Source organism: Winogradskyella psychrotolerans, from assembly GCF_018860545.1.
GTDB lineage: Bacteria > Bacteroidota > Bacteroidia > Flavobacteriales > Flavobacteriaceae > Winogradskyella > Winogradskyella psychrotolerans_A.
This window is the reverse complement of sequence record NZ_JAHKPN010000046.1, coordinates 1-111835: the sequence shown is the minus strand read 5'-3', so window position 1 is coordinate 111835 and position 111835 is coordinate 1. Positions and strand designations below refer to the sequence as shown.

Below are 111835 nucleotides of genomic sequence, written 5' to 3'. Positions count from 1 at the left end.
TGATAAAAACCTATGAAAATTAACATCAAAAACATAATGTTTTTTCTTAGTATTCTAACACTAATTGGATGCTCTAAAGAAGACAATGAGCCAAAAGAAGAAGTTGCAGGTACATTCGAATTTTTAGATACGGGCACTCATGAATTCTCAATCGATGCCACTGACATAGTCGCAACAATAACAATTATTGGAGCAGGTGGCGGAGGTGCTGGTGGTGTAGATTATAGCTCAGGGTCTTCTTCGACAGGAGGAGGTGGTGGTGGAGGTGCTGGAGAATTTAAGCTACTTACCAATGAAAATTTAGAAGGAAATGTCACTTATACAGTTATAGTAGGCAGTCCTGGTAATGGTGGTACTGTTAGTCAAAGTGGATCTAGCGGACAATCCTCTGAAATATCACTTGGAGGAACAAATCTATATATAGCAATTGCTGGTTCTGGTGGGTTAAGTAATAGTATAAACTCAGAAAATGGTGGTTCTGGAGGTTCTGGTTTCCCTGCAGGTAATAATGGAACGCGTGGTGAACAGCGAAGTATATTTTCTTTAGATGCATCCCCTGGTTTTGGCGGCTTAGGTGGAGATAATGGGAGCTTATTTGGTTTTGGTGGCAAAGGAGGTATTGGTGTAGAACTTGATTTTGCAACTCCAATTAGCGCCGAAAACGGCAGTATTGGAGGTAACGGATATGTAAAAATTGAATGGATAGGATTTAGATAATACTGAGGACTTCATTCTGTCGCAATTTATAGTTAATAGATTAGAAATTTCATTAACAATAAATACAAGATTACAATGATATCAATACCCATAAAATACGAGAAACAGATATTAATTAATATAAAAATCATGGAAGTAAACGAAAACAAATTACACGACTTATTAGGTAAAGTAGTCACCGAAATGGGAGCTGCAGCCAATGGACCATTAATTACAATTGGAGATAAACTTGGTTTGTTTACCACCTTAACAGATCATGGTCATTTAACATCGTATGAATTAGCCGAGAAAACAAATACGGCAGAACGCTACGTTAGAGAATGGTTGTCTGCACAAGCAGCTTCAGGTTATATAGAATATGACGCTGTAAGCAAAAAATTCTTTATGACACCAGAGCAATCTATGGTTTTTGGAAACAGAAAAAGCCCTGTGTTTATGACAGGTGCATTTTATGCTATTTCTTCAGTATATCACGATGAACCTAAAATAGAAAAAGCTTTTAAAACAGGTGAAGGTGTGTCTTGGGGAGATCATAATTCTTGTTTATTCTGCGGAACAGAGAAGTTCTTTAGTCCTTCTTACGAAGGCAACCTAATTTCTAATTGGATTCCGGCTTTGGATGGTGTGGTTCAAAAATTAGAAAAAGGAGCAAAAGTCGCAGATATAGGTTGTGGTCATGCAGCTTCTACAATTATAATGGCAAAAGCGTTTCCTAATTCAACATTTATAGGTTTCGATTTTCACGCAGCATCAGTAGAACAAGCTAAAGTTAGAGCAAAGGCTGCAGGTGTAGCTAATGTCTCTTTTGAAGTAGCATTGGCTAAAGATTTCCCTGGGAAAGATTACGATTTTATTACGTTTTTTGATTGCTTACATGATATGGGAGATCCTGTTGGTGCTTGTTCACACGCAAAAGCAGCTTTAAAACCAGACGGAACATGTATGATTGTAGAACCCTTTGCTAAAGACAGTTTAGAAGAAAATTTAACCCCAGTTGGTAGAGCTTTTTATGCTTTTTCAACCATGCTTTGCACACCATGTTCTCTAAACCAAGAAGTAGGTTTGGCTTTAGGCGCGCAAGCTGGAGAAGAAAAACTAAAAAATGTGATAACTAAAGGTGGTTTTTCAAAATTTAAACGCGCTTCAGAAACGCCTTTTAATTTAATATTAGAAGCAAGACCATAGTTTGCCTTATGTATTCAAAGTTTTCAGTCACTAAAAAACGTCTAAATCACTTCAATAAGGACTAACTAATATATAGCATGATGTTAACAACCAATTAAACAATTATTATGAAAAAAACACTTATTTTCCTCTACGGGATTGTCGCTTACATTATTTTTTTAGTCGCATTTCTTTATGCCATAGGATTTGTAGGAAACTTTTGGGTCCCAAAAGGGATTGATTCAGGCATCGAAACTTCTACTACAGAAGCATTACTTATAAATATTGCATTAATGAGCCTATTTGCCATTCAGCATAGTGTGATGGCACGGCCTGCTTTTAAAAAATGGTTCACTAAATTTTTAGATCCGGCTATTGAGCGAAGTACGTATGTATTGCTTTCTAGTCTAGCTCTTTTACTGATGTATTGGCAATGGCAACCAATGTCAAGCATTGTTTGGGAGTTTGAAAACACCACAGCTTTGGTATTGACAAGTGTTTTCTTTTTAGGTTGGATTATTGTATTTCTTTCCACTTTTATGATCAACCATTTTGAGCTTTTTGGTCTTTCTCAAATTTACCAAAGATTTAAAGATCAAAAGCTGACATATCCCAAATTTCAAGTAAATCTATTTTATAAAATAGTACGTCATCCCATCATGTTAGGCTTTATAATAGCGTTTTGGGCAACACCCTTAATGACCGTGGGACACTTATTATTTGCCGTCGTTACCACGATTTACATTTTAATTGCAGTTAAGTATTTAGAAGAAAAAGATCTAAAAAAGCATATAGGAAAAGAGTACGAAGACTACCAAAAAAGAGTGCCAATGATTGTTCCCTTTACCAAAATTATTAAAGAATAAAATTTTATACTAATATAGTTGAACTAAACATAATTAATCCACAGACAACAGAATAATTAGTAACTTAATCATTTAATTATGAAACCACTAAATAACATTTTTCTTCTTTTGTCTTTCTTACTAATTTTTAGTTGCAAAGACAAAGCTGCTAAATCAAATCTAGCTTTAGCTGCTATAGATTTAGAACGAGGTAAACTTTTGCTAGGTAGTACAGAACCTTTTGGAGACGTAAGTTTCGCTTTAGATTGGAAATATGAAGTGAGAGAAACATTCGATTTAGCAATTGCTCTACTGCATTCATTTGAGTATACCGAAGCAGAAAAAGCATTTGTAAAAGTACTAGATAACGACTCAGAATGTGCTTTGGCCTATTGGGGAGTTGCTATGAGTATTTACCATGCACTTTGGGCTCCACCAACGTCGGATGTGTTAATAAAAGGCTCTAAGCTTATTGAAATTGCGCAAAACTTACCTAAATCAAAATTTGTCCAATCATGACGAATAATATGGCTAAAATTCAAGATAAATTTTTAAAAGATGATGACATTATGCTTTTATCCCTTTCAGTCACACCAGAAATTGATAGTGTTTCAGTATTGCGAGCATACGCCAACACTAAAGGTGTTATAGATTATAAATGGAATATAACCACAGGAAACAAAAAACATATTTATGAGTTAGCACGCAAAAGCTATTTTGCAGTTGTAGAACAAGGTGATGGAAGGCTTACAAGACTTCATTCATACTCCTAACTTTATTCTTATTGATAAAAGAAGCAAATTCGTAGTATCTATGATGGTACTAACAATGAGAATATAAAACAATTACTGGCAGATATAAAAACTTTAAAATCTCGTCATTAAGTTTAAAAGAGTTTCCTTAACTATATTTATCTTTGATAAATTTCTCTTTTAAACATGAACGACACACTTATTCTACTCATAACAATTATTATTTCAGCAGGTATTGGTGCTTTTATAGGACTTAAATTTTCGCAATTAAAAAGTAAAAGTGACAAAAGTACTCTAGAAGAACGCAACGCTAATTTGCAACAACAGTTCAATGAATTTAAAACGTATTCAGAAACCGAAAACCAAAAACAGAACCAATATTTTAATCAACAATTAACGGATTTAAAAGACACCATTTCTAAGATTGAGACCGAACGTGAAGCGATTAGACGCGAAAAAGATTTTTTAAATACAGAATTATCTAGACGTAATTCGGAATACGAAAACCTTGAAAAAGCCAACTTAAAACGTGACGAAGAATTAGCATTGCAGCAAGAACAATTGCGTAAAGACTTTGAGTTAATGGCGTCTAAAATACTAGATGAAAAGTCTGAAAAATTCACACTTCAGAATAAAGAAAATATCAAAAACATCTTAAACCCTTTACAAGAAAAAATACAACTCTTTGAGAAAAAAGTTGATGATACCCAAAAGGAAAGTATTAGTATGCATTCGGCTTTGAAGGAGCAACTATTAGGTTTGAAAGATCTTAATCAAATTATGGCAAAAGAAGCCACTAATCTTACTAGAGCTTTAAAAGGTGATAGTAAAACTCAAGGTAACTGGGGTGAATTGGTCTTAGAGCGTGTCTTAGAAAAGTCTGGTTTAGAAAAAGACAGAGAGTATTTTGTACAACAAAATTTCCAAAGAGAAGATGGAACGCGGGTGTTACCAGATGTTGTGTTACATCTTCCAGATTCTAAAAAAATGATTATCGATTCTAAAGTATCATTAACGGCTTATGAGCAATTTGTAAATGCCGAAGATGAGCAGCGTCCTATATTTTTAAAAGCACATGTGAATTCGATTAAAAAACATGTGGATCAGTTATCCGCTAAGAATTATCAAGATTTATACGATATTGAATCACCCGATTTTGTTTTGATGTTTATTCCTATTGAACCCGCTTTTGCTGTGGCTATAAACGAAGACAATTCACTATATAATAAAGCTTTTGAACAGAATATTGTTATTGTAACGCCTTCTACCCTTTTAGCCACCTTGCGTACTATAGATTCCATGTGGAATAACGAAAAGCAACAACAAAATGCCTTAGAAATTGCTAAACAAGCTGGAGCACTTTACGATAAATTTGAAGGTTTAGTTACGGATTTAACTGGTGTTGGTAAAAAAATTGATGCGGCTAAAAGTGATTATTCTTCGGCGATGAATAAGTTAGTAGACGGTAAAGGTAATCTTATTTCGCGTGTGGAAAAGATTAAGAAAATGGGTGCAAAAGCCAAGAAATCCCTTCCTGAAAATATTGTTAAACGTGCTCATGAAGACGACTAGCACATTATTCCCAATATAAGGCATAAATTAAAATATTCCCTTTTTAAGGCATAAATTAGATTATTCCGTTTTAAAGGCATATATTTGTGATATAAAGGTAATTAGTAGTATGACCAGCGTTATCACAGGAGATATCATAAAATCTAGAAAAGCACACAGCGAAGATTTATGGCTTAATCCATTAAAATCTGCATTATCAAAAGTATCAGATAATGCTTCATTCTATGATATTTATAGAGGTGATAGCTTTCAATTAGAATCTCACATTATTGAAGACAGCTTTAGAACTGCAGTTTATATCAAAGCATTTTTAAAATCTGTAAAAGGTTTAGATGTACGTATGTCCATTGGTATCGGTACAAAAAATTATCAAGGTAATTCTGTTAGCGAATCCAACGGTGAGGCTTTTATTTTTTCGGGTGAAACTTTTGAAACGCTCAAAAAAGACAAACAAAACCTAAAATTAAAAACAAGCAATGCTACAATTAATAAGGAAATAAATCTTTATTTTAGACTAGCGCTAATAGCCATGGATAATTGGACGGTTAACTCTGCCGAAATTGTAAAACTAAGTTTAGAGCATCCTCATATGATTCAATCAGAATTAGCTAAAATCATTGGTATCAGTCAAGACGCCGTAAGCAAACGTCAAAAACGTGCCTATTTAGATGAAATTTTAGATTTAGATACTTTATACCGAGAAAAAATAGCAGGATTATGACTCTATTACTATTAAAACTTATTCTAGCTCACCTTATAGGCGATTTCTTTTTACAGCCACTAAAATGGGTTAAAGACAAAGAAAAAAAGAAACTAAAATCGGTTTGGCTCTATGTGCATATTGCTATTCATATCGCTTTAATGTTTTTGATAGTTTGGGATGTATCATATACTCCATTAATATTAGGAATTGGCTTGATTCACCTTATTATAGATGGTTTAAAATTAACTTTTCAACGTAAAAAAACAAAACGTCTTTTCTTTTTTATAGATCAACTTTTACATTTAATTTCTATTATAGGATTAACATCTATTCTATATAGTAATACTTATAATTTTAGCTTAGCGTTAGATGGCCGAATTCTATTATGGATTATTTCCGTAATATTTTTAACGACACCAACATCTATTATAATGAAAACCATTTTCTCTAAATGGAATATATCTAAGCTTACTAAAGGCAATGAATCTTTAAAAGATGCTGGTAAATATATTGGTGTTTTAGAGCGTCTTATGGTATTTATCTTTATTATTACACACCATTGGGAAGCTGTAGGGTTTTTAATAACTGCTAAATCTGTTTTTAGATTTGGTGATTTAACAGCTTCAAAAGAACGCAAACTAACCGAATACATTTTAATAGGTACACTAATTAGTTTTGGCATTGCTATAATTACTAGTCTCCTATACTTAAACCTTTTACATTATGTTTAAAACGACTGAAGACTCTAGAATTCAAATTTCCGAGTTAATGAAACCATCACACGCTAATTTTGGTGGAAAAATCCATGGAGGTTACATTTTAAGTTTAATGGATAATATCGCTTTTGCATGCGCTTCAAAACACTCTCGTAGTTATTGCGTCACAGCCTCTGTAAATAAGGTTAACTTCTTAAATCCAATAGAAGTAGGAGAATTAGTCACCATGAAAGCTTCCGTTAATTACGTCGGACGATCATCTATGGTTGTTGGCATAAGAGTAGAATCTGAAAACATTAGAACAGGAGAAACCAAACATTGTAATTCGTCTTATTTTATAATGGTCGCTATTGATGAAGACGGAAAAACCGTTCCTGTTCCTGGTTTAATTTTAACCAATAAACTCGCCGCAAAGCGGTTTCTAAAATCTATTATTAGACAAGAAAGTGATACGAAACGAAGTACCGATTTAGCGCATCTTTATAAAAACGTAGAACAACATTTAGACAAATTGAAAGACTACAAAGTCCAAATTGATTTTAAATAAAAAAAGCTAGTTCATTTCTGAACTAGCTCCTATTTGATTTTATAGTTATTTTACTGTTTAATAAAACGTTTAGTTTGTGTTTCCGTGTCATCAGAAATTCTCACTAAATACACTCCACTTTTCCAATTAGAAATATCTATTGATGATTCCAATTTCGTGATCACACCTTTAAAAATTCGTTTTCCTAGTACATCAAAGACTTCTAATTTTAAATCTTCGCTTGAATTCTGCAACTTAATATTCAATTTGTTTTTTGCAGGATTAGGTGCAATAGTGAATTCATTATTTTGAATTTCTATTGAATTTAAACTAGTTCTAGAGGTATCAATATCAGATACAGATACCTGAGCAAATGAAAATACTGAGACAAAAAACAGTAAAAAAAGTAATTTTAGTTTCATATAAGTAGGCATTAGTTAATGCTAAGTTAGTAATTATTAGTGAATAACACTTACACTTCATCGAAAACTATGCCATTATTTACTTAAATACATTTTTCTTCTTGCATATAAATCATAAAATTGATCGTCTCTTAAATTATCAATAAATAAGATACTTTCTCCTGTACTCTTCATTTCTGGACCTAACTGTTTATTAACATTAGGGAACTTATTAAATGAAAATACTGGCTGCTTTATTGCATAGCCATCTAATTGTGGATTGAAATTAAAATCGGTCACTTTTTTCTCACCTAACATCACTTTAGTCGCATAATTTACATACGGTTCTTTATATGCTTTTGCAATAAAAGGAACCGTACGTGATGCTCTTGGGTTGGCTTCAATGATATAAACGATATCATCTTGTATCGCAAATTGAATATTAATTAATCCTACCGTATGCAACGCTCGTGCAATTGTATGTGTGTGATCAATTATTTGCTGCATCACCAAATCACCTAAATTAAACGCTGGCAATAAAGCATTACTATCACCAGAGTGAATACCACATGGCTCTATATGTTCCATAATACCAATGATATGAACATTACCATCGGCATCACAAATAGCATCAGCTTCGGCTTCTATCGCTCCATCTAAATAATGATCTAGTAACAATTTATTTCCTGGAATCGATTTTAATAAATCAATAACATGTGATTCTAATTCTTGTTTATTAATCACAATTTTCATCCCTTGGCCACCTAATACATAAGAAGGTCTTACCAATATTGGGAAATCTAAAACATCTGCAATAGCTAAAGCTTCGTCAGCTGATTCAGCAACATCAAATTGTGGATAAGGAATATTATTTTCTTTTAAAATGTTTGAAAAACTTCCTCTATCTTCAGCCAAATCGAGTGATTTAAAGCTGGTTCCCATAATCTTAACTCCCCATTTCTCAAGTTTCTCAGCTAATTTTAAGGCGGTTTGACCTCCTAATTGAACGATGACACCTTCAGGTTTTTCATGTTGAATAATATCATAGATATGTTCCCAGAAAACCGGTTCAAAATATAATTTATCCGCTATATCAAAATCGGTAGAAACTGTTTCTGGATTACAGTTAATCATGATGGTTTCATAACCACATTCGGAAGCTGCCAAAACGCCATGCACACAACAGTAATCGAACTCGATTCCCTGACCAATTCTATTTGGACCAGAACCTAAAACGATAATTTTCTTTTTGTCTGAAACAACACTTTCATTATGCACAGAGACTTTTCCATCTGCGGATTCTACTTCACTTTCAAACGTAGAATAATAATAAGGTGTTTGTGCTTTAAATTCTGCCGCACACGTATCTACTAATTTAAATACACGGTTAATATTAAGGTCTTTTCGCTTTTTATGAACTTCACTTTCTAAACAATCAAGCATATGTGCTATTTGTCTGTCACCATAGCCTTTTTGCTTAGCTTCTAGCAATAATTCGCGTTCAATAGTATCAATGGTAAATGTTGAAATTTCTTTTTGAAGTTGGAATAACTCTTCATATTGCTTTAAAAACCACATATCGATTTTTGTGATTTCGTGAATACGACTCAACGGAATTCCGATAGCAATCGCATCATAAATCACAAATACACGATCCCAACTCGCATAAGTTAATTTCTCAATAATGGTATCGTAATCTTTATATCCCTTACCATCTGCACCTAAACCATTTCGCTTTATCTCTAAAGATTGTGTGGCTTTATGAAGAGCTTCTTGGAACGAACGACCAATAGCCATCACCTCACCAACAGATTTCATTTGTAATCCTAATGTACGATCTGAACCTTCGAATTTATCAAAATTCCAACGTGGAATCTTAACAACTACGTAATCTAAAGTCGGTTCAAATAACGCTGAAGTCGATTTTGTAATCTGATTATCTAATTCATCTAAATTATAACCAATAGCTAATTTTGAAGCAATTTTTGCAATAGGATAACCCGTTGCTTTACTCGCTAATGCAGATGAACGTGAAACTCTTGGGTTAATTTCAATCGCAATAATTTCCTCTTCATCATCCGGACTCACCGCAAACTGCACATTACATCCACCAGCAAAATCACCAATACTTCGCATCATATGAATGGCCATATCTCGCATTTTCTGAAATGTTTTATCAGATAATGTCATTGCTGGTGCTAAAGTGATCGAATCTCCCGTATGGATTCCCATCGGATCCATATTTTCAATCGTACAGATAATAACGACATTGTCATTTTTATCACGTAATAATTCTAACTCGTATTCTTTCCAACCGATTAAAGCTTTATCTATCATGACTTCGTGAATTGGAGAGACCTCCAAACCACGTGTCAACATTTCATCAAAATCTTCTTCCTTATATACAAAAGACGCTCCTTCACCTCCTAAAGTATAAGATGCTCTAATGACTAATGGAAACCCAAATTCTTGTGCAATTTCCTTTCCTTTAAGGTAAGAGGTTGCTGTTGCTTGAGGCGCCATACCAACACCAATTTTCAACATTAATTCTCTAAATTGCTCTCTATCTTCTGTGATATTAATGGCATCGATATCAACACCTATGATATCTACATTAAAATCTGTCCAAATACCTTTTTCATCAGCCTCAATACATAAATTCAAGGCCGTTTGTCCACCCATTGTTGGTAAAACGGCATCAATTTGTGGGTGTTCTTTTAAAATTTGAATTAAAGACTTAGTCGTCAATGGCAACAAATACACATGATCTGCCATTGTTGGATCAGTCATTATTGTTGCTGGATTAGAATTGATTAATATAGTTTCAATTCCATCTTCTCGTAAAGAGCGTAATGCTTGCGTCCCCGAATAATCAAATTCGCAGGCTTGCCCAATAACGATGGGACCTGAACCGATTAGTAAAACTGATTTTATGTTATTATTTTTAGGCATGAGATTAAGTGTTTGATGTTGTAATATATAAACGTTATTAATTTGGCAGTGCAAAAATAGTTAACAATAGGATATAAAAAAAGGCGTTACACCTAAGTAACGCCCTAATATATTAACAATTGTTAATCATTATTTTTTATGTCTAGTTTCTGTAGAAACAGATATTTTCTTTCTTCCTTTAGCTCTTCTACGTGCTAAAACTTTTCTTCCGTTAACAGAAGCCATTCTTTCTCTGAAACCGTGCTTGTTTCTTCTTTTTCTTTTTGACGGTTGAAACGTTCTTTTTGGCATGTCTTATATTTTTATAAACTAATAATCTTTTTTCTGAAAATTGAGAGCTCTCTCAAAACTGCGTGCAAATATACAACAAGTTTTTACTTTAGCAAGGAGCAAAAGAAAAATTTTGTTTAGAATTTTAACTCTTAGATTTTATTATCTTTGCGCACTGCAAAAATACACAGAAATATGTTTAATAAAAATATAAAATTAGTTATTGCCGCCCTAATTATAGGCTATGGTATTTATCAATTCACTGAAGGTTACATAGGTAATGGTATCATGTACCTTTTACTTTCTACAATATTCATTTTTCTTTACTTTAAAAATGAAATGATTTTACTCGCTTTTTTAAAATTAAGAAAACAAGATTTTCCTGGAGCTAAAAAATGGTTAGATAAAATTAAGAACCCAGAAGGTGCGCTAGTTAAAAAACAACAAGGGTATTTAAATTACCTTAATGGTATTATGGTTTCTCAAACCAATATGAATGAAGCTGAAGCGTATTTTAAGAAAGCGATTAGTTTAGGCTTATCCATGGACCATGACTTAGCTATGGCAAAATTGAATTTAGCAGGAATTGCTTTTTCGAAACGCAGAAAACCGGAAGCTCAAAAATTGTTAGCTGAAGCACAAAAACTAGATAAGAGAGACATGCTTGCTGAGCAAATTAAGATGATGAAAGACCAAATGAAGAAAGCTTCTATTCCGAAGCAACAATATGGTCAACCTACAAGTGCAAGACAAAACAGAAGAAGTAGACGATAATTTGAAACTCTAAATAACAGAAAAGGCTTAAACAAGTATAATGTTTAAGCCTTTTTATGTATTGACAACTTTTGCTTTAGAATTCCCTTCGTGTTTTAAATTCTACACTTAACATCTTTTACTGTTATCATCATACCTTATATTATACTCTACACTTAAAATTACAATAGTGGCGCCATTAAACGCGCAATAGCTTCTACTAGTTTAGTACGTTTTGAACGTTCTTGCCAAGATTTTAAATCTAACTTCTCGCAGTTTTTTAAGTCGTCGTTAAAAAACTCTGTTAATTGACTGCCAATCTTCTTATCATAGATTAACGCATTCACTTCAAAATTAATATTAAAACTTCTATAATCCATATTGGTGGTACCAACAGTACTAAACACACCATCTACAACCATGGTTTTTGCATGAATAAAGCCTTTAGTATATTGATACACCTCTACTCCTGCTTCTAAAAGCATTTGCAAATAGGAATTCGTCGCATATTCTGCAATCCAAGAATCTGATTTCTTAGGCACTATAATCTTAACTTCTTTATTACTTCTGGCTAAGACTTGAAGCGCAGTTACAATCTCACTATTCGGAATAAAATAGGGTGTGGTTATATACACATGGTCTTCTGCGTTGGTAATAGCTACAAAAATCGCCTCCATAATATTAGACCAATCCGTATCCGGACCACTTGCAGCAATTTGAAGTGGGACGTTTTCTTTACAATTATGTTCTGGGAAGTAAGTCTTAGAAATTTCCAATTTACCATCACTTACAAAATTCCATGTGGTAAAAAATAAAATTTGCAAGGATATAACGGCCTCACCCATAATACGTAAATGTGTATCTCTCCAATATCGATCATTAATTGCATTCACATAATTATCTGAAACATTGACACCACCAACATAGCCTATCTTACCATCAATAACAACAATTTTACGATGATCGCGATAATTCATCTTACCTGTTGAATTTGAAAATCGAACCGGCATAAAAGGATACATTTCAATTCCAAAATCCTTAAGTTTACGCTTCATTTTAGAGGATATAGAACTGCCAACATCATCAATAACTATTCTTATTTCTAGACCTTCTTTTGCTTTTTCACATAATAAGTCTAGAAGCTCTGTTCCTATTTTATTATCTTCTATTACAAAATATTCGAGATGAATATGATGCGATGCTTCTCTGATATCATTAAATAGCAATTTGAATTTTTCGTCTCCATTTTTAATAAGATTTACAGCATTATTAATAGTGAGTTTAGAGTTTTCATTATTATATAATAACGGAATCACTTTAGACTTTTGATCGAGTAAATCATCAACTTCATTAATTGCTTTAGAATCAAGCTCTAACTCCTCTTGAATTCTTTTAATTATGGACTGATTTAAAACATGCTTTCTAGAGAATATTTTATTTTTTCGGTATTCTTGTCCAAAAAGATAATAGACAATCAATCCTAAAAAAGGCAGTGCCAGTAGACCAATAATATAACTTAAGGCTTTTGTTGGATTTACCTTTTTAAGTAAAATAGTAACAACAGCCGATAAGGCAACCGTATAATTAAGAATAATTAAAATTTGCCAAATATGGTCTCTTACAAAATCCACAATTTATGGGTTGGTGTTATAATAGCCTTCCTTCGGAATTTCTATAGAATACTTTTTTCTAGAGCTATTATTTAAATGAGGTTCTCTTAACCAAGGGTTATGAAGTTTTAGAATTTTATAGTTAATTCCAAATTGTTTTGCAAATCCAGCAAAATCAGTGACCGCAGTATCTACGTCTACCTTATATGTTGGCACTTCTTTATATAAGTGAGATTTATTAAAGTTGAATCCATATTTATCCGGATTAGATAATATTTCCTTTAACGCTACAATTCTAAACACATAGCGTCCTGTTTCTTCGCCTAATAATAAATCGTAGTAACCACTAACATCTTGTTCCTTTAATCGTCTAGAAACTCCATAATTACCAGCATTATAAGCCGCTGCCGCTTTTGTCCAAGATCCTAAGCTTTCTTTTGCCTTCTTTAAGTAATCACAAGCCACTTCTGTAGCTTTTTCTAAATTATAACGTTCATCAACATTTTTATTCACCTCTAAACCATTCTCTCTAGCGGTTGCAGACATTATTTGCCAAATCCCACTTGCCCCTGCTGGTGATTTTGCTGTTTGAATTAATCCGCTTTCAATTACAGCTAGATATTTGAAATCGTCTGGCACACCATTTTTCTTCAAAATTGGTTCTATAATTGGAAAATATTTTTGAGCACGTTTAAACATCAATAATCCATTTGATTGCCAATAGGTATTTACGAGTAACTCTCTATCCATACGTTCATAGATATCCGGATCATTAACGGGTACAGCTTCACCTGCAAAGTTTAAGTTTTCTGGCATCTCTAAAGCATAAACATTATAGTTGTTTACAATAGGATCTTCTTTACCTAGTAAATGATCTGGTAGTGCCATTTCTTCAGGTGACTTTTGCATTGAGAAAATAAATAAGCCTGATATACAAATCACACCTATTAATGCTAAACTATTTTTTATAATTTTCATTTCTATAAATTTAAGGTTAATTGAATGTAATATGCACTTCATCCTCAATCACCATATTGACTGGCAACACTTTAACGCATGAACTTTTCAATATTTTTCTTTTTATAAATGTAATCAATCTAATAACACCATTCAAATTCAGGCTGTAATAAGTTTTGGTAAATTTTCGTTAAACCATTTGAACTTGGTAATAATCATAATGTGTGTTCCACCTTTAATAATATGGCAATTTCCACCACAAGAATGTGGAAAAATAACATCATTGTCGCCATGAATATAAATCGCATCTGGATGTGGTGCTTCTTGATCCCAACAAACCACCTGCTTAATGGCCCAATCTAAATAAGTTTTATCATTGACGGAAAGGTATTTTTTATATAAATCGACACGCTTTTTAATCGTCTCACCAAAAGCATATTTAGCTAACAAATCAATATTACCAAGTAAGGATGTTGGTAATATTTTGTATGCTTTAGTGATTTTAAGGAATTTTAAACGTTTCGGAAGCTCGTGATGCGACTTCACACTAGACACCACAATTAATTTTTTAAGGTTTAAAAAATTACTCATTTCCTGTACTAAAATACCACCAAAAGAAACCCCTAGTAATACGACATTATCGTGTTTAATAAACGTGCACATACGTTGTGCATATGCAGTTAAAGTCTCTTCATAATCAGGAATTTGCCATTCTAACCAATGAATTTCATACGTTTCTTTGGGCAGTTTAATATGCTCAAATATGGTTGGACTTGCAGCCATGCCAGGCATTAAATAAACATGTACTAATTGACTATTCATAGGTCTTGAAACTTTTATTTTGGGACGCCTTAATTAATTACAATGTAAGGTTTTAACATCGGAAACCTTAAAAATTCACTGATTTTTTGTACCTTTGCACAGCAAAACTATATAAAATATAGTATCTACACTGCCGACCGCTGAATTTAATAAAAAGAAATTATGACAGAAACTGCTCAATTAATTGACAACGACTTCCTACGTCAATTTGAATTAAATGTTGAAAACGAAATGGCAATTATTGAATATTCTTTACAAGAAAGGAAGATATTCTTAACAAAAATGGTTATTCCTGATACTATTAGAACTGACGAATTTGAATTAGAATTTATTGATCTTGTATTTAGTAATATTAAAGAACGTAACATTAGTGTGGTACCAACAAGTCCTGAAATTGCAAAGTTTGTAAGACGTAACAGAAAATATAAGCGCATGCTTCCTGTGGGTATCCGTATATAATTTTAGAAAATGAATTATTGAAAAACCCGAAACTTTTAAAAAAGTTTCGGGTTTTTTGATACTTAAAACTTAAGCTTATTTATTGTTTCGTATAAACCTGTGTTAAATCTCTAGTCTCTATGATGTCTGTAAAATCTTCGTTATAAATATCGATTGCATTTTTATACACCGTTGTTAACGTATCACTTTTTAAAACATATATTCTATTAGACACTTTTATGGTATTTTCTTCAATAATAGAGTATTCTGAAGCAAAACTTATAATACCTTCTTTGTTACAGTCTACATTTATACTATAAACATTAGTACTATCATCTTTAAAATAGCGCAATACGTTAGAAAACTCATTTCCAGAGGATACCGTCCCATTAGTTTCAAAGGTTAATGTTTCTCTTTCGTTACAGTCTATTTCGGCAATGAGATTCGTATTAAACACACCGTCTTTATTGACATCAAAAGGAATATCAACGGTTCGTGTTGCTAACAACCAGGTTCCAACAACCCCATGTTCATTCTTATCAGAACAAGATGTGGTTAAACCTAATAAACCAATAAGAAAACAAACTGAAACTATTTTATTCACACTAGACATTTTAATAAACTCAAATATAAAACGAAATAATGTCTTTATAGGAAAATACACATAAATAATAACGCAAATTTCAGCTATTTAAGTGCTAAATCTTCTTGAAACTCAAAACGAACCAAGCCATCTTCATCAATCTTAGTTAATCTCACTTTTTCAAGCGTGTTTACTAATTCCGGATTCCAAGGTGCTTTTACTTTGACATAGTTTTCTGTAAATCCATGGATGTATCCTTCCTTATTATCACTTTCAAACAACACCGTACGCGCTGTGTTTAATTGCTTTTCATAAAAAGCCCGACGCTTCTTAGCTGATAAACCTCTCAACATTTTACTGCGTTTAGCGCGTTTTGCTTTAGAGACTACGTTAGGCATTTCAGCCGCTTCGGTATTTGGGCGTTCTGAATATTGAAATACATGTAAATATGAAATATCTAATGCATTCAGAAAGTTATAGGTTTCAAGAAAAATATCATCAGTTTCTCCAGGAAAACCAACGATAACATCGACTCCAATACAAGCATGCGGCATCACCTCTTTTATTCTAGCAACTCTATCTACATACAATTCTTTCATGTAGCGACGCTTCATCTTTTTTAAAATGGCATTACTTCCACTTTGTAATGGTATATGGAAATGAGGCACAAAAGCTCTTGAGTTAGACACTAACTCAATCGTTTCATTTTTTAATAAATTCGGCTCAATTGATGAAATTCTTAAACGCTCAATACCTTCAACATTATCTAATTCTTTAACTAAATCTAAAAAGGTATGCTCATGTTTTTTATTACCGAATTCCCCTTTTCCGTAGTCACCAATATTAACTCCTGTTAATACGATTTCCTTAATCCCTTGTTCAGAAATTTCCTTAGCATTTTTCAACACATTAGTCATGGTATCGCTACGTGAAATCCCTCTAGCCAATGGAATTGTACAATAGGTACATTTATAATCACAACCATCTTGAACTTTTAGAAAAGCTCTCGTTCTATCACCAATAGAATAACTACCGACGTAGAAATCGGCTTCTTCTATTTCACAAGAATGCACTTCACCAAAATCATTTTTAGTGAGATCGTTTAAGTAATCGGTAATTTTGAATTTCTCCGTTGCACCCAATACTAAATCCACACCATTTACATCAGCTAACTCTTCTGGTTTTAGTTGCGCATAACATCCAATAGCAGCAACGAAAGCTTCAGGGTTGCTTTTTTGAGCTTGCTTAACAATCGTCTTAAAACGCTTATCTGCATTTTTAGTAACCGAGCAGGTATTTATCACATAAATATCAGCCGATTCTTTAAAATCTACACGATCAAATCCTTCATCTTTAAAACTTCTAGCAATTGTAGAGGTTTCTGAAAAATTAAGTTTACAACCTAGGGTATAAAATGCGACTTTTTTTGTTGGATTCATTCTTGTACTTTTACCAAGTTGGCAAATTTACAACATATAAGTTATATGCTAAAACTCACACCATTCTTATTCAATAGATTACTTTTTGGAGCCTTTGTAGTCATCATAGTTTCTTGTTCTTCAAATGAAAGCGAACCGTTAGACCATCTCGTTTTTAGATACAATGAACACAAAAGTATAGGCTCCTTAGATCCTGCTTTTTCAAAGGATTTAGCAGATATATGGGCAACACATCAGTTGTTTAATGGTTTAGTACAAATGGACGACCAACTTAATGTAAAGCCTTGTATTGCTAAGAATTGGACAATTACAGACAGTGCCAAAACCTATACGTTTACCCTTAGAGATGATGTGTTTTTTCATAAAAATGAATTATTTAATACTTCGAGCAACCAAGACTCTACACGACATGTTACCGCATCAGATTTTGAATATAGCTTCAATAGGCTGAAAGATAAAGCCATTGCTTCACCAGGAAGTTGGGTTTTAAATAAGGTCGAAAACTTTTCAGCTATAAATGATTCTACATTTCAAATTAAACTAAAACAAGCTTTCCCTGCCTATTTAGGGTTATTAACCATGAAATATTGTTCAGTGGTTCCGAAGGAAATTGTAGAACATTACGGAAATGATTTTAGATCACATCCTATTGGTACCGGTCCTTTTAAATTTAAACGTTGGGAAGAAAACTTGAAATTAGTCTTTAGGAGAAACAACCACTATTTTGAAACAGACTCCACAAACCAACAATTACCTTATCTTGAAGCGGTTGCCATTACTTTTTTACCAGATAAACAAAGTGAGTTTCTACAATTTGCACAAGGAAATATTGATTTTGTTTCTGGTTTAGACGGCTCCTACAAAGATGAAATTTTAACCACAGTTGGACAATTAAAACCGAATTATGCTGATGATGTTACAATGATTCGCGGTCCCTATCTCAACACAGAATATTTAGCGTTTTACATGGATACTAAAGTAAATACCATTCAATCCCTAAAATTGAGAAAAGCGATTAACGTTGGGTTTGACCGTAACAAAATGATGACGTATTTGAGAAATGGTATTGGGATTCCTGCCAATGGTGGTTTTATTCCTAAAGGTTTACCAGGTTATGATTCTAGCATAGGATTTGAATATAATCCGGAATTAGCAAAACAATTAGTTTCAGAATTTAAAACAGAAACCGGAATTAAAACTCCTGAAATCACACTTACAACCACTAGTAATTATTTAAGCTTTTGTGAATTCATTCAACGTGAGCTTCAAAAAACAGGTTTAGTGGTGAATGTTGATGTTATTCCACCTTCAAGTTTAAAAGATGCTAAAGCGAATGGGCAAGTCGATTTTTTTAGAGCCAGTTGGATAGCCGATTATCCGGATGCAGAAAACTATTTATCGTTATACTACAGTAAAAATTTTGCACCCAATGGTCCAAACTATACCCATTTTAAAAGTGCTGAATTTGACACCATGTATGAAGCTGCCTATTTAGAAACAGATTATGAAAAACGAATAGCACTCTATACTAAAATGGATTCTTTAGTTATGGCTTCTGCACCAGTAGTTCCGATGTTTTATGATGAAGTGGTTAGGTTTACTCGCAAAAATGTTTCAGGTTTAGGCATTAACGCAACAAATTTACTAGAATTGAAATCCGTTAAAAAGGCGGAACTTAAGAACTAAAAATATTAAACCCGTTCAAAACATAAGATACATTGACGAAATTAGGAATGTTATTTTTTTCTATACTGTTGGGTTTCTTCAAAAACATGGGTTAAAATTGCTTTGTCTAGCTCTGTAAATTCTTCTTTACGTCGTCCCATTACAACCTCTGCCACTTCAAATGCCTTATCGGTTTTATAGGTTACAAAACCTTTGCTTCCACCCCAAGAAAAACTTGGCACAAAGTTTCTAGGAAAACCACTTCCAAAGATATTAGCGCTCACTCCAACAACAGTTCCTGTGTTAAACATGGTATTGATACCGCACTTACTATGATCTCCCATCATTAATCCGCAAAACTGCAAGCCAATTCTCGCAAAACCTTCAGTTTGATAATCCCAAAGTCTAACTTCGGCATAATTATTTTTTAAATTACTCGTATTGGTATCTGCGCCTAAATTACACCATTCACCCAAAACAGAATTTCCTAAAAAGCCGTCGTGCCCTTTATTAGAAAAACCAAAAATCACAGAATTACTGACTTCACCACCTACTTTACTATGTGGTCCAACGGTTGTTGGTCCATAAATTTTACTCGCCATTTTCAAAGTTGCATTATTACATAACGCAAAAGGGCCTCTTACAATAGAACCCTCCATCACTTCTGCATCTCTTCCAATATAAATTGGTCCAGTACTCGCATTAAGTGTTGCAAAATTTAAGGTGGCACCTTGTTCTATAAAAATGTTTTCAGGATTAATAGTATTTACACTCGCAGGTATGGGTTGTGACTGTCTATCTTTTGTAATAAGATTAAAATCTTCAATAATGGCATCTCCATTTAATGCAAAAATATCCCAAGTATGTTCAATTTTTAAAAGATCACCTTCAAATTCAATTGCTTCAAAAGTTGAAAAATCACTCACCTCCTCACCTTCTTTAACGAAAAAAGCAATAACATCTTCCCCTTTAAATAACGCTTGATTGTGTTTTAAATTTTTCACCACCGCTACCACTTCCATATTAGGCAAAAAAGAAGCATTAATCATAATATTATGTTCCATTTCAACCATTGGAAACTTATCGGCTAAGTAATCTTCGGTCACCGTTGTTGTGGTATATTCAATATATGATTCCCATTTCTGACGTATGGTTAAAATCCCTACACGTAGGTCTGCTACTGGCCTTGTAAAAGTAAATGGTAACAGGTTATTGCGATAAGGACCGTCAAATAATATATAATTCATGGCGCGTTTTTATGGTTGGGAGTTGAATTAAGAAACGTAACGTTCATCATTTCAACTTTAATATAGCATCAAAAATAATGTAATTGCCCAAATAAAAAAAGCCTTTCTGAAAACAGAAAGGCTTTTAATTATATCAATTGAGCGAAGCTTATTTTTTAAACTTAGCGTATTTGTTTTTGAACTTATCAATACGACCAGCTGTATCTACTAATTTAGATTTACCTGTATAGAATGGGTGAGATGTTCTAGAAATCTCCAATTTCACTAATGGATATTCAGTACCATCAACATCGATAGTTTCATTTGTATCTGCTGTAGATTTTGTTAAATATACCTCTTCGTTAGACATATCTTTAAACGCTACTACTCTATAATTTTCTGGATGTATTCCTGCTTTCATCACTAAATGCTTTAAATGTATTCGATTTTTCGAGGTGCAAATTTAACCATTTTTTACAAATCTACAATCTTTTTGACAAATTTTATTTCGTAAAAGTATGTAACATTTATGTAACTTTGGATACTAACTAGATAATTAACCAAAAACTTATAATTATTATGGATAAATCCTTGAAATCTTCGGCCGTTAATTATGGCCTTTATTTAGCGCTAATCCTATCATCTTTTACTATAATTGGCTACGCTGTTTATCTCGACTTATATATACAATGGTGGTTTGGCATAGGTCAAATGTTACTCGTTATAATTTTTGGAATTATATCTGCCATGAGTGCAAAAAAACTTTTAGGTGGTTTTATTAGTTTTAAAGATGCATTTACTGCGTTTTTCATTACAATTGCTGTAGGTGTATCAATACCTGCGGCTATAGGATTCTTTATTTTTAATATTGTAGATACTGATGCTGCTGCGATTTTACAACAGAAAATAATAGACAATCAGTTAGCAATGATGGAAAAATTTGGAGCACCACAAGCATCTATTGATGAAGCTATGGAACAAATTCAAAAAGAAGAGAATTTCTTCTCTATAGGAAACACTATTAAATCAATTGCCTATCAGCTTGTCGGCTTTAGTGTTATTGGACTTATTGTTGCTGCTGTTACAAAACAAAAAGATCCGCACGAAGCTTAAATAATTTCTTTATTTTTGAAATGTAGAAATTAGACTTTAACCTTATGGATATATCAGTAGTAATTCCACTACTTAACGAAGAAGAATCTTTAAAAGAATTACACGATTGGATAGTATCAGTGATGCTATCCAATCAATTTTCTTATGAAATTCTTTTTATAGATGATGGTAGCACTGATAAATCGTGGCAAATTATTTCTGAACTTGCCGACTTCAATCCAAAAGCAAAAGGCATTAAATTCCTTAAAAATTTCGGTAAATCTCAAGCCTTGCATGCTGGTTTTGCCAAAGCTGAAGGTGATGTTGTGATTACTATGGATGCGGACTTACAAGATAATCCGGAAGAAATCCCACAACTTTTTAAAATGATTAAAACGGATGGTTTTGATCTTGTTTCTGGCTGGAAAAAGAAACGCTACGATTCCTATTTCTCTAAAAATTTACCTTCAAAATTATTTAACTGGGCAGCGCGACGAACATCTGGTGTCGTATTAAATGATTTTAATTGTGGCTTAAAAGCCTACAGTAATACCGTTGTTAAACATATTGATGTGTATGGAGAAATGCATCGCTACATTCCTGTACTAGCTAAAAACGCAGGTTTCACTAATATTGGTGAAAAAGTAGTACAACATCAAGCTCGTAAATATGGCCATACTAAATTTGGAATGAATCGTTTTGTAAATGGTTTTTTAGACCTAATCACTATTTGGTTTATATCACACTTTGGTAAAAGACCAATGCATTTATTTGGGGCACTTGGTGTTATTATGTTTTTTATTGGTTTTGCATTCGCCTCATATTTAGGCATTGATAAATTATTTTTAAATCCAACAGGACGTCTAATTACAGACCGACCACAATTCTATATTGCTCTTTCTACTATGATTATTGGTTCACAATTGTTTATTGCAGGTTTTCTCGGAGAACTTGTTTTACGCTCTAACCGTCAACAACAACGTTATTTTATAAAAGAACATTTGAATCTACCACAATAAGACAATTTTGTTTCACAACAAGACATATTAAAATATTGAATTGTTTATTTTTGTTAATAAATCCATTATATCCATGATACACATTAAACCAGAAATTTTAGAACGCGTAAATTCTTGGCTAACACCAACTTTTGATGACAATTCTCAAAAGGAAATAAAGCAGATGATTGCCTCTAACCCAAAAGAATTAGAAGAAAGCTTTTATAAAGATCTTGAATTTGGAACTGGTGGTATGCGAGGTATTATGGGACTAGGAACCAACCGAATTAACAAATACACTTTAGGAAAAAACACTCAAGGCTTAAGTAATTATTTAAAGCAATCGTTTCCTAACGAAGATATTAAAGTGGCTATTGCCTACGATTGTAGACACAACAGTAAAACGTTTGGAAAGCTCGTTGCTGATGTATTTTCTGCCAATGGTATTAAAGTCTTTTTGTTTGAGGATTTAAGACCAACACCAGAATTATCATTTGCTTTAAAACATTTAAACTGCCATTGTGGTATCGTTTTAACAGCATCTCATAATCCACCGGAATACAATGGTTACAAAGTATATTGGCAAGATGGAGGGCAATTAGTACCACCACAAGATGCTGCTGTAATTGCAGAAATAAACCGTTTAGATTATTCTGAAATTAAATTTGAAACGAATTCAGATTTAATTCAATATATAGGCAAGGATGTTGATGACGTTTTTATAGATGCTTCTGTAAAAAATGGCAGTTTTGATACTTCAAAAGAAGCTAAAGAAAATTTAAATATTGTATTTACGTCTCTTCACGGTACCTCTATCACAGCAATTCCAGAAACACTAAAGCGCGCAGGCTATACTAATGTTAATATTGTAGAAGAACAACGTGTCCCTAATGGAGATTTTCCAACAGTAGTATCTCCAAATCCAGAAGAGCCAGAAGCATTAAAAATGGTAATGGAATTAGCTGAAAAAGTAGATGGAGATATTGTTATTGGTACAGATCCCGATTGTGATCGTTTAGGAGTTGTCGTTAGAAATTTAGAAAATGAATTGGTAATTCTGAATGGGAATCAAACCATGATTTTAATGACGAATTTCTTATTGAAGCAATGGAAAAACTTAGGGAAAATTAACGAGAATCAATTTGTAGGTTCTACCATAGTTTCTACTCCTATGATGTCTGTTTTAGCCAATGCTTATGATGTAGAATGCAAAATAGGTCTTACAGGGTTTAAGTGGATTGCTAAAATGATAAAAGACTTCCCAACCATGGATTTTATTGGAGGTGGTGAAGAAAGTTTTGGTTTTATGGTTGGTGATTTTGTCCGTGATAAAGATGCTGTAACTTCTACTTTATTAGCTTGTGAAATTGCCGCTCAATCCAAAGCAGAAGGTAAAACAATGTATCAAAGTTTAATTGATTTGTATGTAGAGCATGGCTTCTTTAAAGAGCGCTTAATTTCTTTAACTAAAAAAGGAATTGAAGGTGCGCAAGAAATTAAACAAATGATGGTTGATGCCCGAAATAATCCATTAAAAGAAATTAATGGCGAAAAAGTGGTCTTAATTGAAGATTACCAATTGTCTATTTCTAAGAACCTTCAATCAAATGAAGAGACCACTATAGATATTCCAAAATCTAATGTATTAATATATTATACTGAAGATGGGAGTAAAATAGCTTTAAGACCAAGTGGTACTGAGCCTAAAATAAAATTTTATATCAGCGTAAATGCAGATCTTGACAATACGGCAGACTTTGAAAAAACGGAGCAATTGTTGGATGAGAGAATTGATGCTATTCTAGCAGATATGAAATTATAATAGATGAATTACATAAAGAAACTCATACCTTTTGCATTACCGTACAAAAGGTATGCGTATTTAAACATATTTTTTAATATTTTATATGCCCTTTTTAGCACACTTTCTTTTGTTGCTTTAATTCCAGTATTAAAAGTTATTTTCAGTGATCAACGTGTTTTAGCAAATAAGCCCACATGGCAAGGCTGGTTAAAATTACAGAATTACGGTGAAGATTACCTTAATTACTTTATGGTTGATAGCATAGAAAAGTATGGTGATTTTAAAGTGCTGATGATGATGGTAGGAGTCATAATTAGTATGTTCTTACTCAAGAATATTTCAAATTATCTAGCCATGTACTTTATAACATTTTTAAGAAATGGGGTCTTAAAAGATATACGAAATAAACTCTACGATAAAATCGTAACATTGCCATTAGCTTTTTATTCAGAAAAAACGAAAGGTGATACGATATCTCGAGTCAGTGCAGATGTAAACGAGGTTAGAAACTCATTCCTCGCCATACTTGAAATGATAGTGCGAGAACCGCTTACTATATTATTTTCTTTGGTAACCATGTTAATTCTTAGTCCAAAACTGACGTTATTTGTTTTGGTATTTATACCTATATCGGGTTTTATTATTTCAAAAATTGGTAAATCGCTAAAGAAAGGTTCATTAAAGGTTCAAAAAGAGCAAGGTGTCTTTCTATCCGTTTTGGAAGAAACTATGGGAGGTTTAAGAATTATCAAAGCCTTCAACGTAGAAAAAATGTTTGCAGGTAAATTTGAAGACAGTAATGACAGGTATTATAAATATTCTAACAAATTACTCAACAGACAAAATTTAGCATCTCCGTTAAGTGAATTATTGGGTATTATTGTTATTGGAGTGCTACTCGTTTATGGTGGTTACCTCGTTTTTGTAGATAAAACCATGGACGCTAGTTTCTTTGTTGGGTATATTACATTAGCCTACAATATTCTTACACCTGCAAAAGCAATAGCAAAAGCTAGTTATAGTGTAAAACGTGGTGATGGTGCTGCTAATAGAATTTTAGAGTTTTTAGAAACTGAGAATAATATTGTAGAAATTGAGACCCCTACTGAAAAAGACACATTTGATAGAGATGTTGTTTTAGATGATGTTTCTTTTAAATACGAAAATCAATATGTCTTAAAAAACTTTAGTTTAACAATCCCAAAAGGAAAAACTGTTGCTCTTGTTGGGCAATCTGGAAGTGGTAAAAGTACAATAGCTAACCTCGTTACCCGTTTTTATGACGTAAACGAAGGTACTATTGCTATTGACGATGTCAACATAAAGAATCTTTCTAAGAAATCGTTGAGAAGCTTTTTAGGCTTGGTTAATCAAGATTCAATTTTGTTTAACGATACGGTGGCGAATAACCTAAGAGTTGGAAAAGAGGATGCGACTGATGATGAAATTATAGACGCCTTAAAAATTGCGAATGCTTGGGAATTTGTTGAAAACCTGGATCATGGCATTCATACCAATATTGGCGATTCTGGAGGTAAAATTTCAGGTGGACAAAAGCAACGTATTAATATTGCACGTGCCGTTTTAAAGAATTCTCCAATCATGATTCTAGACGAAGCCACCTCTGCATTAGATACTGAAAGCGAACGTGTTGTGCAAGATGCCTTAGAAAATATGATGAAAAATAGAACGTCTATCGTTATTGCACATAGACTTTCTACAATACAGAATGCAGATCTAATTGTTGTAATGCAAAAAGGTGAAATTGCTGAACAAGGTACACACACTGAATTAATAGCCCAAAATGGGGTTTACAAAAAATTAGTGGAAATGCAGAGCTTTGAGTAACGCCTGCCATGTATTAGAAAACAAACTTAGATTAATAATTTAATACTCTGAGTAAGTCATTTAATTTATAAATCACGAATTATCTTAAATTGAACACATAAAAAAAGGATGCACTACCATATGCATCCTTCTCTTATTGTTACCAGATTTGGGGAACTGATAACGTTTAATAGGTTAAGCTTGGACAAACATAGCGTAAATTAAATTTGAAAACAAGAAAACACTGCATTTTATCGTTAATTTTTGCATTTAATCGAATTAAAGCTACCTAACACACTCATTATCAGCAACAACTAAACATTTAGTATTTTGTAAACATGCCAATTAAACTTTTAGTAATTTTCTAAGTCTTAATATCAAATAGTAGCAATTGACTAACGAATCGGAATTTATAACGCGTTTAAAAAATCCTTCAACAAAAGAAGCGGCCTATAGAGAACTATTACAACTCTATAAGGAACGTTTATATTGGCATATTCGTAAAATTGTAATTAACCATAATGATGCTGATGACGCCCTTCAAAATACATTCATAAAAGTGTATCGTAGTATTGATAAATTTAAAGGGGAAAGTCAATTATTTTCTTGGTTGTATAGAATTGCCACCAATGAATCTATTACACTTATCAATAAAAATGCGAAGCGCTTACAAATTACCAACGAAGAACATCAAACAAGAGCTATCAATAATTTACAAGCAGATGTTTATTTTGAAGGAGATGACATTCAACTCAAACTACAGAAAGCCATAGCAACATTACCTGAAAAACAACAATTAGTATTTAATATGCGCTATTTTGATGATTTAAAATATAAAGACATGGCAGAAATTTTAGACACCAGTGAAGGAGCCTTAAAAGCATCGTATCATATTGCTGCTAAAAAAATTGAAGCCTTTTTGACTTCAGATTAAACCATTTTAATAATTTGAAGTCTTAGTAATAGAAACAGTATAAATGATTTCGGATATTCCGAAAAACAAACATGAAAAAAAACAATTTACATAACGTTAAATCTCCAGGTTTTAAAACACCCAAAACTTATTTTGAGTCGTTTGAAGCAGACTTTTTTGAACGTTTAAATGAAAAAGAAGCTATTACGTCTTCAGAAGTTTCAGGTTTTACTGTTCCTGATAATTATTTTGACACTGTTGAAAGTAAAATTTTAGATGAAATTCAAAACAAAAAGGAAACACCTGTTATCAACTTAAAACCAAAAAGCAGGTTTTATTATTTTGCTGGTATTGCTGCAAGTATTGCACTTTTATTTAGTTTAGGATTTAATAACGATAACATTACTATAGATAACTTAGAAACTGAAATTCTTGAAAGTTACTTATACCAAGAAGATTACACTAATGACGATTATGCCTCTTTGTTTAAGTCTGATGATATTTCGGTAACCGATTTTATAGATATAAATATTTCAGATGAAACACTAGACCACTATTTTGAAAACGTGGATACAGAAGACCTAATTTTTGAATAAAAAGATTATGAAAACAATACACACACTCATTCTTACTTTATTTATTTCTACAAGCATATTTGCACAAAAATTGGATAGAGAAAAAATTAAAGCCTTAAAAATTGCACACATCACTGAGCAATTAAATTTAACAGAAACTGAAGCACAGAAGTTTTGGCCAATTTATAATGCCAATGAGGATGCTGAAAGCAAACTAAGAGAAAATTCTACGAATAGAAGAAAAGACATGAACGTAGAAGAACTCTCAGAAAGCGAAGCCAAATCTTTACTCTTAGCCATGGAGAAAGTTGAAAAACAAAAAGTAGAATTACATTCTAAAATGCTAAATGAGTTATTAGAAATTCTGCCGGCAAAAAAAATAATTAAAATGTACCAAGCAGAACGTTCTTTTAGACAAAAAATGTTTGAAGAATATAAAAAACGCCACTCTAAACAATAGTGTGTACTAAAAAAATATAAAGGAAGCACTAAGGCTTCCTTTTTTTATTCTCTAAAAGTTAATTTACTGATTCTACCCTTACCTGCAGCATAGGCTGTAGAATCATTTAAAAACCGAATGGTGTAAAAACCTTCATCACTTAAATGTCTCCAAGAGTCGCCAGCATTATTACTATAGTCAATACCTTTAAAACCAATAGCTATTAATTCTTTGCCGTTTGAGTTGGGCACATACTGCACACAGCTTCTGTAACCAGGTCCTTTACCGCTAGCAACAATTTCCCAAGTTTTTCCACCATCTTTGGTTCTCATTTTATTTTGTAAAGTATCGTTTGGTTGGGTATAATCTCCTCCTATAGCAAATCCATTTTTTTTATCATAAAAATCTATAGAGTATATCCCTGTAGTTGCTTTACCTTGAATGATTGGAGTATCAAAAACGTCCCATGTTTTACCTTTATCTGGCGAATACAATATTCTGCTCGACTTACCACCTGTTGCTACCCATGTGTGATCTCCAATAATTGCTATATTGGTATCACTTGCTGCAAACGCGGCTTCACCCTCTTTAGCTTTTGGTAAATCATCACACGATAATTTTGTCCAAGATTCACCACTATCTCTTGTGATAATAATACTCATACAATTATCTGTTGGATCTCCAATGGCAATACCTTCTTCATCATTCCAGAAGTCCATGGAATCATAGAAGGCTTTGGGATGGGTTTCTTGGTACACTAGTTTTGGCTGTATTTCTAAACCAAAATAATCATTCTTACTTAACTTATATAAATATGATGGACTAGAAACTGACATAAAAAAGTAATCTTTCGTTGTCTCTGCAATAGATCTGAATTCTAACATAGGTTTTGCTAAGGAATCATAGCTTATTATCTTTATATTTCTGAGTGGATCAATACCGTCCATATATGACATACCAATTCCTGAATTATTTCCTGCGAAATAGAATTTATCATTCTCACCTATTTCCAAAGCTCTAACGCTTAATTCTGAATCTTCCCAAAGCATTTCAAAATTAACTTTTGAAAAATTTCTGGATTTTAATTGATCTTCAGACTTGCAAGAGACAATTCCAATTAATAAAAGACAAAAAATAATTAATCGCATAACTTTAATTTTCTCTAAAAATAGAAAAGCTTTGCGATAATACGGTTAAGACGTTGAAATTATAATTGCTTCTTTTTAATCCAGAAGGAAATCACAAAAACTAAAAACAGGAGTAATAGTAAGCCCGTTTTCTTTTGACTCATACTACTAGAGGAATTAGGTGCCATCTTGAAGGATTCTAAATCTAAAGATGTTATAAAATTTATATGTTCTTTTTGAAACAAAACATTATGGAAGTTTTCTTGATCCTTATAAATGTTGAACATCATGGTATTTTTTATATCATCGAATTCAGTTCCCTCGAATAAAAAAACAAAATTGGTTTGATGAGAATGTCCCTTATGAGAAGCGTCATTAACGGACAGTAATTTTAAACTAGAACCGTTATTTCTAATTTGAAAATTATTCTGGACATATTCAAAAAAAGCAGTATCAAAATCATTTTGACTTTTAGCGTTTTCTAATCCTGGAGAAGCGTCTATAAGTGCATTTCTTATGCTCCAAGGAAATTCAGCAGTTACCTCAACTATAGCTTCCTTTTGCTGAATTGTAAAAAATGCTTTGTTAGCATCATGAGCAAAACTGAATGTTGACAGCGTGACAAAGATAAAAAGTAAGAAACGAGAACGCATCATTTAATTGTTTCCTATTTTAAAATCTTGAGATGGTGTACCTCTAAAATATCTTGGGATGCTTGGAAATTCATCTGTGAGAACGTAATAATAAGTTCCTGATGGGTATTCTGGAGTAACCCCAGTTCTTCCATTAGCTTCATCTAGTGTTCCATAACTAGAACTATATTCGTAATCATTAGAATATACACCATCATATACTCCACAAGGTACTGTAATACCATCTCCTCCTCTACTGCCCGATTTTAATTGGTAACTCGATGTCATTTCCACAATAGAAGAATTATTATTTGAAGCCTCCGCATAGGCATATTTGTAATATATAGGAAATCCGTCTGCGGCATACCCAATTAATGTCATTGCATTTGTCGGTACATTTAGAGCTTCTAAAAACAATATTGGGGAACCATGATAATGATATTTCCCGGTTGGCTGCACGTGTGCACTATTACAATCTAATCCTAAATTAACGTTTAAGGCTTCTAGGTTCCATTCCCAATTCACGTTGGGGTCTAAAATACCTTCATGCGGAAAAGGTTCTGCTGCTACAGGATCTAATTCCACTCCATTTAATAATATACCAAAGGCATATTGCGGACCTACATTTGCCCCATTACCCGTTGTAGATAATAAAGGCGTGAATGTATTGGCTGCATCTGGATATAACTCTAAGGTATAGGTTTCATTTTGTTCAGAAATAGCATTTGGATTTAGAGACCCTATGCCCATTCCAAAACGTCCAACCATATGTTCTGGAATACTATTAGAAGTTATAATTCTATTAGAGCCAGAAATGATTTCATTATAAGCATTTGAAAAAGCTAGTACTTCATCACAGGCTCCTCGCGAACTATCTAGAACTTGATCGGACTCACAACCGGTATCATCTAAATCTGAATTATCAGCAACGTAACCTTCAGGTTGTTCACATGCTTCAATTCTAACATCTGGATTACCGAGCGAATCTTCATCAAAATCCTGATACCACGTTGATTCCGTGCATGGTGTATCTTCGTCGCTCGAACAAGAAAACATAGTTAAAATCGCAAAAACAGCTACGAGTTGAGTTTTTATTGTCATTTTTTATAATTTGATTTAGTCGTTAATGTTGTTTTACGACTTATAAATGATGATATCGTTTAATAGAAGTTAAAATAGAAAAGCTTTACTGTATTTCAGCAAAGCTTTTCAGTAACCATAATCAATCAATCAAATAAAACTAGGTCATCACTCTAGTTTTCTTTTTTCAAGGCTTTAACATCTATTATTAACTGTTGGATCGATGCTCTATTTAATCCGTTATAGATACCTCTTATATGTTTGTTTTTATCTATGAGTAAGAAGTTCTCGGTATGCAAGAAATCGTCAATACTCTTAGATTCTCCTAAATCGTTTTCAACAAAATAATGATCTCTACCTAGTGCATAAATTTCAGTTCTATCACCTGTAACTAGATGCCATTTATCAGCTATAACATTATTATTATCGGCATAGGTTTTTAAAACAGAAACGGTATCAGTATTTGGCATTACAGAATGCGATAATAATAACACGTCGTTATCTTCTTTAAATTCCTCTTGTATTTTTGCCATATTATCCGTCATTTTAGGACAAATACCAGGGCAGGTTGTAAAAAAGAAATCTGTTATATATATTTTATTTTCAAAAGTATGTTGTGTAATCGTATCGCCGTTTTGGTTTATCAATTCAAAAACAGGTATTTTATGAAAATTACGCTCTTCTTCTGTACCAGGTGTCAACCAATGCGGTGTAAAAGATTCATCTTGATAAAATGGTAGATATTCTACACGACTCGTTTCAACAACTTTACTATTTTCTTTTTTGATTTGCTCTTTACAACTTAGTGTAATTGCAAATAAAAAAAGAAATAGGACTCTATATTTTTTTATTTCTAATAATAACTTCATCTTCTAATCTATTGCATGAATTTGCTCTTCTCATACCAAAAATACGTCCATTTTTAGCTTCGTAATTAACATATAATTTTCCGTTAGCTAACCACGCTTTTTGAAAACCGTCTTCTCTGCCGTCAACAAGATGTCGCAATTTAGCTAACTGACCTGTGGCATACCATTGTTTGTCCTCTCCTTGCTTTTTACCATTTTCATAATAAGACAGACTTGCTAACGTATCATTTTCCCACCATGTTTTATAATCACCAGACAAACGGTTGTTTTTATAGTAAGATTCTACTTGAAGCTTTCCGTTATTAGTCCAGCGTTTAGCAACACCTTCTCTTTTTCCATTACTAAACCCCCATTTTTCTTCTAAAGTTCCATTTGGATAATACTTTAAGGAATACCCATTAAAAGGCTTGTCTTTATAAAACCATTTTCCCTTATTACCATTATGGACTAAGTCTTCTTTTAGCACTTCAAAATCATTTATAACAATAGGCTTTTCAACTGCTTTAACGCTATGATTCGTTGTATTAGGCTCTGTTTGTTTACAACCTACTATTGAAAACCCAATAAGTATAAAAAAAACAGATAGTTTTTTCATGGTTTCCGTATTTTAATACCCTTGAAATGGCCCTGCAAAAAGCACAATAGCTTCATCATAGCCATATAATGGTGCATTATACTCTTCATTAATTATATGATAATGATAAAGCGCTTCATCCTCATATTGTGTAATAGACGTGTGTCCACCTGATGCATCTAAATCTGTTGGATAAGTACCCGTAGAATTACATTTTCGTCCATAAATAAATACACCATCTAGTAATATACCTACCAATTCTTCATCATCATTACTAATCGTTCTAGGCTCTAAATGATAATGGTATACGCCTGGCCCTTTATGTGCGCCATTAAAATCTAAACTTCCTGCAGCTTGGTCTAAATCTCCACCGCCTTCTTGATCATTAAAAATTGAGGCACCACTAACTGCTATACCTATCGTATTTAATTCTGTGGCAACTGTAGCACCTGTTAAATTTGGCGTTGCATCTACTGTAAAACTTGCAGCTTCACCAGTACCACCTCCTATATATGTATCTTGAGTTGTTTTAGTCACTGTTGGTTCATCTATATAAAGTGAATTACTCGGGTCCCAATAAATTGAAGTATGGTTTGGATAGCCTGTTGTTTCAATATAGATTTCAGTACCATCATCAGATAGGGTAACAATCACAGCATCTGAAAACTGCTCAAACGCACTACTTAATTCTGTTATACCTGTTTCTTCACTAGTATCATCATTATCCGTAGTGTCTAAACTGTCATCACTAGAACATGCTAAATTTATAGAAGCACAAACACCTAACAACATTAAAAATTTAAATACGTTTTTCATATTTTTCTGTTTAATTGATTTCATATATATAGTTAGGTGCGTAATTTCAAAAAAACTTGCGCTTTAGTTTAAATTATTTTCTATTACGCTGAGAGCCTTGTCTTTTACCGCGATTTTCTTTTTGTAATTCGGCCTCTGTTATGTAACCATCTCCATTAGAATCAATTTCAGAAAACGCATCCACTAAAGGTCCTTTTACTTCGTCTTTAGAGAGTTTTCCATCTTTATTAGCATCCATATTTGATATGATAGTCTTAACATTAGGTCGCTGAGCTTGGTCTCGTCCACCACCTCCATTTGGTGGTCCTTTTCGTTCTTCATTTTCAAATTCGCCCATCAAACATCGGCTTACATAAGGAAATTCATTAGTTACGACATACATATACGTGTCATCAATCATAATTCCATTACACTCATCTAAATCGCCATAACCAGCTACATATTCAAAATCTGACGTAAACGTACCATCATGATGGCCACCAACAGCCACATCGATATGTTGCCCTGGATTCTCGTACACGCAGTCCTCGCCTTCCCTATTGCCATCGAGTGGTTTAAAACTAGATTTATAGGCACCACTTTTAGAATAATATATAGGAAACCCATCGTGAGCGAATCCAATATGCACTAAATCTTCTCCTGAATCGAAATTTTGAATCACTGAAGTTGGAGAACCATGATAATGATATGCTCCTGTAGGCTGTACATGGGCATTATTAAAATCAAGACCTAAATCTATGACATCCTGAAAGGCTTCAACACGATAATTTTCACCTGTTTCGCATTCGACAACCTCAGCTGTACCAGGTTCAAATTTGATACCATTAAGGGCAATTCCAGGTTCTCGAACCCATTGTGCTTTCCCTGTATACTCAGGATATAAAGGAAAACTATAAGTTTTGTTCTGTTCTGAAATAGTATTGGGATTCCCTTGATTTGGAAATTGACCCGTTTTATGATTAGGCAAAGCATTAGTGACCATAACTCGTTTATCTGAAGTTATAGTCATCTTTGTTTTTGTCCCAAAGTTTTCATCTTCTAATTCATACGAACCAAAATAACGGGTTTCATTATTAGATTCTGATACGACGTCATGAGAATGTGATTCTAAACCATCATGAGTATGTTCTGTTGTTTTTCTGTGACTATTACAACCCAGCAGACACAACACACCAACTATGGTTAGTGCATTACATATTCCATTTTTCATTTTAAGATTATTTTAGATATTAGAAGGTCTACCTAGAAAATGAACCTCTTCTTCCTAACGCGTATTTAGCCTTTGACAGACATTGATCCACTTGCTCCGTGTAAACAACCTAAAACTTGATTGCTACCTGCAGAACCTGCATGATAATGATACCCTCTTACCTCATCGTAATGACCATTACAATCGTCTAAATCTGTGCTTGCTTTACCATCAGCATTCTTATGTGCATATATACCAAAACCATCCATAGCATAACCAACCATAGGTGCATGAGCATCGTTTTGCGCTACTTCTTTAGTCGCACCAGTAACAGCATGGTAATGATAACCTGCATGTGGATTAACATGACCACCAGCATCATCTAGTGGCGCTAAAGTATGTGCAGCTAAAATTGCATGCGTTGGTGCTGGAGCTTCAAAATTAACGCCATTAAAAGCAATACCTATCCCATCTCTTCCTAAAGCATTAGATTTTTCTAAATATAAGGGTTTCACAGGGATATAATATGTAGATTGTTTCTCTCTATAATAGTCGGGTAAACACTCTACACAGTAATTATGATACTGCTCTTCAACATCTGGCTTAGCAGCTCCTTCACATTCTTCTTGTGTTTCCGTTACTTTTACAGAACCATCTTCTCTAAATAAAGCCCATTCTGCATCACTATAAAATTCTTTTAGGTTAGCAATAAAGTGCCCATCGACATCATAGACCTTATCGTCTTTAAACCATATACCTCCTTTATCCTTTCCATCTTCAATATGCGTTGGACACCATGGCCCCATTTTATGCTCTTGAGGCTGAGAAGCCGTTGTAATAACATAACAAAGTGCTTTTGTACCATTACTTAAGGTATGCTCTTCTTGAGTTATTTCTGACAATAAACTTTCTTTAATAAATAGAGAAGAATCGACATTTACAGTGACTGCAAAATCTCTTTGAACATTATCTTCACTTTCAGTGTTATTTTCTCTAGGACCTCGGCGCTCTGGTCTAGGCGCATTTTCTAACTCTTCTTTTGTAAGAAACCCATCCTTATTCGTATCTATCTTAGCGAAATCATCTAATAAAGGCCCTTCAACTTCAGACTTTGCCAATTTTTCGTCATTATTGGCGTCCATCTCGCTAAATAAATCAGAAACACTTGGTCCCCCTTGTTGTTGTGGTGGGCTGTCGATGCTTTCATCATTTGAATTTGTATTTGATTTACAACAAACAAACGTGATAGCGATTACTACTAAAATAAGAGACTTTAAAAATTTAAATTGATGCATAAAACGTGATTTAAGTGTTCGATTTATAATTTAAAACTAATCTTACAATTCTTAACGATTTTTTTTGTTTTTCTTTTTATTATCGTCTTCATCTTTTGAATAGAAGGCTTCTAATTCATCTAAATCTAATTGAGAATCATCATTTGTATCTATTTCATTGAAATTATCCATTAAATCTCGTTTGTCTTTAGCCGCAACTTCTAATTCATTTAAGAGCCCATCTTCATTTTGATCGACTTCTTTTAAAAGTTTTTTTGCTGTTACTTTTCTAGGACCTTCACGGTTTAATTCAATTTCGAGCTCTTCTAAATCAATAAAACCATCTTCGTTAGTATCTATTTCATCAAAATCCTTAGCTATTTTTCCTCGTTCATCTTCTACAGCTTCCACTTTATCAATCTTATCATCGTTATTAGTATCTAACAATTTTAATATTTCTGTAGCGTCTGGTTTTTCTCCTTCTGGTGGCCCACCTTGTCCACCTCCTCTACCTCCACCCGGTGGACCTTGTGCAAAAGCAATGACGTTTATGAATACCGCTAAAATTGTTAATGTTACTTTGATACTATTCATTTTTATATGTATTTATTAATTTTAAAATTAATGAACTCCAGGACCACTCGTATTAGGTTCTCCTGTTGGTCCCATTTCTCCACCTATTTGTGTCACTGTACTACTTATAGTAAATGAATCCCCAGAATCTGCGCCTCCACTATAGGTACCTGAGGTGTATAATCCATTAACTTCTATTCCATTACTTACACTACCACCTGTAAATATTTTATAGGTTTGTCCTGTTTCTAATTTTGCATTAGAATAAATAACAGTATTTACGCTATACGGCACCTGATAAGTAAGGGCTTCCGTACCATCTTCAGATTGAATGTTTAATAGTTGATTCGCATTTATTCCATCAAAAATGACCGCATTTTGTGTGCTCTCGCTTTCTGTTGGGAATGAGGTATTCAGCGCTAACCCTAAAATAGTACCTCCTGTTATTTTAAATAAGCCATCGTCACAGTCAAAACTGCCATCAGGCTCATCAGTTCTTACAGCTATAGCAATAGTTGTACCACCTGTAATGGTAATACCTTCGTTACTATCTATAGCATCGTTAAGTGTACTATAAACATAAGTATTTCCACCGTTAATGTATAACGTTCCATTTGCATTAAGTCCATCATCATACGCCGTAATATTTATGGTCCCATCATTAATCGTCATTATGCCTTTAGACTCTATACCTTCGCCTTCAGTTGTATTAATCACAAAGTCACCGCCATTTATAGTCACATTAGGTAAAATAGAATCGTCAGGCTCTTCTTCTTCATCAATATCATATGATGCTACAATGCCGTCATCGACAGTATTTATTGTAAACGCCCCATCGTTTATAATAATATAGCCCTCTTCACAATCCATACCATCGCTACTTGCTGATAAATTGAGCGTACCACCATCTACAATGATGTAATCGTTGGTATGTATAGCATCTGAAGCCGCTTCAGTAACCGTTATTGTTCCACTGATAACTCTAACATAATCGTCACTAGCAATACCATGCTTGTAAAGTCCTGCTACGTTTAAAGCTCCCGAACCACTAAATACCAATTGTCCTTCGCTAAAAAATGCTGCTTTAGCATCTTCATCATCTGGAATATCACTGTAGACTGCGGCATCGGTTAAGTTATTTATACCTTCTAATATTACAAAAATAGTTTTTGAAGATTGAATGTTAATCGCAGGACCATCAGCGTTGGTAATACTTAAATCACTTAATGATAATTTGAATTTTTTATCACTATAAATTTTCAACATACCATCAGTTGTTGTACCAGACACCTCGTAAGCTACTTTTGAAATCGTTGAATTAATAGTGATATCTGCTCCGTCTTGGGTAATAACAACATCATCAGGAACAGGATTTACAATTGTAACAGACGTATTGGAAAATACAATTTGAACCGTATCTTCAAAGGTTGCATTTTCTACTAAATCATCCTCATCATAACCAGTATTATCAGTATCACCTTCTGCTGTACCAATAACATTAGTATCGGTTATAGTAATATCTTCTGATAGTGATATGGACGTGGTAGCATCCTCATCATCATTGCTACATGCATTAAATGTCAACAATGAAACACTTACTATTAAAGCTACTGTTATAAATCTATGATTTTTCATGTTTAAAACGTTTAGGTTATATAACTTTAGATGCCATTAAAAAATAAAACTTGCGTTTTCTTTTTATTGTTTTAAAAAAAAGCCTTGTGATTTCTCACAAAGCCTTTAACAATCAAACAACTTAAACAAATATTATTTTTAGTGCGTTTTAGATAGAAATATTTTGTGCATTACAACAGCTAATGGAATCAATGCAATACACCATAAATATCCTTTTTTAAACGGCGTTGTACTTATTACCATTTCATTATCTATAAATTTATTATAAGCCGTAAAATTATTGGCTTCATTTAAAATAACCTTACTCGTTTTTCCATTGAGAATTAATGAAAAAATAGTTTGATGATGTTCATTTTCCTTAAATGCATTGATATGTGCTTCTAATGATTCAAATTCTAATGGTAATTTTGTGGTTACAAATTTCATATTTGTTTGATGCTTTCCCAATTTCAAACCACCATCTAAAAGCTCAACTTTAACATCATTTATTATCAAAAAAAAGTGCGATTTAATATAGTTAACAATCAACTTTTTATAATTTTCACTGGACAGATTACGTATTGCCTCCTCTGTATAATTTTGAAAAACGGCTTCGTGTAAACCAACTTGACTCAAATTAAGATTAACTATACCAAAGCCATCCTTCACCTCTAAATAATACATTGCAGATAATGGATTATGAGCATAACTTGTTTGCATGAACAACATAATAAAAAAGCAAAGGCCTACGATTTTTTTCATAATATTATTGAAACGAAAAATTACTATTAGCTGCAACTCCTTTTAAACACTTTGGAACATTTGGAGCATCGGTATTACTCGCTACATAATGATACACACCTTCTGAAAAATCTGTTGTTATTGCGGTTCTACCACCACACTCATCTAAATCAGAAGGCTCTATTGCATAAGCATAAATAGGGAATCCATCTTTAGCAAAACCTATAAGCTTTGTATCTTCAACCTGATTCACCAATGTACATGAAACATCAGTTATATCGTTTGCTTCCAAAACCTGATTCATAGTTTCCGCTACAAAATGCCAGTGGTAATAACCTGCAGGATCGTGATGCCCTCCACAAGGATCTAAGGAAGGAATATTACCTGCCACCTCATTTCCAGGGTTTGCTACAGAAGGAGGATCTCCATTTATTGGGACGCCATCTACTGAAACACCTATCAACTCAACCGTACTAATTGTATTATTTGACGACGCAAATACCGGATTCGTAGGAATTAAAAACGTTAATAATAGGTTGTTATTAGGTGCAGCTTCTAAACAATATGAAAAATCCTGATTTACAGGACCTGAAGCAAAATCATCTGTATAAATATTACCATTATCATCAATTATATCATAACCATCTGCTTCCATAGCGTTAAACAAATCAGCTTTCATTACTTGAAACCCAGGGTTTGTTGTTCCGTCATAGATCCCTAAACCCCCAACATCATTAATTGTCTCAGGGCAATATGGACCATTTTCTACAGGATTACTTGTAAAAACTAATTTATAACACTCCCCTGAAGAACCATTTTCCATAGTACAATCTACTTTTTCATAAGACACTAAAGACGTTGCATTAAAATATGATTCTGCAATCAACTCATCTGTAGTTACTTCATCGTCCTCTGAGGTATCGTTATCATCACTACTACAAGCAAATGATATTAATAGCAAAATGACAAACCCAAATTCTTTATATGCTAGTTTAATTTTCATGCTTATAGATTAGTTATTTCCCTTTAACTTTTTTCTTTCACTGATACTATGAACCAAAAGTCCTAAAGCCCCCAATACAAATAATATTAAAATCATATTTAAGGACGATGAACTCAATGTTTTTTCTTCAACACGAATAAATTTATGTCCTGTTGATTCAAGTTTCAGAATATGGTTATTGTCTTTTGTTAGTACAAAATTATCTTTGTCATAACCTTCTTTCAAAATAACGACTGCACTTTTGTTATTATATATGTCTTGAAAGGTTTTATTTTCAACTACAACAGAAGAGATTTCTTTAGGCACGCCTTCAAGTTGAAATATGACTTTAGTCTCATGTCCTAATTTAACCAAACCTTGACTTAAGGTGACGTCATTTTCACCATTGAATTCTATTTCTAAATTATTCTTAACATGGGCAATAACCATCTCACGAAACTCCTCTGGCGAACTGTAAGGCGTCTCGGCATAATGCAATTTAATTTCCTGTTGAAAGGCCGTTAACGACGCACTAATCTGAAGTATCCATACATTGTTACTATTTTCCACTAACATAGTTGTAGAAATTTCTGGCTGATGTGCTTTAACCGATTGTGTAAACAACAGCAATCCTAAAACACAAAATGACAAGATTCTTTTCATAAGACACCTTTTTTAAATCGCGTATGCTCCTTTCAGACCATTTATAAAATTGTTGTTTCCTGCCGCATCTACATGGTAATGATAACCACGTGTTTCATCTGTATGACCACGATAAGCATCGAGATCCGTTGGTGAGTTACCTTCGCTATCTTCTAACTCATAAATTCCATGGCCATCCAAAGCATAACCAATTAATGAGGCATGTCCATCCGTTTGTTCTATTTTAGTACTAAAACCTGTAGCAGCATGATAATGGTAACCTTGGTTAACATTAATATGTCCGCCTGCATCATCAAAAGGGGCTAAAGTATAAGCGCCAAGAATATTATCTACAGGTGCAGGTGCTGAGAACTCAATACCATTTAATGCGATACCTCGTGTTGAAGGTGCTGTACTTACTGGTCCTCCTGGTTCTGTTACAAAAAACACTCCTGTATTTTGTAACACTGGCGAAATTGGTATCAGCCAAGTTTGCGTTAAATCGGTGATGTAAGATGGCAGACATTCTACACAAAAATTCTCGTAGGCTTCGCTAACATTAGGGTTTGCTGCGTTTATACAATCATCTTCTGTTTCTGTGATATAAATGTCTCCATTGCCATCATACATTAACCAATTATCATCGTTATAAAAAGTGGCAAGATTTTCTACAAAAGCGCCATCGACATCGTAGACCAAACCATCTTCTAACCATATGCCTCCTTCAGAAGCATCATCTGAAATATTATCTGGACACCAAGGTCCTAGTGTATGGTCTGTTGGGATACTGCCTGTTACTATTTGATAACAGTCTGTTGATGTACCATCAGATAACGTGCATGGTACAGTCGTAATAGTCACTGATCCATCACTTGTTGTAAAAAACGATGCATCTACATCGGTCACTAATTCATCATCGTCATCATCACCTCCGTCATCTGAAGTCGTTGTACTATCATCAGAACTACATGCTGTAAACACTAATAATATGAAGCTAAAAATTGATACTGACTTTATTAAAAATGGATTCGTTCTCATAATTATTTTCTTGTTTTAATTACACTATAATAGTTTAGATGCCAGAGTTTCAAAAAACTTGCGCTCCAATTAAAAATAACCTACCGCTTATTTAGTTTTTTAATTCTTTACTGAGCTGATAAGCTATGGTTTGTGTTTTATCCCTTAAGCTTATCGCGTTGGTTAATTGAATTTCAGTTTGCAATAATCTATCGACTAAACTGTTCTGATATTCTCTACTTTTAAGCAATTGTGTATAATTTGATTCCGTTGAAAATGAATCGAGACAATTAATTTTAAATTCACGTTTCGTAAGCATATCAATTAAAGACACATATTTCTCTATAGCAGGTTGCAATCGGTTAACTATAATATTTTCAATTTTCGTTTCTTGGCTTTGAAAACTGTCTAATTCATTGGGATAAGCCGCTATTAAATCTTTTAGCATATCACTTTCAATAAATTCAAATTTGTTTGTGGTATTCACTGAGTTTATAGCACCATAATGCAATTTTGTAGGTTTATAATTAACGTAAACCACACTTCGTTTTTCTTCTTCTGTTAATGTTGAAGGGAGCTCGTCCATTATAATATTGATTGTATTTTCTATAATTTTAGTATTTTCAGTATAACTTGCAATAGAGGCATCTAAGAGCACTAAGTTAGAGTTCAACTCTTCATTTAGGGATTGGTATATTTTTAATTCTACAATTCTATTTTTTCTTAACTCGTTTAAATCATTTATCTTCCAGGCTATTAAAACACCAATCACAATTAATAGAATTTCTCCTAAAGCGTATAGTAAGTAGTTTTTTATTTTTCCTGACAACAATAATTTCTTTCTAACCTTTCTAAATAATCTCATCGTAATTTATTCCTATTTATTAGTTCTACAGAGTTGAATTGCTATTAGAAAAAAAACTTCGCGATTTCTCACGAAGCTTTTAACAATCAAATTATCAATCAACCAATACTATTATTTCCATAAGCCGCAAAACTTTATAAGTTATGCTACTCATATTTTATTTAAACTGTTTTAAAACACACTGTTTATAAGCCTAATGCAGTTATTGCTGGCGAGTCAATTTCATATGGATAAGTCCGCCAAATACTGTTGTAATTTGTGTTTTTCCATAAGACCTCTCCGCTTTCACTAACTTCCCAAATAGTTCCTGCTGTACCTTCACCAATTAATGTATTTCCATTACTCATTCGGCTCGCACTACTTGTCGTTAAACTATATAAACTAGAATCCGTAAACTCCCAAGTTACCGTAGGTTCATTATCCTGACCTGCAATTAATTGATATGGAGGACTTAATTCGTATTCAATCACTGCAGATTGACCATTGTAAATATTATTTGAAAACACCAACATGGAGTTGGCATCAAAAAGATTAGGGTAATGCACTCTATTTAAGGTCACATCTCCAACATTGTCATACGTTAATGGATTTCCAAAGCGATATACCAAATCACCACCCAAATCGTAATTCCCTCCAGAATCGGAAGCCGCTTCTGCAGTTGTTGTACTATGATCTATGACCCAAACTTCACTATAATAGTTTACGGTAACGTAAAGTAAATCATTAGTTTCATCGATAGTAATACCATTGGCATGCATAATATCACCATCGGATTGACTGCTATTATAATTAACGTCAATCTTATTTGGATTATTAACAACCACTCCATAATTAGATTTGGTACTGTCATGATCTTGTATAAAATGATCTGTTGCATGCCACTCCCAAACCACTTCATTAGTCGATGGATTTAATTCTATAATCGACTCTGGATACATATCGTTATTGGCTGCAAACCCCATTTCTTCTGCATCAATAGCCGAAACTTCTTCCCAAACAAGGAATATAATATTACCATTAGATAAATAATCTACATCATGATGTGCACGGTACGTATTACTCGAATAGGTCACTTCCCAATCTGTGGTTTGGTCTGCATTTATCTTTCGAAATTTCCCACCATAACCTCCAAATGTAATATTTGAATTAGAAGACTGTAGCGATACGATTAAACTCCCATCATCTAAAAGTTGCGCATCATCACCTAACTCATCACCTTCTAAATCCCATTCAAAAAGTTCATCTCCATCATGGTTTATTAAATATACACTGTCAAAACCAGTATCTACAACTACAATATAGGAGTCAGTATCTATTGTTCCCGTAGTACTTCCGTCATCACTGTCATCATCAGTAATACTATCATCCGAACTACAACCTAATAAAGCTATTAGAACAAATAATGAACTCAATGTTTTAATAAATTTTACACTCTCCTTATTCATAAATATCAGTTTTATTTATCGTCTCTTTTTTTTCTTTCTGGTTTTGGCGCATTTTTAAATTCTTCTTCGCTGATAAAACCATCTTCATCCGTATCGATTTCAGAAAAACTATCTTTCAATGGGCCTTTTACTTCAGATTCTGCAAGTTTTCCATCATCATTCGCATCCATTTCCTCTAAAAGTTTAGCAAACGTTGGAGGACCTTTTCGGTCTTGTTTGTCTTGTCCATAAGAATGATTGGCTGTAAATAATGTAACTACTGCAATTAATACTACTGTTTTTAATGTGTAACTTTTCATCTTTTAAATTTTTAATGTTATATAAGTTTAGATGACATATATTTAAAATACTTGTGGCTTCATTTGTTAAATAAAACACAAAAAAAAGACCTTCAATAAAAATTGAAGGTCTATACAATAAGTCATAAATATTATGAATTTTATCTTGGAGGTGGTCTATGACCTTCCTCTCCATTTGGTGGTGGTGGCCTATTGGCACTTTCTCCTTGTCGCAAAGCGTCCATTAATATTCTCTGAAATTTTTCTTTTTGCTTTTCATTAGAAATATCTTGAATCATTCTAAAGTGATAAAAAATTTCTTTTTCCTTTTCAGTTTCTTTTACACATATCAAAGCTGTAATAGAGTCAATTGTTTTCTCACTAATTGAATCATTAGATAATGTACCAAACAACTGATCTTTTAATGCTCTCACATCATCAGATAATCGCATTATAGTTTTATGGTGTCCTTTACTTCTTTCTTTAAATTCTTTTAACTGTTCTGCATTAAAATCAAGTTCTTTGACAATGATTTCGTTATTTCGCTGTGGCTCATTAGGTCTAGTATCATTGACACTGCCTATATAATTATATAAGAAAAAACCATTGACAACTATTAAGAAAATAAGTAAAACGTATAATATGGTATTGTTCTTCATGATTAATCTAATATAGAGGATTCTGTACTTGTTGATAACCCATAAGATTCTGCAAAACTAGTAACATTATCATTATACGTAGCTTCTTTCAAATTTTGAAATGCCATAATATTTAAAATCACAACACAAGCTAAAGTCGCCAATTGTAATTTTGGTGTAAACCACGAGTAGGTTGCGTCTTTAACGTCTTCAGATGCATTTCTTATTTGGTGCATCACATTTTCTTTAAAAAAAGGAGACACTTTAACTTCACTAATGGATTCAACCGAATCTATAGTAGCTTTCACTTTTTTATCCATTTTCATATTTGTTTTGATAACTATATCTTTAGATGCATAAGTTTAAAAAAACTTGCGCTAATGTTCATTTTTATAATAATTCTCTAAAACCTTCTGTAAATTCTTTTTAGCTCTAAACATTACAGACTCAACCGACGACAAACTTCTATTTGTTATTTCAGCAACTTCTTGATAGCTTTTTCCGTCAATTTTATGTAATGTAAAAACGACACTCTGACTTTCTGGCAAACTATTGATTGCTTTAAATAAAGTGGCATTCAGCTCTTTGTTTTCTAATAAAATTCCGGGATGATTCATTTCAGTGAAATAATCCGTTTTATCCATCGGAATAGCATTTCCTGTTATAGACTGTAAAAAAGCGAAACGTTTTTTAGTATTCTTCTTTCTTATAAACTCTAAACATTTATTGGTTGTAATTCTGTAAATCCAAGTCGATAATTTAGAATCACCTTTAAACTTATTAATCGAATTAAAAACTTCAATAAAAACATCTTGAGCAATATCTTCGGCATCTTCTCTGTTTGGCACAAACGATATACAGGTGCTAAATACTTTTTGCTGAAAATCATCTAAAAGCTGACTATAAGCTTTTGTGCTTTTCAATTTTAATTCTTGTATAAATTCAGTTTCTTCCAAAAAGTAATTTAATTAATTACGAAGCTAATTTAGTTTAAATGCATTTACGAAAAAAAACTTACTAAAATTATTTATCCTTTTAATATAACACTTTATAATAAAACATTATACTCTTAATCTTTTCTCTTACCTTTGTATGTTCATTTTTACAGAAAAATAATACTGTAACTTGAAAACTGAAGACGTATTTATGAGATTACATAGAAATTTATGCTTTGCAGTAATTGACGGATTACACCTTATATTTAATGAAGGTGAATATGCTGACAAAGTGATACAACAATTATTAAAACGCGATAAGCGTTGGGGAAGTCGCGATAGAGGTTTTGTGGCAGAAACGGTTTATACCATAGTAAGATACCAAAGACTTTATGCAGAAATAGCAAATGTAAAAGCACCATACCACAGAGATGACCTATGGAGACTATTTGCTGTTTGGGCAACGCTAAAAGGGATTAAGTTACCTGATTGGAAATACTTTACAGATACTCCAACACGAAAAATTAAAGGTCGTTTTGATGAATTGTCTAAAATTAGAAAATACCGCGAATCTATTCCAGATTGGATTGATGAATTAGGTGTTTCTGAATTAGGCGAAACTGAATGGACTAAAGAAATTGCCAAGCAAAATGAACAAGCCGAGGTAATTCTTAGAGTTAATACCTTAAAGACAACAAAAAAAGATTTACAGCTTAAGCTAGAATCAGAAGACATTGAAACTGACGTTTTACCAAATCATCCTTCTGCTTTAAAATTAAAAGAACGTGCTAACGTTTTTGTAACAGAAGCTTTTAAAAATGGCTGGTTTGAAGTACAAGATGCATCATCACAATTGGTTGCTGACTATTTGGATGTTAAACCAGGAATGAAAGTGGTTGATGTTTGTGCTGGCGCTGGAGGTAAAACGTTACACTTAGCGTCGTTAATGGAGAACAAAGGCCAACTTATAGCGATGGATATTTACGAAAGTAAATTGAAAAAACTAAAAGTCAGAGCTAGAAGAAATGGAGTTCACAATATTGAGATGAAAGTCATCGATTCTACGAAGCCTATTAAAAAATTACACGGTAAAGCCGATCGTTTATTAATCGATGCTCCATGTTCTGGTTTAGGTGTTTTAAGACGAAACCCTGATGCGAAGTGGAAACTACAGTCAGAGTTTATTGAAAACATTAAGCAAACACAACAAGAAGTCTTAGAACAATATTCTAAAATGGTTAAACCTGGTGGAAAGATGGTATACGCGACGTGTTCCGTTTTACCGTCAGAAAATCAAAAACAAGTTGACAAATTCTTAACTTCAGAAGCAGGAAAAGATTTTACTTTTGTTAAAGATAAGAAAGTATTAGCCTACAAATCTGGTTTCGACGGATTCTATATGGCCCTTTTGGAAAAGAAATCGTAAACTAATTTATTATATCAATACGTATGAAACACATCTACCTATTACTCTTATTAGTGTCAAGTATTGGATTTGCCCAAATCCCTTCTAATTATTATGATAGTGCTAATGGCCTAACTGGTTTTGATTTAAAAACTGAATTAAAAACTATTATTACTAATGGTCATGATGATCAAGGCTATGGCGAATTATATACAGGCTATGCTACAGCGTTTATTGACAATATCGCAGAAACCGGTTATGAAAATGATGGCACACTTTTAATGTACTATACTGAAAACCCTAACGGCACAGATCCTTATACGTTTACACTTGGCACTAACCAATGTGGAAACTATGGTGCTGAATCTGATTGTTACAACCGTGAGCATATCGTACCACAGAGCTCTTTTGGAAGCGCATCTCCAATGAAAAATGATATTCACCATGTGGTCCCAAGTGATGGTTATGCCAATGGTAAAAGAGATAATTTTCCATTTGGTACTGTTGGATCTGCAACTTGGACATCACTAAATGGATCTAAACTAGGATCCAGTAATGTATCAGGATATTCAGGCACTGTTTTCGAACCTCTAGATGAGTTTAAAGGAGATATTGCTAGAGCCATACTTTATTTTGTAACACGTTATCAAGATAATGTTGATGGTTATGCCAGTTTTGAAATGTTTAATGGCACCGAAAACCAAGCATTAGAAGATTGGGCTGTGGATATGTTATTAGATTGGCACAACAATATTGATCCCGTAGATCAAACCGAGCGAGATAGAAATGATGCTGCCTATAATTTTCAAGGTAATGCAAATCCTTTTGTAGATCATCCTGAATATGTGAATATGATTTGGAATCCAACTCCAGATACAGAAACCCCTTCAACTCCCACCAATTTAGTAACTTCAAATCCTACGGATAGTACTATTGATTTAAGTTGGGACGCAGCTACCGACAACATAGGCGTTACAACTTACGATATTTATATGGATGGCAATTTTGCGTTTAGCTCTAACACGACCTCTGCGACTAAAACAAATTTACTTCCAGATGTTAACTTTTGTTTTACAGTTGTGGCTAAAGATGCGGCAGGAAATGAATCAGATCCTAGCAATGAATCTTGTGAAACAACATTAGAAAATGAAAATCCTGACTTAAACTGCATTACTGTAACTTGTGAAAATATGGGAGCTTCTGCTGGCTCATACACTGATGTCACCTGGACCGACGATCTTGGAATTATATGGAGCGCAACAGATGCTAGAACTGATCAGACCTTAGATAACAGAGCTATAACCGTTAGAAATGGCCAATTGGAGGCCACAAATATTAGTGACTATTTTGATTTTGTAGAGCAATTCACAGTGACTACGCAACGCGTCTTTGGTGGATCAACGGGTACTTTTGACCTCATTGTAAATGGAAATGTTGTAGGCACAATTCCTTACGGAGACGACCCTATAACGACAACAATTGAGGTTAATGTAAATTCTGTAACATCCTTAGTCATTAACAATAATAGTACAACATCAAATAGAGTGATGTTTGATAATTTATCATGGACATGTGGTTTACTTTCGGTAGCTGACTATCGTTTAGAGGATATAAATCTGTACCCTAACCCAGTTAAAAATAATATAACTGTAGATTTAAAATCTGATATTACGACAACTATTGAAATTTTTGATATTCTTGGAAAGCGTGTATTTACAACCCACATCAATAAAACTAGTGATTTAAATCTTCAGGCTTTAAAAACTGGACTTTATATTGTTAAAATGACTCAAGGAGATTCAACAGTAACTAAAAAGCTGATTAAACAATAAACTTAAGACTTCTTAATACAAAAAGCAGTTGCACAATGACCATAGTCGAAGTGTAGCTACTTTTTTCACACTTAAAATCATCATTTACAACACGTAAAGAGCGGCACTTAGTGAAATGTTAAAAAAACAGCTAATCTCTATTTTTATTTACCTTTGCTCTAGACAAACCTAGGAATTCACTCGCTACGAATTCTTCTTGTCATTATTCTAAAAAATTAAAATTAATGAAACACTTTTACACTTTACTCTTAGCATTTGTAACCTCTTTTGCATTTGCGCAATTAGCTCCACCAACTGAATTAGAATCGTATTATAGCAATGTTGATTTTTCTACTACAGGTATCTCTTTAAAGAATGATTTAATAGATGTTACGGAAGACAAACACGTTAACTATTTAAGCTACAGTGATGTTTGGGATGCGTCAAGAATCACAGATTTAGACCCAAACAACTCAGATAATGTAATTTTACTTTATGGATATAATGATACTGATGGTAGCATAACGACTGACCGGACTAGAGGAAAGTTTGAAAATGGAGGAAATGTTGGAGATTGGAACAGAGAACATGTTTACCCAAAATCCTTAGGAAACCCTAATTTAGGCACTTCTGGTCCTGGTTCTGATGCACAAATGTTGAGACCTAGTGATGTACAAAGAAATGGGCAACGCGGAAGTCTATGGTTTTCAGATAAAGCCACGGGTGAATTTACTAATGGTGAATCTGGTGCAACTAATGGTGGCTGGTATCCTGGAGATGAATGGAAAGGTGACTGTGCTAGAATTATTATGTACATGTATCTGCGTTACGGTGAGCGATGCTTACCAACAAATGTTGGTTTTGGCAGTAGCGCTTCTACACCTGATGATATGATTGATATGTTTTTACAATGGAATGCTGAAGACCCAGTAGTTGAAGGTGGTTTAGAAGATGTGAGAAACGCATATCACGGAAATGCAAGTAATGAGTTTGCTCAAGGCAATAGAAACCCTTTTATAGACAATCCTTATTTAGCGACTGTCATTTGGGGAGGACCTGAAGCCCAAAACAGATGGGAAGATTTATCAGTTACAGACGTACAACAAGATCGTATTAAGCTATTTCCTAATCCTGCCAATGGTAATGAAGTAACAATCTTATCCAATCAAACACTTGTCGCTGAAGTTTATGATATTTTAGGTAAAAAAATAACCGTTCAAAACATCACAACAAATCAAACCAAATTAAATATCTCTGAATTAACCAAAGGAGTTTATATCATAAAATTAAATTCTGAAAACGGAAGTCAGACCAAAAGATTGGTTAAACACTAATTGTAACTAGACCTATTAAACGAAGCGGCTCCATGAGCCGCTTTTTTTTATGTTTAAAACATCGTGAACAACTCCTAATTTTCAATACTAGATTATAAGTTATATAACGTATAAAAAAAGTAAATTTGCATTTTACTAAACACAACTCAAATACACCACATAAATGATTCATTTCTTCGGAAACCAAAACAGCAAAGTATTTGCTGTTCAAGCCACAAAAGAATTATCAACAGAAACCATGTCAAAATTGACATGGTTATTTGGCGACCAACCAAAAATAGAACAAGCATCTCTCGATGCTTTTTTTGTTGGACCACGAGCTGCAATGATTACTCCATGGAGTACCAATGCTGTAGAAATCACACAAAACATGGGTATTTCAGATATTATAAGAATTGAAGAGTTTACTTCAATATCTGAAGATTTTAAGGATTTTGACCCTATGATTTCTGAAAAGTTTTCAAGTTTGAATCAAGATATTTTTAAAATCGATATTCAACCTGAAGCTATTCTTAATATTGAAAACATTTCTGAATACAATCAACAAGAAGGGTTATCGCTTAGCGACGAAGAGGTGGAATACCTTGAAAGCGTATCCAATAAAATAGGGCGACCATTAACGGATTCTGAAGTTTTTGGATTTTCTCAAGTCAACTCAGAACACTGTCGTCATAAAATATTCAACGGCACCTTTGTTATAGATGGTAAAGAAAAGGAAACATCACTTTTCAAACTCATTAAAGAAACCTCTAAGCAAAATCCCAACGATATTGTTTCGGCATATAAAGATAACGTCGCTTTTATAAAAGGACCAGTTGTTGAGCAATTTGCGCCACAACGTGCTGACATCCCAGATTATTATACCACAAAAGATTACGAATCTGTAATTTCACTAAAAGCTGAAACGCATAATTTCCCAACAACCGTTGAACCATTTAATGGTGCTGCAACAGGATCCGGTGGAGAAATTAGAGATCGATTAGCTGGCGGAAAAGGCTCTTTACCTTTAGCTGGTACTGCAGTTTACATGACCTCATATTCAAGATTAAACGACGAGCGTCCTTGGGAAAAAGCATTTCCTGAGCGCAAATGGTTATACCAAACTCCAATGGATATTTTGATTAAAGCCAGTAATGGAGCCTCTGATTTTGGAAATAAATTTGGTCAACCGTTAATATGCGGATCTGTTTTAACTTTTGAACACCAAGATACCAACGGTAAAATTGGTTACGATAAAGTGATTATGCAAGCTGGTGGAATTGGTTATGGAAAAGCCGACCAAGCCTTGAAAGATGTTCCGAAAGAAGGCGATAAAATCGTCATCCTCGGCGGTGATAATTATAGAATTGGTATGGGAGGAGCTGCGGTTTCTTCTGCAGACACTGGTGCTTTGGCATCAGGTATTGAGTTAAATGCGGTACAACGATCTAACCCAGAAATGCAAAAACGTGCTGCAAATGCCGTTCGTGGCATGGTAGAAAGTGATGAAAATTTTATTGTTTCTATTCACGATCATGGAGCAGGTGGACACTTAAATTGTTTATCAGAACTTGTTGAAGATACTGGTGGAAACATCGATTTAGATAAATTACCTGTTGGTGATCCAACATTGTCGGCTAAAGAAATTATTGGTAACGAATCTCAAGAACGTATGGGATTAGTTATTGGTGACAAACATTTAGATACCTTACATAAAATAGCAGACAGAGAACGGTCTCCTATTTACGATGTTGGTGAAGTCACCGGAAAACACCGATTTACTTTTGAGTCTAAAATGACAGGCCAGAAGCCAATGGATTTAGCCTTAGAGGATATGTTTGGGAGCTCTCCTAAAACTATAATGAATGATGTTACGGTTGAAAAGGAATATTCTGGAATTTCGTATAACACTAAAAATTTCTACGACTATTTAGACCAAGTGTTACAACTTGAAGCCGTTGCCTCTAAAGATTGGTTAACAAATAAAGTAGACCGTTGTGTTGGTGGTAAAGTAGCCAAACAGCAATGTGTTGGACCATTACAAATCCCTTTAAATAATGTTGGAGTTATGGCACTCGACTTTAAAGGTAAAGAAGGTATTGCAACATCAATTGGACACTCACCTATTTCAGGATTAATTAATCCGGAAGCTGGTAGTCGCAATTCAATAGCGGAAGCTTTAACTAACATTATGTGGGCACCTCTTAAAGATGGCATAAAAAGTGTATCCTTATCTGCCAACTGGATGTGGCCTTGTAAAAATGAAGGTGAAGATGCACGTTTATATGAGGCTGTAAAAGCGATCTCAGAATTTTCAATCGACTTAGGTATTAATGTACCAACAGGAAAAGATTCATTATCCATGAAACAGAAATATCCTGATGGTGATGTCATTTCTCCTGGAACCGTGATTATTTCTGCCGCCGCTAATTGTAATGATATTACTAAAGTTGTAGAACCCGTTTTCAAAAAAGGAAAAGGATCCATATACTACATCAATATTTCTCAAGATTCTTATGAATTAGGTGGAAGTTCTTTTGCGCAAATCAACAATAAAATAGGAAATACCACTCCTAATATTAAAAGTGCAACGTACGTAAAAACGGTATTTAATACCATTCAAGATTTAATAAAAGACAATCAAATTGTTGCAGGTCACGATGTGGCTTCTGGTGGATTAATTACCACTTTATTAGAATTATGTTTTGCTGATACTAATTTAGGAGCTGAGTTAGATATTACAAGCCTAAACGAAAAAGATGCCTTTAAAGTGCTCTTTGCTGAAAATGCTGGTATCGTAATTCAAGCTGAAAGTGATGACACTATTGAAACGGCGTTATCAAATGCAGATATTACATTTCATAAACTAGGTAAAGTCACTGAAAGTGATGTTTTAGGCATTATTAATAATGACCAAGTCTTTACGATGACCGTTTCAAGATTGCGAGATATGTGGTTTAAAACCTCTTACCTACTCGACCAAAAACAAACGGCAAATGGATTAGCTAAAGACCGCTTTGATAATTATAAACATCAAGCATTAGACTTTACGTTCCCAAATCATTTTACAGGCCAGTTAAAGGATAGTATTGGCACACCTAATTCTAGACCAAAAGCAGCCATTCTTAGAGAAAAAGGTTCAAATTCAGAGCGAGAAATGGCAAATGCCATGTATTTAGCGGGTTTTGATGTGAAGGATGTGCATATGACGGATTTAATTTCTGGCAGAGAAACCTTAGAAGATATTCAGTTTTTAGGAGCCGTTGGTGGTTTTAGTAATTCTGATGTTTTAGGTTCAGCGAAAGGTTGGGCTGGAGCTATAAAATACAATGAGAAAGCCAATAAAGTGATTAATGATTTCTTTAAGCGTGAAGATACATTGTCTGTTGGTATTTGTAATGGTTGCCAACTTTGGATGGAACTAGACCTCGTTAATCCAGAGCACGAGATTCACGGTAAAATGACTTATAACGATTCACATAAACATGAGAGTGGCTTTACATCGGTTAAGATTCAAGAGAATAATTCGGTAATGCTCTCTAGTTTAGCCGGAAGTACTTTAGGGGTTTGGATTTCTCATGGTGAAGGCAAATTTAAGCTTCCATATGCAGAAGACAAATACAATATTGTTGCTAAATATGGTTATGCGGAATATCCTGCAAATCCTAACGGTTCTGATTTTAATACCGCAATGCTTTGCGATAAAACCGGACGCCATTTAGCGACAATGCCACATATAGAACGCTCTATTTTTCAATGGAATTGGGCGAATTACCCACAAGATAGAAAAGATGACGTATCGCCTTGGTTAGAAGCCTTTGTGAATGCAAGAAAGTGGATTACCAAATAATCTTAAACTAATAAAAAAGCTCTTACAAAATGTAAGAGCTTTTTTTTGTTGTTATAATAACAATTTAAGCTACTATTCTTTTATAATTAATTTAGAAAAATTAGTGCCGTCTAAAGCTGAAAGGTTGAGAATATAGCTTCCACTACTTAGTTCTGTTAGATCTATTGAGAATTCCGAATTAGAAGACTCTAGCTTCATATTCATAATTAATTTACCATCTAAACTATAGAGTTTAGCATCATCCATTTGAATATTATTTAAAACTTTAATATTTAAATTATTCTTAACAGGATTTGGATAGAGTGAAACATTCTTTTGTATCTCAGCCTCACTTACAGATAACACTTGAGAACCGAAAAACTCTACTTCAGTAATATTAGACCATGCACTGACCCTGTCGTCTCCGGCTGTATTGAATCTTCCGTAACTCATGAGTTTTACATAACGTGCATTAACTGAAACTTCATACTGATCAAAATCATCTCGTGTACCTGTAGTTGTAGTAATTAATAAATCATCCGCCGTAGTTGGTAAAACCATGGTAAAATCTGAAGGGTCTGTTCCTGTAGTAGATACCCAAAATTGTATACCATAAGGATCTGCCTTATCATCTGTAGCAATTTGTATTAAATCAAGTTCATATTCACCATCTAAATCAAAAATAACATATTCACCATCACCTTTAAAATCGCCTGCTAGAATTGAACCATCTGATGCAGTCCATTGCGTCCCTGTATCTTTATCTAAAGTATTATAGGCATAATTCGTCTTTGGTGGATCAGCATCGAGATCCACTTCCTGTTGAGAAAACGAATGAATTGTGACAGGATCTTCACCTTCAACTCCTGTATTAATTAAATCATATAAATCTGTTAAATCGGCACCATCTTGTGTTATGTTCAAAATTCTAACGATACCATCAGTTACGTCGTCTTGAGTAAATGTTACAGAACCAGATCTACTATTAGTATCACTATTTTCGGTTACTGAAATTTCAACTACGGCATCACCAGTCCCTGAGCTCACATCTAATGATATCCAAGCATCGTTAGAAACCGCTAACCAACTTACATTTGCATTGACCGAAACATCATAACTACCAGCACCAGGATCAAGCGCAGATAAACCACTAATTGTTAACGATTCTGGTATTTCAATAGTACAATCTCCATCCATTATACTTTCACCTAAATTATTTAAGAAACAAGCACCAATGCCATAACCTACCATAGCATCAGTTGTAGGTTCGTAAATACCCATATCAGCACCTTTATTTTCAGATCCAAGACCGGAAAATGTAAATATCTCACCATTAGGCGTCGCTACAATTCCCGTTTCTTCTGAAAACCCAAGGTTAGTTTCACCTAATGCAGCTCCTGAATAAACGTTTCCTGAGTATTCTAAAGTTGTACCAAGATCCGCATATGAACTCGCTGTATCACCAGTGAGTATCTCTGTTATGTTTGAATTGCCATCCGTATAATAAATTAAGTTATTCGATACAATTCCTGTTGGGTCGGTGGAGCCTTTATCGGTATTATAAAATAAAGGGGCATTTGTATTTATAATGGTATTGTTAGATACATTAATATCTACAACTTTTTGATAATCACTTGATGTATTGTCAGATGTACATGGGACGGAGTTGTTTGAGCTTCCTCCCAAAAATGTAATACCGTTATTCCATATGGATTGATCAACAACTGTGATACAATCTTGAATATAATTATTTGTAATGGTATGCTCACTATCCACAATTCTGATTCCACCAGTGCCATCAACATTTTCACCTAAAAAATAATTCCCTTCAACTGTAGCATTAGAACCATGTCGAAGCACTAAAGACCCTCTACTTCTTCTAAAGGTATTATTGATGTAGGAGTTATTTTTACTTTTATTAGTAATAATTTCGTTTTCACCATCAGCTTCAACAAAATAGTTATTACTCACCATAACGCTACTATCTACATTTTGATATGAACTCGTACCTATCCGAATCGTTTCACTATCACCTGAATTAGATAAACTCGCATCAATTTTTTCATACTTATAAAAATAATTATTACTTATAGTATGGCCTACAATATCGCAGCTGGTGTTTATTTCAGGCTCGTCATCTTCCACAGGAGGATAGGCGTTATAAGCAAGTTCTACTAAAATCATATTTCCAGAACTTTCCTTATTCATAAAGGAACAGTTAATTACCGTATTATAAGTACCGTATAACATAACCCAGTTATGTTTTGTACTTGTTCCTGCTGATGGACTTTCAACAGCTAGACCATCCATTGCACAATTTTGAAGGGTACTATAATTAGCATAGTTTTCTCCATCTCTAAATTCGATGACAACGCTAGATCCAAAACCGCCATCCCAATAAAAGCCATCAACTACAACGTGATCTCCGCCAATACTCAATTGCATACCTCCAGTAAATCTAACTCCACCAGGAGTTTCTGCTCTAAATGTTATTGGCATAGCCGCAGTACCTGCAGTAGGTGAAAACTTAATTCTATCATCATCATCATAAACTCCGTCCGCTAAAATAACAGTATCTCCTGCTTCAAGAGTTTCAAATAAGTCTTCAAGTTCATCAATATCATCCAAATTGGGGATATTATAGGTCGTTTGAGAAATCGCACTAATTGTAGAGAATAATGCAATCGTTAATACATAGAAAGTCCGAGACTTTAAATTGTAAAAAGTTTTCATAATTGATTAATTTATTTAGTTATTGGTATTAATTTCAACACTTTATAATTGGTTAACCAAACTGGTTAACCAAATATATAAAAATAATTACAGCTTTAACAAAAAAATAACTCCATAATTATTGAATTCACCAAACCAATATTAAATTTTGCAGAAAACAACAACAAATTAGCATATTATCAATTAATTTACATCAACAATATTAATTTTATATTTTATAACTTTAATTTTTATATTTTCGTAATATCTCTATATTAAATAAGCGCCAATTGACATGACCCAAGTAACAAGACTTTTTGATTTCCCATATTACCAATTACAACACAAACCAAACCCTAATGCACTCGTTACCAAATACAATGGCAAATGGGAGTCAATATCTACCCAAGAGTATATAGATAAATCGAATGCAATGAGTAGGGCGTTATTGCGTTTAGGTGTGCAGAAAGACGATAAAATTGCAGTGATATCATCTACCAATCGGACGGAATGGAATATTATGGATATTGGAATTCTTCAACTAGGAGCACAAAATATCCCTATATATCCAACGATTTCTGCCGAAGATTATGAATACGTTTTAAATCATAGTGAGTCTATTTACTGTTTTGTCTCCGATAATGAGGTATTTGATAAAGTGAAACAAGTACAAGCGAATACGAAAATAAAGGAAGTCTATTCTTTTAATCATATCGAAGGCTGCAAACATTATTCCGAGTTATTAGAACTTGGTAAAGACGACAGTAATCAACCTGAAGTAGAATTAAGAAAAGATGCTGTAAAATCTACAGATTTAGCGACTATAATTTACACCTCTGGTACCACAGGAAAACCGAAAGGTGTTATGCTTTCGCATTGGAATATCACAAGCAACGCGTTAGATAGTTCGCCAAGAGTACCGATTGTACCAGGTGAAAATAGAATATTAAGCTTCTTACCTATTTGTCACGTTTTTGAACGTGTTTTAATATATGTATATCAATATGCTGGAATGTCCATTTACTTTGCAGAAGGTATAGACAAAATTGGGGATAATGCCAAAGAGATTAATCCCAATTTAATGAGTGTTGTGCCACGATTACTCGAAAAAGTTTTCGACAAAATAATGCTTAAAGGAGATGAATTATCTGGTATTAAGAAGGTGTTATTCTTTTGGGCAGTAAGCTTAGGAGAACGCTGGGAACCTTATGGTGCCAATGGACCTTGGTATGAGTTGCAGTTGAAAATTGCTAATAAACTTATTTTTAGCAAATGGAGAGACGCGCTTGGTGGTGAGTTAAGAACTATGGTTTCTGGAAGTGCCGCACTACAACCTCGTTTAGCAAGAATATTTGGAGCTGCTAAAATGAGAGTTATGGAAGGGTATGGCTTAACAGAAACATCACCTGTAGTCGCTGTTGGTTTATATCGAGACCATATGTACAGAGTGGGTACTGTTGGTAAACCTATAGATAATGTAGAGGTTAAAATCGCCGAGGATGGAGAACTTTTAATTAAAGGACCTAATGTCATGTTAGGCTATTATAAAGACCCTGAGAAAACAGCTGAAGTTATGTCAGGAGACTATTTTCACACTGGAGACAAAGGGGAAATAGATGCGGATGGGTTCTTAAAAATTACTGGTCGTAAAAAGGAAATGTTCAAGACCTCTGGTGGTAAATACGTTATTCCACCACTTTTAGAAAATGATATGAAACAATCGCTTTTCATCGAACAGATTATGGTTGTGGGTGAAGGTGAAAAAATGCCAGCCGCTTTAATACAACCAAACTTTGATTTTATACGTGATTGGATTGACCTGAAAAATAATAACGTCGGTAAAACGAATGCCGAAATTGCTAGCTCAGAAATTGTGATTAAACGTATTCAACAAGAAGTTGACAAATATAATAAGCATTTTGGCAAATGGGAACAAATCAAACGTTTTGAACTCACTCCTGATATTTGGTCTATAGAGGGTGGTCAACTTACTCCCACTTTAAAAATGAAACGTGCTATTATAATCGGTATATACCAAGATCTGTATGATAAAATCTATAGAACTTAAGATAACTTGCAATTAATAAATCCTTAAACAAACAGTTACCATACTAGAGTGTATCTGTTTGTTTTTATTGCTTAGTTTATAAAAATGACGACATGATATTATTCACGATTCAGAGTAGTCATGCTATACGTTGTTAACTAGTATTCTTCCTATTATAAGTTTCTTTAATTATTATCATATTCTCAAAAAAGAAGTCTTTAAAACTTATTTATTTCAGAATAACAACATTAAATTTAACATAACCGAAATAAAATTTTTAAATATTTATTATGCACGCATAGTATTTTTCATTATATTTGGTACTCAAATGTAATACATGAAAGATAAAACCATCGACTACGTCCTTAGAACCACATGGTTAGCGGTCAACAAAATGTACAATGAAGAGGCGTCTGAATTTGGGACAACAATGGCCACTGGATTTGCATTATTAAGTATTGATCCAGAAAAAGGAACTCCTTCAACATCATTAGGTCCAAAAATGGGAATGGAAGCGACAAGTCTATCTAGGACTTTAAAAACAATGGAAGCCAAAGGCCTCATAGAACGTAAGCCAAATCCTGAAGATGGTCGTGGCGTTCTAATTTTTTTAACGGATTTTGGTCGAAAAAAAAGAGCTTTATCAAAGGAGAAGGTTTTAACCTTTGATGAAACTATAAAAAATAATATCTCTACAGAAGAACTAAATAACTTTTACAAAGTTGCCGAAGTCATAAATAATATGATTTCAAATAAACAGATTTACAATAAAAAAGAACACATTTTAAAATAAGATGAGTAAACGAAGAATTAAAAAAATAGCAATTATTGGATCAGGAATTATGGGAAGCGGTATCGCTTGTCATTTCGCCAATATTGGTGTTGATGTTTTATTATTAGACATCGTACCTAGAGAACTTAACGACAAAGAGAAATCTAAAGGTTTAACTTTAGAAGACAAAGTTGTAAGAAACAGATTAGTAAATGATGCTTTAACAGCGTCTTTAAAATCTAAACCTTCACCAATTTATAGTCAAGCATTTGCAAGCAGAATCACTACAGGAAACTTAGAAGACGATATTGCCAAAGTTGCTGATGTCGATTGGATTATGGAAGTTGTTGTCGAAAGACTAGACATTAAACAACAAGTTTTTGAAAAACTTGAGAAATACCGTAAGCCAGGTACATTAATTACCTCAAATACTTCTGGTATTCCAATTCACTTTATGAGTGAAGGTCGTAGTGACGATTTCCAGAAACATTTCTGTGGCACGCACTTTTTTAATCCAGCACGTTACTTAAAATTATTCGAAATCATTCCTGGTCCTAAAACAGACCAAGCTGTTTTAGATTTCTTAAATGAGTATGGAGAGAAATTCTTAGGTAAAACTTCCGTAATTGCTAAAGATACTCCTGCTTTTATAGGAAATCGAATTGGTATTTTCAGCATTCAAAGTTTATTTCATGCGGTTAAAGATTTAAATCTAACTATCGAAGAAGTAGATAAATTATCAGGTCCTGTTATTGGTCGTCAAAAATCGGCAACCTTCCGTACAGTAGATGTTGTAGGTTTAGATACTTTAGTTCACGTGGCCAACGGTATTAGAGAAAACTGCCCTAAAGATGAACGTTTAGAGTTATTTGAATTGCCAGATTTCATCAACACCATGATGGAAAATAAATGGTTAGGAAGTAAAACCGGACAAGGTTTTTATAAGAAAGTGAGAAGAGAAGATGGTTCTTCTGAAATTTTATCATTAGACTTAAATACACTTGAATACAGAGCTTCTAAAAAAGCAAAATTTGCCACTTTAGAGCTTACGAAAACGATTGATAAAGTTGTGGATCGTTTTAAAGTCTTAGTAAATGGAAAAGATAAGGCTGGTGAGTTTTACAGAAAAAGCTTCACGGCATTATTCGCTTACGTTTCTAACCGTATTCCAGAAATTTCAGATGAGCTCTACAAGATTGACGATGCGATGAAAGCTGGTTTTGGGTGGGAACACGGTCCTTTTCAAATTTGGGATGCGATTGGTGTAGAAAAAGGTATCGAATTAATGAAAGCCGAAGGTTTAGAGCCTGCTGCTTGGGTTAACGACATGTTGGCTTCTGGAAGCACATCTTTTTATACCGTAAAAGAAGGCGCAACGTATTTCTATGATATTCCGTCTCAAACACAAATAAAAATTCCTGGTCAAGATAGTTTCATCATTTTAGACAATATTCGCAAAACGAACGAAGTCTTTAAAAACTCAGGTGTGGTTATCGAAGACCTAGGCGACGGCATCTTAAATGTTGAATTCCAGTCTAAAATGAATACGATTGGTGGAGATGTTCTTGCAGGTATAAATAAAGGTATTGATTTAGCAGAAAAAGATTTTGCTGGATTAGTTGTTGGGAACCAAGGGGCAAACTTCTCTGTTGGTGCAAACATCGGCATGATTTTTATGATGGCTGCAGAACAAGAATATGACGAGCTTAACATGGCTATTAAATATTTCCAAGATACCATGATGCGCATGCGCTACTCTTCTATTCCAACGATTTCTGCGCCACATGGCATGGCTTTAGGTGGAGGATGTGAGTTATCACTTCACGCTGATAAAGTGGTTGCAGCAGCAGAAACGTACATGGGACTTGTAGAGTTTGGTGTTGGTGTAATTCCTGGTGGTGGAGGTTCTAAAGAAATGGCTTTAAGAGCCCAAGACCTTTTCCATAAAGGCGATGTACAATTAAATATTTTACAAGAATATTTCTTAACCATTGGTATGGCAAAAGTTTCGACATCTGCTTATGAAGCTTTCGATTTAGGATTACTTCAAAAAGGCAAAGATGTTGTTGTGGTGAACAAAGACCGTCAAATTGCCGTTGCAAAACAACACGCTATGTTAATGGCTAATTCTGGTTATACACAACCGGTGAAACGAAATGATGTTTTAGTTCTTGGTAAACAAGCATTAGGAATGTTTATGGTAGGAACAGATTCTATGGAAGACTCGAATTACATTTCTGAGCACGATATGAAAATCGCCAATAAACTAGCATACGTTATGGCTGGTGGGGATTTATCGGAACCAACCAAAGTAACGGAACAATATTTATTGGATTTAGAACGTGAAGCTTTCCTTTCACTTTGTACAGAACGTAAAACATTGGAACGTATTCAACACATGTTAACTAAAGGGAAACCGTTAAGAAATTAGACAACTTAGATTCTCAGATTTCTAGACGCTTAGAAATCTAAAATATTCAAAAATCTAATTATCTAAAAATCTAAAATTATGAAAACAGCATATATAGTAAAAGCATACAGAACCGCAGTTGGTAAAGCACCAAAAGGCGTGTTCCGTTTTAAAAGAACAGATGAATTGGCAGCAGAAACCATCAAATATATGATGAAGGAATTGCCTAATTTAGACCCAAAGCGTATTGACGATGTGATTGTTGGTAACGCTATGCCTGAAGGTTCACAAGGATTAAATATGGCACGTTTAATCTCTTTAATGGGATTAGATATTGTCGATGTTCCTGGAGTAACCGTTAATCGTTTTTGCTCTTCTGGAGTCGAAACCATTGGCATGGCCACGGCTAAAATACAAGCCGGAATGGCAGATTGTATTATTGCTGGTGGAGCAGAAAGCATGAGTAGCGTTCCAATGACTGGATTTAAACCAGAATTAAATTATGACGCCATTGTAAAAGCAGGTCACGAAGATTATTATTGGGGTATGGGAAATACAGCAGAAGCTGTTGCAAAACAATTCAATGTATCTCGTGAAGATCAAGATGAGTTTGCCTACAATTCACATATGAAAGCCTTAAGAGCGCAAGCCGAAGATCGTTTTCAAGATCAAATAGTACCAATTGAAGTTGAACAAACTTATATTGATGCTAACGGTAAAAAAGCAACAAAATCATACACCGTAACTAAAGATGAAGGACCTCGTGCAGGAACCAGTAAAGAAGCTTTAGCAAAACTTAGAGCCGTATTTGCAGCTGGTGGAAGTGTTACGGCGGGTAACTCGTCACAAATGAGTGATGGTGCTGCTTTTGTTATGGTCATGAGTGAAGACATGGTAAAAGAATTAGGCTTAGAACCAATCGCAAGAATGGTCAACTATGCTGCTGCAGGTGTGGAACCGCGTATCATGGGAATCGGACCGGTTAAAGCAATTCCAAAAGCCTTAAAACAAGCCGGTTTAAAACAAGACGATTTAGCGTTAATTGAATTAAATGAAGCCTTTGCTTCGCAATCTTTAGCTGTCATTAGAGAATTAAACCTTAATCCAGATATTATTAACGTCAATGGTGGAGCCATTGCACTTGGTCATCCATTAGGATGTACAGGAGCAAAACTATCTGTACAATTATTTGACGAAATGCGTAAGCAAGACATGAAAGGTAAGTATGGAGCAGTTACTATGTGTGTTGGTACTGGTCAAGGGGCTTGTGGGATATTTGAGTTCCTTTCGTAGAAAGAAGATAAAAGAGAATAGAAAAAAGACTCATGTGTGCTAGGCTAAGACATAATTATAAGAATTTAAAAATTTGGAAACTCAGTTTAGAGATTACAAATGATATTTCAGATTTGTTAGTTCACAAATAAGTAGATGTTCAGTTTCAATGCCAAGTAATATTGCGGAAGGCTCTTCAAGAACAGATAAGTCATTTAGACATTTTCTGGACATTGCTTTAGGCTCTTCTTTCGAATTGGGCACACAAATATTAGTAGCAAAACATAGACAATATATAAACAACGAAACATTAAAAATACTTGAAGATAAATCAGAAGAATTCCAAAGAATGACAATGGGATTTCAAAATAGTCTCGGTTAGAGTCTATTCTCTCTTTTCTATCTTCTTTAAACTAAAAAACAACATGGCAACAGAAGAAAAAGATTTATTAAGAGGCGGACAATTCCTGGTAAAGGAAACAGATAGCCAAGACATTTTCACTCCTGAAGATTTTTCAGAAGAGCAAAACATGATGAAAGAATCCGTAATGGAATTCAACGAACGTGAAATTATTGCTCATAAAGCACGTTTTGAAGCTAAAGATTATGCGTTAACCGAAGAGGTGATGCGTAAAGCTGGTGAAATGGGATTTTTAGGCGTCGCAGTTCCAGAAGCTTATGAAGGTTTAGGAATGGGCTTCGTTTCAACCGTATTAACTTGTGATTATATTTCTTCTGGTACAGGATCATTTAGTACAGCGTTTGGTGCTCACACCGGAATTGGTACGATGCCCATTACGCTGTATGGTACAGAAGAACAAAAGCAAAAATACGTTCCTAAATTAGCTACTGGTGAGTGGTTTGGTGCCTATTGTTTAACAGAACCAGGTGCGGGATCGGATGCTAATTCTGGTAAAACTACGGCTCAACTTTCTGAGGATGGTAAATCATATAAAATCAACGGTCAAAAAATGTGGATTTCAAATGCAGGTTTTTGTAGTTTGATGATTGTGTTTGCGCGTATTGAAGATGACAAAAATATTACAGGCTTCATTGTTGAGTACGATGGTGAAAACCCGAATGGCATCACGCTAGGTGAGGAAGAGCATAAATTAGGTATTCGTGCGTCTTCTACACGTCAGGTATTTTTTAATGACACGGTTGTCCCTGTTGAAAATATGTTAGCTGGCCGTGGTGAAGGCTTTAAAATAGCCATGAATGCCTTAAATGTTGGTCGTATAAAACTAGCTGCTGCTTGTTTAGATTCGCAACGAAGAATTTTAACGACAGCTGTAAATTATGCTACGGAGCGTAAACAATTTAAAACCCCTATTGCCGACTTTGGTGCCATAAAAACAAAGTTAGCGGAAATGGCTGCGAGTGCCTATGCTGGTGAATCGGCAACTTACAGAGCTGCTAAAAACATTGAAGATAGAATTGCTTTACGAGTTGATGGAGGGAATACACACCAAGAAGCAGAGCTCAAAGGTGTAGAAGAATATGCTATTGAATGTTCTATTTTAAAAGTTGCAGTTTCCGAAGATGTACAAAACTGTGCCGATGAAGGTATTCAAATTTTTGGTGGTATGGGATTCTCTGAAGAAACACCAATGGAAGCCGCTTGGAGAGATGCACGTATTGCGCGTATTTATGAAGGAACAAACGAAATCAACAGAATGTTAACCGTTGGTATGCTTGTTAAAAAGGCAATGAAAGGTCACGTAGATTTGTTAGGTCCTGCACAAAAAGTACAAGAAGAATTAATGGGTATTCCTTCGTTTGAAACTCCAGATTATTCTGAATTATTTTCTGAAGAGAAAGAAATGATTAAGAAGTTAAAGAAAACATTCTTAATGGTTGCCGGTGGAGCCGTTCAAAAATTTGGACCTCAGCTTGAAGAACACCAACAGCTATTAATTGCTGCTGCAGATATTTTAATTGAAATTTACATGGCAGAATCTGCAATTTTAAGAACAGAGAAAAATGTAAAACGTACTAGTGAAGCAGAACAATCTGCACAAATTGCCATGGCGAAATTATATTTATATCACGCAGTCGATATCGTTGAAGAAAAAGGAAAAGAAAGTATTATTTCTTTTGCTGAAGGCGATGAACAACGTATGATGCTCATGGGTCTTAAACGTTTCACAAAGTATCAAAACTATCCTGATATCGTAGATTTACGTATTGAAATCGCTGAAAAAGTAAAAGCAGAAAACAAATATTGCTTTTAAAATTTAGTTAAGTTGAATGGTTAAAAGCCAATTCTTCCCTGTCATGATTTGGGTTGAATTGGCTTTTTTATATTATTTACTATTTCTTATTTCTAATAACCCTTCGTATATAGATTTTGCAATTTTGAGTTGTTCTCTTTTATCGGTAAGCACTACTCTATCTCTTTCATTGGTAAGAAAACCTAACTCTAGATATACCCCAGGAACTGTTGTATTCTTTAAAAGATAAAATCCTGATGCTTCTTTTACGCCTCTACTTGCAAAATTATCTAGTTGATGCTTAATTAAAACATCGGCATATTTAAGGCTAGTTTCAGCATCCTGAAGTTTAGGATTGAAATAAGCTTCTGTTCCGCTGATAGATGCATCACTATGCGCATTACAATGTAAACTTAAAAACAAGTTTGGTTGTATATTGTTTATAAAATCTGCTCGCTCACTTAACTCCACAAACTTATCATTATTCCGAGTTAATACAATTTCAACCTTGTCATTGCTAAGAGAGGCTAATAAATTTGTAATCTGAAGAATAATTGTCTTTTCGACTTCATGTTCGCTAAAATGTCCTGAATCTTTTCCTCCATGTCCTGCGTCTATAACAACCACTAATGGCTCAGTAGATAATGTATCATCTAAATCTTTGCAAGAGCTAAGTGCAAAAATACCTGAAAATAGAAAAATGACTGAGGTAATTTTTAAAGTACGATTTAATACTGACGATTTTGATTGATGTAACATAATAATTCGATTTTTGATTTGAATGAAATTAAATCCGCTAGTAAGAGGAACGCGGTAGTCCTTTTGTCCTAAATTAATGATGGTATTTGAATAATTTTCGATATCAATACCAGATGACACTGACTTTTCATCAGCGATAAACTCATGATTCTGTAAAATTGCTTTTTTGTATAACCATATAAACGGATTCAACCAAAACACACAACTCAAAAATTCTAAGAGTATAATGTCTAAAGTATGCAATTCTTTACTGTGCACGGTTTCGTGAGCTACAATACTGTTAACGTCATCTTCTGGTAAATTATGATGACTAGGCAAAAACATATAATTAAAAAAACTAGCCACCATATCTGAATCTGAAGTCTTTATGACTTTAAGTTTACCAATGGTTTCAAAATTAGCTCTAGTAAGCCTATATAGTTGAAATAGATTCTTTAAAAACCGGACGAATAACAAAAGAGAAATTGTGATATAAATGATTGTAATCGGATGAGTACGATTAGAGGTAACGGTTACCTCCTCACCTATTTCAATACTCTCTACTGTATCTATTAAGATGTCTGTTTTGGTGAAATTTTCTAATGGAATTTGAGTAATACTAGGAACAGCTTTAAACAGTTCAAATTCTATAAACGGAGCTGCTAAACACAATACCAAAGCACTTAAAAGAAAAAACCGATTAAACTGAAAGGTTTTTTGCCTTCTAAGTAATAAAACATAAACCGCATAAGAACAGCCCAAACTAATCATGGTATAGATAAAATAACTAATCATTGGCTTTCTTTTGATCCATTTTCTGCTTTAGCAATACCTGAAGTTCTTCCAATTCTTGCATGGACAAATCAGCATTTTTTGTAAAAAACGAAGCGAATTGCGCTTTAGAATCATTAAAAAAATGTTGAATCATGCCATTCACCTGCTTCGAGAAATAATCATTTTTCTTTAGAATCGGAAAATATTGTTTATCTCTACCTAAACGTTCAAAACCTATATACTCCTTATCAACCATTCGTTTTAACAATGTTGAAATCGTGGTGTATGCTGGTCTTGGTTCAGGAAACTTTTCTACAATGTCTTTCATAAATCCTTTTTCAAGCATCCATAAATACTTCATAATTTGAAGCTCAGACTTATTCAATTGTTTTATATCCACAAACACAGTTTTAATACTACAAATGTAGTAACAAAAAATTAATATGCAAATGAATTATAAAATTTCTATCTTTAAAAAAACAAATTACCATGCGTTACATACTGATTATCATAATTTTACTACCTCTATTAAATTTTGCACAAGCGAATACAGAAATCTTCCTTTTTGATGTCAACACCAATAATTCAAAGATTGAAATCCGCGATGGTAAGAACATTTCCAACAATCCTGGCTATGATAATCAACCAGCATTTGTACATGGAAATACTATCGTATTTGCTTCAACAAGACATAATCAAACCGATATTGCAACCTACGACATATCAAATTTCATTAAAACTTGGATCAATTCCACTGAAGGAGGAGAATACACCCCTTTAAAAATCCCGAATAAAAATAGCATCTCGGCAGTACGCTTAGATAGCGATGGTAAACAACGCTTATATGCATACGATTTAAGCAATGGAGAATCCACTGAACTTATAAAAGAATTAGTTGTTGCCTACTATACTTGGTTTGACGAAAACACAATCGTCTCTGCCGTAATTGAAGGAGACGCCTTAAATTTATATGTTCACGATATTAAAAATGAGACGAATAAAAAATTGGCGTCTAATGTGGGACGTTCTTTTCATAAAATACCAAATTCTAACCTCGTTAGTTATATTTCAAAATCAAATGCTAAAGTGTGGCAGATTAGATCACTTAATCCATTAACCGGAGCTACAAAGCTTATTGCTAACACAATAAAAGGCGTCGAAGATATCTGTTGGCTAAATAATAAGAATCTACTATCTGGCAAAGGGAGTGTACTTTACAAATTAACACTCCAAAAGGATAATAATTGGAAGAAAGTTAGAGATTTATCTGAGGACGGCATTAAAAACATAACGCGCTTAGCTATTAACGCAACAGATTCAAAATTATTAATTGCTGGAGATGTGGCAGAAAATTATAATGCTTCAAGCCTTATGGATCCCAATCTCAAATTAATTGAGGACCAAGCCGCACAAATTGTTGACAGACATATTGAACCTTTCAATACTAGAGATGTAATGGCTTTTACAAATGCGTTTAATGTCAATGTTATTGTGAAAGCGTTTCCAGCTAACATCTTGTATTACGGAAGAGATAAACTTGAAGAACATTATGAATCTTTTTTTGAAAATAATGAAAAATCAAATATCAAAGTAGTCAGTAGAATTACTTTAAAAAATATTGTGATAGATGAAGAATTGGTCACTTTGAATAATGCAACGAAACGACAAGTCACTATTTATGAAACCAAGGATAACGAAATTACAACGATGACTGTTATTGCGAATTCTAAATTAAAAAAGAAACAAGAAGCCTTAATAAATGAGCAAATTGAAATGTTTAATGAAAAAGATATTAAGGCCTATGGTAGAACCTACGCAACAGATGTAAAGGTATATGACTTCCCTAACGAGCTATCCATTGACGGCAGAACAGCATTACGAGATCAGTACATCGCACTTTTAGAAACGACACCAAATTTATATGCCGAAATCGTACACAGAATAATCATTGGTAATAAGGTTATTGATAAAATAAAAACAACCAAGAACGACACAACTGAATATACTGTTGCTATTTACGAAATCGAAAACGGACTAATTTCCGCTGTCACTTATTTAAAATAAAATAACACCATGTAACTGATAAACAACAATATTACCAATCCAAAACTACAACTAACAATCCCTACTTTAAAAAAAACAACCACAATGGGACTATTTTGGGATTTAATCCAACAAAGCCAACTAGCTGACCAAAAAGGTAAAGCAGAATCGTTAGAAGAACGTGTAGCCGAACTAGAAAAGGAACTTTCTACTACCAAAGCATTGCTTTTAAAAACACTTCAGATACTAGAAGAACGCTCTGGAAGAGATATTAATAACGACGGTAAAATTGGCTGACGCTATGCTTTAAAAACTTAAAACTTGTCCCAAGTTAATTTATTCTTAAATAAATTTTAACTTACCACTCAATATCACATTAATATGTGATTGACAATCATTATAATTTGCACTATTTTGAAACATTGCATTACACTAAATTGATTAATAGCCTTTGAAATTTAAATAAATGCATTATCCCCCACATGAAATCAAAATCAATTAAAGGAAAGTCCATAGCATCCATTAAAGCTGCCCTTCAGCAAAGTTTACATGACGGCTTCAAACCTACATTAGCCATTGTATTTCTATCTATAAATCAAGATCGTAACGCTATTAGAGAACTATTAGATTCAAAAAATATCTCCGTTTTTGGATCGACTACAAACGGAGAATTCATTGACGAAAACACTGAAAATCAATCGACTGCAATATTATTGCTAGACATGAAGCTTGAACATTTTAAAATTTACTTTGAAGAATTTCAAGAAAAAAACTATCGTGAAGTGGCTCAAAATATTGCATTTAGTGCAGCATCAGAATTTGAGAAACCAGCGTTCTTTATTTCCGCAAGTCATTTAGAAACTGATGCCGAACAATTATTATTTGGCTTTGAAGCTATTATAGGTAAGCATGTTAATATCTTTGGGGGTATGGCAGGAGACGATTACGCATTTCTGGATCAATATGTATTTACTAATAAAAAAGAAAGCAATAGAGGCACGCTTGTACTTGCTTTAGACGAAAATTATATAAAAATTAAAGGAGTGGCTACATGTGGTTGGAAAGCCGTTGGCACAGAAAAAACTGTCACAAAAAGTGAAGGTAATCATGTTTATACCATAGATAACGTTCCTGTTTTAGATATTACGGCAAAATATGGAGGCATCGAAAATGTAACTCAGGAAAATGACGATATCATTTTAGAAATTGCTGCCAATTTCCCCTTGCAACTACAAAGAGAAAAAGGAGATCCTGTAATGCGCCCTGGTCTCGTTATAGATTGGAACGACCGTTCCTTTTATTGCAGTGGCACTGTACCTCAAAGCTCTAAAGTACGCTTTTCATTACCACCAGATTTTGATGTCATGGACAAAGTGATTCAAGGCGTACAATATTTAAAAGATACCGAAATGCCCGAAGCAGACGCTTTAGTGGTGTTTAGTTGTGGTGGACGCATTTTATCCCTTGGACCACTGATGAATGACGAAATTGAAGGGATTAAAAATGTATGGAACGTTCCTATGGTAGGCATGTTCTCTAACGCCGAATTGGCAAGAGCGACTGGAGGCAATTTAGAAATGCACAACCTTACCACCTGCTGTGTTGCTTTAAAAGAAATGCATGAATAATAACGTATTAGATTTTGTAAATCAATCTACGAGATATAAGAAGGAGATAAAATAGATTTACATACATCCGTAAAAAAGCAGACAAGGATCATATCTGAATTGAAACTAGAACCCACCAAAAGAATCAAACGAACTACAGAGGTTCTACTAGAAATTACAATAGTTGTAGATATTAAAGAATTTTCAAGAATCTTTCATAAAAAAATAAAGACCAAAGTGAATTGTTCATACATTTAGGATAACCGATTTTTAGTATTTCAAAAATATCTGATTGGAAATTTAAAAATGTGAAACGTGCTATTAGTCTTTTGGCCATTGGACTTATTATTTTGTTTATAACCGGATTCTATCATGTAATTTCTATCTTTACATAATACAATACAAGATAAAAATTCATCAATGAGATCAATTATTTTCTTACTAATTGCCTTTTCGTTTGGTTGTACAACCCAAAGCCAAAACCAACTCGAACCTAAACTAGAAAACATCGCTTGGATTGCTGGTACATGGTATGGTGAAGCCTTTGGTGGCATCACTGAAGAAATATGGAGTGAACCTTCTGGTGGATCCATGATGGCAACCTTTAAATTAATTAACGACGGAAAAGTTACCTTTTACGAAATAGAAGTTATCCGAGAAGTCGAAAATTCATTAATTCTCCAATTAAAGCATTTCGGTCCAGATCTTAAAGGCTGGGAAACAAAGGATGAAACTATCGACTTTCCTTTAAAAGAAATCACAGAAAATAAAGTTGTTTTTGAAGGTATGTCCTTTCAAAAAATTAGTGCTACTGAAATGAATGTCTATGTTGATATAAAAAATGAAGATAATACTGTAGACACCGTAAAATTTAATTACAAAAAATAACCCATGAAAAAAGCCACCTACCTCCTACTACTTTTAGTTTTAGTTTTCAATTGTAAAAATGAAACTTCTAAAAAAGTAGAAGAATCGACTGTAAAAGAAGGATCTCAAAGCACAATATCAACTAAAATTGAAAAGCAATTACGAGAGGTTTATAAAGCTAAAACGCCTATTACAATTGATGGAATAGCTAACGATTCTGCTTGGGCAAAAAGTCCTTGGTATGCTTTAGACCAAGTTTGGTTAGGTGATTCGCTGACTGAAAATGATTATTCAGGGCGTTTTAAATTAAGCTGGACTGATGATGCACTTTATGTTTTAGCCGAAATACAAGACGATACTTTAATTGATACCATTGAAGATCCGTTAGTGCGATGGTGGGATGACGATTGTTTAGAAATTTTCGTTGATGAAGATAATAGTGGTGGTGAACACCAATACAATCACAACGCCTTCGCCTATCATATTGCTTTAGATGGTAATGTGGTTGATATGTCTACTGAAAAAACTGGTAAACTTTACAACTCACATATAGAATCTAAAAATATAACTACAGGAAATACTACCATTTGGGAAGTAAAAATGGCACTCTATGATGATTCATACAACGACAACGGAGAAAATACACCTGTAAACTTAAGTGCTAACAAAAAAATAGGCTTTGCCATTGCCTACTGTGATAATGACAAAAGTTTAGAACGTGAAAACTTTATAGGGTCTATTCCTGTTGAAGGCGAAGATAAAAATCGTGGTTGGATTGATGCCAATATTTTCGGAACTTTACAATTAATCGATTAATAATTTTAATACTATGAAAATCGCATTCAGCTCAATATTCCTAATGGTCTCTATCCTACTCGGTGCACAAACAGACCAAAACATCTACGATATCATTAATGCGATTTCCGAAGAACGTTTAAAAAAGGATGTCCAAACTTTAGTCGATTTTGGAACAAGACATACACTAAGCGATACTATTTCAAATACGAGAGGCATTGGTGCAGCTCGTCGTTGGATAAAATCGGAATTTGAAACCATTTCAAAAGGTTGTGACAACTGTTTGGAGGTTTTCTATCAAAAGGATTTAGTAAAAAAAGGAGAGAATCAACGCATCGTAAAAGATGTTATGGTCGTTAATGTGGTCGCTATTCAACGTGGTACTAAATATCCCAATCGGTTTATTATAATGAGTGGAGACATCGATTCGAGAGTCACAGATCCAAATGATTTTACATCTGATGCACCAGGAGCGAATGATAACGCTACAGGAATGGCTGGAGCCTTAGAAGCTGCACGTGTATTATCTCAATATAAATTTGAGAATAGTATTATTTATGTTGGACTGTCTGGTGAAGAACAAGGGTTGTTTGGAGGCCAAGGTTTAGCACAATATGCTCAAGACAACAATTGGGACATTATTGGTGTTTTAAATAATGACATGATTGGCAATATTTCTGGTGTCGATGGTGTAGTTGACAATCGAACCTTCCGAATATTTTCAGAACCCATCACAACCGCTGAAACAGATCCTGAAACATTAGCAAGTCAAGCTAGAGCACGTCGTTTTTATGGAGGAGAAGTTGATGGTACATCACGTCAATTAGCACGTTATGTATTTAAAACCACTCAAACTTATATGCCTGAAATGAATCCGATGTTAGTTTACAGATTAGACCGGTTTGGTCGTGGTGGCCATCATAGACCTTTTAACGATGCTGGTTTTGCTGGTATAAGAATTATGGAAGCTCATGAAAATTATACTAAACAACATCAAGATATTAGAACTGAAAACGGAATCAATTACGGAGATACCTTTGAGCATGTTAACTTTCCGTATTGCAAAAAATTAACGACTGTCAATGCCATCACTATGGCAAGCCTTGCTTCTGCTCCACCGTCACCAACGGAAGTAAGTATTGGTGGTATTGTTGAAGCATCTGCTAAATTAAAATGGTCTAAAGTTGAAGAAGCTAAAGGGTATAAAATCTATTGGAGAGATACCACCTCACCAACTTGGGATCACAGTCGCTATGTAGAAAACATTACCGAGTTTACTTTAGACGGCATCGTCATTGATAATGCCTTTTTTGGAGTTGCCGCTATAAGTGAAGATGGCCATGAGAGTGTGGTGGTCTTTCCAAATAAAATTTTAAGATAATATTTCTGTCATCACTGAGCAGGCAAGAATCTAAAAGCCATATTATAATCATGTTTAAAAAACTAAAATTCTTTATCTCAGAACTATTTTTAATCCTTTCTGTATTATATTATTGGTTTTTAACGCCTAATCTTTTTAATCCTATTGCCATTGGCTTATTGACGATTCTTGTTTTTCAAATTATTAAGAAAAATGCAACCTTAGGCATAGTCATTTCAGCTACCGTATTACTTCTAACCTTATTTATGGTTTTAGCATTGATTTCAGAGCTATCAGAATTTAACACTATTAATCAGAATTGGAAAAACCTCGTTATTTTTGGATCCTTATATCTTGGATTAAATTTAATATTGGCAGGATTTATGTTTTACAAATACTTGAAATTAAAAGCGATTCAAAATTGAAAATTAAATTACTCGTACTATTTGCATTGGCATTTTCTACTGTCCAAGCCCAATTGCTTCAAGATAAAGGCAGATTTACAAAACAAGATACGCTGAGAGGCAGCATCACTCCAGAACGTGAATGGTGGGATTTAATCTACTACCATTTAGATATTGAAGTTAAACCTGAAGACAAATTCATTTCTGGAAAAAACACTATTCAATATAAAGTTTTGAAATCACATCAGGTGATGCAAATCGATTTGCAAGAGCCTTTGGAAATAACGAAGGTTCTTCAAAATGGAAAAGAATTAGATGTAAAACATGAAGGCAATACACATTTCATAACACTGAAAACCAATCAAAATAGTGGAGATATAAATTCAATTGATGTTTATTATAAGGGTCATCCAAGAGAAGCCAAACGCGCTCCTTGGGATGGTGGATTTTCGTGGAAAAAAGATCAGAATGGCAAACATTTTATCGCCACATCTTGTCAAGGTTTAGGTGCTAGTGTTTGGTGGCCTAATAAAGACCACATGTACGATGAAGTGGATAGTATGCTCATTAGTGTTACCAATCCAAAAGGGTTGACGAATGTCTCTAACGGAAGACTTAGAACATTAATCGAAAATGATAACAACACCGTTACGTCGCATTGGTTTGTTAGTAACCCAATTAACAACTACGGAGTTAATGTAAATATTGGGGATTATGCTAATTTCTCCGAAGTTTACGACGGTGAGAAGGGTGATTTAGACCTCAACTATTATGTGCTTAAAGATCATCTAGAACTTGCCAAAAATCATTTTAAAGATGCACCTAAAATGATGAAAGCGTTTGAACATTGGTTTGGACCTTATCCGTTTTACGAAGATAGTTTTAAACTCGTTGAAGTTCCTTATTTAGGTATGGAACACCAAAGTTCTGTGACCTATGGCAACCAGTACAAACAAGGGTATTTAGGAAGCGATTTATCTGGAACAGGTTGGGGTTTAAAATTTGATTTTATAATTATCCACGAAGCTGGACACGAATGGTTCGCCAATAACATTACCAACAAAGATATTGCTGACATGTGGATTCATGAAGGCTTCACCTCTTATTCAGAAAACCTTTTTCTTGATTACTATTATGGAAAAGAAGCTTCTGCAGATTACGTCATTGGTACGCGTAAAAACATTCAAAATGACAAACCTTTAATTGGCACATACAATGTAAACCATCAAGGTTCTAGCGATATGTATTATAAAGGAGCGAACATATTGCATACACTTCGTCAACTTATTGAAGATGATGAAAAATGGAGACAAATGCTGAGAGGTTTAAATTCTGAATTCTATCATCAAACAGTAACAACCAAACAAATTGAAGATTATTTAAGTCGGCAATCAGGTATTGACTTAACTGAATTCTTTGATCAATATTTGAGAACCACCAAAATTCCGACCTTAGAATATTCAATAAAAAATGGTAAATTGAAGTACCGTTGGATAAACATTGTTAACCAGTTTGACATGCCCTTGAAAGTATTAATTGGAAATGACAAACTATGGATTTACCCTAAGGCAGAATGGCAATCTCTAAACATAAAGTCAAGCAAAATACCACTTAATATTGACCGAAATTTTTATGTAAATTCGAAAGAAATTTAAAATAAGGATTTAGCAGTGTTTTTCAAATTAAGGAACTGACGTCAAAATAAAAATAGCCACTTCAAATTCAAAATCATAATAACAATCAAAATCACACAACCATCACTTTCTAATAAATATTGGATTCCATGGTACGTTGATTAATAGAATTTCTAAATTTCTCTAAAATACGTTTTGCAATACCCGTCCAACCAAAATTACGACGCGCAAAACGTGCTCCTTCAACAGATATCTCATTTCTTAAGGTTGGGTATAAAAGTGGCATGGATAGCATGGCACCAAATTCCACAGGACGATGCGGATCTGCAAATAACGCCTGATTACCAAAGTCTATTAAATCGTATAATCCACCATGGACTGTAACCACACTTGGTGTTCCGCAAGCCATAGCTTCAATAGCAACCATACCAAAAGGCTCGTATCTTGAAGGCATAGCAAAAATATTAGCAGAACGGTAAACGTTGGCTAAATCTTCATCTGCAATATAATTTTTCCACTTAATTTTATCTTGAACGCCTAGCTCATTAGCTAATTTTTTTAATTTTTTAATCCCTTGTTTATCCTGATCTGAATCCCCTCCAACGGCTGCAACTAATCGCGCTTCAGGGCACAAATCAAACACAGTTGGTAAGGCTTTTATCAATAAATCATACCCTTTATTATGCGCCATTCTTCCTAACGCTAAAATATCTGTGGGATGGATGTCATACTTTGCCCTAATTTTATCATTTTCTTTCGTTGGCACTGGAAAAAAGCGATTTTCGTCAATACCTGGTGGTACCATACTACAGTTTCTTGGTAACACATCATATTGCTGTACTAATAAATCGACCTGAGGTAAGGTTGTCGCAATAACATGATTACACATTTGATACACAAAATATTCTTTACGGATACGTTCTTTAAAACGGTAGGTTGCTTCCATTTTCTTTTCATCCATATCGCTTCCCATAGAATGTTGTTTCCACCAACCTAATGAATGCGGTGTATGCACATGAGAAATGCCTAATTCTTCAGCTATTTTTTGTCCTGCCCAGCCTGCATCCCAATAGTGAGAGTACACAATATCATATTTTTTTCGCTCTTTTTTAATGGCTGCCAAAGTGTTGGTCACAAACTTTTTAAGATGATCATGCATGTCTTCCTTTCGAATAAATTCTTTACCACCAAAAGGAATTCTCCATACACTAAAATTATCATCCACATGATCGTATTCTGGTTGATCTTCAAATTGGCGCGTTACTAAATCGACTCGTTTGCCAAGTCTACTAAATCGGTCTGCAAGTTCTAAAACATAGACTACTTGCCCACCTGTATCTGGTTTACCTAATTCTGCATTTGCACCTACATAGCCATGTAAGGAGATCATTAATATTGATTTCATAGTTTTTATATTTTGGTGATTATTTAATTATTTTTAATTCGTGACAAGCAGAAATATATTGTGCTGCAGACCACGCCTGATAGGCTTTCCCCATCGGTTTACCTGTAGTTCCGTGTGCCCATTCCGTAAATTCCCATGGTTCATTTATACCTTCTTTATTAATCAGCGCCAGTTTATGTAACTCTGCTATGGCAATATCTTTAAAACCTAATTTGTTAACGAATTTCACCCAAAAGCCACCAACAAATGGCCAAATTCCGCCATTGTGATAATGATTGGGTAGATTTAATAAATTCACGGTATAATAAGGACGCCAATCCGGATCACCAGGACTCACCACAGGGTAAACATTGGCAATAGGAAATGGATCATTAACGCCAACTCCCCACATAAATTTAAAAGTTTGATGTGCTTTTTCGGCATCAATGGTGCCATGTAAAAAAGCGAGTACATTACCTAAAGTATCGCAACGCCAACTAAAATCAAACGGTGTTGTTTGTGCAATTAAATAAGAGGTATCGCCAAGAGTAAATTGCTTCTCAGCAAATGAAACCGCTTGAAATAATTGTTGTTTTGTGGATGGCCAAAAGTTTTGTAATATTTCTTTCTTTATGACTTGAGACCATCTAATATATTCGCCAGCTTCTTCATGATCGCCTAACATTTCCATCATTCTGCCAAAGCAGACATTAGCACGATACCAAAGAATTTCATCATATAAAATATTATAACTTCTCCCGAATAAATCGGTCCAATCTCCAGCTTCCGGAATCTCAAGTAAAGCATCATTATTACTATCATGCGCTCCTAACCAACGCATAGTTTCCTTTATATCTGCAATATGAGTTCTTAAAAACTCGATATCTTTAGTTTCTTTTACATACTCATAAAACGCTATAACAACCCAAATCCCACTATCAATGGAGCAAATACCACCTACTCCAGAATAATCTGGAATATTATCTTTAATACGAACGTTAGAAGGGATTTGTCCATTTCTTGAAATATGCTCAAATAATGTTAACAGGGTTTGTCGTGCACATTGGTGTATGTCTTCGTCCTTATGTATTAATGGCAATGCACCAATTACAGTTATCGCTCCATCCCTAGCCCAAACACTATAATAATTTTCATCTGTTCCATGCGCGACATTATCTTTAATAGAACATGCCGAAAATCCTAGAGGTGTAATATTCTTTTTAAGGGCTTCAATCGCTTTATCATAACCTTCACGAATTAATGCTACCTTCTCATCTTCATCTTCATCAGCTAAATTTTCACGCTCTTGTTTTATAAAAAAATCATCAGTATGGTCTATGTTTGAATCTTCATGTGCATTACTAGGCAAAACACCATAATATACCAAGCCTTCTATGATACCGTCACTCTTTGCATTTTCAGTATGATAAACTTGTCTGTGTTTTGTATATTGATATAACTCTTCGTGTGCATTGGCAACTACAATGCCTTTTATATTTGGTAAATCGAACATAGCAGAGTCATTACCACTGTCTCCTCCTACAATGATTTCATCTGCTTTAATATTTAAGTGTTTGATTAACCATTGTAAGGCATTCCCTTTATTGGCAAATTTTGGAAGGATGTCTAAAAATTGATCTCCTGAATACACAACGTTAATATTCATGTTCGCATTCTCAAAATCTTCTTCTATACTTGCAATATGCTCTGGGCTTGCATCGTGGAAAAAAAAGCTTCTCTTGTAAGCATGTTGATATTTTGAAGGTTGATCACTTATAGGATGCTCTGCTTTTTGAATTACAGCTTCTACCGCTTCTAAATCCCAACCATCATCAAGGATATCATTAAATTCTTTGATAACACTTTGGTCGTTATAGTTATAAATGTGCGTTCCTACACCAGAAATAATATAATCTGGTTCTGGTAGAATACCTTTATTAATGAGGTTGAGCACATCATCTATTAAGCGGCCTGTATTATAGGAAAGAAGAACATCTTTTGGTTGGTGTTTTTTCCATATTTTTCTAAAATTACTGTGAAGCGTATCGAAATCTAATAATGTATTATCAATATCGAATGAAAGAAAACTAATTTTTGGTTGGGTTGGATCTTCAATTTTATTCATGAGTAGCGTCTAAAAATTTTTAATTTATTTTGACAGATTCCCTTGAAATTACCACTTTAAGGTTTATTAAATTAGCTCAAATGGATATTTTTAGACCTCTTTTAATATCTTATAATCTGAATGCTCTAGAATTAGAATTCATAAAAACTCACCTGTGTTTTTTAAGAAATTAATAATGTGATTTTTCAATTTAGACAGGCTTTTTCTAATTGATCATAAACACTGCGACATGTAAAACCAAGATTTTCAAATCAATACCCTTAAATAAAGGTATCCAATTTAAAATACTGTGAGATATATAGTACCTTGCGGGTTCTTAATGTATTGAATTTTGAAAACCCCGGAACTCTATTTTAAAACTGATATCGAATGGCGCGAATGGCTGCACAGCAATCACGATACCATAAAAGGTGTACAATTAATATTCTTTAAAGTAGATCATGCAAATGACTCTATGCGATGGGAAGAAGCCGTAAAAGTGGCGCTTTGTTTTGGTTGGATAGATTCTACCGTGAAAAGTTTAGGCGATGGAAAACGCAGACAATACTTTTGCCCTAGACAACCTAAAAGCGTGTGGAGTGCTGTAAATAAAAAATATATCGTGGAATTGAGCGCTCAAAATCTCATACATGAGAGTGGCCATAAGTCTATTAACATAGCGAAAGAAAATGGAAGTTGGTCAGCTTTAGACGCTGTAGAACAAGGTATTATTCCAGAGAATCTTCAAAAAGCGTTTAAGGCGAATCCTAACGCGTACAATAATTACCTCAACTTTGCACCTAGCTATAGAAAGAGCTATTTGTATTGGTTAAATCAAGCAAAAAGAGAAACCACGCAACAAAAAAGAATCGCAGAGATTATAAAACTCTGCGATGCTAATATTAAAAGTCGTGATGTAAGATAAATTACAAGCGACTTATATAACTTCCATAAGGATCTTTAAATTGCATACCTTCTGAAAACCGATACTTACTTAATTTTTGAAATTGTGTTAATCCCCAAAGAATAAATTCTTTTTCAAAATAGACATCTTTTGAATCAATTTCGGGTTGATAATCGGCAATCAATGCATCTAAAGGTTTTACCTCGTCTAATTTCGATTTGTAAGTGCTGTCATTAACATCATCTAATAATTCAAAACCATCTCCATTAAAAAACCATGAAATTAAATCGTCATAAGGAGTTTCTTCACCTTGCTTTTCTAATTTCTCAACTTTTGGAAAATACTTTGGAAACAAAGTTTTAATGGCACTATTCATTAATTCATTCGCCACAAAATCTGCACCTTCTTGTTCTCCTTCGTAAACCAATTCTACTTTTCCTGTTATTGCAGGAATCACTCCAATAAAATCTGAGAGTCTTACAGAAGTTTTGTCATCACCAGAAATTAAGGCTCTACGCTCTGCTGTACTCAATAAATTTTCAAAAGCCGTAATGCTCATACGCGCACTTACACCACTTTTTACATCTATATATTCGCTTTCTCTAGCTTCAAAACTAATTTGCTCTAATAAATCCTTAGCTAATTCTGGGACATAAACGGTATTGGATTGTCTTAGATCTAACTTCGCTTCTTGCGATGTAATAGTTTTTGCAATGTCCACTGAATCTGGATAATGCGTTAAAATCTGAGAACCAATTCTATCTTTTAAAGGAGTAACAATACTACCTCTATTGGTATAATCTTCAGGATTTGCAGTAAACAAAAACTGCATATCTAAAGGCAATCGTAATTTAAATCCACGAATCTGTATATCGCCTTCTTGCAGAATATTAAATAATGCGACTTGTATTCTGGCTTGTAAATCTGGTAATTCATTGATTACAAAAATGCAACGATTGGCTCTTGGAATCATGCCGTAATGAATCACGCGATCATCGGCATAACTCAATTTTAAATTCGCAGCTTTTATAGGATCTACATCACCGATAATATCTGCAACTGTGACATCTGGCGTCGCTAATTTTTCAGCAAAACGCTCACTTCTATGCAACCAAGTTATTGGAGTATCGTCACCCTTTTCTTTACTTAATTCTATTGCAAATCTTGAGATGGGTTGCAACGGATCGTCATTAATCTCAGAACCTTCTACAACTGGGATATATTCATCTAACAAATTCACCATCATCCTTGCCAAACGTGTTTTGGCTTGCCCTCTTAATCCTAATAAATTAATATTATGTCGTGATAAAATAGCGCGTTCTAATTCAGGAATTACGGTATTTTCATAACCATGAATACCTTCAAATGTGGTTTTCTTGTTCTTTATATTTTCAATCAAGTTATCTCTCAACTCATCTTTTATAGATTTTGACTGATAACCAGCTTGTTTTAATTCGCCTAGTGTATGTATTGCTTCTATTTTCATATTCAATTATTAGCAAAGAGATTATAGATAAAAAAAATAGACGCTGCCATTTCTCTTTTCTATGCTCTTTATTCTATTTTTTATCCTTTTATTCTCTTTTTTCTATTATTCTCGTAATCTTCAAAAATCATTTCACCTAAACCTTTTAAGCCTGTGTAAAATGCTTTGCCTCGGTTGGCTTGCGTAAATTCTCTAATAAACTGCATTAAATAAGGATCTTCTGCAATCATAAATGTTGTTATAGGAATATGCAAACGCCTTGCCTGTTGTGCCATCGCGTAACACTTATTCGTAATATACGGATCTAAGCCATTACTGTTTTTATAGTATTGCCCATCTGGCATACGCAAACAACTAGGCTTACCATCGGTTATCATAAATATCTGTTTATTGGTATTGCGTTTTCGTCGCAGCATATCCATCGCTAATTGTAAACCTGCAACTGTGTTGGTATGATATGGACCAACTTTTAGATATGGCAATTCTTTAATTTTAATGGGCCAAGCATCATTACCAAATACTAAAATCTCTAAGGTGTCTTTTGGATACCGTGTGGTAATTAATTCAGCCAAAGCCATCGCTACTTTCTTCGCAGGAGTGATTCGATCTTCACCATAAAGAATCATACTATGACTAATATCTATCATTAGAACAGTACTCATCTGACTTTTATGAAGAGTTTCTTCCACCACCAAATCATCTTCCGTGAGGCTAAAATCACCTATACCATTATTAATTTGTGCATTTCTAATACTTTCGGTCATAGAAACTTTATCTAAATTATCACCAAATTGATACGTTCTAAAATCACCTGTATGCTCATCTCCAAGTCCAACTCCTTTGCTTTTATGATTCCCTGAACCACTGCGTTTTATTTTACCAAAAATTTGGTCTAAGGCTTGTTGTCTTATGGCACGTTCGGTTTTTGCTGTAATGGCAAGTCCACCTTCACCTGTACCATTAGGATCAATTTCTTCGCGTATATAACCTTTGTTTTTTAGGTCTTCGATAAAATCATCAATGGTATACTCTGGTGTGGTAAGTTTATATTCTTTATCTAATTGACGTAACCAATCTATAGCTTCGTCAAAATCGCCGGAAGTATGTGTGATGAGCTCCTTAAATATTTCGAAAAGTTTTTCGAACGGAGATTGATGTGGCGCTTCGTAAGTTTTAAATACAAAGCCCGATTTATTAGGTTTTTCTTTCATAGCGTTATAAAAATACCACTTTTCAAGTTCCTAAGAAGTAGCATTAACATCAATTTAAAACATTAGTGCTTTTATTGATGTTACATAATTTCATATAATCCGTAGATTACCTTGTTATTCGACCCGTCTCAGGCCTTCAAAATCTATAACTTTTATTTGTTTTCCTGTTGTAGAAATCAAATCATCCTTTTTAAATTGCGACAAAATTCTAATGGCCGATTCCGTAGCAGTTCCTACCAGATTAGCATAATCTTCTCTAGATAAGATAACGCTTAAATACCCATTGTCGTCCACATCAAAAGTAGAATGCAAATACATTAGCAAATCTGCTAAACGTTGCTTTACAGATTTTTGAGCCATATCTACAATGATATTATCTGCAATTCTGAGTTCTTTGGCCATCTCTTGCAACATATCAAAAGAAAAGCTTGCATTTTTAGATAAATCGTGAAGAATTTCGTTTTTAGGTATAAAGCAAACTTCCATATCATTAACCGCTATAGCCGTAAGATTTGACTTCTCATCAGTAACTAATGATCGTTGCCCTAATAAATCACCTCTTATAACAAGTTTGACGATTTGGTCTTTACCATTGGCGCTCAATTTTGTTAACTTACAAACACCTTCTTTTATACAAAATATCCCATTGATACTTTCTCCTTCTCTAAAAAGTGTTTCCCCTTTTCTAATAAATTTAGAGGTCTTGCATCCTGAAATTCGTATTAAATCGTTTTTTCCTAAAGCTTTTAAAGCATTAAACTGTTTAATAATACATTGATCACATTTGTTCATAGGAAGACAATTAAATTCAAAGTTAATCAAAACATGACAATTATCATAGATTAAAATAAGCACTTTTAAGACTTTTGTTACAGGTATAAATGAGCAAATTAACAATGGAAAACAAAACGTGTTTTCACTGCGGTGACGACTGTGGTGGTCATCCAATTACATTTCAAGATAAATCATTTTGTTGTAATGGTTGTAAGACTGTTTTCGAAATATTTAACGAGAACGATCTCACCTGTTATTACGATTTACAAAATTCTCCTGGAGCAATTCCAAAAGAAATAGAAGGTAAATACGATTTTCTATCTCAAGAAAATATTATTGAAAAGCTTACAGAATTTAGAGATGGCTCCATAGAAATAGCCACACTTTACATTCCGCATATTCACTGTAGTTCTTGTATTTGGATATTAGAAAACCTCAACAAACTGAATCCTAATATTTCAGATTCTCAAGTTAATTTTGGTAAAAAAACAGTTAGAGTCACGTATAATGCGGATACAACTAATTTAAAATCGGTAGTACTCTTATTAAGTTCTATCGGTTATGAACCATATATCAGCTTAGAGGATTTTAATTCTGGTAAACAACACATTAACCGAAGTTTAATTTATAAGCTTGGAGTCGCAGCTTTCGGATTTGGTAATATTATGTTTTTGTCGTTTCCTGAGTATTTTGAAGTGAATGAATTTTGGCTAGAACAATACAAACCCGTCTTTCGTTGGTTAATGTTTGCGATGTCATTACCTATTGTATTTTACTCGGCTCAAGATTATTTTATTTCGGCCTATAAAGGTGTCAAGGCCAAACTGCTGAATATTGATGTGCCTATTGCCCTTGGAGTATCTGTACTGTTTATTAGAAGTTCCATCGAAATTATATTTGATATCGGTTCTGGTTTTTTTGATAGCTTAGCTGGACTCATATTTTTTCTTTTAGTTGGGAAATTCTTCCAGCAAAAAACCTACAATTTCTTATCCTTTGAGCGCGATTATAAATCCTATTTTCCAATCGCTATTACTAAAATTGATACAAACGGAAACGAAAATTCCATTCAGGTCTACGATATTGAAAAAGGCGATCGTATTTTAATTCGGAATGAAGAATTAATTCCCGTAGATGGTATTTTAATTAATGGCAAAGCAAAAATAGATTACAGTTTTGTTACAGGCGAATCGCAGGCGGTCTCTAAACAGTCTGGGGACAAATTATTCGCCGGTGGAAAACAGACCAACGGTGTCATTGAAATGGAAGCCTTAAAATCCGTTGAACAAAGTTACCTCACACAACTTTGGAGTAATGATGTCTTTAACAAAAATAAAGAAGACGGATTTACGAATATTACCAATACCATTAGCAAACATTTTACGATAGCCATATTAACAGTTGCATTTATAGCAACCGCCTTTTGGCTTTTTGTAGATGCTAGCAAAGCCATGAACGTATTTACGGCAGTGCTCATTATTGCGTGTCCTTGTGCCATTGCGCTTTCTGCTCCTTTCACTTTTGGAAATCTCTTACGAATATTTGGAAAGCTAAAATTCTACGTAAAAAATGCAAGTGTCATTGAACAGTTAGCGCAAATTAACACCGTGATTTTTGATAAAACAGGAACGATTACATCCAATAAAGATAGTAATGCCGAATACGATGGAGAATCACTATCAGACTCTGAAACTATAGTCCTTAAAAATTCGCTTAGAGGTTCTAACCATCCTTTAAGTAGAACCTTGTACAACATATTACAAGAACATAACATCATAACGCTTGATGCTTTTGAAGAACACATTGGTAAAGGTATTGAAGCCAAACACAATACTGTGAATATGAAAATTGGTTCGGCTAGTTTTGTTGGCAGTCCAAATACAAGCGCTCTGTTAAATACTACGGTCCACGTGAGTAGTAACAATATCTATAAAGGGAAATTCACATTTTACAACAGTTATAGGAAAGGGGTTTCAAAATTATTCAACCAATTAAAACAACATTTTGATTTGATTATTCTTTCTGGTGATAATGAAGGAGAACTCGAAAATTTAAAAAAATTATTACCAACAAAAACCAAACTCATTTTCAACCAAAAGCCCGAAGACAAATTAGAGTTTATAAAATACCATCAATCCGAAGGCGCTAAAGTTTTAATGATTGGAGACGGATTAAATGATGCTGGTGCATTGGCACAAAGTGATGTTGGTATTGCGATTTCAGAAGATGTAAATGTCTTTTCTCCAGCATGTGATGCTATTTTAGATGCTTCAAAATTCAAGCAATTATATAGCTATATACAAGCGTCTAAATCAGCTATAAAAATTATTAAGTGGAGTTTTGTATTGTCATTTTTTTACAATGTTATTGGATTATACTTTGCAATCACCGGACAATTAGAACCTGTTGTAGCAGCCATACTAATGCCATTAAGCTCAATTAGTATTGTACTATTTACAACTATTGCCACTAATGTATTAGGAAAACGATTAGAATGATTAAAAATAAGGAAACATGATTTTTATCATGTTTTCAAAACCGTCTCAATAGTACTTTTGGGGCATAACTTCAGTAGGTATGAGTGTTATTTATGTTTTATTAACGGTTAGCGTCGTTATTGGCGTGGCTTTCTTTGTCATTTTTATAATGGCAGTGAAGTCTGGACAATATGATGACGATTATACTCCATCAGTACGCATGCTTTTTGAAGACGAACTGGTAAAAGAACCCACCACTACATCTAAACAAACTAAAACTGACTAATTATATTAAATATGGAAATGCAACAATTCTATTACGATAATAAAATCGTTAAAAAATTCCTTTATGCTACCATTCTTTGGGGAGTTGTTGGGATGCTTGTAGGGCTTATATTAGCCTTTATGTTTTTATTCCCAAACATGACCGATGGTGTCTCTTGGTTGAGTTTTGGTCGATTACGACCTTTACATACCAATGCGGTGATTTTTGCATTTGTGGGTAATGCCATCTTTGCAGGTGTCTACTACTCTACGCAACGCCTCCTAAAAGCAAGAATGTTTAGCGATTTTTTAAGTAACTTAAATTTCTGGGGTTGGCAACTTATTATTGTTGCTGCAGCAATCACATTACCTTTAGGTTATTCTACGTCTAAAGAATATGCAGAACTAGAATGGCCAATAGATATTGCTATTGCTTTAATTTGGGTCGCTTTTGGTATTAACCTTATTGGTACCATGATTAAGCGTCGTCAACGTCACTTATATGTGGCCTTATGGTTTTACTTAGCAACCTTTGTAACGGTCGCAGTACTTCATATATTTAATAGTTTAGCACTTCCGGTAAGTTTCACTGGCATGAAGAGTTATTCAGTTTACGCTGGTGTTCAAGATGCCTTAGTACAATGGTGGTACGGACATAATGCCGTTGCCTTTTTCTTAACCACACCATTCTTAGGGTTAATGTATTATTTTGTTCCTAAAGCAGCGAACCGACCTGTGTATTCATATCGATTATCTATCGTTCACTTTTGGTCGTTAATCTTCATATACATTTGGGCAGGACCACACCACTTATTATATACTGCTTTACCAGAATGGGCACAGCATTTAGGTGTGGCATTCTCAATCATGTTATTAATGCCATCTTGGGGTGGGATGATCAACGGATTATTAACCTTACGTGGTGCTTGGGATAAAGTGCGTACAGACCCAGTTTTAAAATTCATGGTTGTTGCGATTACAGGTTATGGTATGGCAACCTTTGAAGGGCCAATGTTATCCCTTAAAAATGTAAACGCTATTGCGCACTTTACCGATTGGATTATCGCTCATGTACACGTTGGTGCTTTAGCTTGGAATGGTTTCCTAGCCTTTGGTATGATTTATTGGTTAATCCCTAGGTTATTTAAAACTAAACTGTTTTCAGTAGGCTTAGCAAATGTTCACTTTTGGATTGGAACGTTAGGTATTATGTTATACGCATTACCGCTCTACGTTGCTGGTTTTGCACAGGCAAGTATGTGGAAACAATTTAATCCAGATGGTACTTTAGTTTATGGTAACTTTTTAGAAACTGTAACTGAAATTATGCCAATGTATTGGATGCGTGCCATTGGAGGTACCTTATATCTGACGGGTATGATTATATTAGTGGTGAATGTCATTTTAACCGTTGTTAGCTCTAAACATGGAGTTACAGATGAATTGGCTGAAGCCCCTGCATTAAAACGTGTTTCTAAAAACAGAGTTGCAGGAGAAGGTTGGCATACATGGTTAGAGCGTAAACCAATTCAATTAACTATTTATGCTACGATTGCGATTTTAATTGGTGGTATTGTGCAGATTATACCAACCATAGTTGTAAAATCTAATATACCAACCATCAGTACCGTTAAACCTTACACACCATTAGAACTGGAAGGTAGAGACCTTTATATTAGAGAAGGTTGTGTGGGCTGTCACTCACAAATGGTTCGTCCATTTAGATCGGAAGTAGAACGTTATGGTGAATACTCTAAAGCAGGAGAATTTGTTTACGATCACCCATTCCTTTGGGGAAGTAAACGTACTGGACCAGATTTACATCGCGTTGGGGGCAAGTATTCTGACAACTGGCACTTTAACCACATGTATGACCCACAGAGTACATCTACAGGATCTATTATGCCAGCATACCAATGGTTAGTTAAAGATGAATTGGATAAATCCTCTACCGAAATGAAAATGGAAACTATGGTGTCATTAGGTGTCCCTTATACAGAAGAAGATATTGCTAATGCACAAGTGCATATGTTAGAGCAAGGTACTCAAATCGAGAAAAGCCTTTATAACGACCCAGATTTTGTAGCCTCTTATGAAGCTGATAAAGCGGCCTCAGGTGCTGATTTCGTAGAAATGCGAAATAGAGAAATCGTAGCCTTAATTGCTTATTTACAGCGACTAGGCACCGATATTAAAGTAAAAGATATTTTAGACGAAACCGCTCAAAACTAATTTATTATGTTCAAATTTATAAAAGGTCATTTGGAAAGTATTACAGGTATAGAAATATATCCTATGATATCACTTCTTATTTTCTTTATTTTCTTTGTCGTGTTATTCTATTGGGTAATCACAGCTAAGAAAGATTATATAACCACAGTTAGTAATTTACCATTAGACAACCAAAACGATACCGACATATGAGACATTTAATCCCATCATACATTAGAGTTCCTGTAATCTTTTTTGCTATTGCTGGACTTGTAGAATACTTTGTAGACTCAGGAGATCAGCCTGCGTTTATTGAGCAACCTATTATCTTACTCTTTTTACTATTAGTACTATTAGTGCTTATAGCTATTGAAGGTATTGTTAATTCTTTAGATAATATTCTTTTTCAAAGTTTAGATGAAGAAGGAAAGAAACGCTACATAGCATCGCGAACTAAAGCGCCACAATTCACGAAAGTTAAGGCTCTTTATTCAAAATTAGTAGGAAAACAAAAACCTATTGAAGAAGAAGGTGAAATCATTCTAGATCATAATTACGATGGTATTAGAGAATTAGATAATAATTTACCGCCATGGTGGGTTTACTCTTTCTATATCTCCATAGTTTTCGCGGTAATTTATATGGTACGTTATCATGTTTTAGATGCTGATGATCAGTTTACAGAATATGAAATAGAATACGCAGAAGCCAACAAAGCTATTGAAGAATATAAGAAAACCGCTAAAGGTTTAGTAGACATTAATACTGTGGAATTGTTAACTGAAACTGCCGATTTAAAGGCTGGTCAAAAGATTTTTGAAGCCAACTGTGTAGCCTGCCATATGGTAGATGGAGGTGGTGGAATTGGACCAAACCTTACCGATGACCACTGGATTTTAGGTGGAGGTATTAAAAACGTGTTTAAAACGGTTTCCGAAGGTGGACGATCAGGAAAAGGAATGATTGCATGGAAACAAAGTTTAAAACCTCTTGAAATGGCTCAAGTAGCAAGTTATGTGTTACAGTTTCAAGGTACAACACCTGCAAATCCAAAAGATGCGGAAGGTGATATTTGGGTAGACGAAAATGCTGAAAGCACTGAAAATACAGATACAGAATCTACTGAAAAAAACACTGAAGATTCTATAGAAGAAACAACTGAAACTGCTGAAACCGTAGTATCTAATAATTAATTAGAAGTTACAAATAATGGAAACGCCAGAAAATGAAGTTTTTAGAGACTCAATTGGTACAATTGATGAAGAAGGTAAACGCAAGTGGGTATTTCCTAAAAAACCTTCTGGACCATTATATGAAAAGCGTAAAATAGTAAGCTATGTCTTATTAGCATTTTTGCTAGTTGCTCCATTCCTGAAAATTAATGGTAATCAGTTTCTACTGTTTAATATATTAGAACGACGATTTAATATATTCGGCTTTCCGTTTTGGCCACAAGACTTCTATCTCTTTGTCATATCCATGCTGATTGGTGTTATTTTTATAACGCTATTTACAGTTGGTTTTGGACGTGTGTTTTGCGGGTGGATTTGTCCACAGACCATTTTTTTAGAAATGGTGTTTAGACGTATTGAGTACTGGATTGATGGCGACCGAAACAAACAAATGCGTTTAGCACGCCAAAAATGGGATGCTGAAAAGATAAGAAAGTGTTTACTTAAATGGTTTATCTTTCTAGTAATTTCATTCATAATCGCTAATGTATTCTTAGCCTATTTAATAGGTGGAGACAAACTTATAAAATACATTACTGAAGGCCCGTTGGAGCATACAAGCACACTTATTCCGCTGCTTATATTTACAGCCGTATTTTATTTTGTATTTGCTTGGTTTAGAGAGCAAGTTTGTATTATAGCCTGTCCTTATGGTCGTTTACAAGGAGTGCTTTTAGATAACAAATCTATCGTTGTGGCGTATGACTATAAACGCGGTGAAGCTGAAAATGGTAGAAAGAAATTTAGAAAAAAGGAAGATCGTGAAGCGCTTGGTTATGGGGATTGTATTGATTGTTCTCAATGTGTTAATGTTTGTCCTACGGGTATAGACATCAGAAATGGTACACAATTAGAATGTGTAAACTGTACCGCATGTATTGATGAATGCGACCATATTATGGAAAGTATTAATCTTCCAAAAGGCTTAATTCGTTTTGCTAGTGAAGATGAGATTGAGAAAAAAGAGCCTTTTAAAATAACGGCTCGTATGAAGGGTTACATGGCCGTCCTCACCATTTTAATTGGAATTTTAGCTGGTATGTTATTACTACGTAGTGATGTTGAAGCCAGAATATTACGATTACCTGGTCAATTATATGAACATAAAGACAACGGTATTATTAGTAATGTTTACACCTTTAAATTAGTTAATAAAACCTCTCAAGAAATTGATGATATCACCTTTAAACTCAGAGGTTGGGATGGAAACATAAACGTAGTATCTACTACAGAAACATTTAATGTAGATGCTCAAGGTATCGCAGAAGGTACTTTATTTATAGAATTGAAACAAGGTGATTTGTCTGGTGATAAAAATGAGGTGATGATAGATCTTTATAGTAATGGTGAAATTATTGAAACCACCTCTGTAACGTTCTTAGGACCTCGTAGTTTTAATTAATCGAGACCTAGCAGGTTTCAAAAACCTTGCAGGTATTATAGTTAGACCTAGCAGGTTTTAAAAACCTTGCAGGTATTATAGTTAGTCCTAGCAGGTCTTTAAGAGACAAATGCTTACACTGTTAAAAAAAGCAGTCCAGAACGCGATAAAACCCTGAATGCTATTCAGGATAAAAAATAAATGAATTATGAAAATAAATTGGGGAACAGCAATCGTTATTGCATTTGTATGCTTCATTTCATTCATCATGTACTTTGTAATCAGTATGAGTACAGATAAGAAATATGATCACGATTTAGTCATAGACGATTATTATGGACAAGAGCTTCAATTTCAAGCTGATATTGATCATGAAGAAAATGCAAACCATTTAAAAACGAACGTCTCATTGAAAAAAACTAATGATGGCGTCATCATTACATTTCCAGAAGATTTAGATATTAAAAATATAACAGGTAAAGTGTTCCTATACAGACCATCTAACAAACAATTAGATTTTGAAACACCGATTTCATTGTCTAACCACAATTTGCTCATACCTGACAAGCGTTTGTTGGATGGTCGCTGGAACATTAAAGTAGACTGGAAATATAACACAAATTCTTATCTCTTTAAAGAAGAAATCACTTATTAAATGTTAGTATCGGCTCTTATACTAGGCTTACTAGGAAGTCTGCACTGTGTTGGCATGTGTGGTCCTATTGCTTTTATGTTGCCAGTAGATCGGTCTAACTCATTTAAAAAAGTAAGTCAAATCGGTATCTACCATTTTGGTAGGCTATTGGCTTATAGTATCATTGGATTGGTTTTTGGACTGGTCGGTAAAAGTTTTTCTCTTTTTGGAATTCAGCAGCAACTCTCTATAATTATTGGAATTTTAATGATTGTAATTGTGCTTTTACCCCAAAATGTCATAGGAAAATACAATCTCACCAAACCCTTATACAAGGCTATTTCTAAAGTAAAGTCCTCTTTGGGTAAAGCCTTAAAAAAGAAAACAGCAGACACCTTTTTAACCATTGGTTTTCTTAACGGATTTCTGCCCTGTGGCTTAGTCTATATGGCGGTTTTTGGAGCCATCGCAACAGGTAGCTTAATAGAAGGTAGTTTGTACATTGTGCTGTTCGGTATTGGCACGATTCCGTTAATGACCACAGCCATTTATTTAGGTAAATTTTTAAACAGCACTATTAAACAACGTATTCAAAAAGCAATTCCTGTATTTGTTGTTGTAATAGGTTTACTATTTATACTGCGTGGCCTCGGTTTAGGTATTCCTTACCTCTCTCCTGCTCCAATGGTAGAAATGGCTTCTAGTGCTATTGAGTGTCATTAAATTATCAATCATTTCTTACAAATTGGTCTAATTATTGATATATTCACTTGGAGCAATCACACGTATAAATCAATCACAATCATGAGATCTTTTCTAGTCCTATTCCTTTTCAGTTTATCAATTGTAACAGCAAATGCACAAGATGCAAGTGTAGAACAATCTACCTATGGCATACAGGCTGGCTTCTTAGGAGCTTGGGGACATTATGAATCTAAACTTTCAAATTCTATAGCCTTACGGAGTGAATTAGGCTTAGATGCCGGCATCTACAGCAACAGTTTTGTGGGCAGTAGAGGTTTTATTTTGGTCCCTGCCCTTACGCTTGAACCACGTTGGTATTACAACCTCAACAAAAGAGTATCAAAATCGAGACGCATAGATGGTAATAGTGGTAATTTTGTTTCCATTAAAACCACCTACCATCCAGATATTGTCATCAATTCTATTGCTGATAATTTGAATTTCATTAGTGATATTTCTATTATTCCAACTTGGGGAATTAGACGTCATGTTGGTCAACATTTCACCTATGAAACAGGTATAGGCATAGGATACATTCGTTATTTTAAAGAAAAGAACGTCTATCTTAATGATTACGATGGCCTTGCTTTAAACCTTCATTTACGAATTGGGTATCGTTTCTAAAAAAAAAAACGCCAAAGAAAAAAATCTTTGACGTTTTAATAGACGACATTAAAACACTAACTAATAATATCGACATCTATATTTTAAACGTCATCACCGGTAAGGTGGAATGATTAGCAATATCTTCTGAAACACTGCCTTCAAAGAAATGCGATAAGCCTTTTCTACCATGAGTAGCTACCGCAATAAGATCGGCACCAATGACATTCGCAAAATTGAGAATGCCCTTTTCTATAGAGTAATCTGACACCACATTAATAGCATCTAACTGTGTTAAGTCACCATCTGCTTTTTCCAAAAATTGAGACACCCGTTGATCTATTTCCGAAGAACTTCTGAAGTTACCATCTGGTGAATTCACATAAACCAAATGCATAATGATACCGAGAAAATCAAACGTCTCTTTTGCTTTTAAGTAAGGTGCGATAGCTTCTTCTGAAAAATCACTAGCAAATACTCCATTTTCAAAATCCATTAAAATCGGGTTGTGTTTTATAACCAACACAGGTACATCAGCATACCGAACTACTTTTTGGGTGTTAGACCCAATTAAAACTTCTTTGATACCACTTGAGCCTTGCGAGCCCATAACGATAAGTTGAGCATTATTTTCGGTAGCAACTTCATTGACTTCGCTCCATACTTTAAATTGCTTTACAATGGGATGCACTTTGAGACCTTTGAGATAAGGCTTATCTAAAAAAGCATCAAATTTTTTCTGAGCCAGTTTTAAATAATAAATCGCCTCTTCTTGTAAGCCTTCGTTTCCAGATGAAATGATTGCACTAGACAACTCTAACATATGTAAAACAATAAGTTCAGACCCGAATTTATGTGCTATACTAGCAGCTGCTTCAAGCGCAAATTCTGAATATTCTGAAAAATCAACGGGTACAATTATTTTTTTCATTTGATTAAATATTAAATGGTCATTGAAAACAACTGAGTTTCAGGTTTCGTACGTTGTAATAACAAATCGAAAGCCATACATATGTTTCTAATAAAGGCTTTCCCGTTTTCGGTTACAATTACTTTTTTTGATTCGAACTGTAGTAACCCATCCAATTCAAATTCTTTTAATTTTATAAGTACTTCTGGTAATTCATTAAATACTAAAGCTTCATCCTCCCACTGCGTTTCAAAATTACACATCAGGTTAAGGATGTGTTTTCTAATGATTAGGTCTTCGGTGTTTAAAATATGGCCTTTAAATACTGGAATAATATCCTGATCTAATAACTTATAATACGCTTCATTCGATTTGACATTCTGTGCAAAGCCATACCAACTATCACTAATGGAAGACACTCCCAAACCAATCATAGCTTGTGTTTTAGAAGCGGTATACCCCATAAAATTACGATGCAAGGTTTTATGTGCCATAGCTTTATAAAGCGAGTCACTTTTTAAGGCAAAATGATCCATACCAATTTCAACATAACCTGCAGCTTCAAAATGCTGTTTTCCTGTTTCGTATTGTTGACGCTTAGAGGCGGGTGTTGGCAAATCGGCTTCACTAAAACCGCGTTGTCCGTTACCTTTTATCCATGGCACATGCGCATAACTATAAAATGCAATACGATCTGGCATTAAGGCTTTCGTTTTCGTAATGGTTTCAATAACGTCAGTTTCGGTCTGAAATGGTAAACCAAAAATTATGTCATGTCCAACTGACGTATAGCCTATTTTACGTGCTAAATCAGTAGCACGTTTTACGTTTTCAAAAGGCTGAACGCGGTTAATCGCTTTTTGGATACTCAGATTATAATCCTGAACTCCATAACTCACCCGTCTAAACCCCAAATCGTATAAGGTGGTGAGATGGGCTTCTGTGGTATTGTTGGGGTGTCCTTCAAAACTAAACTCATAGCCTTCCGCCAATTCAGCATGTTCTAAAAGTCCTGATATTAATAAATTAAGGTGTTCTGGTGAAAAAAATGTTGGAGTCCCACCACCTAAATGTAATTCTTTAATTACGGGTTTAGAACCTAACAATTCCAGATACAAACTCCATTCTTTCAATACCGCTTTTATATAGGGAGATTCTACTTCGTGACGTTTGGTAATGCGTTTATGACATCCACAAAAGGTGCATAAGCTCTCGCAGAACGGTAAATGTATGTATAAGCTTAAGCCTTCCGTTGCGTTACTTTCTTGAAAAGCACGTTGTAATGAAGCTTTCCATCCTTCTAAAGAAAAGGATTCTAAATCCCAATAAGGGACTGTTGGATAACTCGTATAACGAGGTCCAGCAACATTATATTTATGGATTAACGACTGACTCATACCTATTTATTAATCCTCAAAATTAGAAGTACACGCTAATAAAAACTATGATATTTATCATGCGGTTAAAAATTTTGATTTATCACTAACGCGTTACTTGGATTAAAGCGGTTATATGACTAATTTTACTTAAAATAAAAAACATCATGAAAAGCATAAAATTTGCATCACTATTAGTTATTGTTAGTTTAGTTTTTACGTCATGTAAGGACGATAAAAAAGCCGAAGAAACGACAACCCCTGAAGCGGTCGAAAACACCGTGAGCTACGTGGTTAAACCAGAAGCGACCAATGTAAAATGGACAGCTTATAAAACGACCGATAAAGTCCCTGTAGGTGGAGAATTTGCAACGCTGAATTTTGAAGAAAAAGCAGGAGCAACGCCAGAAGAAGCTTTAAACAATTTAGAATTTTCAATTCCGGTAAGTAGTTTATTTACTAAGGATGAGACTAGAGACGAAAAGCTAAAAACGTCATTCTTTGGTGCGATGTTAAATCCTGAATTACTAAAAGGAAAAATTAAATATGCCAACAACGCGTATGCTGCTGAAATAACAATGAATGGAGTTACTAAAGACTTACCTTTAGAAGTGAGCATCACCGATGAAAGACGTGTAAGCATGAAAGGCACCATGGATCTTAAAGATTGGGACGCATTAAGCGCATTAGAATCTTTAAACAAAGTATGTTTTGATTTGCATAAAGGTGTTGATGGTGTGAGTAAAACATGGGAAGATGTTGCTATTGAAGTGAGCACATACCTTCGCGAAAAATAAGCTCTAAGTATTTTTAAAACTGGATAGCCTCATTTTAAATAGTATCAAATGAATTAATATTAATTGTGATTGAGCACTTGAAGCATTTTTTACTTCATTAATTTGTGCCCAATGTTAGTCCGCTTAAAGCCATAAACCATGGCTATTAGACACGGATTATAACATGATTAAATATTAATTCCAACTAAAAATTTGAGCATATCATGAAAAATTTAAAAGTATTACTAATGTCTTTCATATTAGTCGCTGCAGCTACTGCTTGTAAAGACACTAAGAAAGAAACCGACACCATGCCGGAAGCAGAAACTGAAGTTATAGAAGAAAACGTTGATACCACATCCAACAAATTATCTGTCACCTTATCACCTAAAAGTGATAGTAACATAGAAGGGACTATTAACTTTACAGAGACCAATGGTATGGTTAGCATGGTTGGTACGGTTACCGGATTAGAAGAAGGAGAACACGCGATTCATATTCATGAAAAAGCGGATTGTTCAGCAAACGATGGTTCATCCGCTGGAGGCCATTGGAATCCCACAGCACAACCGCATGGTGCTTGGGGAGCAGAAACGGGGTATCACAAAGGAGATATCGGAAATTTAACAGCAAATGCCAACGGACGTGCTACCATTACAAAAACAACAGATGAATGGTGTATTGGCTGTGGCGATGAGACTAAAGATATTTTAGGAAAAGCAGTTATTGTACACATTGGTGTCGATGATTTAACATCACAACCTTCTGGTGACGCAGGCGCACGCATTGGTTGCGCAGGAATTATACAGTAAACAATATAGACATATAAACACTAATTAATTGTTAGAACAATTGCGGTGATTCACTTCCCCATTTCTGCGAAAACTTCTAAATTAATATCGCTATTAAATGGAATTAGAACTACTGGTAAAACAGTTTCAAGATAAAAATCATGCGGCTTTTGAGAAGCTTTACGGCATGTACCACAAAAGTATACATGGGGTGGTTTACAATATTGTAAAAGATACCGCTATTGCCGATGAGTTGATGCAAGATGTCTTTATAAAAGCATGGCATAAAGCCGATACCTACTCCTCAAAAAAAGGACGTTTTTTTACGTGGATTTTAAATATAGCTCGTAATGCAGCCATAGATAAAACACGTTCTAAAGCGTTTAAACAATCAAAACAAAACCTCAACACTGATTATTTCGTAGATATCATAGCCAGCCATGATAACTTAGACAACAGTACGGATGCCATTGGTATTAAAAATTTTGTAACACAATTAGGCGAAAAATGTAAAGCCGTTATTGAGCTCCTTTATTTTAAAGGATTTACGCAGAAGGAAGCTTCGGAAGAATTACAAATGCCAATTGGTACTATTAAAACGAGAAACCGGAACTGTATTCAACAATTAAGAGATATGGTATTGTAATATGGATATTAAAGCATACATAGAATCAGGTATTTTAGAGCTATACGTAGCTGGTAAACTTTCTGAAACAGAAAACGAAGAGATCTATCAACTTCTAAAACAGCACCCAGAGCTGCTGCAAGAAGTGGTTGCTATAGAAAAAGCTGTGGTCAAATTAACGGCAGCGGTATCTCCAAGAGCTAAAGGTTTTGAATCGATAAAGGCAAGACTAGAAGCTGACGACACTAAGGTTGTCGACTTACAACCGAGAACCACCAGCTGGATAAGCTACACAGGTTGGGCAGCCGCTATTTTATTAGCTATAGGTTTATTTTGGACACAACGTTTAAATACCGGTTTAGAGCAAGAATTGCAAACTGCTGATATGGAAAACCAATATCTTGAAACACAAATAGAAGATGCCAAGTCCGATTTGGCAGCCACTAAAAACCTATTGAATGTTATTAGAGATAAAAATATCATTGCGGTACCACTTGGTGGTCAAGGCAATTTTGCATCTAGCTTTGCCAAAGTGTATTGGAACAAAGCTGATAATACCATTTATTTAGATGCAGAAGGGTTACCAGACGCACCCGAAGGCAAAGTATGGCAAGTATGGTCACTAACCTTAAATCCCCTTACACCAACAAGTTTAGGAACTATAGATGACTTTAATACCGACGACAATAAAATCTTTACCATTGCCAATGTTAACGAAAGTCAGGCCTTTGGTATCACTTTAGAACCAGCAGGAGGAAGCGCTTCTCCAACAATGGATCAATTATACACCCTTGGTGTTGTTAATACTGAGTCTTAAATAAAAAACATCTTATTTTGAAAACCACCTTGTGACCACTTGGTGGTTTTTTTATGTTAGTGACCTAAGTAACTTTATGTATAGACATTCGAATTGTTTTGGTTAGCTTTACGCTATAGAATAGCTATTAAATTATCTTATCCCGAAATAATTCGGGATATCGGTAATGGCAGTTATTATATAACGAGTTGTGTGCAATTTGCAAGCAACATTGTAACATATCGTATAATCATTCTACTAATCAATCAAAATAAACAGAAATTCCGAACATTAATGAAACTTAATTATAAAGTCCTTTTAGTATGTACACACATACTTTTTTTTATTTCTAACTTAAAAGCCCAAAATAACTTAATTTACAGTTTCGATGTAAATAAAATATCGGAGAAAATCGATAGTCTTTTAATGGACTACAATAGCAAAGAAGCAGGGATGTCCATTGGAATTGTTATAAACAATAAATTAGTCATTCAAAAACAATTAGGTCTTGCCAATTTAGAACACCAAATTCCAATCACAAGAGAAACATCATTTCACGTAGCGTCCGTTTCCAAACAATTTACCGCATTTGCAATTTTACAACTCGAAAATGAGGGTAAACTTTCATTGAATGATGAAATTAGAAAATACGTACCTGAACTAAACGAATTTGAGAATAAGATAACTATAAACAATCTTTTAAACCATACCAGCGGAATTAAAGACCAATGGAACTTATTGAGACTTTCTGGATGGCGCTTGAATGATTTTATAGACAATGACCACGTACTCAATATTCTCTACAATCAAACTTCATTGAATTTTGAGCCTAACAAAGACTTTATGTACAGTAATTCTGGCTACACCTTATTGGCAGAAATTATTACACGAGTTTCGGGTATGCAATTTTCAGAGTACACAGAAAAATACATTTTTAAGCCATTGAAAATGGACAACACTCAATTCGTGGATAAAGAAGGTCAAATAATCAAAAACAAAGCTAATTCATACTATAAAGATGACGAATATTATATTCAAGACGTATTCAACAACGCCAGCTATGGAGCCACAAATTTGTCAACTACTATCGAAGACTTAAGTAAATGGATAATAAATTTCAACAAAAAAGAGGTTGGAGATAGTAGTTTGTTTGATAAAATGCATTCCCAAGAAAAATTGAGCAATGGAAACACTTATGGATATGCAAATGGTCAATTTATCAATAAGTACAAGGGAATAAGAAGAATTTCACATAGTGGACAAGATGCGAGTTATCAAGCATACATTGGCAGATTTCCAGATTTAGATATTAGCATAATTTTCTTCAACAACAGTTCTGAAATTGATGGTGGCAAAGTTGTAGGTCAATTAACTGAAATATGTTTATCAGATTACTTGGAAAACAAAAATTATGAACCAAAGTCAGAAACTTTACTCAGCAAAAAAGCACCTATTATTAAACCAGTAAAATCACTGAAGAATTATGAGGGATATTATTGGAACGGCAAAGACAGATATTCCCGTCAATTAAAAATTCAAAATGACACCTTACAATATATCAGAAATGACGATGATAAAACAGCATTAATTCCTGTTGATAATAATGAATTTGAAATGGCAATTGATGAGTATGTCTCTGTGTCATTCCAATCTAATCAAATGGTTTTGACACTAAATGATGGCTATCAGATTACTTTAGATAAATACATTCCCGCAGATTATAATTCAAATTCATTAAAACAGTTTGAGGGTAAATATTACAGCTCAGAATTAAACACTTTCTACACTCTTTCAGTAGAGGATAATATTTTAGTTGCAAATCACACAAGACTTGGAAATTTTAAACTAAAAGCAATTAAAAATGACTTTTTCATCGGAAATAAAGGTTCGATTCAGAAAGTTGTATTTTTAAGAAATGAATTAGGGAAAATTGTCGGACTGAATATATCAAGTAGTAGAGCTAAAAATATTAAATTCAATAAACTGAGCGAATAAAAAACTGCACACAACACCGTGTATAATTCATTGCTAGTTAAAGCCTACTTACTAAAATCCTAGTGGAATATTCTATTCGGTTTTTATTTGCTAAATTAGGTGCTTAAACCACCCAACACCCGAGCGCAGCGAACAGACGAAGTAAACCATACACAGACACGTTGTGCAACATATAACCAATGAACAAAATTTTAACCTACATATTAGTATTTCTGACTTTCAGTTGTGTTGAGAAAAAGAAAGAATCTAAATCTGACATTAAAGCTGAGAATAAAGAAATAATTTCAATAGAGATCGATTCAACTGAAATGAAAGCTGAACCGATTGTTGAAATTAAAAAATCTGATTCTCTATTTATTAACCCAAATAATTTCAAATACTCAAACCTTAATGAATTTGACTTAAGAGTTTGGTATTATGGAAAAATAGTAGATAGTCTTAAATCGTTCTCTTCAAAAGAAAAGTTAGTTGAATATTTTCAAGACGAACGACTCAAAGGAGAGAATATTTATCCTGTAAATTATCAATACTTTTCAATCCAAAAAAATGGCAAATCTGAAAAAATAATAACGATTATAGAAGGAGATGAAAGTTGTTGTCACGATTTACATTATTTAATTTACAACTCTGAAAATAAATTGTTGAGCGATAATATCGTTGCCGGAACCGGTGGAGATGGAATGTGGGGATATGACCAATATGGAAAATTTGTAAATGACTCAACTTATATTTTGACCCGAATTGATATGGAAGAAATTGAATTAGAGAATGGAGGAACAGAAACTCATATAGATTCTGTGGTTACAAATTATAGATTTTATAAAAACAAACCATTTGAAAAATTGACTGAACAAAAATTAAAAAAAGTAGAAAAACATTAATAAATACGTTGCACAACACCCTATAAAATAATTGCTAATACAACCCTACTTCCAAAAATCCTTTCAGATTTTTTATTCCGTTAATATTTGGTAAATTAAGTTTCTAAACATGCCACTAATTAAAACTCAAAAAAAAAGATAAATATGATAAAAAACAGCTTAATCATTGCATTTCTTTTGATTTCAAATTTAGTCTTAACGCAAAATGAAAATGATATTAGACAATTCGATAAAACACTAAATCAATTTCTCAATGTAAGAGATTTTTGTATTTCAAAAAATAGGGATGAAGTGTTTTTTACTGTTCAAAGCCCTAATCAGGACATTTCTCAATTGGCTAGCATGAAAAAAGAACATAATGCATGGTCAGAACCAGAACTATTGTCCTTCTGTGATTCAAACCTGTATTTAGAACCATTTTTATCAGCTGATGGAAATCGCTTATTCTTTGCCTCAGACAGACCTTTAACTGATTCTACTAACGTTAAGAAAAACTTTGATATTTGGTATGTTGAAAGACATAATAACCACAGTGAATGGTCAACCCCAAAAAACATAGGAACACCAATAAATACTGACCTAAACGAGTTTTATCCGACGCTTAGTGAAAACAATAATTTATACTTCACATTGGAGTCTCCCAATGGATTTGGAAAAGATGATATTTATTTTAGTAAATGGGAGAATGATAAATATTCAAATCCTGTTTTATTAGATGAAAACATAAATAGCGACGGTTATGAGTTTAATGCTTTTATCTCGAAGAAAGAAGATTTTCTATTATTTTCAAAATACAATGAGGCTGATGGACAAGGAAGTGGTGACCTGTATATCTCAAAAAAAGATGCCAAAGGAAAATGGAAAAAGGCAACTAACTTAGGCATTCCTATCAATACAAATAAAATGGAATATTGTCCTTTCTATGATGAAAACAACCAAATATTGTACTTTACAAGTAAGAGAAGTAACATTAACTCAAGAAATTTTAAAAACATGTCCGATTTTAAAAAGCATATTAGAGAAAATAATAATGGCTTGAGTAAAATTTATATGGTGGCATTAAAAATTAAATAGAAACTGTTGCCAACAACACAAAACCACAATTAAAACATATTCAACTGATCACTAACCCACTAGAAACTACTAAAGCCTGTCACAAACCGAAAATTACCATATATTAGCCCAAACTAAACCATTATTGTCGCGCTAAAAACGAACTCAAATGAAACAAGGGACCCTATTACTAATATCAATGTTTATTATTGTAATGATGTTATTAAATTCGTGTAACATAAAAATAATAAATTCACCCGGTTCTATTACAAAAACAGATGTAAGCGTTGTTGAAAAAACACCTTACTTATTATTAATTTCGCTTGATGGTTTTCGCTGGGATTATGTAGAAAAATATAACCCACCCAATTTAAGTTCATTTATTAAATCTGGTGTTAAATCAGCGTCGTTAATACCTTCATTCCCTACTAAAACTTTTCCGAACCATTATACCATTGCCACTGGTCTTTATCCTGACAAACATGGTCTTATAGGGAATATATTTTATGACTATAACAAAGAGACTCTATTTAATAAGAGAAATCCCAAAATGGCAGAAGACGGAAGTTTTTACGGAGGTTCACCAATTTGGGTTGAGGCAAATAAAGCAGGTATTGTAACTGCCAGTTATTTCTTTGTGGGAACAGAAGCTAAGATTCAAGGCATCAGACCAACATACTATTATAAATTTGATAATAATGTTGAAAATGAGCAACGCGTTAATCAAACACTAGATTGGTTGAATTTAGAGGAGACAAACAGACCACATCTAATCACTTTATATTTTGGTGATATGGACAAAGTTGGTCATACTTATGGTACTCGTGATGAGGACAAACTGAAAACGGCATTATTTGAATTAGACAAAAACTTAGGAGACTTATTTAAAGGCATATCAGAAACGAATCTTCCCGTAAATATTATTATAGTTTCTGACCATGGTATGGGAGATCAGTCTACACACAATATAATACCAATAGATTCTATTGAAAACGATGACTTATTCATGACAATTGAAAATGGTACAATAGTAAATATTCATCCAAAGAAAGCGATTGAAATAGATACTGTACTACAATATTTAAGACTGAAAGAACATAATTTTAAAGCTTATAGAACTGAAAATACACCAGGTTTTGAATACATCCCAACTAATAAAAATTGGGGTGCAATTCAATTAATACCAGATTTCGGTTATCATTTTTGGAATCAAAGACGAAAAGATGCGCTTATCGAAGACGGCGTTACAACATTTGGTGTTCATGGCTATGATAGCAAATACAAAGAAATGCATGGCATATTTTATGCAAATGGTCCAGCCTTTAAAGATGGTTATGAAATACATTCCATAAAAAATATTCATATCTATCCATTAATGTGCGAGATTTTAGGATTGAAAATTCCTGAATCCATAGACGGAGACATAAAAGAAATAAAAAGTATCTTGAAGGAGAATAATTGAATTAAGAATAAGGCCTGCGGGTAATACCACGTATAAGCCATTACTAGTACTCTCCTACTCACAAACAGCTTTGTAGATTTTTTATTCTGTTTTTATTTACTAAATTAGGTATTGAAACACTCATAACTCATAAGACGTTCTGTCTTGATCCTTAAGTCTGTTGTAATCAAACGTCTCTTTTAGTTCTTTTGTGGATTCTGCATATCAAGCTAACTTCTTCACTTCTGCGTCTTTATTTAAGTCATCAGTTTTATCGTATTAATCTTTCCGCCCTTGAATAGTAAGTTGAATTGGACTCATTTGTAGCAATTTTTCATATTTATCATCAAACCATTGGTGAGGTGCTTATGTTTAATAGAGAACAAAGTCTTCTTTAGGTATAATTCCTCTTATACAGATCCTTATATTTTGCGTTTTCTTTGACTATAGTTTGTCCATAAAGATCGTAATACACTTTGTTGTATTTTAAGCATCCATACTGCACATAGCACTGCATAAAAATTATTACCAAACTTACCTTCATCTTAAAAACCACTGTAACATTAAGGTAGTTATTTATATCCCAACGCACGTAACTACAATCATATCAATATTTTAAGTTTTTTAACTATATTTATAAACTAAAATCTATCTTAAAGTTTCTCTATCCAAAAATAGGTTAGAATAAGATTGCGGAATTGAAATTATTTATAAATGAAATAGGTATTATAAAGAAAACTGAAACTTTCACCTCAGCTCTAAAATATCAAAAAAGTTAATATTGATAACATGTTTTTATTATCTACCCGAAAAATTTGCTACAAAAAATAAAATACTCATTCATAATATATAAAACATAAAGACTATGAAATTGTTAGTAAAGTTCCTTTTTTTAATTTTTGTTTTTAATTCTATTTTTAAGCTTAATGCACAATCAACAATAGATTTGTACAGAGCGACAACACCACCTCGTGTTTACAATAATATTCAATTACTGACGCAACAAGATAAACTTTATACCATTGAAAATCAGTTTCCAGAAATTGCTATAATGATAAAAAGATTTGTTACACCTAATCCTGACTTTACATTTCAATCACCTATAAAGTTAAAAACTGTAAAATTCAGTAATTATAGCAATGATATTGCAGATTGCATTAAATCTATGGATATAAATCGGCAAATAGAGGCCTTAGCTAGTTTAGTTTACTTTGGAGAACTTCTAGAACTCAAACCTATCCTAGACAAATTGTTAAATCAAGTAAAAGGGACGAGATACCAATATATTAAAGCCTTAGAAGATGTGGTAACTATACAAGCGGCTTCTGGCTTTTCAGAATTAGCCGAAGAACAATTAAATGCTATGAAAAATGTAATTTCAGGAGTAAATGCCGAAATGCACTTAGCTATTAAATATGCGCGTCTTTCAAATTTTGTAATGGCTGAAAATTATGCGCGTTCTTCATTAAACAATAGTAAGGATGATTTATATACCTATGAAAGAAATAGGATATTTTTTCAACTATGTAAAAATTTAGGGGAACGAAGACAAATAGAACTTGCTAAAGAATTGGCGCTATTGCTAAACACCGAACCCAACAGAGCTGTTGCATATGGCTTTATAGCAAAAGGGGCAGATAATGCATCTTTATTGAAGGAAGCTATGACTATGACTTCACATTTTGAGGCAAATAAAAAGAATTACGTACTAAAAGAACTTGGTGTTTTAGCCGCCCAAATGAATCAAAAAGAACTTGCATTTGAATGTCAATACCTTATGAATATGACCAACTTAAAACAAAATGCTGTTAGGGTTTTATGTGAAATTGCTAATGTATATAAAGATGTAAGAACGCTCAATAGGGCATACTCCATAACTAGGCAAATTCCTAATAAAGTAAGTATAGCCAAATCTGATGCTATTATTTGGACTGCAAATTCAGAAGTATTAATTAATAAAAACCCATTAGAAGAGACTTTAAACAAGGTAATTAAATTAGAACCAAATTATCAAATTAAATTTGATATGGGCCTGTTAAAAATTCCCTCACAACGTTACTATTATAAAGATTCTGGATACTAGAATAGTTGACCAAAACATGGCATTATAGATTAGCCTTGACCGCATAAAAATTATAAACTATTCGCTCAATTTACTATTCTATTTAAAGTAGTAATAGTATAAATAATCAAAATTCAAAACAATTAAAAATCACCAACCAAATCAGTAACACACCTAAAACGTGACAGTTAACAAATAAATATATTAAATTTTAATCACGAATTATAAAAAAATCATGAAACCACTTATTTTCTCCATAATTATAATAATTAGCATAAGCTTAAATATAAACGCACAATGTCCTAATAAAATCTCAAAGTGGGTTGAGCTCATAGAAGACGAATATCCTGGGGAAAATTTACAAAAAGTTGGAGCCACTAAGATCAAAACTATTGTTTACAACCTGTACTCTGATAAATTTTTCATTTCTATTTTCAAAAAACCATTCGATGAGGTTAACACCAAGAAACTAGACTTAATTGCTTCAATCGCCACCGACCCATCTTGTGTAAGAACATTACCTGGCAGAAAATGGGAAGTCACTTCGCCTGCACGGGATGCTGTAGGAAAAAGTCGTAATTATTATAATAAGGCTTTTAGCTATGAATTAATAAAAGCAAAAGTAATTGAACTTAGACAAATCAGAAAAGAAAATAAAGTTTTATTATCTGATGTTAATAGTGATAACCCTCAAATCGCTTTCAATAGTTTAATTGACTGGAAAGTAAAAATAAATAACAATTATGCAGCATTACTTCTTCCGTCTGAACTAACTTATTTAAATACAATCATATCAAAAAAAGAGCATGAAATTGCAGATAAAGAACTTAATCTCAAACTTGAAAATATAATTAAAGCAGACGATAATTATGCAACTTTACAAACCCTAATTTCTTTTAAAAAAGACAACCAACAACTATATCCTTATGCCAGTCAAGAGAACCAAAGTCATATTGAAAATGAAACTACTATCAAAATAAACCGGATACTTAACAACATTCTCTCCGAAGACATAAAGAAAAGCAATACTAAGTTCAATCAGGTAAACCAAGTTAATGAATTTTATAAAAGTTTTAGTAATAAATTTAAAGCGCTATCTGATTATAAACAAATTAAGGACGTTAAAGCTAAAATAATAGAGGCTAAGATAAATATTCTTTTCGCAGATAAAGAGAAGATTAAAAATGAAATTAAAGCCTCAGTAAAATTAAATGAGTTAAGCAATATTGAAAACCTCTATCTTTCTCACCTTGATAGTGTAACTGTAAATGAAGTCGAAGATTTACGAATGCAATTAGTCAACAAAAAGATTGAAATAAAAGAGCAGCAAAAAAGAGAAGACCTAGCGCAACAAGAAAGACTTATAAACCAGCAAATTCAGGAAATACAACAGCATAAACTAGCAGAAGAACGCAAACTCGCTCGCTATGGCTTTAGTTTTAACACTAGCCTAGTTAACGAAACATTAATTAAGAACATCTTTAAAGGTGATTTTGATAAGCTCTCTATTTATAGAGATGATCAATACTTTATAGCTTTAATTAGTAGTTACATGTATGCTAAATCTAAAAAATGCGAGTCCTCATTACCTAGTAATAAAGTACCTATCTATGATATTGAATGCGTTGAGAAAACGACACAAAGAAATGGTTGGGGTGAAGTGGTCAATGAGTATTGTTCTAAGTACGAATATAGACCACAAGAAGGTTATACCTCACCTGAACTATTTGAGGCATTTAAAGCAATCAACGATATAAAGTTTAACGAACGTGGTAAAGACGCTATAAAAGTTTTGATAAAATTACATACTACAGGTTTAGATAAAGTCCCAGATCAAGGTCTGAGTGTTAATACATTAAAATCAGACATGTATAATCTTTTCGATTTAAACCCTTGTAATAATACTGCGCTTCAACGTTTTGAAGAAAACTTAATTCGATTTGCTCATAACCAGCCTCCTTTGCAGATAGATGGAACCGTTAAAGAACATAATATTAACTACAATAGAAACTATGATTTTAAGTCCTTTATTAACCATTTGATTGATGAAAATTCTAAGAATTGGGCTGTTAACCAATATATTAAAAATAGTGTTAGTAATGTAAGAATTACAAAAGCTGAAGATTTAAACACACCGCTGTACATTATTGCTAATTATAAATTTTCCGGATATCTAGGAACTCAAAATTCTTGGGTGAAATTAACGTTTAATAATGGATTTCCTGATTGTTTATATTTTAAGGACTACCCTAATACGTGTAGAACAGCAGATAGGACAATAGTTAAAAATTTTATAAATGGACAATACATATCGTATTAACATGTAGTGTTAGCGACCTAGATCCTGAGATATTTATCTTTAAATAGATAAAATAATTTAACCTATAAATTCATTGGTATTTTAGGTGACATGTCAGGTGAATTTATAGTATAGAAAACGATTAAAAAGAGTAATATCCAAATTAATTCCGAAAGGCGATTTAAAGAAAATTTTTCGGCAGAACTCCCTGAACGAATTAATAAAAATTTGAAGCACAATTAACATCTCAAATAAAAAAGCGACCTGAATTTCAGATCGCTTTTTGTTCGTATGAGGTATTGCTAATGTTTCCTATTTAGAAATAATAGTCAATTCATCTACAATATGCTTGGCGTTAGAATATTTATCAATAAGCCAAAGGACATATCTAATATCCACGTTAATGGTACGTTGCAAATCTTTATCAAAAATAACATCACCAGCCATCGCTTCAATGTTACCATCAAAGGCTAAACCAATTAATTCTCCTTTACCGTTAATTACTGGCGAACCAGAGTTACCACCTGTAATATCGTTATCGGTTAGGAAGTTGACTGGTAATTCGCCACGCTCATTAGCATAACGTCCGTAATCTTTCTTTTCGTAAATATCTAACATGCTCTGATCTAAATCAAACTCACTATCGTTGGGCTTGTATTTTTTAATCATACCTTTAAACGTGGTATAATTGTTCACTTTAGCATCGTTTCTTTTATCTGCTGGCAACGCTCTCACTTTTCCGTAAGATAATCTTAAAGTAGAATTCGCATCAGGATACTGAATATCACTTAATCCAGATTCACGCAACCCTTTTACTAATAATCTAAAAGACGCCTCAAAATCGTTTGTTGGCTGCTCTAAAGCTTCAGGGCTTTCCCTGTACTTATCCAATAATTGATTCGATAATTTAAACATAGGGTCATTCTCAAGAAGCGCTTCATCTGGGTATTGTAAAAATGCTAGAGCACCTTCTTTTGAAGAAAACATACTCAAATCGAAAATGGCATTAGTATACGCTGTAAAATCATTGTCATTCTTTGCTCCAATTTCAGCAACCAATTCCGGTAAAGAATAGTTAGATTTTGAAGCTAACAAACCTAATTGTTTGGCTAAAATTTCTTTCTCTAAAGGCAAGTGATAATCTTCATAGTTACTTTCTATAAAAGCCTCTAAACGTGGTAAAAGATTTTTACGCTCGGCTTCAGTAGCACCAAGATACTGTTTAAAAGCAGATCCTATTCTATACGGCAACACTGAAAATTTACTAGCACGTAATATATTGAGTAAGTAATTCGTTTGTTTCGCCTTTTCGTTGGTTAAGCTGTAATAGGTATTAATGTTTTTAATCACATCACCATACATGGCTTTGTTCGCTTTCTTATTCGCCCATTTGTCAAACTTAGCTTCCGTTTTGCTCTTTTTTTCTACGGTTTTGTGTTCCGTTAAAGCTTCAATCATACCTGCTCTATTTTTCCAATAGTTCGCAATACCTGCATAACCAGAAGCATACATAAGATTTACAGATTCATCGGCATCCATGTATTTCTTCATCACATCCATGCTTAATTTTGAACCTTCAACCCAGGCAGGATAAGCAAATTTCACATTTTGCTCAACACCTTGTGCTGGCATCCAACGGTTAGTACGACCAGGATACCCTAAGATCATGGCGAAGTCATTTTCCTCTACTCCATCAATATTAACAGGCAAATGGTATTTTGCTTTTAAAGGGACATTGTTTTCTGAATACTCTGCAGGTTGGCCTTCGGCATCCGCATACACTCTAAATAATGAAAAATCACCGGTGTGTCTTGGCCATTCCCAGTTATCAGTGTCACCACCAAATTTACCTACATTCTCTGGAGGTGTTCCTACCAAACGCACATCTTTATAATCTTCGTAAACAAAGTAGTAAAACTCATTACCTTGGTAAAATGAACGTACCGAAACAGTGTATTTACCACCTTCGTTATTTTCTTGTTCAATTTTAGCAATCTCTTTATTCAAGGCTGCTTCACGTTCTTTTTCGCTCATGCTATCATTAACTTGCGCTAACATACGTTTAGACACATCGTCCATTCTCACAAAAAAGCGAACATATAAGCTTTCTGGTTTCATTTCTTCGGCTAAAGAACCTGCCCAGAATCCATTTTTTAAATGGTTTTGTTCTGCTGTTGATAATTCTGCAATAGCACTATAACCACAGTGATGATTGGTTAAAACCAGACCACTGTCTGAAACGATACTAGCCGTACAGCCACCATTGAATTGTACAATAGCATCTTTTAAACTCTGGTTGTTAACACTATAGATTTCTTCAGCGGTTAATTGTAAACCCATTTTTTGCATATCGCGATGATTGAGGCGCTCAATATGCATTAGAAACCACATACCTTCATTCGCCATAACCGACGGAAATGCAATAATAAAGGCAATAATTGTAAGGGATAATTTCTTCATGTTTTGTTGTTTTATTTAGTGCGATAAAAATACTGAAATTTTAAGGTGATTTAAAACTATTACTATTTTAAAACAGTATTATTTTTAGGCATTTAACAGACTTAAATAACCTAAGCTTATTAGTTTCATTTAGTGACGGATAGGATGTATGTTGTATCAATAAAAAATACGTGACTTTACGTATATAGAACTCAATAAATTTAGGTAATTTTAAAACCTAACAAAAACATATAAACTGGTGATATCCCGAAAATAGGATGCGATAAGGAATGTGTTTTGATTTATATAACGAGTTGCCAACAATTTGAAAAAAATGAAAACTGAAAACAAAATTTTGATTTTAGGATTGATATTTTCAATCATCTTAATCACTTTCCGAATTGGAAATGGATTTGAATTTATAAACGCTCAATTTAAATTTTCTGTAATTGACGTTGCTTTTAGTAAATCAAACCAAACTTATCTGAGTTCAGCAATTCTTGGATATTTATGCTTTTTGATTTTTAGCTTGGTTACGTGGAAAAAAACAAGTGGAAACGGAAAAAATCTATTACTGATTTTCTCTCTTTTAACTTTTATCGGAATATTTTTTGAACTTAAAACATTTTATGAAGGTTTGAGTGGAATATATAACGGAACTCATTTCCGAATTGGAATTTCTTTAGCTTTAATTGGTTACTATATTTCAAATCGAATGAATATATCTGAACCGAATAAAAAAACTGTTGGCAACACCGTATAAAAAAAATTGCTAGTTTTAGCTAAACCAAAGTTTGTTGCTTGTTTGCTAGCTTCTGATTTTCCTTCGGAAAATCCTCGCACACAAACACGCAACTTTCCTTATACATAAACGTTAGGCAACATTAGAAATGAACATCCGTAATCTTTTCATAATATTTTTATTGTTTTCAATAGTTAGCTGTATTTCTGATAATCAGAATAGAAAAACCGATATTGAAAGATTAAAACTAAACGGACAAGTAAAATCTTACTTAAAAACGATTCATAGAAGTTCGGAAGAGCTGAATGACACAATTGAAACCACATTCAAAGAACAGCATAGAGAACTTATCTTATTTGACAAAAACGGCAATATCATTGAAGAAATAAGTTTCAAAAAAAATGGCGAACGATATAAAAAGTGGGTTTCAGTTTATAATAGCAAAGGAGATGAAATTGAAAAATTCGAAATTAAATATCCTAATGATACTCTTAAGCGTTGGTTAAATAAATATGATAATTCTGGAAACGAAATAGAATCAATAATTTATGACCATAAGGACTCTATTTTGAGTCATACAAAATCGGAGTATAATAAGTTCAATAAAGAAACTGAATTAATAATTCTTAAAAGTAAACCAGCAAAAAATCAATTCGTAAAAGTAAGTTATGAATATGACGATGATGGAAATGAGATAAAAACAACTAGATACTATGCTGATAAATCAAAGACGGAATGGTTTACCAAATACGATTCCTTTGGAAACGAAACTGAATGGACAGTTTACGACCGAAAAGGAAATCTGGAAAGAATAGATTCAACAAGCTATATTTATTATAAGAATGATAAGATTAAGGAAGAAAAAATGTTTTGTTCGGTTGATATTCCAGGTGTTTATGGTATCTCTAAATACAACAAAAATGGAGATGAAATTGAATACATAGAATTTTTCAATGATTCTATCACGTCAAAAGAAATATACATTTACGATAATAATGGTAGCCGAACAACGGAATATTACAAAGCAAATGGAGAACTTAAATCAATATCTAAATTAACCTCTAAATTTGATAGTAATGAAAATCTTATCAAAGAATCGGAATATAAAAATGATAAGCTAAATACGATTAAAAACTATAAAATTGAATACTATAAATAACGTTGCCTAACAAAGAACTGAGATA

99 protein-coding genes and 1 pseudogene are annotated in these 111835 nt (G+C 33.7%); 59 read left to right on the top strand and 41 right to left on the bottom strand.

The features are described from left to right. The first annotated feature begins 12 nt into the window (after nucleotides 1-12). The 9 genes and pseudogenes from KO515_RS15915 (at nucleotide 13) to KO515_RS15875 (ending at nucleotide 7016) form a co-directional block, all read left to right on the top strand. Nucleotides 13-717: a hypothetical protein gene (locus tag KO515_RS15915; protein WP_215937326.1), complete on the top strand. Its 705-nt coding sequence runs from the start codon at nucleotides 13-15 to the stop codon at nucleotides 715-717. 129 nt (nucleotides 718-846) lie between these two features. Then, on the top strand, nucleotides 847-1902 hold the full coding sequence (locus tag KO515_RS15910; RefSeq protein WP_215937325.1) for a class I SAM-dependent methyltransferase: 1056 nt from the start codon (nucleotides 847-849) through the stop codon (nucleotides 1900-1902). 107 nt (nucleotides 1903-2009) lie between these two features. Continuing rightward, nucleotides 2010-2747, top strand: a complete 738-nt coding sequence (gene mddA / locus KO515_RS15905) for a methanethiol S-methyltransferase (RefSeq protein WP_215937324.1) — start codon at nucleotides 2010-2012, stop codon at nucleotides 2745-2747. Nucleotides 2748-2825: 78 nt separating this feature from the next. Further along, nucleotides 2826-3245, top strand: coding sequence for a hypothetical protein (locus tag KO515_RS15900; RefSeq protein WP_215937323.1), 420 nt, complete (start codon nucleotides 2826-2828; stop codon nucleotides 3243-3245). Next, nucleotides 3230-3610 (top strand): annotated as a pseudogene (locus tag KO515_RS15895) (SCO family protein); the annotation flags it as partial. The gene KO515_RS15900 and the pseudogene KO515_RS15895, both read left to right, overlap by 16 nt. Nucleotides 3611-3664: 54 nt before the next feature. Continuing rightward, entirely contained in the window at nucleotides 3665-5050 is a 1386-nt protein-coding gene (gene rmuC / locus KO515_RS15890) for a DNA recombination protein RmuC (protein ID WP_215937322.1), read from the top strand. A gap of 109 nt (nucleotides 5051-5159) precedes the next feature. Then, complete coding sequence (locus tag KO515_RS15885) at nucleotides 5160-5771, top strand: transcriptional regulator (RefSeq protein WP_215937321.1); 612 nt, start codon at nucleotides 5160-5162, stop codon at nucleotides 5769-5771. Continuing rightward, a complete protein-coding gene (locus tag KO515_RS15880) occupies nucleotides 5768-6484 on the top strand; it encodes a DUF3307 domain-containing protein (protein WP_215937320.1) in 717 nt (238 codons plus the stop codon). The genes KO515_RS15885 and KO515_RS15880 overlap by 4 nt, the downstream gene beginning before the upstream one ends. After that, entirely contained in the window at nucleotides 6477-7016 is a 540-nt protein-coding gene (locus KO515_RS15875) for an acyl-CoA thioesterase (protein WP_178984024.1), read from the top strand. The genes KO515_RS15880 and KO515_RS15875 overlap by 8 nt, the downstream gene beginning before the upstream one ends. A 50-nt stretch (nucleotides 7017-7066) precedes the next feature. Here KO515_RS15875 and KO515_RS15870 read toward each other — a convergent pair whose 3' ends face one another. The 3 genes from KO515_RS15870 to rpmH all read right to left on the bottom strand — a co-directional run bounded on the left by KO515_RS15870 (nucleotide 7067) and on the right by rpmH (nucleotide 10639). Further along, a complete protein-coding gene (locus KO515_RS15870) occupies nucleotides 7067-7417 on the bottom strand; it encodes a T9SS type A sorting domain-containing protein (RefSeq protein ID WP_215937319.1) in 351 nt (116 codons plus the stop codon). Between the two features lie 75 nt (nucleotides 7418-7492). After that, a complete protein-coding gene (gene carB, locus KO515_RS15865; RefSeq protein ID WP_215937318.1) occupies nucleotides 7493-10348 on the bottom strand; it encodes a carbamoyl-phosphate synthase large subunit in 2856 nt (951 codons plus the stop codon). A gap of 129 nt (nucleotides 10349-10477) precedes the next feature. Beyond that, entirely contained in the window at nucleotides 10478-10639 is a 162-nt protein-coding gene (gene rpmH, locus KO515_RS15860; RefSeq protein WP_215937317.1) for a 50S ribosomal protein L34, read from the bottom strand. Nucleotides 10640-10813: 174 nt separating this feature from the next. Here rpmH and KO515_RS15855 point away from each other — a divergent pair, with 174 nt between their 5' ends. Continuing rightward, on the top strand, nucleotides 10814-11392 hold the full coding sequence (locus KO515_RS15855; RefSeq protein WP_215937316.1) for a DUF2892 domain-containing protein: 579 nt from the start codon (nucleotides 10814-10816) through the stop codon (nucleotides 11390-11392). Nucleotides 11393-11553: 161 nt separating this feature from the next. Here the strand turns inward: KO515_RS15855 and cls are convergent, their stop codons facing one another. The 3 genes from cls to KO515_RS15840 form a co-directional block, all read right to left on the bottom strand. Next, the gene (gene cls / locus KO515_RS15850) at nucleotides 11554-13002 is read right to left on the bottom strand and encodes a cardiolipin synthase (RefSeq protein ID WP_354668282.1); all 1449 of its coding nucleotides are present in this window, start codon (nucleotides 13000-13002) and stop codon (nucleotides 11554-11556) included. A gap of 3 nt (nucleotides 13003-13005) precedes the next feature. Continuing rightward, the gene (locus KO515_RS15845) at nucleotides 13006-13959 is read right to left on the bottom strand and encodes a lytic transglycosylase domain-containing protein (protein ID WP_215937315.1); all 954 of its coding nucleotides are present in this window, start codon (nucleotides 13957-13959) and stop codon (nucleotides 13006-13008) included. Nucleotides 13960-14097: 138 nt separating this feature from the next. Next, the gene (locus KO515_RS15840) at nucleotides 14098-14760 is read right to left on the bottom strand and encodes an alpha/beta hydrolase (RefSeq protein ID WP_215937314.1); all 663 of its coding nucleotides are present in this window, start codon (nucleotides 14758-14760) and stop codon (nucleotides 14098-14100) included. Between the two features lie 162 nt (nucleotides 14761-14922). Between KO515_RS15840 and KO515_RS15835 the strand changes: the two genes are divergently transcribed. After that, a complete protein-coding gene (locus KO515_RS15835) occupies nucleotides 14923-15219 on the top strand; it encodes an N-acetyltransferase (RefSeq protein WP_215937313.1) in 297 nt (98 codons plus the stop codon). Nucleotides 15220-15298: 79 nt separating this feature from the next. On the opposite strand, the gene KO515_RS15830 is transcribed toward KO515_RS15835, so the two are convergent. Both KO515_RS15830 and mtaB read right to left on the bottom strand, forming a co-directional pair. Next, entirely contained in the window at nucleotides 15299-15802 is a 504-nt protein-coding gene (locus KO515_RS15830) for a hypothetical protein (RefSeq protein ID WP_215937312.1), read from the bottom strand. Between the two features lie 83 nt (nucleotides 15803-15885). Then, nucleotides 15886-17220: a tRNA (N(6)-L-threonylcarbamoyladenosine(37)-C(2))-methylthiotransferase MtaB gene (gene mtaB, locus KO515_RS15825; protein ID WP_215937311.1), complete on the bottom strand. Its 1335-nt coding sequence runs from the start codon at nucleotides 17218-17220 to the stop codon at nucleotides 15886-15888. Nucleotides 17221-17265: 45 nt separating this feature from the next. On the opposite strand from mtaB, the gene KO515_RS15820 reads away from it, so the two are divergent. Beyond that, on the top strand, nucleotides 17266-18906 hold the full coding sequence (locus tag KO515_RS15820) for an ABC transporter substrate-binding protein (RefSeq protein WP_215937310.1): 1641 nt from the start codon (nucleotides 17266-17268) through the stop codon (nucleotides 18904-18906). A 50-nt stretch (nucleotides 18907-18956) separates the two neighbouring features. On the opposite strand, the gene KO515_RS15815 is transcribed toward KO515_RS15820, so the two are convergent. Further along, the gene (locus KO515_RS15815) at nucleotides 18957-20132 is read right to left on the bottom strand and encodes a GlmU family protein (protein WP_215937309.1); all 1176 of its coding nucleotides are present in this window, start codon (nucleotides 20130-20132) and stop codon (nucleotides 18957-18959) included. Between the two features lie 148 nt (nucleotides 20133-20280). Further along, a complete protein-coding gene (locus KO515_RS15810) occupies nucleotides 20281-20532 on the bottom strand; it encodes a type B 50S ribosomal protein L31 (protein WP_092443965.1) in 252 nt (83 codons plus the stop codon). A gap of 158 nt (nucleotides 20533-20690) precedes the next feature. Between KO515_RS15810 and KO515_RS15805 the strand changes: the two genes are divergently transcribed. The 7 genes from KO515_RS15805 to KO515_RS15775 all read left to right on the top strand — a co-directional run bounded on the left by KO515_RS15805 (nucleotide 20691) and on the right by KO515_RS15775 (nucleotide 27780). Continuing rightward, nucleotides 20691-21224 carry a DUF4199 domain-containing protein gene (locus KO515_RS15805; protein WP_215937308.1) on the top strand — a complete coding sequence of 178 codons (534 nt, stop codon included), beginning with the start codon at nucleotides 20691-20693 and terminating at the stop codon, nucleotides 21222-21224. A 44-nt stretch (nucleotides 21225-21268) separates the two neighbouring features. Next, complete coding sequence (locus KO515_RS15800; RefSeq protein ID WP_215937307.1) at nucleotides 21269-22222, top strand: glycosyltransferase family 2 protein; 954 nt, start codon at nucleotides 21269-21271, stop codon at nucleotides 22220-22222. Nucleotides 22223-22295: 73 nt separating this feature from the next. Next, complete coding sequence (locus tag KO515_RS15795) at nucleotides 22296-24023, top strand: phospho-sugar mutase (RefSeq protein ID WP_215937306.1); 1728 nt, start codon at nucleotides 22296-22298, stop codon at nucleotides 24021-24023. A 3-nt stretch (nucleotides 24024-24026) separates the two neighbouring features. Next, entirely contained in the window at nucleotides 24027-25853 is a 1827-nt protein-coding gene (locus KO515_RS15790; protein ID WP_215937305.1) for an ABC transporter ATP-binding protein, read from the top strand. A gap of 370 nt (nucleotides 25854-26223) precedes the next feature. Next, nucleotides 26224-26766, top strand: coding sequence for an RNA polymerase sigma factor (locus KO515_RS15785; RefSeq protein WP_215937304.1), 543 nt, complete (start codon nucleotides 26224-26226; stop codon nucleotides 26764-26766). Between the two features lie 71 nt (nucleotides 26767-26837). Further along, complete coding sequence (locus KO515_RS15780) at nucleotides 26838-27341, top strand: hypothetical protein (protein WP_215937303.1); 504 nt, start codon at nucleotides 26838-26840, stop codon at nucleotides 27339-27341. A 7-nt stretch (nucleotides 27342-27348) separates the two neighbouring features. Beyond that, nucleotides 27349-27780, top strand: coding sequence for a Spy/CpxP family protein refolding chaperone (locus KO515_RS15775; protein ID WP_215937302.1), 432 nt, complete (start codon nucleotides 27349-27351; stop codon nucleotides 27778-27780). Nucleotides 27781-27824: 44 nt separating this feature from the next. Here KO515_RS15775 and KO515_RS15770 read toward each other — a convergent pair whose 3' ends face one another. From KO515_RS15770 to KO515_RS15675, 20 genes are all read right to left on the bottom strand, one after another. Next, nucleotides 27825-28907 carry a WD40/YVTN/BNR-like repeat-containing protein gene (locus tag KO515_RS15770; RefSeq protein ID WP_215937301.1) on the bottom strand — a complete coding sequence of 361 codons (1083 nt, stop codon included), beginning with the start codon at nucleotides 28905-28907 and terminating at the stop codon, nucleotides 27825-27827. A gap of 59 nt (nucleotides 28908-28966) precedes the next feature. Next, nucleotides 28967-29542, bottom strand: coding sequence for a DUF6702 family protein (locus tag KO515_RS15765; RefSeq protein WP_215937300.1), 576 nt, complete (start codon nucleotides 29540-29542; stop codon nucleotides 28967-28969). Further along, nucleotides 29543-30619, bottom strand: a complete 1077-nt coding sequence (locus tag KO515_RS15760; protein WP_215937299.1) for a YHYH protein — start codon at nucleotides 30617-30619, stop codon at nucleotides 29543-29545. A 152-nt stretch (nucleotides 30620-30771) separates the two neighbouring features. Then, nucleotides 30772-31467: an SCO family protein gene (locus KO515_RS15755; protein ID WP_215937298.1), complete on the bottom strand. Its 696-nt coding sequence runs from the start codon at nucleotides 31465-31467 to the stop codon at nucleotides 30772-30774. Next, nucleotides 31436-32062, bottom strand: a complete 627-nt coding sequence (locus tag KO515_RS15750) for a toxin-antitoxin system YwqK family antitoxin (RefSeq protein ID WP_215937297.1) — start codon at nucleotides 32060-32062, stop codon at nucleotides 31436-31438. Before KO515_RS15750 ends, KO515_RS15755 begins: the two co-directional genes overlap by 32 nt. Nucleotides 32063-32074: 12 nt before the next feature. Then, nucleotides 32075-32857, bottom strand: coding sequence for a YHYH protein (locus KO515_RS15745; RefSeq protein ID WP_179352521.1), 783 nt, complete (start codon nucleotides 32855-32857; stop codon nucleotides 32075-32077). Between the two features lie 73 nt (nucleotides 32858-32930). After that, nucleotides 32931-34067, bottom strand: a complete 1137-nt coding sequence (locus KO515_RS15740) for a YHYH protein (RefSeq protein ID WP_215937296.1) — start codon at nucleotides 34065-34067, stop codon at nucleotides 32931-32933. A 65-nt stretch (nucleotides 34068-34132) separates the two neighbouring features. Further along, a complete protein-coding gene (locus tag KO515_RS15735; protein WP_215937295.1) occupies nucleotides 34133-35341 on the bottom strand; it encodes a YHYH protein in 1209 nt (402 codons plus the stop codon). Nucleotides 35342-35392: 51 nt separating this feature from the next. Next, on the bottom strand, nucleotides 35393-35914 hold the full coding sequence (locus tag KO515_RS15730) for an EF-hand domain-containing protein (RefSeq protein ID WP_215937294.1): 522 nt from the start codon (nucleotides 35912-35914) through the stop codon (nucleotides 35393-35395). Between the two features lie 27 nt (nucleotides 35915-35941). Continuing rightward, complete coding sequence (locus KO515_RS15725; RefSeq protein ID WP_215937293.1) at nucleotides 35942-37528, bottom strand: carbohydrate-binding domain-containing protein; 1587 nt, start codon at nucleotides 37526-37528, stop codon at nucleotides 35942-35944. Nucleotides 37529-37666: 138 nt separating this feature from the next. Next, nucleotides 37667-38269 (bottom strand): hypothetical protein, encoded by a 603-nt coding sequence (locus KO515_RS15720; protein WP_215937292.1) that lies wholly within the window; start codon nucleotides 38267-38269, stop codon nucleotides 37667-37669. 4 nt (nucleotides 38270-38273) lie between these two features. Then, nucleotides 38274-39251 (bottom strand): YHYH protein, encoded by a 978-nt coding sequence (locus KO515_RS15715; protein ID WP_215937291.1) that lies wholly within the window; start codon nucleotides 39249-39251, stop codon nucleotides 38274-38276. A 9-nt stretch (nucleotides 39252-39260) separates the two neighbouring features. Beyond that, nucleotides 39261-39893: a hypothetical protein gene (locus tag KO515_RS15710; protein ID WP_215937290.1), complete on the bottom strand. Its 633-nt coding sequence runs from the start codon at nucleotides 39891-39893 to the stop codon at nucleotides 39261-39263. Between the two features lie 12 nt (nucleotides 39894-39905). Beyond that, on the bottom strand, nucleotides 39906-40910 hold the full coding sequence (locus tag KO515_RS15705) for a YHYH protein (protein ID WP_215937289.1): 1005 nt from the start codon (nucleotides 40908-40910) through the stop codon (nucleotides 39906-39908). Nucleotides 40911-41001: 91 nt separating this feature from the next. Next, a complete protein-coding gene (locus KO515_RS15700) occupies nucleotides 41002-41754 on the bottom strand; it encodes a hypothetical protein (protein ID WP_215937288.1) in 753 nt (250 codons plus the stop codon). Between the two features lie 185 nt (nucleotides 41755-41939). After that, nucleotides 41940-43199, bottom strand: a complete 1260-nt coding sequence (locus tag KO515_RS15695) for an arylsulfotransferase family protein (RefSeq protein WP_215937287.1) — start codon at nucleotides 43197-43199, stop codon at nucleotides 41940-41942. Between the two features lie 11 nt (nucleotides 43200-43210). Continuing rightward, nucleotides 43211-43498, bottom strand: a complete 288-nt coding sequence (locus KO515_RS15690; protein WP_215937286.1) for an EF-hand domain-containing protein — start codon at nucleotides 43496-43498, stop codon at nucleotides 43211-43213. 140 nt (nucleotides 43499-43638) lie between these two features. Next, nucleotides 43639-44136, bottom strand: a complete 498-nt coding sequence (locus tag KO515_RS15685) for a hypothetical protein (RefSeq protein ID WP_215937285.1) — start codon at nucleotides 44134-44136, stop codon at nucleotides 43639-43641. 2 nt (nucleotides 44137-44138) lie between these two features. After that, nucleotides 44139-44435, bottom strand: a complete 297-nt coding sequence (locus KO515_RS15680; protein ID WP_215937284.1) for a hypothetical protein — start codon at nucleotides 44433-44435, stop codon at nucleotides 44139-44141. A gap of 57 nt (nucleotides 44436-44492) precedes the next feature. Next, nucleotides 44493-45071 carry an RNA polymerase sigma factor gene (locus tag KO515_RS15675; protein WP_179320446.1) on the bottom strand — a complete coding sequence of 193 codons (579 nt, stop codon included), beginning with the start codon at nucleotides 45069-45071 and terminating at the stop codon, nucleotides 44493-44495. 190 nt (nucleotides 45072-45261) lie between these two features. Between KO515_RS15675 and KO515_RS15670 the strand changes: the two genes are divergently transcribed. The 4 genes from KO515_RS15670 to purL all read left to right on the top strand — a co-directional run bounded on the left by KO515_RS15670 (nucleotide 45262) and on the right by purL (nucleotide 53429). Then, on the top strand, nucleotides 45262-46476 hold the full coding sequence (locus KO515_RS15670) for an RsmB/NOP family class I SAM-dependent RNA methyltransferase (RefSeq protein ID WP_215937283.1): 1215 nt from the start codon (nucleotides 45262-45264) through the stop codon (nucleotides 46474-46476). 23 nt (nucleotides 46477-46499) lie between these two features. Further along, nucleotides 46500-48287 (top strand): endonuclease, encoded by a 1788-nt coding sequence (locus KO515_RS15665; RefSeq protein WP_215937282.1) that lies wholly within the window; start codon nucleotides 46500-46502, stop codon nucleotides 48285-48287. A gap of 224 nt (nucleotides 48288-48511) precedes the next feature. Further along, nucleotides 48512-49600: an endonuclease gene (locus KO515_RS15660; RefSeq protein WP_215937281.1), complete on the top strand. Its 1089-nt coding sequence runs from the start codon at nucleotides 48512-48514 to the stop codon at nucleotides 49598-49600. A 163-nt stretch (nucleotides 49601-49763) separates the two neighbouring features. Continuing rightward, nucleotides 49764-53429: a phosphoribosylformylglycinamidine synthase gene (purL, locus tag KO515_RS15655; protein WP_215937280.1), complete on the top strand. Its 3666-nt coding sequence runs from the start codon at nucleotides 49764-49766 to the stop codon at nucleotides 53427-53429. A gap of 72 nt (nucleotides 53430-53501) precedes the next feature. On the opposite strand, the gene KO515_RS15650 is transcribed toward purL, so the two are convergent. Beyond that, on the bottom strand, nucleotides 53502-56141 hold the full coding sequence (locus tag KO515_RS15650) for a chondroitinase-B domain-containing protein (protein WP_215937279.1): 2640 nt from the start codon (nucleotides 56139-56141) through the stop codon (nucleotides 53502-53504). Between the two features lie 274 nt (nucleotides 56142-56415). Here KO515_RS15650 and KO515_RS15645 point away from each other — a divergent pair, with 274 nt between their 5' ends. From KO515_RS15645 to KO515_RS15620, 6 genes are all read left to right on the top strand, one after another. Continuing rightward, nucleotides 56416-58188, top strand: a complete 1773-nt coding sequence (locus tag KO515_RS15645) for an AMP-dependent synthetase/ligase (RefSeq protein ID WP_215937278.1) — start codon at nucleotides 56416-56418, stop codon at nucleotides 58186-58188. Nucleotides 58189-58504: 316 nt separating this feature from the next. Next, nucleotides 58505-58960, top strand: a complete 456-nt coding sequence (locus KO515_RS15640; protein WP_215937277.1) for a MarR family winged helix-turn-helix transcriptional regulator — start codon at nucleotides 58505-58507, stop codon at nucleotides 58958-58960. Between the two features lies 1 nt (nucleotide 58961). After that, the gene (locus tag KO515_RS15635) at nucleotides 58962-61370 is read left to right on the top strand and encodes a 3-hydroxyacyl-CoA dehydrogenase/enoyl-CoA hydratase family protein (RefSeq protein ID WP_215937276.1); all 2409 of its coding nucleotides are present in this window, start codon (nucleotides 58962-58964) and stop codon (nucleotides 61368-61370) included. 78 nt (nucleotides 61371-61448) lie between these two features. Continuing rightward, the gene (locus KO515_RS15630; RefSeq protein ID WP_215937275.1) at nucleotides 61449-62642 is read left to right on the top strand and encodes an acetyl-CoA C-acyltransferase; all 1194 of its coding nucleotides are present in this window, start codon (nucleotides 61449-61451) and stop codon (nucleotides 62640-62642) included. A gap of 148 nt (nucleotides 62643-62790) precedes the next feature. Next, nucleotides 62791-63003 carry a four helix bundle protein gene (locus tag KO515_RS18945; protein WP_354668281.1) on the top strand — a complete coding sequence of 71 codons (213 nt, stop codon included), beginning with the start codon at nucleotides 62791-62793 and terminating at the stop codon, nucleotides 63001-63003. A gap of 43 nt (nucleotides 63004-63046) precedes the next feature. Then, nucleotides 63047-64855, top strand: coding sequence for an acyl-CoA dehydrogenase family protein (locus tag KO515_RS15620; protein ID WP_215937274.1), 1809 nt, complete (start codon nucleotides 63047-63049; stop codon nucleotides 64853-64855). Between the two features lie 72 nt (nucleotides 64856-64927). On the opposite strand, the gene KO515_RS15615 is transcribed toward KO515_RS15620, so the two are convergent. Next, entirely contained in the window at nucleotides 64928-66367 is a 1440-nt protein-coding gene (locus KO515_RS15615) for a M56/M15 family metallopeptidase (protein WP_215937273.1), read from the bottom strand. Beyond that, entirely contained in the window at nucleotides 66360-66746 is a 387-nt protein-coding gene (locus tag KO515_RS15610; RefSeq protein WP_215937272.1) for a BlaI/MecI/CopY family transcriptional regulator, read from the bottom strand. Before KO515_RS15610 ends, KO515_RS15615 begins: the two co-directional genes overlap by 8 nt. Nucleotides 66747-66835: 89 nt before the next feature. Here KO515_RS15610 and KO515_RS15605 point away from each other — a divergent pair, with 89 nt between their 5' ends. The 8 genes from KO515_RS15605 to KO515_RS15570 all read left to right on the top strand — a co-directional run bounded on the left by KO515_RS15605 (nucleotide 66836) and on the right by KO515_RS15570 (nucleotide 75077). Continuing rightward, entirely contained in the window at nucleotides 66836-68410 is a 1575-nt protein-coding gene (locus KO515_RS15605) for a nuclear transport factor 2 family protein (RefSeq protein ID WP_215937271.1), read from the top strand. A gap of 84 nt (nucleotides 68411-68494) precedes the next feature. Then, nucleotides 68495-68686 (top strand): hypothetical protein, encoded by a 192-nt coding sequence (locus KO515_RS15600; protein ID WP_215937270.1) that lies wholly within the window; start codon nucleotides 68495-68497, stop codon nucleotides 68684-68686. A 185-nt stretch (nucleotides 68687-68871) separates the two neighbouring features. Continuing rightward, the gene (locus KO515_RS15595; RefSeq protein ID WP_215937269.1) at nucleotides 68872-70017 is read left to right on the top strand and encodes an FIST signal transduction protein; all 1146 of its coding nucleotides are present in this window, start codon (nucleotides 68872-68874) and stop codon (nucleotides 70015-70017) included. Nucleotides 70018-70416: 399 nt separating this feature from the next. Beyond that, nucleotides 70417-70884, top strand: a complete 468-nt coding sequence (locus KO515_RS15590) for a DUF6265 family protein (RefSeq protein ID WP_215937268.1) — start codon at nucleotides 70417-70419, stop codon at nucleotides 70882-70884. A 3-nt stretch (nucleotides 70885-70887) separates the two neighbouring features. Next, nucleotides 70888-71679 (top strand): CBM9 family sugar-binding protein, encoded by a 792-nt coding sequence (locus KO515_RS15585; RefSeq protein WP_215937267.1) that lies wholly within the window; start codon nucleotides 70888-70890, stop codon nucleotides 71677-71679. 13 nt (nucleotides 71680-71692) lie between these two features. Further along, complete coding sequence (locus KO515_RS15580; protein WP_215937266.1) at nucleotides 71693-73039, top strand: M28 family peptidase; 1347 nt, start codon at nucleotides 71693-71695, stop codon at nucleotides 73037-73039. A 50-nt stretch (nucleotides 73040-73089) separates the two neighbouring features. Continuing rightward, nucleotides 73090-73443 carry a hypothetical protein gene (locus KO515_RS15575; RefSeq protein ID WP_215937265.1) on the top strand — a complete coding sequence of 118 codons (354 nt, stop codon included), beginning with the start codon at nucleotides 73090-73092 and terminating at the stop codon, nucleotides 73441-73443. Beyond that, nucleotides 73440-75077 (top strand): M1 family metallopeptidase, encoded by a 1638-nt coding sequence (locus KO515_RS15570; protein WP_436800013.1) that lies wholly within the window; start codon nucleotides 73440-73442, stop codon nucleotides 75075-75077. Before KO515_RS15575 ends, KO515_RS15570 begins: the two co-directional genes overlap by 4 nt. Nucleotides 75078-75186: 109 nt before the next feature. On the opposite strand, the gene KO515_RS15565 is transcribed toward KO515_RS15570, so the two are convergent. Both KO515_RS15565 and KO515_RS15560 read right to left on the bottom strand, forming a co-directional pair. Then, nucleotides 75187-76461 carry a glycosyltransferase gene (locus tag KO515_RS15565; protein ID WP_215937264.1) on the bottom strand — a complete coding sequence of 425 codons (1275 nt, stop codon included), beginning with the start codon at nucleotides 76459-76461 and terminating at the stop codon, nucleotides 75187-75189. A gap of 19 nt (nucleotides 76462-76480) precedes the next feature. Continuing rightward, the gene (locus tag KO515_RS15560) at nucleotides 76481-78565 is read right to left on the bottom strand and encodes an HAD-IIB family hydrolase (protein WP_215937263.1); all 2085 of its coding nucleotides are present in this window, start codon (nucleotides 78563-78565) and stop codon (nucleotides 76481-76483) included. A gap of 331 nt (nucleotides 78566-78896) precedes the next feature. On the opposite strand from KO515_RS15560, the gene KO515_RS15555 reads away from it, so the two are divergent. After that, on the top strand, nucleotides 78897-79469 hold the full coding sequence (locus KO515_RS15555; RefSeq protein WP_215937262.1) for a YdeI/OmpD-associated family protein: 573 nt from the start codon (nucleotides 78897-78899) through the stop codon (nucleotides 79467-79469). A gap of 1 nt (nucleotide 79470) precedes the next feature. Here the strand turns inward: KO515_RS15555 and KO515_RS15550 are convergent, their stop codons facing one another. The 3 genes from KO515_RS15550 to KO515_RS15540 form a co-directional block, all read right to left on the bottom strand. Further along, nucleotides 79471-80934, bottom strand: a complete 1464-nt coding sequence (locus KO515_RS15550; protein WP_215937261.1) for a magnesium chelatase — start codon at nucleotides 80932-80934, stop codon at nucleotides 79471-79473. 80 nt (nucleotides 80935-81014) lie between these two features. Next, on the bottom strand, nucleotides 81015-82145 hold the full coding sequence (locus KO515_RS15545) for a vWA domain-containing protein (RefSeq protein WP_215937260.1): 1131 nt from the start codon (nucleotides 82143-82145) through the stop codon (nucleotides 81015-81017). A gap of 114 nt (nucleotides 82146-82259) precedes the next feature. Next, complete coding sequence (locus tag KO515_RS15540) at nucleotides 82260-82937, bottom strand: Crp/Fnr family transcriptional regulator (RefSeq protein ID WP_215937259.1); 678 nt, start codon at nucleotides 82935-82937, stop codon at nucleotides 82260-82262. 104 nt (nucleotides 82938-83041) lie between these two features. Here KO515_RS15540 and KO515_RS15535 point away from each other — a divergent pair, with 104 nt between their 5' ends. From KO515_RS15535 to KO515_RS15495, 9 genes are all read left to right on the top strand, one after another. After that, complete coding sequence (locus KO515_RS15535) at nucleotides 83042-85417, top strand: heavy metal translocating P-type ATPase (RefSeq protein WP_215937327.1); 2376 nt, start codon at nucleotides 83042-83044, stop codon at nucleotides 85415-85417. Nucleotides 85418-85496: 79 nt separating this feature from the next. After that, nucleotides 85497-85682, top strand: a complete 186-nt coding sequence (gene ccoS / locus KO515_RS15530) for a cbb3-type cytochrome oxidase assembly protein CcoS (RefSeq protein ID WP_215937258.1) — start codon at nucleotides 85497-85499, stop codon at nucleotides 85680-85682. Nucleotides 85683-85693: 11 nt separating this feature from the next. After that, nucleotides 85694-87892 carry a cytochrome-c oxidase, cbb3-type subunit I gene (gene ccoN, locus KO515_RS15525; RefSeq protein WP_215937257.1) on the top strand — a complete coding sequence of 733 codons (2199 nt, stop codon included), beginning with the start codon at nucleotides 85694-85696 and terminating at the stop codon, nucleotides 87890-87892. Nucleotides 87893-87898: 6 nt separating this feature from the next. Further along, entirely contained in the window at nucleotides 87899-88084 is a 186-nt protein-coding gene (locus KO515_RS15520) for a CcoQ/FixQ family Cbb3-type cytochrome c oxidase assembly chaperone (RefSeq protein ID WP_215937256.1), read from the top strand. Beyond that, complete coding sequence (locus tag KO515_RS15515; RefSeq protein WP_215937255.1) at nucleotides 88081-89064, top strand: cbb3-type cytochrome c oxidase N-terminal domain-containing protein; 984 nt, start codon at nucleotides 88081-88083, stop codon at nucleotides 89062-89064. The genes KO515_RS15520 and KO515_RS15515 overlap by 4 nt, the downstream gene beginning before the upstream one ends. A gap of 16 nt (nucleotides 89065-89080) precedes the next feature. Further along, nucleotides 89081-90505 (top strand): cytochrome c oxidase accessory protein CcoG, encoded by a 1425-nt coding sequence (gene ccoG / locus KO515_RS15510; protein ID WP_215937254.1) that lies wholly within the window; start codon nucleotides 89081-89083, stop codon nucleotides 90503-90505. 187 nt (nucleotides 90506-90692) lie between these two features. Continuing rightward, a complete protein-coding gene (locus KO515_RS15505) occupies nucleotides 90693-91139 on the top strand; it encodes a FixH family protein (RefSeq protein WP_215937253.1) in 447 nt (148 codons plus the stop codon). Continuing rightward, nucleotides 91140-91841 carry a sulfite exporter TauE/SafE family protein gene (locus tag KO515_RS15500; RefSeq protein WP_215937252.1) on the top strand — a complete coding sequence of 234 codons (702 nt, stop codon included), beginning with the start codon at nucleotides 91140-91142 and terminating at the stop codon, nucleotides 91839-91841. 81 nt (nucleotides 91842-91922) lie between these two features. Further along, nucleotides 91923-92486: a hypothetical protein gene (locus tag KO515_RS15495; protein WP_215937251.1), complete on the top strand. Its 564-nt coding sequence runs from the start codon at nucleotides 91923-91925 to the stop codon at nucleotides 92484-92486. A 76-nt stretch (nucleotides 92487-92562) separates the two neighbouring features. Here the strand turns inward: KO515_RS15495 and KO515_RS15490 are convergent, their stop codons facing one another. Both KO515_RS15490 and hemN read right to left on the bottom strand, forming a co-directional pair. Continuing rightward, nucleotides 92563-93396 carry a universal stress protein gene (locus KO515_RS15490; RefSeq protein ID WP_215937250.1) on the bottom strand — a complete coding sequence of 278 codons (834 nt, stop codon included), beginning with the start codon at nucleotides 93394-93396 and terminating at the stop codon, nucleotides 92563-92565. Between the two features lie 11 nt (nucleotides 93397-93407). Continuing rightward, entirely contained in the window at nucleotides 93408-94772 is a 1365-nt protein-coding gene (gene hemN, locus KO515_RS15485) for an oxygen-independent coproporphyrinogen III oxidase (RefSeq protein WP_215937249.1), read from the bottom strand. A gap of 146 nt (nucleotides 94773-94918) precedes the next feature. Here hemN and KO515_RS15480 point away from each other — a divergent pair, with 146 nt between their 5' ends. From KO515_RS15480 to KO515_RS15435, 10 genes are all read left to right on the top strand, one after another. Beyond that, nucleotides 94919-95548: a YceI family protein gene (locus tag KO515_RS15480; protein ID WP_215937248.1), complete on the top strand. Its 630-nt coding sequence runs from the start codon at nucleotides 94919-94921 to the stop codon at nucleotides 95546-95548. 203 nt (nucleotides 95549-95751) lie between these two features. Beyond that, entirely contained in the window at nucleotides 95752-96339 is a 588-nt protein-coding gene (locus KO515_RS15475; protein ID WP_215937247.1) for a superoxide dismutase family protein, read from the top strand. Between the two features lie 97 nt (nucleotides 96340-96436). After that, nucleotides 96437-96964 carry an RNA polymerase sigma factor gene (locus KO515_RS15470; protein WP_178983953.1) on the top strand — a complete coding sequence of 176 codons (528 nt, stop codon included), beginning with the start codon at nucleotides 96437-96439 and terminating at the stop codon, nucleotides 96962-96964. Nucleotide 96965: 1 nt separating this feature from the next. After that, nucleotides 96966-97760: an anti-sigma factor gene (locus tag KO515_RS15465; RefSeq protein ID WP_215937246.1), complete on the top strand. Its 795-nt coding sequence runs from the start codon at nucleotides 96966-96968 to the stop codon at nucleotides 97758-97760. 273 nt (nucleotides 97761-98033) lie between these two features. Beyond that, on the top strand, nucleotides 98034-99734 hold the full coding sequence (locus KO515_RS15460; protein ID WP_215937245.1) for a serine hydrolase domain-containing protein: 1701 nt from the start codon (nucleotides 98034-98036) through the stop codon (nucleotides 99732-99734). Between the two features lie 179 nt (nucleotides 99735-99913). Continuing rightward, nucleotides 99914-100615, top strand: coding sequence for a hypothetical protein (locus KO515_RS15455; protein WP_215937244.1), 702 nt, complete (start codon nucleotides 99914-99916; stop codon nucleotides 100613-100615). 144 nt (nucleotides 100616-100759) lie between these two features. Further along, the gene (locus KO515_RS15450; protein ID WP_215937243.1) at nucleotides 100760-101689 is read left to right on the top strand and encodes a hypothetical protein; all 930 of its coding nucleotides are present in this window, start codon (nucleotides 100760-100762) and stop codon (nucleotides 101687-101689) included. A gap of 148 nt (nucleotides 101690-101837) precedes the next feature. Beyond that, nucleotides 101838-103130: an ectonucleotide pyrophosphatase/phosphodiesterase gene (locus tag KO515_RS15445; protein ID WP_215937242.1), complete on the top strand. Its 1293-nt coding sequence runs from the start codon at nucleotides 101838-101840 to the stop codon at nucleotides 103128-103130. Nucleotides 103131-103974: 844 nt separating this feature from the next. Then, nucleotides 103975-105192, top strand: a complete 1218-nt coding sequence (locus KO515_RS15440; protein WP_215937241.1) for a hypothetical protein — start codon at nucleotides 103975-103977, stop codon at nucleotides 105190-105192. Nucleotides 105193-105406: 214 nt separating this feature from the next. Beyond that, nucleotides 105407-107491, top strand: coding sequence for a hypothetical protein (locus KO515_RS15435; protein WP_215937240.1), 2085 nt, complete (start codon nucleotides 105407-105409; stop codon nucleotides 107489-107491). Nucleotides 107492-107782: 291 nt separating this feature from the next. Here the strand turns inward: KO515_RS15435 and KO515_RS15430 are convergent, their stop codons facing one another. Beyond that, nucleotides 107783-109930, bottom strand: coding sequence for a S46 family peptidase (locus KO515_RS15430; protein WP_215937239.1), 2148 nt, complete (start codon nucleotides 109928-109930; stop codon nucleotides 107783-107785). Between the two features lie 313 nt (nucleotides 109931-110243). On the opposite strand from KO515_RS15430, the gene KO515_RS15425 reads away from it, so the two are divergent. Beyond that, nucleotides 110244-110672, top strand: coding sequence for a hypothetical protein (locus KO515_RS15425; protein ID WP_215937238.1), 429 nt, complete (start codon nucleotides 110244-110246; stop codon nucleotides 110670-110672). 160 nt (nucleotides 110673-110832) lie between these two features. Continuing rightward, nucleotides 110833-111810 (top strand): hypothetical protein, encoded by a 978-nt coding sequence (locus KO515_RS15420; protein ID WP_215937237.1) that lies wholly within the window; start codon nucleotides 110833-110835, stop codon nucleotides 111808-111810. Nucleotides 111811-111835: the final 25 nt, after the last annotated feature.

Coding starts and splice junctions, on each gene's coding strand:
- KO515_RS15545 (WP_215937260.1), bottom strand. CDS start 82,145: ATGAAAGAAAAACCTAATAAATCGGGCTTTGTATTTAAAACTTACGAA.
- KO515_RS15740 (WP_215937296.1), bottom strand. CDS start 34,067: ATGAAAAATGGAATATGTAATGCACTAACCATAGTTGGTGTGTTGTGT.
- KO515_RS15660 (WP_215937281.1), top strand. CDS start 48,512: ATGAAACACTTTTACACTTTACTCTTAGCATTTGTAACCTCTTTTGCA.
- KO515_RS15815 (WP_215937309.1), bottom strand. CDS start 20,132: ATGAATTATATATTATTTGACGGTCCTTATCGCAATAACCTGTTACCA.
- KO515_RS15885 (WP_215937321.1), top strand. CDS start 5,160: ATGACCAGCGTTATCACAGGAGATATCATAAAATCTAGAAAAGCACAC.
- KO515_RS15735 (WP_215937295.1), bottom strand. CDS start 35,341: ATGCATCAATTTAAATTTTTAAAGTCTCTTATTTTAGTAGTAATCGCT.
- purL (WP_215937280.1), top strand. CDS start 49,764: ATGATTCATTTCTTCGGAAACCAAAACAGCAAAGTATTTGCTGTTCAA.
- KO515_RS15725 (WP_215937293.1), bottom strand. CDS start 37,528: ATGAAAAATCATAGATTTATAACAGTAGCTTTAATAGTAAGTGTTTCA.
- KO515_RS15455 (WP_215937244.1), top strand. CDS start 99,914: ATGAACAAAATTTTAACCTACATATTAGTATTTCTGACTTTCAGTTGT.
- KO515_RS15615 (WP_215937273.1), bottom strand. CDS start 66,367: ATGATTAGTTATTTTATCTATACCATGATTAGTTTGGGCTGTTCTTAT.
- KO515_RS15855 (WP_215937316.1), top strand. CDS start 10,814: ATGTTTAATAAAAATATAAAATTAGTTATTGCCGCCCTAATTATAGGC.
- KO515_RS18945 (WP_354668281.1), top strand. CDS start 62,791: ATGCCAAGTAATATTGCGGAAGGCTCTTCAAGAACAGATAAGTCATTT.
- KO515_RS15500 (WP_215937252.1), top strand. CDS start 91,140: ATGTTAGTATCGGCTCTTATACTAGGCTTACTAGGAAGTCTGCACTGT.
- KO515_RS15645 (WP_215937278.1), top strand. CDS start 56,416: ATGACCCAAGTAACAAGACTTTTTGATTTCCCATATTACCAATTACAA.
- KO515_RS15765 (WP_215937300.1), bottom strand. CDS start 29,542: ATGATGCGTTCTCGTTTCTTACTTTTTATCTTTGTCACGCTGTCAACA.
- KO515_RS15710 (WP_215937290.1), bottom strand. CDS start 39,893: ATGAAAAGAATCTTGTCATTTTGTGTTTTAGGATTGCTGTTGTTTACA.
- carB (WP_215937318.1), bottom strand. CDS start 10,348: ATGCCTAAAAATAATAACATAAAATCAGTTTTACTAATCGGTTCAGGT.
- KO515_RS15630 (WP_215937275.1), top strand. CDS start 61,449: ATGAAAACAGCATATATAGTAAAAGCATACAGAACCGCAGTTGGTAAA.
- KO515_RS15720 (WP_215937292.1), bottom strand. CDS start 38,269: ATGAAAAAAATCGTAGGCCTTTGCTTTTTTATTATGTTGTTCATGCAA.
- KO515_RS15475 (WP_215937247.1), top strand. CDS start 95,752: ATGAAAAATTTAAAAGTATTACTAATGTCTTTCATATTAGTCGCTGCA.
- KO515_RS15690 (WP_215937286.1), bottom strand. CDS start 43,498: ATGAAAAGTTACACATTAAAAACAGTAGTATTAATTGCAGTAGTTACA.
- KO515_RS15915 (WP_215937326.1), top strand. CDS start 13: ATGAAAATTAACATCAAAAACATAATGTTTTTTCTTAGTATTCTAACA.
- KO515_RS15575 (WP_215937265.1), top strand. CDS start 73,090: ATGTTTAAAAAACTAAAATTCTTTATCTCAGAACTATTTTTAATCCTT.
- KO515_RS15565 (WP_215937264.1), bottom strand. CDS start 76,461: ATGAAATCAATATTAATGATCTCCTTACATGGCTATGTAGGTGCAAAT.
- KO515_RS15715 (WP_215937291.1), bottom strand. CDS start 39,251: ATGAAAATTAAACTAGCATATAAAGAATTTGGGTTTGTCATTTTGCTA.
- KO515_RS15820 (WP_215937310.1), top strand. CDS start 17,266: ATGCTAAAACTCACACCATTCTTATTCAATAGATTACTTTTTGGAGCC.
- KO515_RS15585 (WP_215937267.1), top strand. CDS start 70,888: ATGAAAAAAGCCACCTACCTCCTACTACTTTTAGTTTTAGTTTTCAAT.
- KO515_RS15425 (WP_215937238.1), top strand. CDS start 110,244: ATGAAAACTGAAAACAAAATTTTGATTTTAGGATTGATATTTTCAATC.
- KO515_RS15540 (WP_215937259.1), bottom strand. CDS start 82,937: ATGAACAAATGTGATCAATGTATTATTAAACAGTTTAATGCTTTAAAA.
- KO515_RS15430 (WP_215937239.1), bottom strand. CDS start 109,930: ATGAAGAAATTATCCCTTACAATTATTGCCTTTATTATTGCATTTCCG.
- KO515_RS15495 (WP_215937251.1), top strand. CDS start 91,923: ATGAGATCTTTTCTAGTCCTATTCCTTTTCAGTTTATCAATTGTAACA.
- KO515_RS15845 (WP_215937315.1), bottom strand. CDS start 13,959: ATGAAAATTATAAAAAATAGTTTAGCATTAATAGGTGTGATTTGTATA.
- KO515_RS15670 (WP_215937283.1), top strand. CDS start 45,262: ATGAGATTACATAGAAATTTATGCTTTGCAGTAATTGACGGATTACAC.
- KO515_RS15505 (WP_215937253.1), top strand. CDS start 90,693: ATGAAAATAAATTGGGGAACAGCAATCGTTATTGCATTTGTATGCTTC.
- KO515_RS15805 (WP_215937308.1), top strand. CDS start 20,691: ATGGATAAATCCTTGAAATCTTCGGCCGTTAATTATGGCCTTTATTTA.
- KO515_RS15900 (WP_215937323.1), top strand. CDS start 2,826: ATGAAACCACTAAATAACATTTTTCTTCTTTTGTCTTTCTTACTAATT.
- rpmH (WP_215937317.1), bottom strand. CDS start 10,639: ATGCCAAAAAGAACGTTTCAACCGTCAAAAAGAAAAAGAAGAAACAAG.
- KO515_RS15755 (WP_215937298.1), bottom strand. CDS start 31,467: ATGAAGTTATTATTAGAAATAAAAAAATATAGAGTCCTATTTCTTTTT.
- KO515_RS15780 (WP_215937303.1), top strand. CDS start 26,838: ATGAAAAAAAACAATTTACATAACGTTAAATCTCCAGGTTTTAAAACA.
- KO515_RS15640 (WP_215937277.1), top strand. CDS start 58,505: ATGAAAGATAAAACCATCGACTACGTCCTTAGAACCACATGGTTAGCG.
- KO515_RS15605 (WP_215937271.1), top strand. CDS start 66,836: ATGCGTTACATACTGATTATCATAATTTTACTACCTCTATTAAATTTT.
- ccoG (WP_215937254.1), top strand. CDS start 89,081: ATGGAAACGCCAGAAAATGAAGTTTTTAGAGACTCAATTGGTACAATT.
- KO515_RS15730 (WP_215937294.1), bottom strand. CDS start 35,914: ATGAATAGTATCAAAGTAACATTAACAATTTTAGCGGTATTCATAAAC.
- KO515_RS15550 (WP_215937261.1), bottom strand. CDS start 80,934: ATGAAAATAGAAGCAATACATACACTAGGCGAATTAAAACAAGCTGGT.
- KO515_RS15875 (WP_178984024.1), top strand. CDS start 6,477: ATGTTTAAAACGACTGAAGACTCTAGAATTCAAATTTCCGAGTTAATG.
- KO515_RS15840 (WP_215937314.1), bottom strand. CDS start 14,760: ATGAATAGTCAATTAGTACATGTTTATTTAATGCCTGGCATGGCTGCA.
- KO515_RS15590 (WP_215937268.1), top strand. CDS start 70,417: ATGAGATCAATTATTTTCTTACTAATTGCCTTTTCGTTTGGTTGTACA.
- mddA (WP_215937324.1), top strand. CDS start 2,010: ATGAAAAAAACACTTATTTTCCTCTACGGGATTGTCGCTTACATTATT.
- KO515_RS15870 (WP_215937319.1), bottom strand. CDS start 7,417: ATGAAACTAAAATTACTTTTTTTACTGTTTTTTGTCTCAGTATTTTCA.
- KO515_RS15440 (WP_215937241.1), top strand. CDS start 103,975: ATGAAATTGTTAGTAAAGTTCCTTTTTTTAATTTTTGTTTTTAATTCT.
- hemN (WP_215937249.1), bottom strand. CDS start 94,772: ATGAGTCAGTCGTTAATCCATAAATATAATGTTGCTGGACCTCGTTAT.
- KO515_RS15685 (WP_215937285.1), bottom strand. CDS start 44,136: ATGAAGAACAATACCATATTATACGTTTTACTTATTTTCTTAATAGTT.
- KO515_RS15705 (WP_215937289.1), bottom strand. CDS start 40,910: ATGAGAACGAATCCATTTTTAATAAAGTCAGTATCAATTTTTAGCTTC.
- KO515_RS15580 (WP_215937266.1), top strand. CDS start 71,693: ATGAAAATCGCATTCAGCTCAATATTCCTAATGGTCTCTATCCTACTC.
- KO515_RS15770 (WP_215937301.1), bottom strand. CDS start 28,907: ATGCGATTAATTATTTTTTGTCTTTTATTAATTGGAATTGTCTCTTGC.
- KO515_RS15695 (WP_215937287.1), bottom strand. CDS start 43,199: ATGAATAAGGAGAGTGTAAAATTTATTAAAACATTGAGTTCATTATTT.
- KO515_RS15775 (WP_215937302.1), top strand. CDS start 27,349: ATGAAAACAATACACACACTCATTCTTACTTTATTTATTTCTACAAGC.
- KO515_RS15790 (WP_215937305.1), top strand. CDS start 24,027: ATGAATTACATAAAGAAACTCATACCTTTTGCATTACCGTACAAAAGG.
- KO515_RS15750 (WP_215937297.1), bottom strand. CDS start 32,062: ATGAAAAAACTATCTGTTTTTTTTATACTTATTGGGTTTTCAATAGTA.
- KO515_RS15760 (WP_215937299.1), bottom strand. CDS start 30,619: ATGACAATAAAAACTCAACTCGTAGCTGTTTTTGCGATTTTAACTATG.
- KO515_RS15450 (WP_215937243.1), top strand. CDS start 100,760: ATGATAAAAAACAGCTTAATCATTGCATTTCTTTTGATTTCAAATTTA.
- KO515_RS15700 (WP_215937288.1), bottom strand. CDS start 41,754: ATGAGATTATTTAGAAAGGTTAGAAAGAAATTATTGTTGTCAGGAAAA.
- KO515_RS15880 (WP_215937320.1), top strand. CDS start 5,768: ATGACTCTATTACTATTAAAACTTATTCTAGCTCACCTTATAGGCGAT.
- KO515_RS15810 (WP_092443965.1), bottom strand. CDS start 20,532: ATGAAAGCAGGAATACATCCAGAAAATTATAGAGTAGTAGCGTTTAAA.
- KO515_RS15665 (WP_215937282.1), top strand. CDS start 46,500: ATGAAACACATCTACCTATTACTCTTATTAGTGTCAAGTATTGGATTT.
- KO515_RS15595 (WP_215937269.1), top strand. CDS start 68,872: ATGAAATCAAAATCAATTAAAGGAAAGTCCATAGCATCCATTAAAGCT.
- KO515_RS15465 (WP_215937246.1), top strand. CDS start 96,966: ATGGATATTAAAGCATACATAGAATCAGGTATTTTAGAGCTATACGTA.
- KO515_RS15470 (WP_178983953.1), top strand. CDS start 96,437: ATGGAATTAGAACTACTGGTAAAACAGTTTCAAGATAAAAATCATGCG.
- KO515_RS15460 (WP_215937245.1), top strand. CDS start 98,034: ATGAAACTTAATTATAAAGTCCTTTTAGTATGTACACACATACTTTTT.
- KO515_RS15535 (WP_215937327.1), top strand. CDS start 83,042: ATGGAAAACAAAACGTGTTTTCACTGCGGTGACGACTGTGGTGGTCAT.
- KO515_RS15910 (WP_215937325.1), top strand. CDS start 847: ATGGAAGTAAACGAAAACAAATTACACGACTTATTAGGTAAAGTAGTC.
- KO515_RS15680 (WP_215937284.1), bottom strand. CDS start 44,435: ATGGATAAAAAAGTGAAAGCTACTATAGATTCGGTTGAATCCATTAGT.
- KO515_RS15745 (WP_179352521.1), bottom strand. CDS start 32,857: ATGAAAAACGTATTTAAATTTTTAATGTTGTTAGGTGTTTGTGCTTCT.
- KO515_RS15635 (WP_215937276.1), top strand. CDS start 58,962: ATGAGTAAACGAAGAATTAAAAAAATAGCAATTATTGGATCAGGAATT.
- KO515_RS15490 (WP_215937250.1), bottom strand. CDS start 93,396: ATGAAAAAAATAATTGTACCCGTTGATTTTTCAGAATATTCAGAATTT.
- KO515_RS15800 (WP_215937307.1), top strand. CDS start 21,269: ATGGATATATCAGTAGTAATTCCACTACTTAACGAAGAAGAATCTTTA.
- ccoN (WP_215937257.1), top strand. CDS start 85,694: ATGGAAATGCAACAATTCTATTACGATAATAAAATCGTTAAAAAATTC.
- KO515_RS15515 (WP_215937255.1), top strand. CDS start 88,081: ATGAGACATTTAATCCCATCATACATTAGAGTTCCTGTAATCTTTTTT.
- KO515_RS15650 (WP_215937279.1), bottom strand. CDS start 56,141: ATGAAAACTTTTTACAATTTAAAGTCTCGGACTTTCTATGTATTAACG.
- KO515_RS15835 (WP_215937313.1), top strand. CDS start 14,923: ATGACAGAAACTGCTCAATTAATTGACAACGACTTCCTACGTCAATTT.
- KO515_RS15620 (WP_215937274.1), top strand. CDS start 63,047: ATGGCAACAGAAGAAAAAGATTTATTAAGAGGCGGACAATTCCTGGTA.
- KO515_RS15795 (WP_215937306.1), top strand. CDS start 22,296: ATGATACACATTAAACCAGAAATTTTAGAACGCGTAAATTCTTGGCTA.
- KO515_RS15435 (WP_215937240.1), top strand. CDS start 105,407: ATGAAACCACTTATTTTCTCCATAATTATAATAATTAGCATAAGCTTA.
- ccoS (WP_215937258.1), top strand. CDS start 85,497: ATGAGTGTTATTTATGTTTTATTAACGGTTAGCGTCGTTATTGGCGTG.
- KO515_RS15600 (WP_215937270.1), top strand. CDS start 68,495: ATGGGACTATTTTGGGATTTAATCCAACAAAGCCAACTAGCTGACCAA.
- rmuC (WP_215937322.1), top strand. CDS start 3,665: ATGAACGACACACTTATTCTACTCATAACAATTATTATTTCAGCAGGT.
- KO515_RS15445 (WP_215937242.1), top strand. CDS start 101,838: ATGAAACAAGGGACCCTATTACTAATATCAATGTTTATTATTGTAATG.
- KO515_RS15520 (WP_215937256.1), top strand. CDS start 87,899: ATGTTCAAATTTATAAAAGGTCATTTGGAAAGTATTACAGGTATAGAA.
- mtaB (WP_215937311.1), bottom strand. CDS start 17,220: ATGAATCCAACAAAAAAAGTCGCATTTTATACCCTAGGTTGTAAACTT.
- KO515_RS15560 (WP_215937263.1), bottom strand. CDS start 78,565: ATGAATAAAATTGAAGATCCAACCCAACCAAAAATTAGTTTTCTTTCA.
- KO515_RS15480 (WP_215937248.1), top strand. CDS start 94,919: ATGAAAAGCATAAAATTTGCATCACTATTAGTTATTGTTAGTTTAGTT.